Source organism: Arthrobacter sp. 10T413_2 (genome assembly GCF_056394205.1).
In genome coordinates this window covers 1-115,343 of record NZ_JBFTHK010000001.1, presented here as the reverse complement: position 1 = coordinate 115,343, position 115,343 = coordinate 1, and the positions used below count along the sequence as shown (strand labels likewise).

The window sequence follows — 115,343 nt, the reverse complement described above, 5'->3', positions numbered from 1 at the left end:
ACGCCGTCCTCAAAGTTGTCCCCGACGCCGTGATCGACGTTATCCCCGCGGGGGACGCTGGTGGGTCCGCTGCCGTCTGGGGCCGCAGGCGTCATGCCCCGGAAGCTTCGGCGGCTGCATAGTCTGTGGCGAGCCGGCGGGCTACGGCCATGGCAGCCTGCATGGTCGTGGCGTCCGAGGCCTTCCCGGAGCCGGAGGCGAGGCCTGCTGCATAGCCTGCGATGAACGTGGTTAGCGGCGCAGCCGGTCGCACGACCGAGTGGGCGGCTACGCCTGCCAAGGCAAGGACCTCGTTCACGTCAATTTCTACGCCTTCCAACTCCAAGGCCTGGAGCAGGGCACGGCACCAGTCTTGAAGCGTTTCATCCTGGCTTTTCACCGTTTGCCTMCATGGTCGAGTTCAACTGCGGAGTTCCGGCCCGGAACCCGGACCGGGGTCTGAAATCCTGCCGGATACCCCTAGTGCGGAAGCGTCATCCCAAGTGTCAACGTCATCCGTGGAACCGGGGGGGACGCGAACTTCCCGCACGTCCAGCCTAGCAAGAAGGGCGAAGACGGACGCGTTTTCCAGGCTGCCCGCACGCGCGGCGTCCGCGGCACTTCGTTGTAGCGCAGCTGTGCCATAAAGCCCAAGGAGCGGCTGCCTCCGACCGTCGGCCGACACGGCCATGACGCCGTCGCCCGTCTCCCCCGGCTGGTCAGCGGCTGGCGCAGCATCCCCTGCCCCTGCCAGGTTCTCGGTMACCGTTGCAGTCGCTGCCGCCGCCAGCATCTCCGCCAACGTCCCCGCCAGGGCACGGACCGCGATGGCCGACCGCGGCATGTCACAGGCCAGGACAAGGGTGAACGGCGCGGGAGCGCCGGCGTCRGGTCGGCCGGCGTGCTCGGCGGCCAGCGCGTTCAGTCCCGCGGCGATCGCGGCGGCCGGCCCCGCGAACGGCGGGTCTTCCCGGCAGTTCAGGGTCCCGGCGGGCAGATCCCCGGGGTCAGGACCGACGACGACGACGCGGCCGGCCCCGCCCGCGGCGCGCAGCGCCCGCTCAAGCAGGGTGGCGCCGTCGTACGTCAGCCGCGACTTGGGCACACCGCCMAGGCGGGCCGACCTTCCGMCGGCGAGAATGATGGCATCGAACTCCACCGGATCAGCCTAGCGCGGCGCGGGCTGCCCGGATGCTCAGGCACCACGGGCGGGGCCAGAGGCCGGGGTAAGGCAGCAGCCGGGGCAKCGGTTCAGGCGGTAGGTCAGGCTGCCGATTCGGGCAGCAGGAACGGATCCCACGCGGGGGTCGGCTTCTCGAGTTCCTTGATCTGCCAGATGGTGCCCTTCGGGGGACCCGGTACAAATCCGAGTTTCCAGCCCATCTCTGCCGGCGTGTGGTCGCCCTTGGCATTGTTGCAGCGCAGGCAGGCGGCCACGAGGTTCTCCCAAGAATCAGCGCGGCCCCGGGACTTGGGCTGGACGTGATCGATCGTGTGGGCTGCCTTGCCGCAGTACGCGCAGTGGTGGGCATCGCGGCGGAGCACGCCGCGGCGGCTGACCGCCGTCATCGTGTTGTACCGCGGTCGGATGTAGCGGTTCAGGAGGATCACGGACGGGCGGCCGAGAATGTCCTGCGGGCCGACAACGGGGTCGTCCCCTTCAGCCACCACGCTTGCCTTTCCGGTCAGGACAAGGACGAGCGCCCGGCGGAAGGTGATGACCGCCAGCGGTTCATATCCAGCATTCAGAACGAGAGTGCGCATCCGCATACCTCTTCACGGCCGCACCCGCCAGGGGCACAAGGGCCGGCTGCCCTGTGCATGGTCGGGCTATGGATCGACAAGACAAGAGTAAACACTCAACTGCCAGATCACCGAATGTTTTTTCGGCGGCGCGGTCTCCAGTGCGGAAAATTCATGCCCCGGTAACACGAAAGACCCCCGCCTCAAGAGGCGGGGGTCTTTGAAAGTGCGGGGGCTTGTGCCTAGCCGCCGACGCGGATGAAGACCGGGCCGGAACCGACGTTYACGCTGTAGAGAGCGGTGGTGCCGCCGTTCCAGCCGCCGTGGACTGCCATGCCGTTGCCGACGTAGACAGCGATGTGGGCCATGCCCACGCCACCGTTCTGGTAGTAGGCGAGGTCGCCCGGACGAGCTTCGGCGGCGCTCACGGTGCGGCCGAGGGACAGGTAACCTGCCGGCCAGCCGTGGTAGTGGATACCGGCCGCGGCCAGGGCGTTGGTGGCAAGGGCGGTGCAGTCCTGCGCCACGCCGAGCTGTGCGTAGGCAGCGGCAGCGATAGTTGCGCCGGCGCCGCTTCCGATTCCGGCAGGGGCCAGGGCAGCTGCGCCGCCGTTGACGCCGGCCTGGGCGCCGCCGGCCTGGGTGGCTGCGGTCTGGACCTGCACGACGGGCTTGGGAGCCTCGACGACGGGAGCCGGCGACGTGGTCACGGCGGGCTTCTCGTAGGAGATCGCAATGGTGGAAGCAGCCGAAATCGTGGCCGGAGCCGACGACTGGACTTCCAGGGCGGAAGCGGAGGTGGATTCGCGCTGAACATTGGTCTCAGCAGCGTTGGCTGCGATTCCGCTGGTCAGAACCAGACCGGAAGCTGCGGCGATGACCGCGGCCTGACGGCCCATGCCGCCGGCGTTGTCGCCGACTGCCTTGGCAATAACAGCCAGCGAGTTGGTCTTTGTGACCTCGGCGCGGTGCCGTGCAACGGTTGCACGAGTAGTCATTAAGTTCTCTCTTTCGTGATCCTTGGACCGCGCGTTTTTGGGCGCGGACTGAGGACGCTCCGGCATCTTGGGGGTACGCCGGATCGCCCCGAAATGGGTTACTTAGCGAAGGGTGTACTGCGAAGACGCGCCAAAAGCGGAAACTGCATGCTGTCCGGACTCGGTAGCGAATGAGCCAGCGGAACGTGATCCCATCCGGGCGCCGGCAAGGGCGGCACGTGATGTGGATGTGAGCGGGCTCAAAAKAGCCGCGCCAGTGCGCATACGCGCAGCATTGTGGCGTGAAGACACGAAAGTAGCCTCTCCCAATGCCTACGAGGTGAGCTGTCGGATTCGGATGGGAGTCACCCGGCCGCGCTGCTTCACTGGGAAGCGTTGCGACTTAACCCCTAGGCCTTCTTTCGAAGGCCAAAATTGGTTCCCCCGCCCCTGCCAGACGATGTAATGCGAACGGACCTTGAGCGGTGGCAGAGCTAGGCAATCCACTCAAGAGCGCCAACTTCGKAAAAGTTGGCGTGCTTCAAACCCTACAGGACTCCGGACCCAATGTCACATTCAGATCACGGCGTGTCACGGGAATTTGAGAGTTGTCCATCGTCTTTATTACAGCYAGCCGAGGKGGTCAACAACGTCGCCGTTGACCATCACTTCAAAGTGGAGGTGGCAGCCCGTGGAGGCGCCGGTGGTCCCGCTCAGCGCGACGACATCGCCGCGGGAGACCTTCTGGCCGACCTTCACCGAGGACGAGGACAGGTGGTTGTACGTGGTCTCCAGACCGTTGCCATGGTCAATGACCACACGGTTGCCGCCGCCGTAGGGGTGCCATCCGTTGAAGGTCACGGTGCCGCTGGCGGCGGCGTGGACCGGCGTGCCGCACTGGGCGGCGAAATCCTGGCCGCGGTGAAACTCCCCCGGACCGCCCGTGATGGGGCTGACGCGGTAGCCGAACGGCGATGCCGTGACCAGCTGGTCCAGCGGCGGACCCAGCGTGCCGGCTGAAGCCGCGCGGGTAATGCTGCCGACGGACTGGGCKCTCAGCAGCTGCTTGAGCTTCCCGTCCGGGTCGCCTTTGGTGGCGATGGCCGTCCGGCTGAAATCGAGCTTTGCGGCGGCGGCAGCCGTGACGTCCGGCTGCACTGCGGCCGAGACCGCGGATCCGTCGGTGTTCGAGGCCATGACGGGACTCGTGACGGGCACCGTCACCGTGAGGACCAGACCAGTGGCGGCCAGCGCGATTCCGGCCTTCTGCCCCACGCCGCTGGCGGCGGCAAAGTCCGTTACCTGACGGAACGGGCTGCGGCGGCCACGACGCTCGTCGCGGTGCGCGTCACGCGGACGTTCGGCCGTATGCGCGACGACGGGGCGCGGCTCCGGAGCGGGACCGGTCGCGCGGCGACGGCCCCTGGCGGTCTGGGTGGTCAAGAACGGTTCCTCTCTGAGAGCCTGCGAAGTTAGCTGTCGGATTCGGGTCAGAGAGATCAAAGACCCGGTCCGCCGTTGCAAGCACCCGGTCACCGAGGCGTCCTGTGGGGACCGTTCGATGGAAGCTGCTTGCCGCTGACGGACTTCACCCCAAGGCTGCCGAAGAAGCAGCCGATAGTGGTTCCCCCGCCCCTGCCAGGAGGTGGTTCTGCGACTGATCCGCTGGCAGGGTTCGGCTTCGGATCAGGTAACGCTTTGGTATCGGTACAGGGCACTAACTATAGGCGATTAAGCCCCTCGGTGATAAATCCGTGATMGCGTTTGTGCAGAACTCATGGGTCGTCCCATGACGGTGACGTTTTGGCTGGTCAGGCGACTGTTACAAAGACATGCGCGGCAACCTCTGGCGGCAGCTCCAAGGCGCCCTCGATATCCGGGACCCGGACCGAGATGTACTCCCCCACCCGCTCCAGCGAAACGAGCGCACCGGGGCGGATTCCGCCCTCGTCGAGCTGGGCCAGAAGCTCCGGTTCCACCTGGATGGGCTCGGCGAGCCGGTTGACCGTGATCCGCGACTCCGCACCGTAGCCGGCCATGGCCTCCAGCAGGTTCACGACGCCGTCCGCGTGGGCCCCCGAGGGCGCCCCGCCAAGTTCCGCGAGCCCCGGAATCGGGTTCCCGTAGGGCGAAACGGTCGGGTGGTCGAGCATCTCGAAGATCCTGCGCTCGACGCGCTCACTCATGACGTGCTCCCAGCGGCACGCTTCCTCGTGGACGTAGGCCCAATCGAGCCCGATCACGTCGGCGAGCAGGCGTTCGGCGAGGCGGTGCTTGCGCATGACGCCGACGGCGCGTTTCCGTCCGGTTTCGKTCAGTTCAAGGTGCCGGTCGCCGGAAACAATCACCAGGCCGTCACGCTCCATGCGGCCGATGGTCTGGGAAACAGTGGGGCCGGAGTGGCGGAGTCGTTCGGCGATGCGGGCGCGGAGGGCGACGATGTTTTCTTCTTCAAGTTCCAGAATGGTCCGGAGATACATCTCCGTGGTATCGATCAGATCCGTCATTCAGCTCAGCTCCTCGAGCGCAGTCCTTGCGTCATTCCCACCGTACCGCGTGCGGGCTGCGTGTAAGGATGCGCGCTGGCGAGATCCGCCGTACGTTCGCAGAACAGCCTAGCCTATTTTGAATTACTCCGGATAATTCTTGGTCCGGACTGCGGATGCTCCMCCGGCGTCCGCCGGCCGGCCCCTCGGGGCCTTCTCAATGACCGGACTATGACAGAGGCTTTTCCGTATCGCCGGGGGCCGTCAGGCAGAATAAAACAGGCAGAATGACAAGGGGTGTCCGTTGTAGCCGTCCCGGCCAGGCCACCTCCCAGCCACGCTACGAACCAGCCGAAAATTGGAGCCACTGTGAGCGACACCAGCATCACGATCCCCGCCAACMTCCTGCCCAAGGACGGACGGTTCGGCGCCGGCCCGTCCAAGGTCCGACCGGAACAGATGGAGGCCCTCGCCGCGGCGTCGGMAAAGCTGCTGGGGACCTCACACCGCCAGGCACCCGTGAAGAACCTCGTCGGTTCGGTCCGCAATGGCCTCAGCGAGTTCTTCCGCGCCCCCGAGGGCTACGAAGTGATTCTCGGCGTCGGCGGCTCCACCGCGTTCTGGGACATTGCCAGCTTTGGACTCGTCGAGACCAAGGCGCAGCACCTGTCGTTCGGTGAATTCGGCTCGAAGTTTGCTTCGGCTACCAACAAGGCGCCGTTCCTCTCCGAATCCTCCATCATCAAGGCCGAGCCCGGCACCCGCCCCACCGCCCAGGCCGAGGCCGGCGTCGACGTCTACGCGTGGCCGCAGAACGAGACGTCCACCGGCGTGGCCGCCCCCGTCCGGCGCGTGGCCGGCGCCGACGAAGGGTCGCTGGTGCTGGTGGACGCGACGTCGGCCGCAGGAGGACTGGATRTGGACGTGGCGGAGTCCGACGTCTACTACTTTGCGCCGCAGAAGAACTTCGCGTCCGACGGCGGCCTGTGGCTTGGCCTGTTCTCCCCGGCGGCGCTGGAGCGGGCGGCCCGCATCAAGGCCAGCAACCGCTGGATCCCCGACTTCCTGGACCTCCAGACCGCAATCGACAACTCCCGGCTGAACCAGACCTACAACACCCCCGCGCTGGCCACCCTGGTGACCCTGGATGCGCAGGTACAGTGGCTCAACGCCAACGGTGGCTTGGACTTCGCCTCCGCCCGGACCGCGGATTCCGCCGGCCGGATCTACCGCTGGGCCGAGGCGTCCGGCTACGCCACGCCGTTCGTGGCCAAGGCCGAAGACCGCTCCAACGTGATCGCCACGATCGACTTCGACGAATCGATCGACGCCGCGGCCATCGCCAAGGTGCTCCGCGCCAACGGCGTCGTCGACACCGAGCCGTACCGCAAGCTGGGCCGCAACCAGCTGCGCATCGCCACGTTCGTGGCGATCGAACCGGACGATGTCTCGGCGCTGCTTGAGTGCATCGACTTCGTCGTGGCAGCACTCAAGAAGTAGCCTCAGCGTCCGACGGCGTCGTCCCGGCCACGTGCCGGTGCGGCGCCGTCGTCGTTTCCGGGCATGCCCTCCGGCTGGGCGCCCGGGCCCGCGCCGGCTGCACCGGCCCCGGATCCGCCGGCGCGGCTTGCCACGCGGAAGTACCGCAGCCCGCGKGCCCGGCGGTTGAAGTGGAGCCGCAGCTGCTTCGCCCGGATGATCCACAGCAGCCCGATCAGGGCCGCGAGCAGGCCGGCAACGGCCGCGACGCCCATGGACCAGCGGKGGCCGGCGATGTTTGCCACCCAGCCGACGAACGGCGCCCCGATGGGCGTTCCGCCCATGAAGATCGCCATGTACAGGGCCATCACCCGGCCTCGCATCACCGGGTCCGTGGTGGTCTGGACGTACCCGTTGGCGCTCGTCATCATGGTGATCGCGAACAGCCCCACCGGCACGAGCGCGACGCCGTACCAGAAGTAGTTCGGAGCCAGGGCTGCGATGCCGGAGGTCACGCCGAACGCCCCGGCCGCCGCGAAGATCACCCGCAGGMGCGGTGTGCCTCGGCCGGCGGATAGCAGGGCCCCGGCGACGGAGCCTATCGCCATGATCGAATTCATGAGGCCGAAGGCGCCCGCGTCGAGGCCAAATTCGGTGCCCACCATGGCCGCGATGAACAGGGCGAAATTCAGCCCCAGGGTTCCCACGATGAAGATCGCCACGAGCACCACGACAAGGTCCGGACGGTATCTCACATAGCGCAGCCCCTCGCGGATCCTGCCTTTGCCGGCCGCTGCCCGCGGCAGCCGGCGCAGCGATGCCGCCGGGATTTTCGCCAGGCTCAGCAACAGGGCGGCGAACGTGAGGGTGTTGATGAGGAAGACCCAGCCCGGCCCGACGACGGCCGTGAGCACGCCGGCGACAGCGGKGCCGATCATCCGGGCGACKTTGAAGGAGGCGCTGTTGAGGGCCACGGCATTGGGAAGGTAGTCGTCCTGGACCAGTTCCKAGACGAAGGTCTGGCGGACGKGGGCATCCAGCGCGGAGACCACGCCAAGCAGCAGGGCKAAGGCGTAGACGTGCCAGAGCTGCGCCGCGCCCGTTATCACGAGGATGCCCAGCCCGGCGCTCAGCAGCGCCATCGCGGACTGGGTCAGGACCAGGAGCCGTTTACGGTTGAAGCGGTCCGCGACCAGTCCGGCCACGGGGGCCAGGAAAAGCTGCGGGCCCAGTTGCAGGGCCATCGTAATGCCCACCGCGCCGGCGTCGTGCGCCGTCAGGTGCGCGAACACCAGCCAGTCCTGGGCAGTGCGCTGCATCCAGGTACCGATGTTGGAGATGAGGGCGCCGACGAACCAGATCCGGTAGTTCAGGATGTGCAGGGATTTGAACGTGGACATCAGGCCCAGCCCTCGCTATGCACTCTCCCGGACGCTTCCAACCGCTAGTCGGCCTCGTCGGCGGAGCGTTCCCGAGCGTCCTCGGCGTCGTACTCGGCGGCGTCTTCTTCGTTGGCGCCCTGCTCGTCGTCGTCCTGTTCGCTGGCGGCCCGGGCATCGCCGTCGTGCTGGAGGTCGTCCTCGGCGTCGGGCCCCTGCGACGGCGCCTGGGCGCCGGGTGCCTCCTCGGTCTCGTMCGTCTGCGCGTCTTCGGGGCGGACCCGTTCAGCCCACGGGACCCAGGCCGGCGCCAGGACGGAGTCTTCCGAGGGCAGCAGGCCGAGCTCGTGGACAGTCACCACTTTGGACCGCGAGTTGCGGGTCAGCACGGCGTACCACTGCCAGCCCAGGTATCCGGKCAGCCTGGATTCAAACAGATGGGTCACCAGGCGGTCGCCTTCGCTGCGGGCACCGAGGTGCTCGCCGATCTGCTCCGCGGGGGCGATGCTTTCCACGGCGGTGCGGGCGACGTCGACGGCGGCGGCCAGGAAGGCGTCAGGCTTGCCGGTACGCCAGACGGGCACGCCGGCGMGAGGGCGGGACCCCTGCTTCGGGCCGGCTCCCTTGGATCCGGCCGGCACTTTGGATCYGGCATCCGGCGCCGGCAACTGATCAGGTTCCTGAGTCATCAAGAGCCTTATACGTCCAGCTCGTCGGCAACCTTACGCAGGGCGGCTGCAATCGCCTTGCCCTTGTTGCCTTCCGGGTACTTGCCCGCGGACAGCGTTCCGGACAGGTTGTCCAGMACGCTGACGAGGTCCTGGACCAGCGGGGCAAGGTCCTTGGCGCTGGGCCGCTTTGCTTTGGCGATGGACGGCGTCTTGTCCAGCACCCGMAGACCGAGGGCCTGGGCCCCCTTGCGACCGTCGGCTACCCCAAATTCAACGCGCGTTCCGGCCTTGAGGTCCGTGACGCCCTCGGGCAGCGCGGACTTGGGCAGGAAGACTTCCTGGCCGTCCTCGCCAGCGAGGAATCCGAAGCCTTTTTCCTTGTCATACCACTTGACCTTGCCGGTAGGCACGTAATCAACCTTCTTCGTTCTTTGGGGGACACGGCCGGCGGTCACCGCATCCGCATGGATACGCGGGTTMAGGGTATGACTGCCCGGACCGTGTTGGTCTGTATMTCCAAGGTTATCCTGCCTTGTTCACTTTAGCGGCGTGAGGCGCGGGCGATGCCGGACTGTTAGCGTTGCCCTCATGACACTGACGCGTTACCGGCGGCCCTTCATGATCCTTGCGGCCGCCATTGCCGTGCTGTCCCTCGTCGCCGTCGGCGCTGTCATGGCCCTGGCGTTCAACCATGTCGTGGCGCCCGTCTGGATTACCTCGGTGGCCCTCTACGGGCTCCCGGTGGCATTTATGCTCATGCTCGCCCTTGTTGTCGACGCGGCGGTCGCCCGGCGCCGCCCGCGCGGGCCCGGCGAAAGGTAACGTTGGATCGATGTCCCTTATCCGCGCGCTCAGCAAGGAACTTCAGGCACGAAGCGACGACTCGTTGCGGGCCCTGTTCTCCGCGCGGCCGGACCTGATCTCTCCCGGCGTCCCGGACTTCGCCGCTMTGGCCGCCCGCGCCAGCGGACGAGTCAGCGTGCAACGGGCACTGGAGCGGCTCAACCGTCCGCAGATGCAGGTGCTGGAAACCCTGCACCTGTGCACCAACGCCGATACCGGACACAGCGCATCGGCGGCAACGCTGAAGAAACTGATCAATGGCTCCTCCGTTGCCGCGATCGACCGCCTGCTCCATTCCCTGCAGGAACTGGCCCTCGTCCACCGCACCGATCCACCGCACGGCGCGACTCCCGCCGCTGCCAAGGCGCGGCACTACCTCCCTGTCGGCAGCCTCAAGGATGTGATCGGCATTTACCCTGCCGGGCTGGGACGCAGCTACACCGAGCTCGTGCGGCTCCAGCCGGCTTTTGCGCAGCGCGTGGTGCAACTGGTGGGGGAACTGCACCGTAGGGGGGCATCCATCTCCCCCGCCACGACGCCGATGGAAGCGGCCCTGGCGCTGCAGCACTGGACGGCAACACCGGAGTCAGTCCAGGACATCCTGGCCAGCKCGCCGGAGCGCACGTCCGCGCTTCTGGCCCGGTTCGGCAACTGGGCCATGGGCGCCGTTCCGCAGGCGCAACGCCGCGCCACAGTGCTCCACGAAAGTTCCGACGTCGGCCCGGTGGACTGGCTGCTGGCGCGGGGGCTGCTGGTGCCGCTGGACGCCGCGCACGTCGAGCTGCCGCACAGCGTMGGCGTGTCGCTGCGCGGCGGGTTTGTCATTGAGGACTTCTCCCTCGTGCCGCCCGTACCCCGGCTGGGCCTCACGAGCGCCGGGCTGCGCCGCAACGCCGCGCTGGGCGCCATCGCGGAGACGCTGCGGCTCGTGGGCGAAGTGCTGTACACCGTGCGTGAGCAGCCCCTGGCGACGCTGCGCAGCGGGGGCGTCGGGGTACGGGAGATKAAGCGGCTGGCGGATTCGCTGCGGATCGGCGTGCAGGAGGCCGGGGTGCTCGCGGAACTCTGCGGCATGGCAGGCCTGCTCCGGCTGGATGTCGACAGCTCCGCGTGGGTGCAGCCGCCGCAGCTGGAGTGGCTGGCGCTTCCCCGGCAGGAACAATGGCTGTGGCTGGTCAACGCCTGGCTGGCCAGCGAGCGCGCCCCCTCCCTCGTGGGCCAGCCCGTAAATACTGCTGCCCCGGGGCCGGCGGGCYACCGGGGCATGGCCKGGACCACTATCAACGCGCTCTCGGCCGAGGCACAGCGGCCCGACGCCCCGGTGGTCCGCAAACGGGTCCTGGAAATCCTCAACGAACTCACCCTGGAGGCCGCGGCCCCCGACGGGCAGGCGCCCGTCCTCGATGCCGGTGCCGTGCTGGAGCGGGCCGAATGGACCCAGCCCCGCATGGCCCGCCGGTTCAGCTCGCTGATCCGCGGCATCCTCATGGAGGCAGAGATGCTGGGCCTCATCGGTTCCGGCGCGCTCAGCCAGCTTGGCGCCGCCATCGCCGCCGAGCAGCCGGATGATGCCCTCGGAATCCTGGGCGAACACCTGCCGGCTGCCCTACAGCACATACTGCTGCAGGCGGACCTGACCGCGGTGGCCCCCGGCTATCTCGATCCCGAACTGAGCGACCGGCTCCTCACCATGGCAGCGGCCGAGGGGCAGGGACCGGCAACCATCTACCGGTTCTCCGTTGCTTCGGTCCGCCGGGCCCTCGACGCCGGCCAGGACGCCGCGGCCATCCTGGAGTTCCTGCGCCGGCATTCAGCCACGGCCATCCCCCAGCCCCTGCAGTACCTCATCGAGGACACCGCCGCCCGCCACTCCCGGCTGCGCGTCGGGGCTGCGGCGAGCTTCATCCAGAGCGAGGACGAGACGGCCCTGCTGGATCTGCTCAACGCCCCGGCCGCCRCCGGCCTCGGGCTCGTGCGGATCGCGCCCACCGTGGTCATCTCGCACGCCGCACCGCGGGATACCGCCCAGGTGCTCAAGGGCCTGGGCCTGTCCCCTGTGCTGGAGGACGCCTCGTCCGCCRTCGTCCGGCTGYGCCGCAGCACCCCGGTTTCMGGCGGCGGCCGGCCGGTCTACACGGCCCCGCGCACAGCCCCGCCGGAGGCGKACATCGACGCCCAACTGGCCGTGCTGCGTAGCGACGGAACCCGCTCCCCGGGCGCTGCCGGCGCTCATCCTCCGGCGGCTGCCCCCGGCAGCGAGGAGGCCACCCAGCTGGGGCTGGAAACCCTGCTGAAGGCGATCCGCCTCAAGCAGCGGGTGGTMATGAATGTTGTGGACGGCCTGGGGAATGCCAGCCGCGAGTGCGTTGTTCCGGTAGCAGTGAATGGCGGGCGTGTCCGGGTGTTCGATCCTGACAAGGAGACCGAGCGGGTCTTGTCCATTCACCGGATTATCGATGTAGAAGCCACAGAGGAATTGCTCCAGTGAATGACGGGCCCCTGATCGTCCAGAGTGACAAGACCATCCTGCTGGAGGTCGACCACGAACTCGCAACAGAGGCCCGGCACGCCATCGCGGCGTTCGCCGAGCTGGAACGGGCCCCGGAGCATGTGCACAGCTACCGGTTGACGCCGCTGGGGCTCTGGAATGCCCGGGCAGCAGGGCTGGACGCCGAAATGGTGCTGGACACCCTGCTCAAGTACTCCCGGTTCCCGGTGCCGCACTCCCTGCTGATCGACGTCGAGGAGACCATGTCCCGGTACGGCCGGCTCCGGCTGGAAAAGGACCCGCAGCACGGCCTGGTCATGCGCACGTCCGACTATCCGGTGCTCGAAGAGGTCAGCCGCGCCAAGAAGATCGCCCCGCTGCTCGGGCCGCGGATCKACGGTGAGACGGTGGTGGTGCATTCCTCCCAGCGCGGGCAGCTCAAGCAACTGCTGCTCAAGATCGGCTGGCCGGCCGAGGACCTGGCCGGCTACGTCGACGGCACACCGCACCCGATCATGCTCAACGAATCCGGCTGGAAGCTCCGCCCCTACCAGAGGCTGGCAACGGAGAACTTCTGGGCCGGCKGCAGCGGCGTCGTCGTGCTCCCCTGCGGCGCCGGCAAAACGCTGGTGGGTGCGGCCGCCATGGCCACCAGCTCCACCACCACCCTGATCCTGGTCACCAACACCGTCTCGGCACGGCAGTGGAAAGACGAGCTCCTCAAGCGCACGTCCCTGACTCAGGAGGAGATMGGTGAGTACTCGGGCTCCGTCAAGGAAGTCCGGCCGGTCACGATCGCCACCTACCAGGTCCTGACCACGAAGCGCGGCGGGCTGTACCCGCATCTGGAGCTCGTGGACGGCAACGACTGGGGACTGATCATCTACGACGAGGTCCACCTGCTGCCGGCGCCCATCTTCCGCATGACGGCGGACCTGCAGGCCCGGCGCCGGCTGGGACTCACCGCCACCTTGGTGCGGGAGGACGGCCGGGAGGGCGAGGTCTTCAGCCTCATCGGCCCGAAACGCTACGACGCGCCGTGGAAGGACATCGAGGCGCAGGGCTACATCGCGCCCGCGGACTGCGTCGAAGTCCGGATCGACCTGCCCCGCGACGAACGCGTGGCCTACGCCATGGCCGAGGACGCCGACAAGTACCGCCTGTGCGCGACCTCGGAGACAAAGACCCGCRTGGTGGAAGAACTCGTCGCCGAACACGCCGGCGAACAGCTGCTGGTGATCGGGCAGTACATCGACCAGCTCGACGAGATCGGCGAGCGCCTCAACGCGCCCGTGATCAAGGGCGACACCACGGTCAAGGAACGCCAGCGCCTCTTTGACGCGTTCCGCGCCGGCGAGGTGCAGACCCTGGTGGTGTCCAAGGTGGCCAACTTCTCCATCGACCTGCCCGAGGCCTCGGTGGCGATCCAGGTCTCGGGCTCTTTCGGCTCCCGCCAGGAAGAGGCCCAGCGCCTGGGCCGGCTGCTGCGGCCCAAGAAGGACGGCCGMGCCGCCCGGTTCTACTCGCTCGTGGCCCGGGACACCCTGGATCAGGACTTCGCCGCGAAACGGCAGCGCTTCCTGGCCGAACAGGGTTACGCCTACCGGATCATGGACGCCAACGACGTCGGGACCGCCGGTTGAGCCGGGGCGGCGGCGCGCTTGGTGCGGCCCCGGCAGTTCCCCGAGGGCCGGAACAGCCCATGCAACACCCATCTTTCATTCAGAAAACTCCCAGAGTCTGGGAGCATCATGGGAGCATKAAGAAGAACGGACCCGAAGCCAAGCTGCTCGTCGTCGATGATGAACCCAACATCCGCGAGCTGCTGTCAACGTCCCTGCGTTTTGCAGGTTTTGAAGTTGTCTCAGCCGGCAGCGGRCGCGAGGCACTGGCCGCCGCGGAGGAGCACGCCCCCGATCTGGCAGTCCTGGACGTCATGCTGCCGGACATGGACGGCTTCACCGTCACCCGGCGCCTGCGCGCCGCCGGTAAGCACTTCCCCGTCCTGTTCCTCACGGCCAAGGACGACACCGAAGACAAAGTCACCGGCCTGACTGTGGGCGGCGACGACTACGTCACCAAGCCGTTCAGCCTCGACGAGGTGGTGGCCCGCATCCGCGCCGTGCTCTGGCGCACGCAGCCCCAGGTCGACGACGACGCCGTGATCCGGGTCGATGACCTCCAGCTCGACGACGACGCCCACGAGGTCCGCCGCGGCGGGACCGTAATCGAACTGTCCCCCACCGAGTTCAAGCTCCTGCGCTACCTCATGCTCAACCCGAACCGGGTCCTGTCCAAGGCCCAGATCCTGGACCACGTCTGGGAGTACGACTTCAACGGCGATGCCTCCATCGTGGAGTCCTACATCTCCTACCTGCGCCGCAAAGTGGACATCGATCCCGAGGCCCCGGCACTGATCCAGACCAAGCGMGGCGTCGGCTACGTCCTGCGGACAGCGGAGAAGCGCTGACCTTGCTGTACCGYTGGAAGTCGGCGTCGCTGCGGTCGCAGCTCGTGGCCATCATGATGGCGCTCATGCTCGTGGCCCTTACGGCCACGGGTGCGGGCACGCTGACCCTGCTGCACAGCTTCCTGCAGGGCCAGGTGGATGACAAGCTCCGGGCCGCCGTCGATTCCGCGCGCCAGCAGCAGTCCTTCAGCCAGTTGCAGGAAACCAGCTMCACCGTTCCCACCGACTATTCGCTGATGCTCTTCAGCCCGGGCGCCCCGCCTTACACGTTTGGCGGCGACAAGGACTCCCACCCCGCCATCAAGACTTTCTCCACGGTCGAGGCCCGGGAACKCCAGCAGGTGCCCTTCCAGGTGCGCGGCACCGACGGCGGCAACTGGCGGGTCGTGGCGGTCAACGTGGTGGACAACAACCAGCGCAGCGCCGTCGTCGTGATCGGCCTGCCCCTGGACCCCGTCGATTCCGTGATGGAACACGCCGCCCTGGTGGTCGTGGGGGTGGGCCTGCTGACGCTGGTCCTGGCATTCTTCATTGCCACGTGGACCGTCTCGCGGTCGTTCCGCCCGCTGGCTCGGGTGGAGAAGACGGCCGCCGCCATCGCCGCCGGAGACTTGTCCCGGCGTGTGGAGGTTGAAAACCCGGGCACTGAGGTGGGCCGGCTCGGGAGTTCGCTCAATGCCATGCTCGCGCACATCGAAACAGCGTTCGCCGCCCGGATGGCATCCGAGGCCAAGATGCGGCGCTTCGCGGCCGACGCCTCGCACGAACTGCGCACCCCGCTGGTGACCATCCGGGGATTCTCCGAGCTCTACCGGCACGKCGCGCTGTCCACGCCGGAAGACGTGGCCACCGCGATGGGACGGATCGAGAGCGAAGCCAAGCGCATGGGGGCCATGGTCGAGGACCTTCTGCTGCTCGCGAGAATCGACGAACAGCGCCCGCTGCAGCAGAAACCGGCGGATCTGCTGCTCCTGGCCAACGATGCCGTGGTGGACACCCAAGCCAGCGACCGCAGCCGCACCATCACCCTCACCGGACTCKACGGAGCTGCCCCGGCTGCTGCCCCGGTCCTGGGCGATGAAGCCAAGCTGCGGCAGGTGGTGAGCAACCTGGTCGGCAATGCCCTGCGGTATACGCCGGAGGGCAGCCCCATCGAGATTGGCGTCGGGGTCCGGACCGCGCCGGACGGCGCACGGCACTCCGTAATCGAGGTCCGAGACCACGGACCGGGCGTCCCGGATGAGGAGGCGGCCCGGATCTTCGAGCGCTTCTACCGGGCGGATACGTCGCGGACCCGGGAAACCGGCGGCAGCGGACTCGGCCTGGCCATCGTGGCCGCCATCATCGGCGCGCATGCGGGGTCCGTGCGGGTCGAAAAGACCGACGGCGGCGGCGCCACGCTGGCGGTCAGCATCCCGTTCCTGGACGAGGACGCCACGGCATTGCCCGCGCCGGAGTTGTCCACATAGGAGCCGCCGGCGGTGTCCGCCCGGTGCGCTGCCTGCCTACGCTCGAGGTGTCCGGAAGATCCGGATGAGGCAGACAGTTCCCGCAAGCTTCTCCAGCAATAACTGTCCGGCAAAGGCCGTCCAGCAAGGCTGTCCAGAAAGAAGTCACGAAACGGCTGGCTCTTGGCCCTGGTCCGCAGGTTGCCGGGTCCCTGCTGCCTCCTTCGAACATTCGAGAGGGCATGGCCATGAGCATCATTTCCGTCGATACCGAACTCCTCCAGCTGAAATCCGCCAACGTGAAGGCCACTGTGGAGCGGATCAGCGCGGACGTCCACGCCATGAAACACGGGCTGGACGAACTCCAGGGCAGCTGGCGCGGCACCGCGGCGACGAACTTCCAGAACCTGGTCGCCGAGTGGGCGCTGACCCAAGGCAGGGTCGAAGCCTCCCTGGCGTCCATCAACCTTGCACTGAATTCGGCAGCCGCCACTTATGACCAGGCAGAGCTGGGGAACGTGCAGCGCTTCACCTGAGCCTCCGGGTCCTGGCCAGGCCTTCCCGGGGCGCGTCAGGCCTCGGGCGTGCCCTGGTGGAAGCGCAGCCGCCACTGTGCCCCGTCAAGGACCCACAGGGAGCTGCGCAGGGCTGATCCCTCGCGCGTGTGGCTGCGGTAAGTCAGGAGCACTGTCTTCTCTCCCAGCCGGTCCGCGCCCAGCAGCTCCAGTTCGGAGGGTCCGCCGGGGTTGTCCTCCAGGGCCATCATCATGGCGTCGCGGGTCCAGATGCGTCCGGAGCTGCCGATTTCGGTGAAGTCGGGGTGGAGCAGGACTGCTGTGCGGCCCAAGTCCGCCCGGGTTTCCGGTAGGAGCAGTTCCCGCTCGAGCGACTCGACCACTGCTTCGGGGCTGGTCTCCGCCACGGCTGTGGCCGGTTCTTCTTCGAGTTCGCTGAAGAGGTCCGGCTCTTCGAAGGCGCCTGGTGCGCCGAAGAGCTCCTGTTGGCCGGAGGGTGCCGTGGACTGGGTCGGCCGCATGGCCTGCTGCGGGGCCGCCACCTGTGACACCGGGGCCGCGGTTGCCCGCGCTGCCTGATGGGCCGCCTGCGGCGACGTGGAGCCCGCCGGGGCTGCCGGTGGCGCCCCCACTGCCGCTGTCCCGAATCCGGGACCCTGCCGGACGGCCACGCCTTGCTGGTACGCCGTGGCAGCTGCCCGGGCGCGGTCGTCTGCCGCTTCGTTGAGCTCGTGGCCTGCATGGCCCCGCACCCATTCGAAGGTGTACTTGCGTCCTACGAGGGCCTGGTCGATGTCCTTGAGGAGGTCGACGTTCAGCACCGGCTTGCCGTCCGCCTTGCGCCAGCCCTTGCGCTTCCAGCCGGGCATCCACTTGGTCACGGCGTTGATGACGTACTGGCTGTCGCAGAGAATGAGCAGGTCTTCGGCGGGCACATGAGCCGTGGCCCGGAACAGGTCCAGCACCGCCATCAACTCGCCCTGGTTGTTGGTGCCGTGGGGCCATCCGCCGGCACGCCAGCAGTCGTCATTCACGTACCAGGCCCAGCCGGCCGGGCCGGGATTTCCTAAGGCCGAACCGTCGGCCGCTGCTGTAATCGTCACTGATCTATCCTGCCAGACCCCGCCGACGTTCACCGACGCCCCCTCACATCCGGCACCAAACCACCGACCAATCCACCCAACGCTCCCTCACCGCCCGTTCTCAGCAGAGCAGCCGCGTGATCACCGTGCTACCTAAGGCAGCGTCCGCTGGATCAGTGCGTTTCGTGAGGGAGGGTGTCCGGGCGGGGATGTGCTTAACCGACGACGGCGGCCCCACCCGAAGGTGGGACCGCCRTCGTTKAACGATTAGTTCAGGTGRCTGGAAGCCGGGTGGTTAGAAACCGCCCATGCCGCCCATGCCGCCCATGTCGTCGCCGCCGCCCATAGCCGGGGAGTTCTTCTCCGGCTTGTCGGCCACAACGGCCTCGGTGGTGAGGAACAGACCGGCGATGGAAGCCGCGTTCTGCACGGCAGAGCGCGTTACCTTGACCGGGTCGTTGATGCCGGCGGCCAGCAGGTCGACGTACTCGCCCGTGGCTGCGTTGAGGCCGTGGCCTGCGGGCAGGCCGCGGACCTTGTCCACCACGACGCCGGGCTCAAGGCCGGCATTGAAGGCGATCTGCTTCAGCGGGGCGTCGATGGCAACGCGGACKATGTTCGCACCGGTTGCTTCGTCACCGGAGAGCTGCAGGTTCGCGAATGCCTTGGCACCGGCCTGKATCAGGGCAACGCCACCGCCGGCGACGATGCCCTCTTCAACAGCAGCCTTGGCGTTGCGGACAGCGTCCTCAATGCGGTGCTTGCGTTCCTTGAGCTCGACCTCGGTTGCGGCACCGGCCTTGATGACTGCAACGCCGCCGGCCAGCTTGGCCAGGCGCTCCTGCAGCTTCTCGCGGTCGTAGTCGGAATCCGAGTTCTCGATCTCGGCGCGGATCTGGGACACGCGGCCGGCGATCTGGTCGGCGTCGCCTGCACCCTCAACGATGGTGGTCTCGTCCTTGGTGACAACAACCTTGCGGGCCTTGCCGAGGAGTTCGAGTCCGGCGGTCTCAAGCTTGAGGCCGACTTCCTCGGAGATGACCTGGCCACCGGTGAGGATGGCGATGTCGGCCAKCTGCGCCTTGCGGCGGTCGCCGAAGCCCGGAGCCTTGACGGCAACGGACTTGAAGGTGCCGCGGATCTTGTTGACGATCAGGGTGGCCAGGGCCTCGCCCTCGATGTCTTCGGCAATKATCAGCAGCGGCTTGTTGGACTGCATGACCTTTTCGAGGACTGCAACGAGTTCCTTGACGTTGGAGATCTTGGAGTTGACGATCAGGATGTAGGGATCCTCAAGGACCGTTTCCTGGCGCTCGGCGTCGGTGACGAAGTAAGCGGAGATGTAGCCCTTGTCGAAGCGCATGCCTTCGGTGAGCTCCAGCTCGAGGCCGAACGTGTTCGACTCCTCGACCGTGATGACGCCTTCCTTGCCGACCTTGTCGAGGGCTTCGGCGATCAGGGCGCCGATCTCGTTGTCGCCAGCAGAGATGGACGCGGTGGCGGCGATCTCTTCCTTGGTCTCGATTTCCTTGGCGGAGGCCAGGAGCTCGCGGGTGACGGCTTCAACAGCCTTCTCGATGCCGCGCTTGAGGGACAGCGGGTCAGCGCCGGCCGCGACGTTGCGCAGGCCTTCCTTGACCAGGGCCTGAGCGAGCACGGTGGCCGTGGTAGTGCCGTCGCCAGCGACGTCATCCGTCTTCTTGGCAACTTCCTTGACCAGCTCGGCGCCGATCTTCTCGTAAGGATCGTCCAGCTCGATCTCCTTGGCGATGGAAACACCATCGTTGGTGATCGTGGGGGCGCCCCACTTCTTTTCGAGGACGACGTTGCGTCCCCGCGGGCCGAGGGTGACCTTGACGGCGTCGGCGAGGATGTTCAGGCCCCGCTCAAGACCGCGGCGTGCCTCTTCATCAAATGCAATGATCTTGGCCATAACGGCAGTAGTCCTTTCGGGACAGTCGTTAAGAATGAACCTTCGCTGCGGTGCCCGCGACGGACGATCCCAACCCGGCGGCCTCTGTATGCCGCTGGGTCCGGGATCTCACCCCAGCAAGGTGTTTCTTTAGCTCCTGGACCGGCCGCCTCACTTCGCGGCCGGGCGGACCGGGCGTCGTGTTAGCAGTCAGTGCGCTKGAGTGCTAACTCAATAATTAGCACTCCCCCGGGGAGAGTGCAAGCAGTGGCCTGCCCGAACCGCCCGCCACGCGGGCCCAATACGCTACGAGCGATCAGCCGCCGTTGCTGCTGGCGGTCTCCGTGCCGCTCATCTTGGCCATGTTGTCCTCGCCGTAGGTGTAGACCACGTAGTTCGCCTGAGTGATGTCCCCGTGTGAATCGAAGCTGATCCGTCCGGACTGGCCGTCGTAGTCCGGACGCTGGCCTGCCCGCAGCGCGTCTTCACAGTCCTTGTAGCTCGTGCACACCTTGCTGGCGGCCGGGCTGGCGGTCTGGCCGTCTGCTGCGGCGGCGCCGCCGGAGAAGGGGACGAGGGACGCCGCGATGGAGGTTCCGGCGTCGTCCTCTGCTGCGGCGGCAGCGACGGCGGCCAGGATGACGGCGTCGTACGTCTCGGCGGCGAACGTCATGTCCTTCAGCCCGGGATCTACCGCCACGAGGTCCGCCTGGAATGCCGCGGAGGGGAAGACACCGGGCAGGATCCCGCGTGCGCCGTCGAGGGCGCGTGCGCCCAGCCCGGAGCCGTACTGGTTCACTGCTCCGTCGCTGAGGACGAGTTTCTTCCCGGCAAGGCCGGMGTTGTTCAGTTCGGCGATGGCACCTTGGGCGCCATCGCGCGCGACCAGGACCACGGCGTCGGGATTCGCGGCTTTCGCGGCGGCAGCAGCTTGTTGCGCCTGGCCCGGTTTGAACTCCGCGTCCGCCACGGTGTCCATGCCGGACTGCTTGGCTGCACTGTCKACTGCGGCAGCTACGTCCTTGCCGTAGTCACCTTCCTCATGCAGGACCGCCAGGGTCTTGGCGCCGCCGTCTTTGGCCAGCTTGGCCAGGACGGACGCCTGGGCGACGTCGGCCGCCGCGGTGCGGAAGTAGTAGCCGCCGCTCTTGTAGTTGCTGAGCCCGCTGGCAGAGTTGGCCGGCGAAATGAGCGCTACCTTGGCGTTGGACAGCACGTCGATGGCGGCGGGGGCACGGCTGGAATCGGTGGGACCGATCACGACGTCGGCCTTGGCGGCCACGAGCGCTTTGGCCTGGGCGGCGGTGTCCGTGCTGATGGTTTCCGGCAGCAGCTCCACGGGTTTGCCTTTGTGGCCGCCGGCGGCATTGATGTCCTTGACGGCAAGCCGTGCGGCCGCAAGCTGGGGGGCGTTGAGGAAGTTCTGCCGCCCCGTGTTGTCCAGGATCAGGCCGATGCGCAGGGTACCGTCGCCGCTGGCGTCGGCGCTGGCCACGCGGGCGCTGCCCGCCGGCCCCAGGCAGCCTGTCAGTGCCAGGGCCGCTACCGTTGCCGCTGCCAGGGCGCGTCCCAACGGCAAAGTTCCTGTGCGGCGCCGGGCGGTGTTCCGCGGGGTGTCCGTGAGGGCGGGAAGTGCCACTAGGCGGGCCGAACGCTTTCAGCCTGCGGGCCCTTTTCGCCCTCGCCGATTTCCAGCTCCACCCGCTGCCCCTCATCCAGGGCGCGGTAGCCTTCCCCGATGATCGCGGACCAGTGCACGAAGACGTCGTTCTCGGACCCGTCGACAGTGATAAAGCCGTAGCCCTTTTCGGCGTTGAACCATTTGACGGTTCCCAGTGCCATGGTGTCCACACTTTCAGCTAGCTTGCGTGCGGCCCACGTCGATGTGCGCCGCGGACTGCGGAGAGAAATCCGCAGCCACTGTATCCACAGCGTCCCGCAGTAATGCCGGTGACGGGCAGACCCGCCGGTGAATAGTTATTGAGGCGTAACCGGAATGGGTTACTGGAAGCCGGGGCCGATCACCACGACGAGGGGCGTGTTGAACTCGGCGGACTCCACCAGGGTGTCGATGCCCAGGAGTGTTCCCAGAGCCTCGGCGTTGCCCTTCTGGTCCACGCCGCTGTAGAAAATCACCGACGCCTGCTGGGGAACSCCGGGCCAGTTGCCCGTCTKGCCCAGGACCCAGCCGGCGGAACTGACGGTGCCGCCGACCCTGCTGGCGAGGCCGGCGGTGGTKGTCCCGTTATAGATCGTCACCGGCTGCGTCTTGTCCACGCCGGCGGCGGTGTCCCCCGGTGTTGCGGAGGGCGATGCTTCCGGCGCCGTCGTGGCAGCTTCGGGGCTGGCCGGGGCCGTGCTGGTCGCCTCGGGACTGGGACTCGCCGGGCTCGTRGCAGACGGGCTGCTGCTGGCGGACGCGCTGCTGCCAGCAGAGACGGCAGATGCCTGACCCGCAGAAAAGCCGAGCTTGGGCAGGATCAGGAAGGCCACCAGACCGATGGCCAGCGCTACGCAGCCCGCCGCCAGGATGGGCACCAGGCTCCGGCGGCGCGATTCGGCGACGGTCCGGTGGACACCCTGCCGGGTAGAGGTCTCCGGGACCCGATCAAATTCATCCCGAGCGTATTTGGTCATGGCTAAACGACGTCCTTGCTGATTTCATACGGGGTGCCCGAGGCCGGAAGCGGGCGCAACAGGACCTGCGAATCCGGCTGCGCGTGGCGCTACTTTACGAATCTGTTCCCAGACGACGGGCAGTGCGGGCACGTTGGCGTGATGTACGTAGTCTACGCAATCTCTTGACCAGCATGGGATCGTGGGCCAGCGCCTCCTCGGTATCGATGAGGGCGTTGAGGATCTGGTAATAGTGCGTGGCGGAAAGGTCGAACAGCTCGCGGATGGCCTGTTCCTTGGCCCCGGCGTACTTCCACCACTGCCGCTCCAAGGCAAGCATCTGCTGGTCACGGGCACTMAGCGGCGATTCGTCCGCCACCGCGCACAGGCTGTCCCCGGCGTCGGAAATTCCGTCAAAATCCCCCGCGAGCACGTGCTCTTGCGCTGTTTCGGACACGACACACTCCCTTGGCTGGATCCGGTGAAAAGTCAGTCCCATGCTACGGCCGAACGACAGGGTTGTCATTTGGGCGCGGTCCACGAACGGGCGGCGCGGGCGGACGTGCGGGAGAATGGGACCTGTGTTTGATTCCGATGCCTTGTTCGAGCTGGAGCCCGCAGCCGCCGACAACCTCAGCTTTGCGGAGCTGGCACTCCAGCCGCTGAGCGAGCTGGTCGCCCCGGACTGGGCGGAGGCGCTGGCGCCGGTGGAGGCACAGCTGCGGGACGTCCTGGACTACCTCGCCAGCGACGCGGYGGCGGGGCATGAGGTGCTCCCGTCGCCGTCCAACCTCATGCGCGCTTTCCGGCAGCCGCTGGCCGGCGTCCGGGTCCTGATCGTGGGACAGGACCCCTACCCGACGCCGGGGCACGCCGTCGGGCTGTCCTTCGCCGTCGATGGTGGCACCCGGCCGGTCCCCCGCAGCCTCGCAAACATCTACAAGGAACTGGAGGCCGATCTCGGCTTCCCGCCCCGCGTCCACGGGGACCTTAGCCGCTGGGCGGAGCAGGGAGTGCTGCTGCTCAACCGGGTCCTCAGCGTGCGCGCCGGAGCGGCCGGTTCGCACCGGAACAAGGGCTGGGAAGCCGTCACGGCGGCGGCCATCCGGGCTGTCGCGCATCGCGTGTCCGCGGACGGCACGGGCACGGCTCCCCTCGTCGTGATCCTGTGGGGGAAGGATGCCGAGTCCGTCAGACCGCTGCTGGGGTCCGCCGCCGTGATCGCCAGCGCCCACCCCAGCCCGCTCTCGGCATCCCGGGGCTTCTTCGGTTCCAGGCCATTCAGCCGGACCAACACGCTGCTGCAGGAACAAGGCGACGGGACCGTCGACTGGGAACTGCCGCCGTTGCCGTAACAGGCCTCCCCGCCGGGGTTCCCGGCCGGGGTTCTTGGTTAGGCTTAGCTGCATGACCTCCGTCCCCGCCGCCACCACCGCCAACAAGAACTCGCGCCCCCAGACTGACCTGACTGTCCTGCGCCGGGAACAGCTCTCCCCGCACATGGTCCGGATCATCGCCGGCGGCCCTGGCTTCGCAGGGTATGCCAACAACGACTATGTGGACCGGTACGTCAAGATCGTGTTTCCGCAGCCGGGCATCGACTACCCGGAACCCCTGGACTTGTGGGCCATCCGGGAATCCATGCCGCGCAGCCAGTGGCCGTTCACCCGGACCTACACGGTCCGTTGGGTGGACGCGGCGGCCCGGGAACTCGCCATCGACTTTGTCATCCACGGCGACGAGGGCCTCGCCGGCCCTTGGGCGGCAGCGGCCAAACCCGGCGACCGCCTGACTTTCACGGGCCCGGGCGGCGGCTACAACCCGGACCCGACGGCGGACTGGCACCTCTTTGCCGGCGATGAATCGGCGCTCCCGGCCATCGGCGCCGCCGTAGAGTCCCTGCCCCAGGACGCCCGCGGCCTCGCCATCCTCKAGGTGGACAGCGACGCCGACATCCAGGCAATCGCGGCGCCTGCCGGCGTCGAACTGCGCTGGCTCCTGCGCCGCGGCGTCCCCGCCGGCGAGAGCGAACTGCTGGTCACGGCCGTGCGCGACGCCGAGTGGCCCGAGGGCCGAGTCCAGGTCTTTGCCCACGGCGAGCGGGGCTACATGAAGGGCCTGCGCAACGTTTTCTACGTGCAGCGCGGGCTGGAGCGGACCCAGGTTTCCCTCTCCGGCTACTGGGCGAAGGGCCGCGTGGAGGACGACTTCCAGGCGGAGAAGAAGCTGCCAATAGGCAAGGTCTAACGGCACAAGGTCCAAAGGCGCCGCTGGCCGGACGGCCTAGCGGCGGCGGGCCCGGCGCCGCTCGTTGCTGGCGAGGCTCCGCGTCAGGGGCCGTGCCAGGGTGTCACCKAGCACAATCCCCGCAGCGACGCCGAGCACGATCGCCCCGGCGTTGAGCATCCCCCCGGCGCCGATGAGAATCTCGGATTCCTCGATGGTCAATACATACATGGACCGGAATATGGTGAGTCCGGGAAGCAGGATCAGGGCCGCGGGGACGGCCACGACCAGCTGGGGAGCACCCATCCGGAGGGCYACCACCCGGGCCAGCAACCCGATCGCCACAGCCGCGAGGGCCGGCGYGAACCGGGACCCGATGCCCACGGCGTCGCCCCCGATCAGGACCAGATAGCCCACCACCCCCACGGCCGCCGTCGGCAGCAGCAGCTTCACGCTGGTCTGTTCCGTAATGCCGATCATCAGCACCGCAATGGCGATCAGGACGACGACGACCCACAAGTCATACCTGGGCGGGAATGTTTCCGTGACGTCGATCGGTTCCATGCCGGTCATGTCGCCCACGACGAAGGCGACGGCGATGCCGGCGACCAGCGCCCCGAAGGTCAGCATCGTGGAGAGGAACCGGCCCGCCGCCGTAACGGGGAAGCCGTTGATCGCATCCTGCACCGAGGATACGAGACGTCCYGTGGGCAGGAGCAGCAGGATGCCGCCGACCACCACGATCGCCGGGGCAATCTGTACCCCCACCGGGCTGCCGAAGCGCCACAACAGCAGGGCGATGATGGTCACCAGGAACGAACACGAGGCCGTTATGAAGAAGTCCGGAGTKCGCCAGCGGCCCAGCTGGCGGGCCAGCAGGCTCACGAACATGTTGGAGATGAACGCGACCATGGACGCGCCCAGCCCTCCGCCCAGGACGCCGACGAAGACGGCGGAGAACACGCCGAAAGCCACCGTGACCATCCACCGCGGGAACGGCTTGGCGCTGCGGGTGATGTCCTCGAGCCGGCGCACGGCTTCCTCACGGCCGACGCCGCCGGCCACGATGTCCGTCACGAGCTGGTGCACCTGCGAGAGGCCCGCGTAGTTGTTGGTCCAGGACCGCACGACGCGCAGCAAGGAGATGGGGGTCTGGTCCTTCGGGGCATAGTTGATGGCCACCGACTGGTTGGTGATGTCCACTTCGATGTTCTTCAACCCGAGCGCGGCGGTGATGGCAATGATGCTGGTCTCGACCTCGAGGGCGCCGGCCCCGTACCGGAACATGGATTCCGCCAGTTTGAGGGCGAAGTCGATGGTCTTGCGGGCCGAGGCGTCCACGCCGCCGACCTGGATCATGGGGTTGGCATAGGGGCTGCCGGCGAGCCGGTCCACGATGCTCAGCGGCGCCGTCGGCGGGTTTTCACCCTGGACCAGCCGGCGCAGCATCCGCTTGGCAGCGACGTTCTGACGCACCTGCATGGGCGACATCGGTTCGGTCCGGGGCAGGCCGTCCGTGGGCGGCCTGCGGCGGCCGTCGGGTACTTTGTTCATCCCGGCCTCCTCACTGTCCTTGACGGTTTTGCCGATGGCCTAGTAGAACTGCTGGCCCGTGCGCCGGGTGTAGAGCTGGCGTGCCACGCGCTCCCCCGCCGTCATCCAGGCCTTGTACTTCAACGGGCTCAGCACTTGGTCGTAGCAGCCGACGAAGTMGGTCACGGTCTTGCTGAAGCTCGTCTTGAAAAGGCCCAGCCCGTGGAACGGGTTCGACGTGTCCTTGAGCTTGTMGCTCGGAGGGGTGCCGCAGAAGTCGTACTCGGTGCAGCCAAGGTCCTTGAGCTGGTTGATGGCCGTCCACTGCACAAGGTGCGAGTCGCCGTACTGGCCCCGCTTCTGCAGCGAACCGCCGTCCTTGTACGTGCCCTTGCGGCCGTAGTTGATCACGAACGCGCCCACCGAGGGCACGCCGTTCTCGTACACGAAGAGCAGCCTGCCCTGGTCCCGCTTCAGGAAGTTGGTCCAGAACTGGCGGTAGTACTCATACTCGCGGACCCGGACCTGGGATTTGGCCTCCACCGTGGTGGTCATCAGGGCATACATGGCCCGGAAGTTCTCATCCGTGGGTTCGACGTTGTGGACCTCCACGCCCTCGCGGATGGCCCGGCGCACGGCATTGCGGCCGCGGGAGTGCAGGTTGCGCAGCAGCTGGTTTTCCTCCGGCGCAATGTCAAGAAGCGCCGTGGAGTCGTTCGGCTGCAGGTTGTGGGTCTTGACGAGTCCGGCGCCTTCGAGGACCCGGGCGGCGTCATCGGAGAGGATGATGTCCGGCTCGATTTTGATTGCGAAGACGCCCAGCCTGGCCCGCTTCACGAAGTCCGCGTTCGCGGCGGTGATCCCGGGGATGTCGTCGACAGAGGCCACGTCGGKACCCTTGATCAGATACCACAGCTTTCCGAGCAGCGGGAAGGACTTCTCTAGGACCAGGTTGTAGCTCGTATAGTCGGMCGTCTCGTACACCAGGTGCAGAGGTTTCCAGCCAAAGTGCTGCTTAACCTCGGCGAATGCTTCGGATTGCAGGAGATTGCCGCCGTTGGGGTTCGCGGTGACGTGGGCATCCCAGTTGGCAATCTCTTCGGCGGAGGCAAAGCGGGCGGTGAATTCACGCAAGGGTGCGGCATCCAATCATTGCGGTACGAGCGTCGGCGGCATGCGGACATGCAGCCCCAAGTCTATCGGTCCGGACCCTGCCGCCGGTCCGGACAAGACGGTTACGCTGGTCTCATGCAGGCTCAGCAACAACCGCTGGAAGGCCGTCCCGGGGCGCCCGGCGGACGCTCACGAGGCGCCGGAAGCGGCTCCCAGGTGATCGCACTGTTCGTGTTCCTCGGCGCGTCGGCGCTCGTTGCGGCCTTGGGCGGCCTGGCCACAGCCAACCACGTCAACGGCTGGTACGCCGCGGCGGACAAGGCGCCATGGTCCCCGCCCAACTGGGTCTYCGGCCCGGTCTGGACACTCCTGTACACTGCCATGGCCGTCGCGGCGTGGCTGGTCTGGCGCAAACACGCCKATGKGTCCAGGACGGCGCTCACCGCCTACGGGGTCCAGCTGGTGCTGAACCTGCTGTGGACCCCGGCCTTCTTTGCCCTGTACCCGGTCCTCGGGACGCCGGCGCTGTGGATCGCGTTCGGGATCATCGTGGCACTCGCCGTCGCGGTGGCCGTGACCGTGGTGCTCTTCGGGCCCATCAGCCGGACGGCAGGGCTGCTGATGCTGCCCTACCTGTCCTGGATCGTGTTCGCGTCCTCGCTGAATCTGTGGGCGGCCCTGCACAACTAGCGCCCGCCGCAATTGGCCCCGGCGGGCGCCGGCTAGMCCGCTAGCACTCCACGACGTTCACKGCGAGGYCGCCCATCGCGGTTTCCTTGTACTTGGAGCTCATGTCCTTGCCGGTCTCGCGCATGGTCACGATGACCTCGTCGAGGGAGACCCGGTGCGAGCCGTCGCCCCACAGGGCCATCTTGGCGGCGTTGATGGCCTTCGCCGCGGCGATCGCGTTGCGTTCGATGCAAGGGATCTGGACGAGGCCTCCGATCGGATCGCAGGTCAGGCCAAGGTTGTGCTCCATGGCGATTTCCGCGGCGTTCTCCACCTGCTGGGGCGTGCCGCCCATGACTTCGGCCAGGCCGGCGGCGGMCATCGACGACGCCGAGCCCACCTCGCCCTGACAGCCGACCTCCGCGCCGGAGATCGAGGCCTGTTCCTTGTACAGCACCCCGACGGCGGMCGCGGTCAGCAGGAACTTGACCACGACGTCGTCGCGGTCGGCCTGGGTTGCCTTGTCCATGCCGGGGGCGAAGTGCAGCGCGTAGTAAAGCACGGCCGGGATGATGCCCGCGGCGCCGTTGGTKGGGGCGGTGACCACACGGCCGCCCGAGGCGTTTTCCTCGTTCACGGCCAGCGCGATCAAGTTGACCCATTCCTGCCAGTACTTCGGGTCCCGGTCCTTGTCCTCCTTCATGAGGCGCTCGTGCCAGTCAGGGGCCCGACGCCGGACCTTGAGGCCGCCGGGCAGCAGCCCGACGCGCTTGAGGCTGACCTCGACGCAGCCTTCCATCACCGAGTAGATGTGCAGGAGCCCTTCGCGGATCTCCTCCTCGGTGCGTGAGGCGCGCTCATTGACGAACATGATCTCGCCGATCGAGAGGCCCTTGGACTGGCAGCGGCCCAGCAGTTCCGCTGCCGTCCGGAAMGGGAGGGGAAGTTCCTTCTTCGATTCGTCGAGTTCCTTCAGGGCCGCCTCCTCCTCGCCCTCGCGGACGATGAAGCCGCCGCCCACGGAGAAGAACGTGGCGCTGTGCAGGACCTCGCCGTCGGCGTCCGAGACGGTGAACGTCATCCCGTTGGTGTGCCGGGGCAGGATGGTGAGCGGCCGCAGGACCATGTCCTTCACGCCGTACGGCAGGGGAATAGCTCCGGCCAGTTGCAGGATGCCGGTCTCCGCGATCGTGGCGAGCCGGCCCTCCACTTCTTCGGGGAGGATCAGCTCGGGGTGGAAGCCCTCGAGCCCGAGCAGGATGGCGGTCATCGTGCCGTGGCCGTGGCCCGTGGCGGCAAGCGAGCCGTAGAGGTCAACGCGCAGCGACGCCACCTTGTCCAGGTCGCCGGAGGCCTTGAGTTCTTCGGCGAAGACGGCGGCGGCCCGCATGGGGCCCACGGTGTGCGAGCTGGATGGMCCTATTCCGATGGAAAAGAGGTCAAAGACTCCAACAGCCATTGTCGGTTCCTAACTAGGTCTTGCTGTGGCCCGGCAGAGGGTCTTGCCGGAAGGCGGCGCGGCCGCCGGTGGGCGGCAGTACCGCCGGATGCACGACGCCGGGCGGCGGCTTCTGGCCGCGGCCCGCCCGGCGTCGTGTCTACTTCAGTGATACGTCGCCTAGGCGAGGTTATCAACCGAGGGGTACAGCGGGTGGGCGGCGGCGAGGGCCTCCACCCGGGTACGCAGACCGGACAGGTCCGCGCCCGCGTCGGCGATCAGGGCCTCGGCGATGATGTCGGCGACCTCGGTGAAGKCCGCTTCGCCGAAGCCGCGGGTGGCCAGCGCMGGGGTGCCGATCCGCAGGCCGGAGGTGACCATCGGCGGACGCGGGTCGAACAGGACGGCGTTGCGGTTGACGGTGATGTCGATGGCCGCGAGGCGGTCCTCGGCTTCCTGCCCGTTGAGCTCGCAGTTGCGCAGGTCCACGAGGACCAGGTGCACATCGGTGCCGCCGGAGATCACGTTGATCCCCTTGGCGGTGACGTCCGGCTGGACCAGGCGGTCGGCGAGGATCCGTGCACCGGCCAGGACACGTTCCTGGCGTTCCTTGAACTCCGGGGACGCGGCGATCTTGAAAGCCACGGCCTTGCCGGCGATCACGTGCTCCAACGGCCCGCCCTGCTGGCCGGGGAACACCGCGGAGTTGATCTTCTTCGCGATGTCGGCGTCGTTGCTGAGGATGATGCCGCCGCGCGGACCGGCGAGGGTCTTGTGCGTGGTGGACGTCGTGACGTGGGCGTGCGGGACCGGGCTCGGGTGCAGCCCGGCCGCCACGAGGCCTGCGAAGTGGGCCATGTCCACCATGAGGTAGGCGCCCACGGAGTCGGCAATCCGGCGGAACTCGGCGAAGTCGAGCTGGCGGGCGTACGCGGACCAGCCGGCAACGATCAGCTGCGGCTTGTGCTCCTGGGCCAGGCGTTCGACCTCGGCCATGTCGATCCGGTGGTCATCCTCGCGGACCTGGTACGGGATGACGTTGTAGAGCCGGCCGGAGAAGTTGATCTTCATGCCGTGGGTCAGGTGCCCGCCGTGCGCCAGGTTCAGGCCCATGATGGTGTCGCCAGGACGGATCAGGGCGTGCATCACAGAGGCGTTGGCCTGGGCGCCGGAGTGCGGCTGGACGTTGGCGTACTCGGCGCCGAACAGGGCCTTGACCCGGTCGATCGCAAGCTGCTCGATCACGTCAACGTGCTCGCAGCCGCCGTAGTAGCGCTTGCCGGGGTAGCCCTCGGCGTACTTGTTGGTCAACACCGAGCCCTGCGCCTGCATGACGGCCCTGGCGGTGTGGTTCTCCGAGGCGATCATCTCCAGGCCCTCGCGCTGKCGAGTGAGCTCGTCGTCGATCTTCGCGGCGATCTCCGGGTCCAGGGCGGACAGGTCCGCGTCCAGGCTCGGCGAGACGACCTGCTCAAACGCCAGTGTCTCGGTGCCTGCGGCTGTGGCTGTGCCTGCGGCCGGGCTCACAGTTCGCCGCCGTTCTTGGAGGCGTACTCCTGGGCGGAGAGCAGCGGACCGTCCGAGTCGGCGGCCACCTTGAAGAGCCAGCCGGCACCGTACGGATCGCTGTTGATCAGCGCGGGGTCCTCGACGACGGCGGCGTTGATTTCGGTGACCTCGCCCGTGACGGGGGCGTACAGGTCCGAGACGGACTTGGTCGATTCGACCTCGCCGCAGGTCTCTCCGGCGGTMACCGCGGAGCCGACCTCGGGCAGGTCGACGTAGACGATGTCGCCGAGGGCGTCGGTGGCGACAGCGGAGATGCCGATGGACACGACATTCCCGGCCTCACGCGCAACCCATTCGTGCTCGTCGGAGTACTGCAGTTCAGGGGCAACTTTTGCCATGTGTTTTTCCTTTACGTTGTGAAAGTCGTGGGCTTGATCATTTGTTGCTGGGTTACGCGGCGGGACTCGCCATCCTCMGCGTGCTCGGTCGCGCAGGCGCCCGCTGAGCGGACGCGACTCTCCCTTAGACGCACGCTTCCGGATGCCGCGCCCCCGCCGCTAATATCCAGTTCAGTTCCCGGGGCCAACAGTTCCCCGGAAGAAACCGCGGCTTTTCGATATCTTCTGGAGCCGACCCTCGGTAGGCGGTTCAGCCCCCAGCACCTTGGCTTTCGAAGGCGCCCCCAATGACGCCTGGGACTGGAGGTGAGTTGACCTTGAGGGGCCGGCCTGGCCCCTTCGGGCCCGACATCCGGCAGCATGCGTCTAAGGGAGCGTCACGTCCGCCCAGCGGGCGTCTTCGCGACCGAGCATGCAGAGGATGTCGGACCCGAAGGGCTAACGCAACCATAGTCACGCAGCCCTCGGGACAGCTTCGGCTACTTTTGGCGCTTGTAGAACGGCAGTGCGACAACTTCGAAAGGCTCCGTCTTGCCGCGAAGATCGATGTCCAGGGCCGTGCCGGGTTCGGTGAACTCGACATCGACGTAGKCCATGGCAACCGGGTAGCCCAAAGTGGGTGAGGGCTGGCCGGAGGTGACCTCGCCGACCACGTTGCCGTCCTTGAGGACCGGGTAGTGGCCGCGGCCAGCCCGGCGTCCGAGGCCCTTGAGGCCGACGAGCTTGCGGCCCGTGGTGGAGCCGGCGCCGGCTTCCTTCTTGGCGGCCAGGGCCGCCTTGCCGATGAAGTCGCCTTCCTTGGACAGCGCGACGACGGGGCCCAGTCCCGCGGCGAAGGGGTCGCCTTCGAGCGATAGTTCGTTGCCGTAGAGCGGCATGCCGGCCTCGAGCCGGAGGGAGTCGCGGGAAGCGAGGCCGGCGGGGGTCAGCTCGCCGTCCTCGGCGATGGCGATGAGCGCCTGCCAGAGGGCGGCGGCGTCGTGGTTGTCCACGAAGATCTCGAAGCCGTCTTCACCGGTGTAGCCGGTGCGGGCCAGCAAGAGGTMMTGGCTGGCGCCGCCGACCATGAAGGGGACGTCGACGGCGGCGTAGTACTTCAGGCCGGTGACGAGCTCGTGCTGCGCGGCCGGGACCAGGCGGAGCAGGATGGCCTCCGCTTTGGGACCCTGCACGGCGATCAGCGAGGTTTCGGCGGAGGCGTCCTGGACGGTGACCTCAAATCCGCCTTCTTGGGCAGAACCAGCGCGCTCAGCCATGGCAGCTGCGACCACCTTGGCGTTGCCCGCGTTGGGGACGACGAGGAACTTCTGCTCGCCACGGCGGTAGGTGATGAGGTCGTCGATGATGCCGCCGTCCTCGTTGCAGATCAGCGAGTACTTGGCCTTGCCGATCGCCATGGCGGAGATCTTGCCGGCCAGGGCGTAGTCGAGGAAGGCTGCGGCGTCCGGGCCGGTGACCCAGACTTCGCCCATGTGGGAGAGGTCGAACAGGCCCGCGGAGTTGCGGACGGCGTGGTGCTCGGCGAGTTCGGAGCTGTACTTCAGGGGCATCTGCCAGCCGCCGAAGTCCGTGAAGGAGGCGCCGAGCTTCTTGTGCTCTTCGTACAGGGCCGTGTAATTCTCAGTCATCGTTGGCTGTCCTTAGTTGGCGGAGGCGGAGTCGTCGGAGTGGACTGCTGTGTCTTCTTCGAAGGATTCGAGGGGTGGGCAGGAGCAGATCAGGTGGCGGTCGCCCGCGGCGCCGTCGATCCGGCCGACCGGCGGGAAGTACTTGTCCTGCTTGAGCGTGTGGACCGGGAAGACGGCCTGCTCGCGCGGGTACTCGCGGGTCCAGTCGGTGCTGATCACGGCGGCGGCGGTGTGCGGMGCGTTGCGCAGCGGGCTGTGCTCCACGGTGAAGTCACCGTGGGCCACCTGGTCGATCTCGGCGCGGATGGCGACCATGGCCGTGATGAAACGGTCGATCTCGCCCAGGTCCTCGGATTCGGTGGGCTCCACCATCAAGGTGCCGGCCACCGGGAACGCCAGGGTGGGGGCGTGGAAGCCGTAGTCGATCAGGCGCTTGGCKACGTCCTCGGCGGTCACGCCGGTCTTGGCCGTGAGTTCGCGCAGGTCCAGGATGCACTCGTGGGCAACCAGGCCGCCTTCGCCGGTGTAGAGCACCGGGAAGGAGTCGTTGAGGCGGGCCGCGATGTAATTCGCCGCGAGCAGGGCCGACTTGGTGGCTTCGGTGAGGCCCTGGCCGCCCATAAGCTTCACATAGGCCCAGGAGATCGGCAGGACGCCGGCCGAGCCATAGCGGGAAGCGGAGATCGGGGTGCCGTCGGCGCCGTTGGCCGGGTCCGCAGCGTTGCCCGGCATGAAGGGTGCCAAGTGTGCCTTGGCCGCGACCGGGCCGACGCCGGGGCCGCCGCCGCCGTGCGGGATGCAGAAGGTCTTGTGCAGGTTCAGGTGCGAGACGTCGCCGCCGAACATGCCCGGCTGGGCCAGCCCGACGAGGGCGTTGAGGTTGGCGCCGTCGATGTAGACCTGGCCGCCGGCGGCGTGGATGGCGTCGCAGACCTCGCGGACGTCTGCGTCGTACACCCCGTGAGTGGAGGGGTAGGTGATCATGATGGCGGAGAGCGCGTCCTTGTGCAGCTCGATCTTGGCCTGCAGGTCGGCGTGGTCGATCGTGCCGTCGGAGGCGGTGGCGACGACGACGACCTTCATGCCGGCCAGGACGGCCGAGGCGGCGTTGGTGCCGTGCGCGGAGGCGGGGATGAGGCAGATGTTKCRCTGGGCGTCGCCTCGGGAGAGGTGGTAGCCGCGGATGGCCAGCAGGCCGGCGAGCTCGCCCTGGGATCCGGCGTTGGGCTGGATGGAGACCTGATCGTAGCCGGTGATCTCGGTCAGCTGGGCTTCAAGGTCCTCGATCAGTTCGCGCCAGCCGGCGGTCTGGGATTCCGGGGCGAAGGGGTGGATGGAGGCGAACTCCGGCCAGGAGATGGCTTCCATCTCGGCCGTGGCGTTCAGCTTCATGGTGCAGGAGCCCAGCGGGATCATGGTGCGGTCCAGCGCGAGGTCGCGGTCTGAGAGGCGGCGGATGTAGCGCAGGAGCTGGGTTTCGGAGCGGTGGGTGTTGAACACCGGGTGCTGGAGGTAGTCGGAGGTCCGCTCGACGGCGGCGTCCAGGACGAAGCCATCTACGGAATCCACCACGGTAGCCCCGAAGGCGGCGACGACGTCGGCGACGATGCCCGCCGTCGTGGCTTCATCGGCGGAGATGCCGACCGTGTCGGCGTCGATGGCGCGCAGGTTAATACCCTTGGCGTCGGCGGCCGCGATGAATTCCGCGGCCTTGCCGGGCACGGAGACGGTGACGGTGTCGAAGAAGGAGGTGTGCAGCACGTCCAGGCCTGCGGCCTTCAAGGAAGCAGCGATGGTCTTGGCGTGGCCGTGGACGGTCTGGGCGATGGCCTTCAGCCCGTCGGGGCCGTGGTAGACGGCGTAGAAGGAGGACACGATCGCCAGCAGCGCCTGGGCGGTGCAGATGTTGGAGGTGGCCTTCTCGCGGCGGATGTGCTGCTCGCGGGTCTGCAGGGCCAGACGATAGGCGGGAACGCCGGCGTTGTCCTTGGAGACACCCACGAGACGGCCGGGCATGGAGCGCTCGAGGCCCTTCTGGACGGCCATGTACGCGGCGTGCGGGCCGCCGAAGAACAGCGGCACGCCGAAGCGCTGGGCGGAGCCGACGGCGATATCCGCGCCCTGCTCACCCGGGGGMGTGATCAGGGTCAGAGACAGCAGGTCGGCGGCGACCGTGACGAGCGCGCCACGCTCCTTGGCCTCGGCGATMACGGCGCTATGGTCGAACACCCGGCCGGAGACGCCCGGCTGCTGCAGGACGACGCCGTTGATGACGCCCTCCGGCAKGCCCTTGGACAGATCKGCGACCTCGACCTCGAAGCCGAGGGCCTCGGCGCGGCCCTTGACGATCGCGATGGTCTGCGGGAGGCAGTCGGCGTCGAGGACGGTCTTGCCGTCGTGCGCCTCCTTGTTCTTATTGGCGCGGCGCATCATCAGCACGGCCTCGGCGACAGCCGTGGCTTCGTCCAGCAGCGAGGCGTTGGCGATGGGCAGGCCGACGAGGTCCTGGACCATGGTCTGGAAGTTCAGCAGCGCCTCGAGCCGGCCCTGGGAGATTTCCGGCTGGTAGGGCGTGTACGCGGTGTACCAGGYCGGGGCCTCGAGGATGTTGCGGCGGATCACGGCCGGGGTCACGGTGTCGTAATAGCCCTGCCCGATCATCTGCACGGCCGTCTTGTTCTTGCCGGCCAGCTTGCGCAGCTCGGCGAGGACTTCCACTTCGCTCAGGGCCGCGCCGAGAGCGAGGTCGGAGTCCTGGCGGATGTCTTTCGGAACGGCGGTGTCCACCAGGGCGTCGACGGTGTCGTAGCCGACAGCCTTCAGCATGGCGTCGACGTCGGACTGGCGACGGGCACCGATGTGCCGGTCGACGAAAGACGTGGAGGCTGGGGTAACAGTCACAAGGAACTCCATAACTCAGGCGGCKCTGGGTACGCCACATTGATTCGGGTTMCTCCCCGCTCTGTATTGGACCTGAGAGTTTCCGCGCAGCCGTGCACATAAGAGGGCTTCGCTTGCACCGTCGGTGAGCACAGCGTGTCGAGGACAGCCTGCCACTTTCCAGAGGTGCCTTGCCGCGGCGGTACGGGTGCCTGAGAGATTCCTGGGGAGGATTTGCTCCTACGGCGCCTGCTTGTACCTACTTGCAGGACTCTCCCGCCGCAGATCAAAGGCGTATTCAATTGGGTGTTCAATCGGGGGTGACAACAGTCACAACAATCATTGTCCTATGCCGGGCGCGAGTCCGCAAACTCCCGCCCGCCGCCGGCCCCACGTTACGAGGAGCGCCGGCACCGCGAATTCGCCGGAAACGTGCCGGGTCGCCGTAACGTTCGCGCGAACTCGCACACTTCCGGCGWCTTCGGCGGCCTCGAGCCTCAGCGGCGCAGCTTCTCGACGGCGGCCAGGAGTCCCTCGACGTCTGCCTCGATTTCAGCGGGCGGACCGGCGGGCCCCCGGCCGAGCATGGCGTTGAAGTACAGCCCGTCCCCCATATACAGGACAGCCTTCGCCATGGCCGGCCCGACGTCGGCCGCCAGCAGTTCCAGCCAGCTCGCCTGGCCGGCGGCGAAGCGGCGCAGGGTTTCTTCGTGCGCAACCTCGGCGAGCCGGGTGGCCGCCACGAAAACCCGGTCCATGGGCGTGTCCGCCCACACGGAGGACTTGATGAAGTACGCCGCCGCGCCTTCCGGAGCCGCGGCCATGGCGGCGACATCCGCAGCCAGATGCCGGTCCAGCCGTTCGAGCAGGACCGAGATCATCGCCTCCTTGGTCGGGAAGTGGTAGAGCAGGCCACCCTTGGAGACACCGGCCCGCCGCGCGACGGCGTCCAGCGTCGCGGCGCGTTCACCCACTTCGATGAGCAGGGATTCGAAGGCATCGAGCACGGCCTCGCGGGCCACGGGTTTCYTGGGMATGCTTCCCATCATGCCTGCCCGGCCCCGCATTTCTTAACTGTACCGTCCAGACGGTATAGTTATGACCTATGAGCACCACATCGATTACCACAGCGACCRGCATCCCGGCGGCCACCCGGCCCCAGGCACCCTGGCGTGACTGGGTGGCGTTGGCCCTGCTGATGTTCCCCGTCCTGCTCGTGGCCGTGGACAACACCGCCCTGACCTTTGCCCTGCCGGCCATTGCCCGCAGCCTGTCCGCCTCCGGAGTCCAGCTGCTCTGGATCATCGACGCCTACCCTCTGGTCCTGGCCGGGCTGCTCGTCGCGATGGGCAGCCTGGGCGACAGGATCGGCCGCCGCAGGCTGTTGTTCGTGGGCAGCGCGGGTTTTGCCGCGGTTTCGGCCGCGACGGCGTTCGCCCCGAGCGCCGAATGGCTGATCGCGGGCCGCGCCGGGCTAGGCCTCTTCGGCGCCATGCTCATGCCTTCCACGCTCTCCCTGATCCGCAATATCTTTCCCCAGCCCAACCGGCGCCGCCTGGCGGTAGCGATTTGGGCCGCGGGCTTCTCCGGCGGTGCCGCCCTCGGCCCGATTGCCGGCGGCTGGCTCGTGGAACACTTCTGGTGGGGTGCCGTCCTGCTGGTCGCGGTGCCGATCATCCTGCCGCTGCTGCTGCTCGGGCCGGCGTTGATACCGGAATCCCGCGATCCGAAGCCCGGCCGCGTCGACGTGCCCAGCATCATCTTGTCCCTGCTGGTCATGGTGCCCGTGGTCTATGGGATCAAGGCGCTCGCCACGCACGGGCCGGCGCCGGAGGCCTTCGCGAGCATCGGCGTCGGCCTGTTGATGGGCTATGTCTTTATCCGGCGCCAGCGCAACCTGGCCGGAGGCCACAGCACAGCCCGCGGGACCGGCGACAGTACTGCGCCGATGCTCGATGTCAGCCTCTTTGGCAACCCGATCTTCAGCACGGCCATCATCGCCAATGTCCTGGCCCTGTTCTCCTTCAACGGATTCATTCTCTTCCTGGCCCAGCACCTGCAACTGTTGGAGGGCCAGTCCCCCTCGGCCTCCGGCGTCGCCATGGTCYCGGCCCTCATCGCCACTGTCGTGGCCGGCCTGCTGGTGGTCCCGCTGGTGCGGAAGGTCCGGCCCGGTTTCGTCGTGGCCGGCGGCCTGCTGTTGAGCGCGGCGGGCTATTTCATGGTGGCGTTCGGGGACCACAGCCACGGGCCGTCACTGCTCCTGGCCGCCCTGATGGTCCTCTGCCTGGGAGTGGGTGCCGCGGAGACAATCTCCAACGACCTGATCCTGGGCGCCGCGCCGGCCGACAAGTCGGGGGCCGCCGCCGCGATCTCCGAGACCGGCTATGAAGTGGGGTCCCTGCTGGGCACCGCGATCCTCGGTTCCATCCTTACGGCCTCGTACCAGGGCAACCTCCGGCTCCCCGCGGGCGTGTCCGAGCTCGCGCCGGCCGGGGCGACGAGCCAGGCCGGCGAAACCCTCGCCGGCGCGGTGGAGCTCGCCGGGATGCTCCCCGCTCCCMTGGCGGAATCCGTGACGGCGGCCGCGCGTACTGCCTTCGACTCCGGCGTGCACATCACGGCCGCCATCGCGCTGGTCCTGATGTCCGGGGCCTGCGTCCTGGCCGCAATCGTGCTCCGGACGGTGCCGAAGGCCAAGTAGCAGGCTCAGTTGCCGTCGACGTACTTCTGCAGGGCGTCAAGGAGCCCGCCCGTGCCTTCCTTGCGCCCGGCGACCTGAGCCCCGTCACTTTCCGGGGACCCGGTGAAGAAGGCGCCCTGCTCGGTCAAGGTCAGCAGGGTGCCGTCGCCGTCGGGCTCAAGTTCGACCGTACTGAGCGAGACCGACATGCGTTCCCCGTTCAGCAGCATCTCGTAGCTGTAGATGATGCGTTCGTTCTCGACGATGTCGTGGTAGACCGCGTGCATGGTGGAGACGAAGCCTCCGGCGGGGCCGCCGACGTCGGTTTCGCGGCCGCCGACCCGGAAGTCCAGGCTGGATTCGCCCTGCTCCCATTCCGGCGGGCCGCCGAACCATTTCTTCTTGCTTTCGTAGTCGGCGAAGGCGTGAAATACGCGCGACGGCGAGGCGTTCAGCCGGCGTTCCAGGCTGAAGCTGGCATGGGTGACGGGGATGTTCATGGCGTACTCCTCTTCGAKGGCAACTGTTCTTCGCTGGTTTCTTCTTCGCTGGCGGGCGGACCGGAGGCCAGGAAGTCCTCGAGCCGGTCAAGGCGGCTCTCCCCCGGCGTCCGGCGCCGGCCCAGCCAGTCCTCTGCGCGCCGGACTGTGACAGGGTCGATGCTGCAACTGCGGACCCTGCCGATCTTTTGGCTGCGGATCAGGCCGCTGGCTTCCAGGACCTGCAGGTGCTGCACAACGGCGGGCAGGCTCATCCCGAACGGCGCGGCCAGCTGCGAKACCGAAGCCGGCCCGTCGCAGAGCCGGACCACGATCGCGCGGCGGGTGGAGTCGGCGAGCGCGTGAAAGACGCCGTCGAGCTCCCGTTCACTGAGCCGGTGGCCCGCTAAATTGTTAAGCACATCCTTAAGTATTCTCCGGTCCGGAGGGAAGTCAAGGGGCGCTTAAACACGACGTCCGACGCCGGGAGAACCCGGCGCCGGACACTGTGTTTTAGGGAAGGGCGGGCGGTGGGAGCCGACCCCTATTTGCTTTCAGGTGTCGTCACGCTGGCGGTGGCCTTCATGGTTTCCGCATTGACCATCCAGGCATACTGTTCAAACTTCGCAATGAACTCATGCAGGAGGTCGGCGGTGGTGGGGTCTTCCTCGTCCACTTCATCGTGCACCTTGCGCATTGTGCCGACGGCCGCTTCCAGGGCCGCGACAATCCGCTCGATGGCGTCCTTGGTGTTGATCAGGCCCGCGGGGAACTCCGCGAGTGCGGTGGACTTGGAAACCGTGGAGCTGCGGCCGTCCGGCAGGGCGTGGAGGGCGCGCATGCGCTCGGCGAGGTCGTCGGCGAATCCCCGGGCGGCGTCGATGATCTCATCAAGCTGAAGGTGGAGGTCCCGGAAGTTGGTTCCCACGATGTTCCAGTGCGCCTGCTTGCCCTGGACATGCAGTTCAATCAGGTCCACCAGAACCGCCTGCAGGTTGTTCGTCAGTGTGGGTGATGCTTTCATGCGTCCTCCTCGATAKAACCGGTGCAGTGAAGGCCTCATGCGCCATCTCGTGGCGCTCCGGCCGGTATCTCCGACGCTACCGCAGGGCATCGCCGCGTCGCGATGGTTCCGGGCGGAATTTCTCGGTCAGCTTACTAAGTAGGCTGACTAACCGTGAAGGGGCCGGCCTAGACAGCCTCGTTGAGGACCGGGCCCTGCGGAAAAATGGCCCGCGTGATGCCGCCGGAGGTGGCTTCGGAGAGCTGGCTGAGGTAGTCGTTGCGGCGTCGGGGGGTAATCCTGGACTGGGGTTCGAAGGCCTGTTCGGGGTCGTCGGCGTAGTGGGCCGTCAGTCCGTCGCGCATTAGCCGGATGGCCTCGGACCGCTGCTGGGATACTGCGGCGTGAGTGGATCCGAGTTCCGCGGCGAGGTCTTTGACCGTCCGGTCACGGAAGTAGATTTCCTCGACAACGTAGCGCATCCGTTCGGGCAGGGACTTCACGKCGGCCCGGAGGTACTGGAGTCGTTCGTCCGCCAGCACGGAGTGCTCGGGTGAGAGGGTTTCAGCGGCGAGGGTGTCCACAACGGCCTCGTCGAGGGGCGTCAGCGTGCGGGAGGCATAGGCCAGCGCTGCCTCCACCACGCTTTGCTGGACACCGAGTGCGGACGCGATTTCGTCCACCGTCGGAGTGCGGCCCAGGGCGGATGCCAGCGTTTCCTGCACGGACATGGTCTCTTTGATCCGCCGGCGGGCGGAGCGGGTGGCCCAGTCACTGGCCCGCATCTCGTCCGCGAAAGCGCCAAGGATGCGCCGGCGCGCAAACGCGCCGAAGGGCACACCGAGGTCCGGATCGAACGAATCGGCCGAGGTGATCAGGGCAATAGCGCCGGCTGAGGCCAAGTCATCGCGAGAAAGGTGTGACGCTTTTGAGCACAAATCTGAGACGAGATACCCCACCAGCGGAAGGTGCTGCGTGACCATCTCGTTGCGTTCCACGCGATTCACTACTGTGTCCCCCCATGAGACCGGATCCGAAGGGTCCTAGACCCTTAAAACGCCGAGAGMCGCACCCAAGAACGGACCGGTACTCCCCCCATAGGAGTCAGCGTTCGATAGTGGGGTGCAGCACCCATGGTGGAAACCTATCACCTGATCCGCAATCTGCGTGTACCCTCAGGAAAAAGCTTGGCCAAAAATGCGGTAACCGCGCGATCGCCTGATTCAGCGCTGATTCAGGCGGCGGCAAGGGAATGGGGCCCATGAGCGCAAGTGATCTCTCTGCAGCACTGTGGCAGGAGCRGCGGCAGCTGGAGCTGCTCTTGTTCAGGCTGGAAACGCAGCGGCTGCACGTCGATGCCGGGAATCTGGAGTGGCTGAACTTCATGGCGTCCGAGGTCGAAACCGTGCTGGACCGTCTGCGCTTCGAAGCCCTGGCCCGGAGCGTCGAATCTGCGGCCGTGGCGGCCGAATGGGGCCTGCCGGCACAGACAACGCTCGTGGAACTGATTTCGGCCGCACCCGCCGGGCCCTGGCCCGAGATCCTGCGGGAGCATCTGGACGCCTTGCGGGAACTCCTGGCCCGGCTCGGGGAGGCCGCCTGCGTGAACGAACAGGCGCTGCGGGCCCTCCCGCCGCCGGGACGTCCCGGCCCCCCGGGCACGGGCGGGCTTTTGGATCAGCTCACTACGGCGGGGAACCTGGAGCGATCCCTGGCCGTGGTGCGGCGCACGTCCCAGCCCCTCCTGGGGCAATACTTGGGCATGGACCGGGACTGATCCGGAGCCGGCTCAGTMCGCGGCGGGGGCGGCGGCTGGCGGCATGAGACCGCGCAGCGCGTCTTCAGTATCMGGTCCGGCTTCCGCCGCGGCGAGGTTTGCCGCCGCGATGGCCTCAATGACTTCCCTGCGCTGGATCGGCACGCCCCGGGGCGCCTCAATGCCTATGCGAACACCGTCACCGCGGCCTTCCAAAACCGTGATGACGATGCCGTCGCCGATCATGATCTGTTCGCCCGGCTTGCGTGTAAGTACCAGCATCCTCTCAATCTACCCTTCGCCGCGGGGAGCGCCGGACGATTCCCGCCGGTTCTGCCATGCCACACCAGGGCCGGCCGGGCGCGCGTCGATCCAGCCCACGGGCAGTCCCAGGGCGTTGACGCTTTCCGGGGTCCCGGTCTCCGAGGCGCCGACCACCGCCACGGCGGTCAKGTTGAGCTGGGCCGCGAGTACGCCGACCMAGCGCGCGGTGTCCTCATGTTTGCGTCCGGCGTCAACCACCACCCAGATCTGGTCGGCCGAGAGCGCGGCCACGGACTGCACCCGGGCCAGGGTGTTCCGTGCCCTGCCGATTCCGAACGCCACCAGGACGGTGCGCTCCGTAACCACAGCGTGCGCGCGGGCGGCCGTGGCGCCTTGGCGGCCGTCAACGTGCAGGTGGMCGTAGGCGGAGAGGTCGCCGGCGGTCCGCACATCGGCACCGCCGGCCGCCATGGACATCGCCAGGGCGGYATCCATGGCGTCGTCCCCCAGCCCGACCAGGGCTACGAGATCGCCGACGCCGCTMAGCGGGACCGGGACCGGGACCGCCGCCAGCGGCGTCTCGGGGCGCCCGGCGTCGCGGGCGGCAGCCACCTTAACGGCAGGGATCCCGGTGTCAGACGCCGGAACGGCAGGAGGGTGAACGATGGAACCGTGAACGGCGGGAGCTTGGGTTGCCGGAGCTCCGGGGGCGGAAAGCGGACCTGCCGGAGTTCCGGGGGCGGACAGCGGACCTGCGGGAGTTCCGGCGGCATGCCCMGCAGGACCGGCCACCGRTTCCGCCGGTGCGCGCAGTCCGGCGCCGAGCTGTTCCAGGAGCTCGGCGAAGTCCCGCGACTCGGTGGAAACCCCTGTAGCGGCGGGCCGGTGCAGGCTCAGTTCAGCAGCGTCTGCCTCTTCCAGCAGGGCGGCGATGGCGGATCCGTGAAGGTGATGGGCCGGTCCGACGGCGGGCCGGGCGTCTGCCGGCCCGTCCGTCTCCCCGGCGGGGGACGCGKACGGAGCCGCCGCGGCCTTGGCGCCGGCGGCAGCGCCGGCGTCGAACTTCCCGGCATCAGGAAGCTTCCCCGCGGAGGCCGTCGCGCGGGTCCCGCCGGCGGCGGGGTCTGCGGCGGGGTCTACGGCGGCCCCGGCGAGGATGTCGGCGTCGGGCACCACTTCGCCGGTGACGACCTCATGCCTGGGCAGGACCTCGACCATGGCCTCGTAGCGGTCTTGGGCGAAGAGCCCGGCGATTCCGGGACTACTGACCCGTTCGGCGGACACGATCCGGGCGGCCGGTCCGTACTGCTGCTCCGCCTTGCGGCGGATCTCCTCGAGCGAGGCTCCCTTAAGCCGATAGCGGTTCGGCATGGCGCACGACTCCTACAGTCTCGATCCGGACGTTGGCGGAGGTCACCTCGCGGTAGGACAGCACGGGCACCGACCCCGGCTGCGACCCCACGAGGCGGTGGATGGCCGGCCGGAGCGCCKGGGCGCACACGAGCACGGCCTGGCGGTTGGCGGCGGCCGCGGCGTCGACGGCGGAGCTCACGGACCGCAACACGGCGTCGAGCCTGTCCTGCCCCATGACGATCTGGCTGCCGCCTTCCGCGGGCCGCATGTCCTCGAGCATGTGCTGTTCCAGGACGGGGTCGATCATGATGACGTTGAGTACCGGGCCGTCCATGAACTTGGCCGTGAGGGCGGGACCGAGGGCCTKCCGGGCGGCTTCGASGAGCGATTCCGGGTCCGTGGAGATCTTGGCGCGCAGTGTGAGGGCCTCGTAGATCCGGGCGAGGTCGTTGATGGGCACCTGCTCGTCCAGGAGCCCTTGGAGGACGCGCTGAAGCTCGGCGAGGGAGAGCAGGGCGGGGGTCAGTTCGTCGACGGCGGAGGGGCTTTGCTTGCGCACGCCTTCGGTCAGGACGCGGACGTCCTCGCGGGACAGCAGCCGGGCCGCGTTCGCCGAGACGATCGAGGACAGGTGGGTGACCAGGACGGAGACCCTGTCGATCACGGTGGCACCGGTCATTTCGGCGTTGTGGCGCATCTCCCCCGGAATCCACTTCCCGGCGAGCCCGAATACGGGCTCGATCATCGCGGGCCCGGGGAGCGAGTCCAGGTTATCGCCCAGGGCGAGCATCTGGCCGCTGGGGGCCGTGCCGCGCCCGGCTTCCACGCCCGCGATCCGGATCGAATAGGTGGCCGGCGGCAGATCCACACTGTCCCGGGTGCGCACCGGCGGGATGACGAGGCCCAGTTCCATGGCGATCTTGTGTCGGAGGGAGCGGACCCTGGCCAGGAGGTCGTCGGAGGCGCCCGAGACCATGTCCACAAGGTCCGGAGCCAGCAGGATCTCCACGGGGTGGATGCGCATGTCCTCCAGAAGTTTCTCGTTGGGGTCCATCTCCGGGAAGTTCAGCGCGGTGGACTCGGCCTCCCGGGCCCTCTCCGCCAACTGCTGGCTGGCGGCGGTCCGGCGGGAGGCGAGGATCAGTGCGGCGCCGACCAGGATGAACGGGATGGGCGGCATGCCGGGGATCAGGGCCATGGCCATGGCGGCGACACCGGCGATCATGAGCGCGTTGGGTGACTGCAGCAGCTGGGTGGACGCGGTCCGGCCCATGTCCGACTCGGCGTTGGACCGGGTCACGATCATGCCGGTGGAGACGGCCATGAGCAGGGCCGGGATCTGGGTGACGAGCCCGTCTCCCATGGTCAGCAGGCCGTAGGTGTTCAGGGCGTCGCCGATGTCCAGGCCGCGCTGGATCATGCCGATGGCGATGCCGCCGACGAAGTTGATGATGATAATGATGATGCCCGCGATGGCATCGCCCTTGACGAACTTCGAGGCGCCGTCCATGGCGCCGTAGAAGTCTGCCTCGGCCGAGACCTCGGCCCGCCGTTCCCTGGCCTGGGTGTCGGTGAGGAGCCCGGCGTTGAGGTCGGCGTCGATCGCCATCTGCTTGCCAGGCATGGCATCCAGGGTGAAGCGCGCGCCCACCTCGGCCACGCGCTCGGCGCCTTTGGTGACCACGACGAACTGGATCACCACAAGGATCAGGAACACCACGGCGCCGATGATCATGGAGCCGCCGACCGTCACCTTGCCGAAGGCCTCAATGACCTGCCMGGCGTACCCGTTGCMAAGGACCAGCCGGGTGGAGGCGACGTTCAGGCCCAGCCTGAACAGCGTGGCCACCAGCAGCAGGGAGGGGAACACGGAGAAGTCCAGGGGCTTCTTGACGAACATGCTGGTCAGCAGCACCAGCAGTGCCAGCAGGATGTTGCAGACGATGAGGAAGTCGAGCAGGGGCGCKGGCACGGGAACCACCAGCAGCAGCACGATCCCCACGATGCCGATTGGCACCGCCAGCCGGTTCAGCCTGTTGTTCATGGTGCGGTCCTTTCACAGACGCTGATTCCCAAAGTTGTCCGGCGGCGCTTCATCTGCCGGCGCCTCATACGGTGCCTCATACAGCGCCTCCCACAATGGCGGCCGGGCGGCTCATACGGTGCATCCCGGCGGCGGCGCCCCGGGCCTTGAGCGCCATGACGAACGCGAGGACGCCGGCCACCGCCCGGTAAAAGTCCACCGGGATCTCATCGCCCAGCTCACAGGCTCCGTGTAGGGCCCTGGCCAGCGGGATGTCCTGGACCATGGGCACGTTCTTCTGCTCGGCTTCTGCCCTGATCCTGGCGGCCACGTGACCGGCGCCCTTGGCCACCACGCGGGGCGCGGACTTGCCGGGCTCGTATTTGAGGGCCACGGCCACGTGCGTGGGGTTGATTAGGACGACGTCGGCATCACCGATCGCGGCGATCATGCGGTTCCGGCTCATKGCCATCTGGCGCGCCCGGCGCTGGGACCGGATCAGCGGGTCGCCCTCGCTGTTCTTGTTCTCGTCCTGGACTTCCTTCTTGGACATCCGGGTCTTCTTGCGGTTGCGCCGCATGACGACGAAGAAGTCCGCCGCGGCCAGCACGATGCCGGCGGCCACAGCGAACTGGACCAGGGAAGCGATGCCGCCGGCCGCTGCCGCCGTAACACCGGCCACGGGGAGTCCTCCCGCGGTCAGCAGCACCKGGACGAGTCCCTGCACCACGATGTAGAGCACCAGTCCCACCACGCTTGCCTTCAGCAGCGCTTTGATGCCGCCCCACACCGCCTGGGCGCCGAAAAGCCGCTTGACCCCGCTKAGCAGGTTGAAGTGTTCGAATTCGAACCGGAATTTCTTCAGGTGGACGCCGCCCTGCAGGGCGGAGGCGGCGAGGACGGCCAGGAACACGACGACCAGCAGGGGCCCGACGATGCCGGCGATGGAGGCAAAGCCGTCCTCCAGCGCCTGGACGGCTTTGCCGGGGTCGGGTGCCGAGATGATGCCGCGGATGCTGAAGAGCTGGTCCGCGGCGGCGTTGGCGCCCCGTTCCACAGTGCTGGGCAGCATGAGGGCGGCGGCACCGACGCCCACCCAGGCGGTGAGGTCCTGCGAGCGGGAGAGCTGGYCCTTGGAGCGGACCTCCMTCATCCGTTTGTCGGTGGCTTGCTCGGTTTTCTCCTGTGAATCCGCCATCAGCCCACCCCCAGCACAGCTTTGGMCGCCTGTCCGGCGAGGCTGGAAACGATCCGCGGCAGGGCCAGGAACATGAAGCCGGCCAGCATGAGGGTGAGGAGGATCTTGAGCGGGAAGCCCAGCGAGAATGCGTTCAGCGCCGGTGCCACGCGGGTCAGCAGGCCGAGTCCGACGTCGGCGAGGAACAGGACCACCAGTAGGGGCCCGGCGATCTGCACGGCGGCAAGGAACATGCCGGATACTGCCGCGATGATGGCCTGGACGGGCTGGGTCAGGTCTATTCCCCCGGCCAGGGGCAGGGCCGCGAAGCTGCCGGTGAGGCCCGTGATGACMAGCTGGTAGCCGTCGGAGGCGAACAGCAGGGCCAGCGCCGCCATCTGCAGGAGGCGGGTGAACTGGGCGCCGTTGACCATCATTTGGGGGTCGAAGGCCTGGGCCATCTGGAAACCGCTGGCGAGGTCGATCAGGCTGCCGGCGGACTGGATGGCGGAGAAGATCAGCAGGACCAGGAATCCCAGGGCAAAGCCCGTGACGAGCTCCAGGACCACTCCGGTGAGGAACCCGGCGGTATCGCGGGGCGTGTAACCGCCCGCCAGTCGCTGGGTCACTGCCAGCCCCAGGCCCAGTCCCAGCATGGCCTTCACGCGCCCCGGAAACGCCTGGTGCGAGAACGGCGGTGCCACGATCAGGAAGGCGGTCATCCGGACCGTGGCCAGCAGGAGGACTTCCAGCCAGCTCGGGTCGATGGGGATGCCCACCTCACAGGCCTCCGAGCAGGGACGGAATCTTCGCGAAGAGGTCGTTCGTGAACGTAACCATCTCCGAAATCATCCAGTGTCCGCAGACGATCAGGGCCACGGCCACCGCGGCGGCCTTCGGCACGAAGGACAGGGTGGCTTCCTGCAGCTGTGTGATGGACTGCAGCAGCGAGATGGCCAGGCCCACCACCAGCGCCGTGACCAGCACGGGTGCGGCGAGCTTCGCGGCCACGATCATGGCCTGGAGGCAGATGTCCAGGACGGCGTTGGCGTTCATCCGCTGCCCGCATAGCTTTGCACGAGCGCGGTGATGATMAGGCCCCAGCCGTCCACGAGGACGAAGAGCAGGATCTTGAAGGGCAGCGAGATCATGACCGGCGGCAGCATCATCATGCCCATGGACATCAGGGCCGCGGACACCACGAGGTCGATCACGAGKAACGGGATGAAGATGACGAAGCCGATGATGAATGCGGCACGAAGCTCGGAGATCATGAACGCCGGAATGAGGGTCTGCAGCGKGACGGCCTCAGGGGATGCCGGGTTCTCGGCCCCGGCGGCGCGGGACATCAGGGCAATATCCTCTTCCCTCGTGTGGGCGAGCATGAAGTGCTGCAGCGGACCCGACGCGGCGCTGACCGCACCGTTGAAGTCCAGGGTGCCGTTGAGGTACGGCTGGATGCCTGCGGTGTTCATCTCGTTGATGACGGGCCACATCACAAAAATCGACAGGAACAGTGCCAGCCCCGCCAGCACCTGGTTGGGCGGGATGGACGGCAGGGAAAGCGCGTTGCGGGTCATCGCCAGGACCACGAAGATCTTGGTGAAAGACGTCATCATCAGCAGCAGCGAGGGCGCAACGGCCAGCAGCGTGATCMCGATCAGGGTCAGGACCGCGGTGGAGGGTTTGCCGTCCACCCCGTTGATCTGGATGTTGACGTTACCGGTTCCGGGAGTGGCCGGATCGGTCGGTGCCACCGGTGGGGCCGGGTCGATGGGTGCTGCGTGGCCGGTKGAGGCGTTCAGCCACAGCAGAAGGACCGCAAACAGCACGGCGGCGAGCCCCAGGGCCAGGAGGCGGAAGGGTCCAGTGCGGGCGGGACGCAGGCGGGTCGTGCCGGTGGTGAGGGGGCGGATAAATTGCGGCGTCCGCTCCTGAGAGCGGCGGCGGCCTGCTTCCACGTGGAGCCGGCAAGGATGGACCCGTGCAGGGGCGGATGGGCCGGGACGCCGGCGGCGCTGCCACGGCCGGCGGGGCCGCGGGCATGCGAGTTCCGGTGCAGGGAGCTGCGGCGCGACGGCGGCAGGTCCGGGCCGCMGTCGGCGTCGTCAACAGACGGGCTCTCAGCGACCGGGCCGTCAGTCAGAAGTCCGGCGGGGCCGTCCGCGGCCGGGCGCCCCGGCTGGCTGCTGAAGTGGTCGCCGGCGCGCKGCCGGGCGTCGGCGAGGATGCGGGCGAAATCCCCGAAGCCGCGGCTGATGCCTGGGACCGGGACGTCTTCGGGTTCGGGTTCGGGCGGGATGTCCCCTGTGTACAGGACGTTCACGGCATGTTCGGTGACGCCCAGCAGGAAGCGCTGCCCGGCGGCGTCGACCACCACCACGGAGGCTTTCTGTCCGAGGCTCTGCCGGCTGACGATGGTCAGGGCGCGGTMAGCCCGGCGCCGCCCGGGGCCCTTGCCCAACCGGCGCTGCAGGAACCACATGAGGCCAAGCACCGCGCCCAGGGCCACGACTACCCGCAGCCCGAGGATCAGTGCGTCCATTCAGCTGAGCCCCTCGGCGACGTCGAGGATGCGGGTGATCCGCACTGCGTAGTCCTGGTCCAGGACCACCACTTCGCCATGCGCGATCAGCCGGCCGTTGAGCAGGACGTCGGCCGGGGCTCCGGCGGAGCGGTCCAGTTCGATGATCTTGCCCGGTTCCAGGGAGAGCACGTCGCGGACGGACATCCGGGTACGGCCGATCTCCACGGTCAAGGCCATCTCGATGTTGTTGATGCGGCCCAGCCGGCCGGCCACCGTGTCCCCGCCGGCGAAGACGTCCCCGGTGCGGTCCTGGCTGTTGCCGTGTTCGCGGAGCCGGACAGCAAACCAGGCCGCGGCGTTGCTGCCGTCGGACAGTTCAAAGACGGCCGTGTCGGGGTCCGAKAGGAGTCCGGAGACATCGGATTCGCGCAGGTCGGACAGGACGCCGGCCCCGAAAACGGAGCTGGCGCTTTCCATGGCCGGGCGCAGCACATCGGTCACGGAGACGTGTCCCAGCTGGGTCCCAGCGCCGGCCGCCTCGTCAAGGAAGGTGCGGTCGCTGAGCATGAGCGCGAGGTCGGCGGTAACCGCACCGACGAAGGTCGCCGTGACCGCCTGGCGGGCGTACGCGGCCGCGGAGCGGGCCGGCACCAGGGCAACGACTTTCAGGGCCACCGGGCTCGGCAGTTCCTCGACGAGCCGCTCCGCCGACAATTCGTGCTTGGTCAGGGTGATGCTCATCGTTGGTTCTCCTCGATTGTGACAATGACTGCGGCCGCGCGGGAGCCGTTGCGGGCCGGGGCGGCGGTGGCCAGCCKGGTTCCGTCTAGGGTGAGGTCAAAGGGCCGGTTTTCCAGGTGGGGCAGGGTCAGGACGTCGCCCACGGCGAGGCCCAGGACCTGGCCGGGGGTGACGAACGACGTCGAAAGCCGCACCGACAGTTCCACCGGCACCTGTTCCAGCTGGGCGCTGATGCGTGCTGCGGCGTCGCCGCGGTTGTCGGTGGGGTTGACCTTCTTGAGCCGTCCCAGCAGGATGGCGGCCGGAACGGCCAGGGTGGCGGGGGCGTTGACGTCCCCGACACTCATGGTGAAGGAGGCGACGATCATCAGTTCGCTCGGCGCGGCCGCCTGGGCGAACTGGGAGTTGTACTGGATGGTGTCCACCCGGACGGTCTCGCTGAGCAGCGGGCCCAGCGAGTAGCCGAGGTCTTCGAGGGCCTCGTCCATGAGGCCCTTGATCAGGGCCTGCTCGATCTGGGTAAATTTCCGGTCCGGCATGGGCGAATCGTTCGAGGCGCCGAGCATGCGGTTGACCCAGCCAAGGGCGGCCGGGCCGGGGAACTGCACTACCAGCTTGGAGTCCTGGGCTTCCACGGTGCACAGCACCATGGCGGTGACGGCGGGCAGGGAGGCGGCGTATTCGTCGTAGCTGAGCATGCTCACGTCTTCGAGGCGCACCACCGACTTGACCCTGACCTTGGCAGTCAGCTGGGTTCCCCACTGGCGGGCGAAGGTTTCGAAGGCGAGTTCCAGCACACGGCTGTGTTCGCGCGCGAGCGTCGCGGGACGGCGGAAGTCATAGACGCTGACGGTCCGCTCCCGTGCCACTTCCCGCTCATCCAGAACACTCACGGTTGCCACTATCGGCAAGGGATCCGCCAGCGTAAGCAGTATGCCGCAGGCAATACGGTGCAATCCGCCGAGGGCAATGGACGGCCTATTTCTCGCTCAGCTTCAAGGCTTCCGGAATGAGGGCGCGGACGACGTCGGGCTTGTCCGAAATGACCACGATGTCCACCCGGCGGTTCCGCTCCATGAGCTCCGGGGTGGAATCGTCGTTGACCTGGCGGGCCGAGCCGAAGGCGACGGCGCCGATGGTTGCGGGGGCAATGCCGCCGTCGTCCACCATGTAACGCAGGACGTTGACGGCGCGTGCCGAGGACAGTTCCCAGGTGGACGGGTAGGCCGTAATGCCGTTCGCGGCATGGCCCTCGACCATGATTTCCATCCCGGCCGGTTTCAGCACCGGGGAGATGATCTGCAGCACCCGGGTGGCCCGGGACGTCAGTTCGGGCCGGTCGGGCTCGAAAAAGGCCTGTGAACCGACGAGCTTGACCGTCAGGCCGCGCTGGTCGATCTGGAACTCGACGTTCTCGCTCAGCCCGGCGGCTGCCAGGCCTGCCTGCATTTTCGCCTGCAGCGCCTTGAGCCGGTCCACTTCCTTGATCGCCTCGGCCATGTTCTCGGGCGACGCCGTTGCCGCGCCCTTCACGGCGGCGAACGCCTCAAGGTCCTTATCCACGAGTTCCGGCGGCACCACGGTGCCCGACGCCGTGTCCACCGTCTGCGATGCAACCGCGCCGAACCCAGTGGCCAGGGAGTTGCGGAGCTTCTCGAACTTGTTGGCATCGACGGTGGACATCGCGAAGAGGACGATGAACATGCACATCAGCACGGTGACCATGTCCATGTAGGACGCCATCCAGCGTTCGTCGACGTGGTGTTCTTCGGGCTTCTTGCGTCCGCGCCGCCTGGGGCTCACGCGGCCTGGTCCATCTTGCCGGGTTTGTCGCTGTCACTCTTTTTGCCGCCCCGAGCCGTGCTCTTGAGCTGGTGCTCCGGGACCATGGCACGGAGCCGTTCGGCGAGCAGCAGCGGCTGGGCGCCGGACTGGACCGACAGCATGCCTTCCATGAGCAGTGTCATGCGCTMGATGTCCAGTTCCGAGAGCCGGCTCATCCGGGCGCTGAAGGGAAGCCAGATGAAGTTGGCCGAGAGCAGGCCCCACAGGGTGGCGACGAAGGCTGCCGCGATCATCGGACCCAGATGGTCCGGGGTGGAGAGGTTTTCCAGGACGTGGGTCAAAGACACCACGGTGCCGATGATGCCMACGGTCGGGGCATAGCCGCCGAGGCTGGCGAAGAATTTGGCGTTGGCGTGGTCGCTGCGGGACTTCGAATCGATCTCGTCCTCCATCAGCATCCGGAGGTCCTCGGCGTCGGTGCCGTCGGCGATGTTCTGGAGTGCACGGGCCAGGAAGGGATCTTTGACGCTGGCCGCTTCTTCCTCCAGGGACAACAGGCCCTCGCTGCGGGCCTTTTCGGCGAAGCGGACCATCTGGTCGATGCTTTCCTGCGGCTTCGCCGTCTTGCCTTGGAACATTTTGGGCAGGGCCTTGAACGCCTGGACGACGTCTTTGAGGGTGTTGCCGGCGATCCCGACGGCGAGCGTGGCACCGAAGACCAGGATCATGGGGGCCGGGAGAAGCAKTGCCGACAGGCTGGCACCTTCAAGGGACACCATGGCGATAACTGAGCCAAAGGCGAGGAGCAGTCCGATGACTGTTGCGGGATCCATGGTTACTTTCTAGGTTTCACGGGCGCCGTGGTTCCGGCTCCGTCGGTGTCGTCTGTGTCGTCGGTATCGTCGTCCTGCTCAACAGTCCGGACCAGGCTCAGCGGATAACCGGTGATGGCCGGGAAGTCCCGGGCCTTACTCAGGATGTAAGCCCGGTAGTCGGCGATGAGTTCGACCACTTCCGCGAGGCTTTCCAGGACCACGTAGGCGGCGCCGTCGAGCGTCACCAAATGCGTATCCGGGCTCTMGTGGATGCGTTCGATGAGGTCCGGATTGACCGCGAAGCGCGTTCCGTTGAGGCGTGTGACGACGATCATGGGCCGATTCTGCTCTGTGAGGGGAAGGGTGTTCTCCTCCGTACTGTCGGCAACCCCTGCCCCTTCGTTAGGCGGCCGGACCAGGCGTCGGCGCTGACGCGTGGTCGAGGCGACAGGATCCACGGAAATTTTCCTGTGCGCCGCCTGCCGGCCGGTACTAGGGTGGGTCCTGACGGGGCCATGCGGCCCGCCCCGTTGGAGCCTGGGTCCGGTGCGGTTGATCCATCGCGTTCACAGCTCTTAGTTCTGCCCCACGACGCATCGGCCGTCCGCCTCATCAGGAAGGCCAGCCATGGTGCATTTTCCGGCTCTGGAGCCGTTGAACCCGTTTCCCCAGTACGAAGCCATGCGGCGCAGGGACCCCGTCTTCCAGGATGAGGAGACCGGCGTCTGGCACGTCTTCGGCTATGACGACGTGCAGCGCGTCCTGTCCGAGCACGCCTCGTTTTCTTCCCGGATGGGCGGGGACAATCCGACCGAGACTGGGCAACTGTTCGMGGCCAGCCTGATCAACACTGATCCGCCCAGGCACCGCCAGCTGCGTTCCCTCGTGACGCAGGCGTTCACGCCACGGTCGGTGGAAGCACTCGCCCCGCGCATCTTGGCGCTCACGCACGAGTTACTGGATCCGGTCGTTGCCACGGGCAGCACGGACCTGATCGATCAGCTGGCCTATCCACTCCCGGTGATCGTGATCGCGGAGCTCATGGGCATCCCGGCCGCTGACCGGGACCGGTTTAAGCAGTGGTCTGACATGATCGTGAGCCAAGCCCCGGGCGCCGACGAGTCCGGCCACCMCGATACCCACCGGGAAATGGCGGAGTATTTCATGGGCATGATCGAGGAGCGGCGCCKCCAGCCGGGCAGTGATTTGATCAGCGCGCTCCTCGCGGCCGAGATCGACGGGCAGAAACTCAGCGTCATCGAGCTGCTCGGATTCTGCGCCCTGTTGCTCGTCGCGGGCAACGAGACCACCACCAACCTGATCGGCAATGCCGTACTGTGCTTCGCCGAATCGCCGGGCACGGCGGAGCGTCTTGTCGCCGACCAGGCCCTGCTCCCGCAGGCGATCGAAGAGGTGCTGMGCTACCGCTCCCCCGTACAGTCCATGTACCGGATCTCGGCCGTGGACACCACGCTGCGCGACCGGTCGATTCCTGCGGGGTCGCCCCTCGTGGCCTGGATCGGCTCGGCGAACCGCGACGGGGAGCAGTTCCCGGATCCCGATGTGTTCGACGTCGCCCGTTCACCCAACCGTCACCTCGCCTTCGGGCAGGGCATCCACTTCTGCCTCGGGGCTCCCCTGGCCCGGCTCGAGGCCCGGATCGCGCTGCAAGCCGTGCTCTCGCGGTTGCCCGGGCTGGCGGTGGACCCCGGGGCGCAGCTGGAGCGGATGGAAAGCACGATCGTCTATGGGGTAAAGCATCTTCCCGTGTCCTGGCAGGCCGGCTGACCGMGAGCGCCGCGGCCACCCTTCCCCTCTGGTTGCTCTATCACTTATGGCGGCCATTTCGACGTTTTGGCAGCCATAAGTGATAGCGCAACGGGGGCTGTGGATAACGTCGGCAGCATCTCGCCTTTGCGGCAACAATGGTCCGCATGCGACCTGCCGCGCCATTGCCCTCCCATTTCTCGGATGCCCCGTTCACCGTGCATGAGGCGAGAGCTGCGAACCTGGGCCGGTCCCGGCTCCGTGCTTCCGACGTCGCCCCAGCCGGCCGGTTGATCTATCTCCCAGCCGGGTGGGACTTTGAGATCCGAAGCCTGGCTCGAGCGCTCTCGGCGGCGACGCCGGGCGGCTGGATCTCGCATTTGACCGCCGCGGTAATCCACGGACTGTGGCTTCCGGCGTGGTTGTGCGGAAGCCGGGAATTGCATCTCAGCAAGCCCAAAGCGTTGCCACCGGTCMGGCGGGAGGGAGTCGTGGGGCACACCGTCCTCGCCTTCCCGGAGGAGGTCACGGTGCTGGACGGTATCCGCATTTCGACCCCGGCCCGCACTTGGCTGGATCTTGCCCGCATCCTTCCGTTGGAAGACMTCGTGGCCATGGGCGATCAGCTCGTGCGTCAGCCGCGCCCGGGTCTGGAGATCCGCGCCGAACCATGGGCGACGCACGAGGAACTGCGGACAATGCTCAAGCATCATCCGAAGTTCCAGGGGATCGTGAAGGCCCGCCAGGCGGCCGAGCTGATCCGTGCCGGTGCCGACTCCGCACCGGAGACGTTCTTGCGGCTTGCGCTCACCGCGGCCGGACTCCCGGAACCGGAGTTGCAGCTGCGGATTGTCCCGGAGGACCCGTACTCACCCGCTGCGGACATGGGCTACCGCAAACAGCGCATAGCCATCCAGTACGACGGCGCCCACCACCGCACGCGCGAACAGCAAACCCGTGACTACCGCCGCGACGAAGTATTCAACGCCGCCGGATGGCGGTACTTCAAGTTGAACGCCGACGATCTGGCCAACGACTTTCGGGGCGCGGTGCGCAAKGTCCGGATCGCCCTTGGCACCGGTTCAGCCCGCTAAAACACCCGTTGCTCTATCACTTACGGCTGCCTCGCCGCTCGAATAGCAGCCATAAGTGATAGAGCAACGTCGGGGCTAGCGCTTCAGCTGCGTCAGTTCCTGCAGGACCTCATCCGAGGTGGTGATGATGCGGGCGTTGGCCTGGAAGCCGCGCTGCGCGACGATGAGGTTGGTGAATTCCTGGGACAGGTCCACGTTGGACATTTCCAGGGATCCGGCGGTCAGGGTGCCCATGCCGGGGTCACCCGCAGCACCCAGCTGCACGCCGCCGGAGTTGCCGGTGGCCACGTAGGAGGAGCCGCCGGCCTTCTCCAGGCCACCGGGGTTGGTGAACTTGGCGAGGGCGATCTTGGCCAGGACCTGCTTGATGCCGTTGCTGAACGACCCCACCAGGGAGCCGTCGTTGCCCAGCGTGTAGGACTCGAGCTTGCCGACGGCGGCGCCGTTCTGGCCGCTGACCGTCAGGGAGCTCATGGAGGCGTAGCCGGAGACCTTGGAGAGGTCCACCGTGATGCCGGATACGCTCAAGGCCCCGCTGGGGGTGAGCTGGCCGTTCGACTGCTGCGCGAGCTGAATGGTCGACGTCGTTGCCCCGTCTTTTGCGGTGACGTTCCAGCCGGTAGCGCTCTTGGCGAATGTCACTGTCACGCTGCGCTCGGCGCCGGCCGCGTCGTAGACATTGACCACGCGGTCCAGTGGAGCGTCGGTAACGAGKGCATCGCTGGGCAKGTTCCCGTCCATGGTCACCGTGTCTGTGGCTTTCGCAACCATGGTGTTGGGGTTCAGCGTGATGTCGCCGACGGGAGAACCGGCGTTGATCACGCCGTTGGTGGCGGTCCAGCCCTGGAGGATGCCGCCGTCGGGGCTCACCAGCTGGTTGGCCGCGTCGGGGCTGAACGAGCCGGCGCGGGTGAAGAGCTGCTGGCCGCCCTTGCTGGTCACGAAGAAACCGTCGCCGGAGATCATCATGTCCGTGGCGCGGCCGGTGCTCTRCGAAGAGCCCTGGCTGAAGTTGGTGGTGACGCCGGCCACCCGGACGCCGAGACCGATCTGGGCGGGGTTGCTGCCGCCGGTTCCGGCCTGCGGACCGGAGGCGCCCTGCTGCAGCTGGGACAGGGTGTCCTGGAACTGGGTGGAGGATGCCTTGAAGCCGGCGGTGTTGACGTTGGCGATGTTGTTGCCGGTGACGTCGAGCATGGTCTGGTGGGCGCGAAGGCCGGAGATTCCGGAGTACAGCGAGCGGAGCATGGGAACTGCCTTTCTACGGGTAAAGAACTGGTTAGGATGCGGCCGGAGCGGTAAGCCCGGTGATGGAGTCGAGGGGAACGGTGATGTCGCCGACCTTGACGGCCGGGACCGAGCCCGCATAACTGACGGAGCTGGCGATGCCGGTCCCGGTGGTGCCGTCCGCGAGGGTGTAGCCCACCGACTGGCCGATCAGCTGGGCTGCTGCCGTCCGCATCTGGAGGGAGAAACCCTCCTTGCTGTTGGTGGTCAGTTCAGTCATTTTTTCCATCGTGGAGAGCTGGAGGGTCTGGCTCATCATCTGGTTGGTGTCCATGGGCGCGCTCGGGTTCTGGTTCTTGAGCTGGGCCACGAGCAGGGTCATGAACACGTTGGCATCCATGGTCTGAGCKGGTGTCCGGACAGCAGACGCCGGGGCGGCTGCTCCCGCCGGCGTCACTGGCTGGGATGCGATCGGCTGAATCGTCATATGTCGCGTTCCTTCGTGTCAGACAAGAATGTCAAGGGTGGTCTGGGGGCCGTTCAAAATCCTGGCGGCGCGCACGGCTTGGCCATCAGCCAGCGCGTCCCAGCGGTGACCGGGGCGCTGCTCGGCCGGGTCGTTGCGGCCGCTGGGACCAGAGCCRTTTCCGCCGCCGCTGCCGCCGGACTCCCGTCCGGCGGCGTACTGGGTGCCCGCCCGGTCCTGGGCCGTGCCGTGCTGGCCTCCGTTCTGGCCCCCGTTCTGGCCAAGGCCCGTGGGCCCGCTGTGATCGGACAGGTCAAGGCTGGCCCCGAAGCCGGCGTCGGCGAGCTCCTTGCGGAGTTCGGGCAGGATTCCCCGGACCGCCTCACGTCCAGCCTCGCCCGGCGCGAAGACTTCAATCCGCACACCCGCGGCGTCGATCTGGGCCCGTACCGTCAGCGGACCGAGATCTTCCGGGCTGACCTTGAGCGTGATGATGTGCTCGCCGCGGGGTGCCCCCACCAGGGTGAAGAGCGGTTTGGCCAGCTGAGGCTGAAGGGGTGCCGCGGGGTGGGGTGCAGACGGCGACGGCGGCTGGGCAGCGGCCTGCGCAGCCGGCTGGGGCAGGGTTGTGCCGGCCGCCGGCGACTGGACGGGTMCTGCCACTGCCACAGCCGGACCTCCACTGACCTGATCGGTCGGCGGTTCCGCGGTGTTTGGTGCGTGTGCAGGGTCCGTTAGGGCTCCATGTGGCACCACGGCGGCTGCGGGAGCCACGCTGCGCAGGACATTGCTGGCTGCGGTTCCGCCGGCCGGGGTAATCGCTGTTTGTCCGGCCGCTGACGGAACGACGGCGGTGGCTCTGACGGTCGCTACGGCGGCGACCTCTCCCCTGCCGGAAAGCGGGGCTCCCGCCGTGGCAACAGGAGTGCTGGCCGCCKGGTTGACCGGTGTCGAACTGCCAAGCACCGCACTGCGTCCCGGCCCTGCCTGGGCCGATTCACCTGCGGGAGCCTTCGTTGGCGCCTTCGCTTGAGCCGTTGCCGCCGCGGCCTCGCGCGGCAACGTGGTTGCCTCGGCTGCGGCGGAAACCGCACCCACGGGCGAGCCAGTKAGCACCGAGGCGGGACCCGCTGCGGACGCGGCACCTGCCGCGCCGGTGGCAGGCGAGGCCGCTAGCGCAGCCACACCGCTCGCCGGTGCAGCAGCCAGGGCAGGAACCCGTTCAGACGCCGCACCGGCTGATCCGCCAGTGGCTGCAGTCGGCCCCGTGAACGGTACCGCGCCCGCGATCTGCGCGGCAGCAACGGCAGAGGAATCACCGGCCGAGACGGGACGAACGAGGATCGCGCCGGGCATCTGGAGCCGGGCGTCGGGCATCCCGGGGGCGGCTGTACCCTCTGCCGCGGCAGCCGGCACTCCGGCGGGACCCGCTGCCGCGGGGGTGGGGGCGGGGGCAGGTGCGTCTGTTGCCCCCAGGGCGGGGAAAGCCGGTGCCGCAGCGCGGGGATTACCGTGATCGTCCGACGTCGAGGCAACAGCCTGCGCTGCCTGTCCGGGTTGCGCTGGCGGTCCCACCGGGGCTGGCTGTCCGAGTTGCGCGAATGAGACAAACTGGCCGGAGGCCCACTGGGCGGAGGCATACTGCGCTGGCCCGGCAAAGCCGGCAACGGCGGGAGAAGCGGCGTCGGAGGGCGCGCAACCTGCATCACAGTGCGGGGAGTCGGCCGCGTCGTCGGCCGCCGTCGTCGGTTTCGCAGCGGCGCCTGCAGGTGAAGCACTGGTCGGGTCGCCGTCAGGCACGGGCACCTCTGGCGTCCACTCGCCGGCCGCCGTTGAGGCGGCCTCGGGGAAGCCGGCGTTGGCGGACACCGCGCCGGACGCACTTTCCGTGAGTCGGCCGGATGCTTGATTGGCCGGACGGCCGGCGCCCTGAACCACGGGCCGGCCGGGCGCGGGGTTGGGCTCGTTGTCGGTAGCGGGCTCGATGCTGGCGGCGGGCTCTGCAGCGGTGGCGGGGTCCGCGAGGTTTTCGTTGCCTGCTGGGCCGATCCCTGCCGAACCCTGGACGTCGGTGAGKACCGAGTCGAAGGACGCGGTGTCCGGGCTGCCGTTGCCCGGCCGAGGGTCCGCTCCCTGACGTGCTGCCCGGGCCGGCGCCGAGGCGGCCAGCGCGGTCGCGAGATCCCCCGATGCCGCGGCCTTCACGATGCCGTCCCGGCAGGAACGATGCGCCGGATGGAGGTCAGGTTGGACTGCTGCTCCCAGGCGTCGCGGATCTGGATGGTTTTGCCGGGTACGGGTGCGTCGATCGCCTTGCCGTTGCCCAGGTAGATGGAAACGTGGTTGCCGCCGAAGCTCACCAGCAGGTCGCCGGGTTTCGCTTCGGCGAGGGAAGCCACCGGGGTGCCTTGGCGCATCTGGTCGCTCACCACGCGGGGAATCTCCACGCCGAGGTCTTTGAACACCCGCTGTGTGAAGCCGGAGCAGTCCATGCCGGTGGCCGGATTGGTGCCTCCCCACACGTAGGGAACACCGATGTACTTCTTGGCCGCCGCCACCACGTCGTTGCMCGTCGCCGCCGCGCCCGTGTGCACTGTGCCCGTCGCCTGGGCGCCTGTGAGCCCGGCAATGCCGGTGAGCCCAGCCATGCCGGTCCCCGTCGTGCTGCCGAGCCCCAGCGAGCTGCCGAGTCCCAGGCTGCCCGTGAGGKAGGAGGCATCCGTGGCAGCGGTCCCGTCCATGGCCGCGGCGAGTGCCTGCGTGAAGGAAGCGGAGTCKCCGGTGCCTGTGGCGGTCGCGAGTGAGGTGGCCGCGGCGGCCTTGACCGCGGCCGCGTTGGTCTCCGCCGTGGCCGCGGGCCGGGTCAGTTCCGCGATCATCGCTTGGATGCCCTGCATCCGGCCGATTGCCTCTGTCATGCTCATGGCTTCACCTGCTGTTCGTCGCGGTGCCAGAGCGTCGAGGCGATCTCGTCGAGGGCGGACTGTTCGGCGCGCAGGTCCGCGGAATTGATCTCGGCGTCGTGGCGGGCTTGCAGTTTTTCCAGGCCCACGGAGCGCGTGCGGGCGGCGATGAACTCGGCGCGGGCGGCGGCTTCATCGGCTTCGGCCAGGTGCGTGAGGTTTTGCAGGTCCGCGAGCATGCTGTGGGAGGAGGACCGGGCGGCGGCCACGGCKCGCAGGGAGGCGGAGCTGGAGATGGGGTCGTCGGTGGCGGCCAGCTCGCGGCGGGCGGCGGCTTCGCGGACCCGGACGGAACTGGAGCGTGAGCGGGCKCGCGCMAGTCCGGTGGCTGCCTGGTCCTGCTGGAGCTGGCGGAGGCGCAGGAGCCCTGCCAGAGAGAATTCGCGGTTCATGCTGCTGCTCCCAGGATCGAAGTAAGGTAGCCRAGCCGCTGCCAGGACTCGGAGTGGGCCGTGGATTCGTCCATCGGCTGCCGGAGGAACGCGCTGACGTCGTGCTCGTGGTTCAGCGCGGCGTCCACCAGCGGGTTGGTCCCGGCCTGGTAGGCGCCGACGTCGATCAGGTCCTGTGCGCCCTTGCGGGCCGCGAGGACCCGGCGGAGTGTGGCGGCGGCGTCGAGGTTCGGCCTGGCATTGACCTTGCTGGCCACCCGGGACACCGATCCGAGCACGTCCACGGACGGGAAATGCCCCGTGACGGCCAGTTTGCGGTCCAGCACGACGTGACCGTCCAGGATGGACCGGGCCGCGTCGGCGATKGGCTCGTTGTGGTCATCGCCGTCCACCAGCACGGTATAGATGCCGGTTACGGAGCCGGTTTCGGCAGTGCCGGCGCGTTCCAGGAGACGGGCCAGGATGGAAAAGGTCGACGGCGGGTAGCCCCGGGTGGCCGGGGGCTCGCCGGCCGAGAGGCCGATCTCGCGCTGGGCCATGGCTACTCGGGTGAGKGAGTCCATCATCAGGACCACGTCCTGGCCCTGGTCGCGGAAGGACTCGGCGATCCGGGTGKCGGTGAAGGCTGCACGCATCCGCATGAGGGCGGGTTCGTCGGAGGTGGCGACCACCACCACGGAGCGCGCCAGGCCGGCGGCGCCGAGGTCATCCTCGAGGAACTCCCGCACTTCGCGGCCGCGTTCGCCGACGAGCGCAATCACCGAGACCTCGGCGTCGGTGCCGCGGGSGATCATCGAGAGCAGGGAGKATTTKCCGACGCCGGACCCGGCAAACAGGCCCATGCGCTGGCCCTTGCCGAGCGTCGTCATGGTGTCCAGGACGCGCACCCCGGTCTGCAGTGCCGTATCGATGCGGGCACGTTTCATGGCGTTCGGCGCCTCGTTATCGATCGGCACGCGCGGACCGCTGAGCAGCGGAMCCTTGCCGTCGATCGGACGTCMGAGCCCGTCAAGGACCCGGCCGAAGAGGCCCGGGCCGGTGGGGACCAGCACGGCGCCGCCCTTGGCACGAACGGGGTCTCCGGCGGCCACACCGGCGAGGCGGCCCAGTGGCATGCAGCGAACGGAGCCCTCCAGCGCGGCCACGACTTCGGCATCGAGGCCGGGGTTCTCCCCCACCGTGATGAGGTCTCCCAGCGCACAGTCGAGCCCGGAGACTTCAAGGCCCAGCCCAACGACGGAGGTAACGACGCCAACTCTCTGCGGGGCAGCCGCGGCCAGCGCGGCGGCGTAGTCGGCACCCTTCGGGCGCCACTCGGCGATCATGCCTTGCCCCGATAAGTGCCGGCGCCGGGAAGCCCGCCAGCAGGCAGGCCGCCGCCCATAACATCGGTGCCAAAGCCGGCGTCGGCCTGCCCGGACTCCCCAAGCAGGGCCGTGCGGGCCCGTTCCAGGGAGCTGCGCAGGCCGGCATCGAACCAGCCCTGCTGGTATTCGACCTTCGCGTCGCCCCGGCCCAGGGAGGGATCCGGGACGAGCGGCAGCCCGGCGGGCAGTTCCTGCCCTTCCCGGGTCAGGACGTCGATGTCTGCAGGGTGCAGCCGGATCGCCAGCACGGTGGCGGTGTCGTTCCCGGACAGGGCACGGGCCAGGGCGGCGCGTGCGGTCCGGGTGCCTTCGGCGAGTTCGTAGCCGAGGATGGCCTCGGCCAGTTCCAGTGCGGTGCGTGCCAGGATCTCTTCGGCGTCCTGCAGGGCCTGCACGTTGCGGTGCGCGAAGTCGTTCCGGGCGACGGCCAGGGCGCGCACGGCACGGTCCAGGTCCTGTTGCCCGGCGGCCAGGGAGGCGGCCTGTTCGGCGGCCATGCGGTCCCGCCAGCGGCGCTGTTCCTTCGCGGCGGCCCGCACGCCGGCGGCGTAGCCTGCGGCGTGACCCTCGGTGTAGCCGGCCTGTTCGGCGGCCGGCCCGTTCGCCCGCAGCGAGGGAAACACGACGCGCGCCGGGGCAGGGGCCGCGCCGCTGTCAGTAGACATAGTCTTCTTCGTCCCCGCGCTGGATGGTGACCTGGCCTTCGGCCTCAAGCTCGCGGATGGACCGGACGACGGCGGCGCGGGCCTCTTCGATCTGCGAGGCACGCAGCGGGCCAAKGGCAGCGATCTCGGATTCGAGGATTTCGAGGTTGCGCCCGGAGACGTTGGTGGTGATGGTTTCCAGGACCGCTTCGGAGGCGCCCTTCATGGCGATCGCCAGGACAGAGGMGTCGAGGCCGCGGAGMACCAGCTGCACGTCGCGGCGTTCCAGTTTCACGATGTCGTCGAACGTCACCATCTGGGCGCGGATCTCCACCGCGAGGTCGGGGTCGAGCAAGTCCAGGCCGTCCAGCACAGACCGTTCCGTGCCGGCGTCGGTCCGGTTGATGATCTCCAGCAGCGGCTGGATGCCGCCCACCACCTTTGAGGCCTGCTGGGATACGGCGGCGCCGCCGCGAAGCTTGAGGGTATCGGCCACGATGCCGATCGCCTCGGGCGCGCCGGATCCCATGGTGGCGATGCTGAGCGCGACGTCGGCGCGCAGCGAACCGGGCAGCCCGGACATGACGGCCGAGGCCTTGCGCGGGCTGAGGTGGGCCAGAACCAGGGCGATGGTCTGCGGCAGTTCGCCGTCGATCAGGGCCAGGATCTGCACGGGCTCGATGTCTTCGAGGAACTCGAAGGACTTGCCGGCCATGTTGACAGTGAGGCGGTTGATGAGTCCGGCGGCCTTTTCCGAGCCGAAGGACGCCTCGAGCAGGCCTTCGGCGAGTTCCCGGCCGCCCCGGGCCTGGCGGGAGTTGGTCTGCGCGGCCTGGTGGAAGTCCTTCATGATCTGTTCGGCGACGTCCGGGTCCACCTTGCGGAGCTTGACGATCTCGGCGGCAATCTCCTCCGCCTCCGTGTCAGTGAGCTGGGCCATGACCTTGGCGGCGTTCTCGGGGCTCATCTGCATCAGGACGACGGCGGCGCGCTGGGTGCCGGTCAGGACGGTATCGGCTGGTTTCATGCCGGCTGCCTGTCATCCATGAGGCTGCGCAGGTAGTCTGCGGCCCGCTCCGGGTTGGGGGGGACCATGTTGTCGATCTCCAGCCGGCGTTGCTCGGACTCCAACTGCTCGGTGGTCGGTCCCGGAAGCGGAGGCAGGGCGGTGATCGGGATCGCCGACGTCGCCGGGGCCGGCGGAAGGGCGGTGACGGGCGCGACCACCGGCATGATGTCCAGGTCCAGGCGTTCACCGAGGTCAACGGGCTCGCGTTTCTGGCGGCGCCGCAGGATGATCGTGACCACCAGGGCCAGGATCAGCAGGCCGAGCAGGATGCTGCCGGCCGTGACGAGGGTTCCGAAGAAAGCGGCCTGCCTTTCGGCTTCCGCGTTCGCCTGGGCCTCGGCAAGTGCTTTGGCGGCGTCATCGGCGGCCGCGGTGCTGAACGGCACCACCTCAACGGTGACGACGTCGCCGCGAGTGGCATCGACGCCGGCTGCGGAGGTGACGAGGTTCTTGAGCGACACGAGGTTCAGGCCGTTGGCGGCCGCCTGGCTGACCGCCACGGAAATGGTCTGGCGTTTGACGGCTCCCGCCGGGATGACCCGGTCCTCGGTGACCTTGTTGACGGCGTTGTTCTTGGTCTCGGTGGTGGAATCGAAGTTGCCGTTGCCACTGGTGCCGCCGGGAACGGCGATGTTGTCCGGGCCGAGGACGCCCGCGGCCCCTCCCCCGGTTCCCGTGTATGTCTCCGTCTTGGATGATTCGCTCAGCGGCAGGGCGCCGGCGGTGTTGGAGAACGTTTCGCTCGTCTGCTGCGCGGATTCCCCGGTGACGTCGGCGGCGACCGCTACCGTGGAATTCCCGGGGCCCACCACTCGGTCCAGGACTGCCTTCACGGCGTYGGACGTACGGTTCTGGTAGTCGCTGGCCTGCTTGGAGGTCGAGCCTGTGGCGCCCCCGCCGACAGTGGAGAGCACGTTGCCCTGGGAGTCGACCACCGACACGTTGTCCGGTTTGAGGTTCTCGATCGCGGCGGAGGTCAGGTGGACGATGGCCTGCACTTTGTCGCTGGAGAGTGTGGTCCCCGCGGCGGTTTCTACAAAGACCGAGGCCGTGGTGTCGGGGGTCTTGGACACAAAGACGGTCTTTTCCGGGATGGCGAGCCGGACGGCGGCGGTTTTCACACCGTCCATGGCTTCKATCGTGCTGGCGAGTTCCCMTTCGAGCGCCCGCTTGTAGGTGACGGACTGCTGGAATTCCGAGGACGTCACGCCCATCTTGTCCAGCAGGGAGTACCCGGTTGCTGCGGCGGTCGGCAGGCCGGCGGAGGCCGCCTTGAGCCGCTCGTCGTAGACCTTGTCCTGCGGGACCAGGATGGTGGCGCCGCCGTCGCTGAGTTCGTACTGAACGTTGTCCTTTTTGAGCTGATCCACGATTCCGCTGGCATCGGTGCTCTTCAGGCCGGAGAACAGCGGGGTCAGGGCCGGGCGGGTGAGCCAGGCGGACAGGGCCACGATGCCCACCACCAGCAGGGCAGCACCGATCACGGCGAGGGTGCGCTGGCCGGCGGTGAAGCTCTTCAGGCCCGTGCCGACACGCTGGAAGAACGCGGTTATCTGCGGAGGCATCAGGCCTGCATCCTCATGATCTCGTTGAACGCGTMAACGCCMTTGTTGCGCACCGTGGACATGAGTTCCAGCGTGACCTGGGCGCGGGTGGCGGCGAGCGTGGCGTTGTGGATGTCGTCCAGGTTGCCGGTGACGGCGGAGACAGCCAGCTGGTTCGACGTCGACTGCAGCTGCTGGAGGTTGTCCACCGCACCGGTGAGGGAGCTGGCGAAGGCGGAGCCGTCCGTGCCGGCGACAGGGCTGGCGCCGCCGACGTAATTGGTCGGCAGGACACCCTGGACGGKGGCGATGGGGGCAACAGTCATTAGGAGCGYCCAATCTCAAGGGCGGCCGTGTACGTTTCGCGGGCGCGGTCCACCACCTGCGCGTTGGCCTGGTAGCCGCGCTKGGCGATGATGAGCGCGCCCATTTGTTCGGCCATGTCGATGTCCGGGTACTTCACGTTGCCGTTGGCATCAGCCAACGGGTGGTCCGGCTGGTAAACGATCCGGCCCGCGGCGCTGCCGAGCTGGGTGCTCTTGACRTACACGCCGGAGCCGTCCGACCCTTCGGCGGCCTCGACGTACCGGGCCTGAAAAGCAGGGCCGCTGGTGGCGGAGGCGTTGTTCATGTTGGCGAGGTTGTCCGAGACAGCATCGAGCCACTTGCGGTGGACGGTGAGGGCGGAGMCGGCGATGCCGATCATGTCGAAGGTCATCAGCTGGTCCTCAGGGCGGAGCGTATGGCGGTGAATTCGTTATTGACGGCGCGGGCGGCGAACTGGAAGCGCAGCACGGTGTCGATGTTCGACAGGGTCTCGGTGTCCAGGTTGACGTTGTTGCCGTTCAGCTGGGTCGGTTCCAGGGATTCCGCCGTCGTTGCCTGCACGTGGCCGTCCCCGGACTGCACTGACGCCGCCAGGGCGTCCTCGAAGCTGACGCGCTTCGCGTGGTAATTCGGTGTGTTGACGTTAGCGATGTTGTTCGCGATAGTGCGCTGGCGCAATGCCAACCCGTCCATGGCGCTGGCCAGGGCGGCGGAAGTCACGGATTCGAGCACAGAGTCCTGCCTGGGAAAGGTGAGGGTGGCCAATCCGTGGCCGGTAAACGAGCGATCCGTGCTCTTACAGTGGTTATCGGCACTGGTCAGCGCCGCGTTAGGAGAAAAAGCGACTGTTATCCGAAAGATTCGGGCCGAGGAAACTTCAGCCGTTCACGTCGAGGTAGATCGCACCGGACGGGTCTCCGACGCCCGGCACTGAGGACACCGCCTGAAGCTGCCGGGCCATGTCCTGCCGGGCTTCCTCCAGCCTGAGGGCAACGCGTTCCTGGGCCGCGGMCAAGGCGACGGCGCGGCGACGTGCTGCGGCCGGCAGCGGCCCGGGCAACGACGGCGGGGACCAGCGTTTTTCCGCCCGGGGCTCCGCGACGGACCCTGCTGCTATGGCAAGCGGCCCCAGCGGATCCTTCAGGGTGCGCTCGGCAGCCTGGACCGCCATTTCAAGCACGTCCAAGACAGCCATCCAGGCGGCCAAGCCCGCGTCGACGGGCATGGCCTCCGCAGGAAAGGATGCGGCGTTGGTGGATCCCGCTTCCCCCAGGCCGGACTCCGTGTCGGTCTGGTTAGCCAAAACCGAGGCTCCCGCCACCTGTTCCCGGCTGGGCGTTCCAGGCCCCGGTGCCGGCAAAGGCGGGTGCAGCCGCTGCGGAGGGGACTGCCGGCGGCGCGGGAACGGACGCGGCGGCTTCATGCCAGGCCTGGCGCAGGGGTTCCAGGAGCTCAATCGCCTCCCGCGTGAGGGCCGGATCGCGCTGGAGGTTGGCATTAACCAGCGCGGTAAAGGCGTAGTTGTAAATGCCGAGGAGTCCGTCGGCAYCGTCCCAGGCATCGACCTTCAAAGACGAGGTCAATTCAGCAATGATGGCCTGTGCATGCAGGAGGTTTTCCGTGGCGACCGGCCAATTGGCGCCTTGTTGGGCCGTCTCGGCCCGGCCAAGATCCAGCAGAAGGCGGTCGTAGAGCATGGTCAGGAGGCGTGCGGGAGGAGCGGAGAGCACAGAATCCGCCAAATACTGGTTCCGTTGGGCTGCGCTTCCAAAGCTTGTGGTGGTCATGCTGGTGTGCTTCCTGTGGAGGGACCGAAGATCTGCGAGGAGAGCCAGGCAGACTGGGACTTAATTTCACTGAGTGACACTTCGAGTGCGGCCTGCGAACGCTGCAGAACGGACTTTCGGGCGACAAGCCCGCTGTCCCAGCCGGCAGGAAGGTCCGCCGAAGCACCGGCCTGCTCGCCGAATTTTACGTGGGCGCTCTTTCCGTTCACGTCGGGGACGAGCGTTGCAGCCGCACCGGATTTGGATGCCGCAAATTCCAGCCGGTACTGGCCGCCGCCGGCAGCCACCTTACTGGCCGTAACGCCGGCATTTGCGCCGTTGACCGCGGCGGCAACGTCGTCAATGGAACTGGTCGCCGGCGTGACCGTGACGACGTTGCTCTCGCTTTTGATGGTGATGGTGGTGAAAGGCCACACGAAAACCTTCTGCGAGGAGGACACATGGGACATAGCGGCCTGCCTTCCGGGTAGGAACAACACGGCCGATTCCGTGACCGTGCTTCGGGTAATCCCTGCTTACCATCTGCTCTCGGCATGCGAGGGGTCATGCGTTAGCAAAAAATGCCGGACTATCTCCTGCGGGTTCCCATGAGACGCGGTCACCTCGACACGGAAGGTCATGTCAGCCCCGGACGTCAATGAGCAGTGCGTGGCCTGCTCCGGTCGATGCCGGGACTAAGTTGAGAGCCTCCAGGTGCGCTGCGGCGACCTGTCTGGTCTTCGTGAGGATGGCAATGCTTTCCTCTTGAGCATTCAGGACCCGGCGCGCACGGTCTTCCAGCTCGGCCGGGATGGGGCCCGGTAAAGCGGGAGGTGCCCACGGTTCGGGTTCCACACCTGAAAAGGCCACCGCAATGTCAGCCTCGAGCCGGTCCAGGATCGCGGTCCAAACTGCCCTGGTATCGGCGATCCCCGGGGTGCCATCGAGCGGGCGGTCCKGGCCCCGGCGATGGACAGCGGTGCTGGACATTGGCTAGTTTCCGCTCGAGGACGACGTGGAGAGCCCGGCAAGCTGGCCCGTAAGCCAGGATGACTGCGCCTTCAGCCCACCCAGCAGAACTTCCATATTGGTGAACTGGGCCTGAAGGGTCGCCCGKCGGTTTGTCAGCCGCGTATCCCAGTTGGAGATCTGGTCGTTCAGGTCAGCGACCTCCGATTGTTGACCCTTGATGAGGGACGTCACGGAACCCTGGACCGGGTCTGTGGCGTTGCTCGTCGAGGTGGCAACGCGCGAGGCAATTGTCTGGAGCGCGGCACTGGTCCCGGCCGGGTCGCTCGCCATCGCCGCCGCCAGCTTGTCCTTATCGAAGGTGAAGTTCCCATCGCGGGTGATCACGATCCCGTACTCGGACGGGGACTTGCCGTTGACCGGGGCCACCATTGCCGTGAGCAGGGCATCGCCGACGGCGCGGACGCTGGAGTTGCCGGTAAAGATTCCGCCTTTGGCTGCCGAGGTTCCGTCCGCGGTTGTGGTGGTGGTGACGGAGCTGTTGTCGGAGATGAAGCCGAGTGCATCATTGACAGCTTTGACGAGATCCGATGCCTTCTGGGATATCGCCGCGGTGTCGCTGGCTACGGTCACGGTTACCGGTGCGGCGCTGACAGCCGTCGCAGTKACCGAAACGCCGGGGAGCAGGTTGGTGAAAGTGTTGGTTGCCGAGGTGATCTTCTGCTCGGCGGCGGTGCCTGCGTACAGGACGGCTTCGGCGTCCTGGGCGGTCCTCACGACGGCTGCGGCAGGATCAGACATCAGGTCCGTGGCGGTGCCGGCAGTGACGTCCGCTGCGCTGCCCTGGTAGATCTGAAACGCGCCGGCTGCGCCGGACGMGGCCGCGGTGAGCTGGAGGCGGTAAGTGCCATTGCCGGCCGGGACTTTCACCGCGGCGGCGCCTCCGGAAGCGGCGTTAATGGCGGTGACGACGTCGTCGAGCGACGTGGAGGCCGGGGCGATCTCGGTCTGTTTGCCTGTGCCATCGACGATTGTCAGCTTCGCGGGTGCTCCCCCGGCATCGACGGGCCACGAAGCCATCGCTGCGGTGACATCGACCTGGGTCTGGGCGAGCTTGGTGACCGTGACATCGAGGGACCCGGCCGCCGCAGAGGTGTTCKCGGTGGCGGCGAGGGACGGCGCCGAGGTGCTCGCGGTGAACAGGTTCAGCGCATTGACGGTGGCATCTCCGGAGGCGGTGCTGTTGAGGAGCGTCAGACGGGTGTTGAGGCCCTGCAGCGATGTGATCATCGACTGGTCGGAGGCCAGCTTCGTCTTCAGTTGCGTCTGCGGCAGTGCCTCKACGGCCATGAGGGAGTTGATCATGGACGTTGTGTCCAGGCCGCTGGACAGTCCGTCGATTGCTGTTCCCACAGGGGTTCCTTCCGGAAAGTTTGGGGCCGTGACCGGCGGCGTAGGTCAGACGCCAGTGGCGGTCAGGCGGGATGGGCCCGACCTAACCGCCACAGGCGACCATGGAATCCGTTGTTACGGTTCCGATATTGACTAGCGCAGGAGCGACAGAACGCCCTGGCCGGACTGGTTGGCCTGAGCCAGCATTGCCGTACCGGCCTGGGACATGATGTTGGCCTTGGTGAACTTGACCATTTCCTGAGCCATATCGGTGTCGGTGATGCGGGACGCAGCGGCCGACAGGTTCTCGCCGGAGACCTGGAGGGTCTTGGTGGCGTGTTCCAGGCGGTTCTGGGTTGCACCCAGGTCTGCGCGCTGAGCGGAGACAGCAGCGATGGCGGTGTCGATGGTGCCGATCGTGGTCTGGGCGTTCGCCGCGGTGTCGACCAGGAAGCCTGCAGAAGCGGCAGCGCCAGCCAGCGTGCCAACGGCGGTGGGAACGTCACCGAGGGTGATGTCGATCTTGTCGTTGGCGGTGCCGCCGGTGCCGACCTGGATGCTCAGGGTAGCGCCGCTGTTGCCAGCAGCACCCTGGAGCAGGTCGATGCCGTTGAAGTTCGTGGACTTGGTGAGGCGGTCCAGTTCCTTGCCCAGCGAGTCGCCTTCACCCTTGATGGCGTTGCGGGCAGCCACGTTGTTGGTGTCGTTAGCGCCCTGGACAGCGAGGTCACGCATGCGCTGCAGGATCGAGTGGACTTCGGTCAGGGCGCCTTCAGTGGTCTGGATGACGCTGATGMCGTCCTGGGCGTTGCGTGAAGCCTGCGCCGAACCGGTGACCTGGGACTTCAGGCCTTCAGAGATGGAGAGGCCGGCAGCATCATCAGCAGCACGGTTGATGCGCAGGCCGCTGGAAAGCTTCTCCATCGACTTCGACACAACGTCCTGGGTGTTGTTGAGGTTGCGGTAGGCGTTGTTCGCCATCGTGTTGGTGTTAATCATCATGCCCATGGTGTTTCCTCCGTGAGTGGGACTGTAAGCGACGGCCCATCCGTGGGCCTTCAGGAGTAGTTATCGCCCGGCGGATAAGTCAGGTAAGGGGAATCCGAAAAAAGTTTTCCCACTTCACGGGCTCCTGGCCGCGCTCTTATCCGTCTGCCACGAACGCCTCTCTTATCCGCCTCATTGCTGCTAACGCATCCCGCAGCCCTGCCGATAGTTTCTACGAACCCTGCTGGTGGCTGAATCGTCCGCACGATTAATCGGCCACCCCGGCACCACCGCACCTGTCGCCCGCTACATTCACACATGAGGGAGCCGTCCCGAACATGGCCATCCACGAACTTTCAGCCCTGCTGTGGCGGGAGCGTGAACTCCTGGACGTTCTCACTTTCAAGCTGGAGGAAGAGCAACTGCTCCTCACCTCAGGCAAATCCCGCTGGCTGGCTCACGGCACCAAAGAAGTCGAGCAGGTTCTCGAACACCTCTCCAAGGCGAGCCTGGCGCGCACCATCGAGGCCGCCGTCGTGGCCGAAACCTGGGGTTTACCGTCGGACGCGTCCCTCGGCGAGCTGGCTGCSGCGGCCCCGGAGGGTGCCTGGTCCGAAGTCCTGACCGCGCACCTGGCCGCACTGACCCGCCAGACGGCCCTCATCAAGGAACTGCGCGACTCCAACGAGCAGTACCTACGCACCGCAGTCCGCTCCACCCAGGAGTCCCTGGCCGATCTCCGGCCCGCCGMGGCCGCCGGCACCTACGACGCCCATGGCAAGACCGGGGAAACCGCCGGCTCCCGCCTCTTCGACAAGCAATTCTAAGGAAGCGACCATGAGCACCTTTGGCGCCCTGAATACCGCCTACCGAGGGCTGACCGCCGCCCAGCAGGGCCTGAACGTCGCCGGCCAGAACATCGCCAACGCGGCCACCGAGGGCTACACCCGGCAGCGCGTGCAGCAGTCCTCGATTGCTGCCCCGACCCCGGGTCTTTTCGGCTMAGGCCGCCCGGAGTCCGGCAACGGTGTTTCCGTGGACGGCATTGCCCGGCTCGGCAGCAGCTTCCTGGATGCCGGCGTCCGCTCGGCGGGAGCCCAGGCCGGCTTCGCCAGCGTCCGGTCCTCCGTGCTCCAGGGCATCGAGGGGATCCTGCAGGAACCAGGCGACAACGGGATCTCCGCATCCCTGCAGACGTTCTGGTCCGCCTGGCAGGGCGCGGCCAACCAGCCCGGGGAAACCGCTCCGGCGGGGCAGCTCCTGCAGGCCGGCAATGAGCTCACCGCAAAGATCTCGTCCGGTTACCAGTCGCTCACCGCGCAATGGAGCAGCGTTCGCGGGCAGGCCCAGGACAACGTCGACGCCGTCAACGCCGCGGCCGCTCAAGTGGCCGCTTACAACGCCACCATTCGTTCCACTACCGCAGCGGGCGGTTCGGCCAACGAGCTCATCGACGCGCGCGCCAAGCTCACCGAAACGATCTCCCGGCTGACCGGCGGGACCGTGCGCGAACAGGCAGACGGCACGGTGGACATCCATGTCGGCGGCAACGCCCTTGTCATGGGAACGTCCGTCAGGGCCCTGGCCCTCTCGGGCACCCAGTCCGGGGATTCGCTTGGGTCCTCGGTCCAGCTTGAATGGGCCGACCGGCCTGGCCAGGCTGTACCGGTCACCGACGGCGAAATCGCCGGCGCGCTGTCCGTCCTGGCGCCGGCAAGCAGCAACGGCACCGGCGGCGCGATCGCCGAGGCGGCGGCGTCGTACAACACGTTTGCCGGAAATTTGCGGGACGCCGTCAACGCACTTCACAACGGCGCCCAGACTTCCACCGGGGCCGTGGCCGGCGATTTCTTCAGCCCCGCCTCGGGCATGCCKGCGGCGTTAAGTCTCGCCGTGCTGCCCCAGGACGTCAGCGCTATTGGCATTGGCGCCGGCGCAGGGAAGCTGGACAACAGTGTGGCGGACAAAATCTCCCAGCTCGGCACGGGCCCCGGCTCCCCGGACAGCCTCTGGGCCGGCGTGGTGACGGGAATCGGCGTCCAGTCGCGGGGCGCCCAGCAGCATGAGTCGCTGACCACCGCTTCGGAGTCGTCCGCCCTCACCAACCGCGCGTCGTCCGCGTCCGTCAGCCTGGACGAGGAAAACTTCAGCCTGCTCACCAACCAGCACGCCTACCAGKCCGCCGCCCGGGTCATGACAGCCGTGGACGAAGCCCTGGATGTTTTGATCAACCACACCGGACTGGTAGGAAGGTAGCCATGCTGAACCGGGTAACAAACCTGACCATGACCTCTGCCGCCCAGCGCAACCTCCAGGCACAGCAGTCCAAGCTCGCCGAGCTGCAGGACAAGGCCGGCACGCTGAACAAGCTCTCCCGGCCCTCGGACGATCCCGCAGCCACGGCCCAGGCCCTCCAGACCCGCTCCCGGATCGCCGCCGCCGCCCAGTACGGCCGGAATATCGACGACGCTGACAGCTGGCTCACGGCAGCCGACTCAGCCCTGTCGCAGGCCACCAACGTGGTCCACAAAATGCAGGACCTCACCGTCCAGGCCGGCAACGGAACACTCAACCAGACGGGCAGGGACGCGATCGCCCTCGAGCTGGAAGGCCTGAACAAGGACCTGCTGTCGATCGCCAACAGCAAGCACCTGGGCCGMAACATCTTTGCCGGAAGCTCGGACGCCGCCAGCGCGTTCACTGCCGGCAACCCKCCCACCTTCAACGGCGTTGCCAACAGCTCCGTGKAACGCCGCATCAGTGATACCCAGACCGTCCGGGTGGATGCCGAYGGCGCGGCCATCTTCGGCGACGGCCCCTCCTCGATCTTCCAGACCGTCAGCGGGATCGTCGACGGACTGCGGAACAACACGGACGTGACCGCGCTGGCGGGCCAGCTCACGACCGGCGTCCAGAACATCGTCACCGGGCGCGCGGAGGTCGGAACACGCCAAGCCCAGCTGGACCGCGCCAGCAGCKTCAACACAGATTTGGAGGCCACCTTGGATGTACAGAAGACGGGCATTGAGAAGGCAGATCTTGGCAGCGTCATCATGGACCTGAAACTTYAGGAAACCAACTATCAGGTGGCCCTCGCCGCGACGGCCCGGGTCCTGCAGCCCACCCTGATGGACTTCCTGCGGTGAGCACCCCCGTCATGGACACCCCCGTCGCCAGCCTGCCCGTCACGTTCACCGCGCCCATGCCGGGCTTTGAGGATCTGCACGACTTCTCGCTTCGGAGCGTCCAGGGCGCGACTGGGCTGTTCGCGCTGGAGGCCGCTTCCACCCCGGTGCGGCTGTTCGTGGCCGATGCCGCTGTGTTCGCGCCGAGCTACGCTCCGCCGATCCCGGCAGCCTCCTTGGAGGCTCTCGGGCTCGACGAGCGGGAGGCACCCCAGGTGCTGATCGTGGTCAACCATGCCCCCGGTTCCACGACGGTCAACCTCATGGCTCCGATCATTCTCAACCGCGGCACGGGACGCTGCACGCAGCTCGTGCTGGACGGCCGGGACTACCCGCTCCGGGCMGAAATCGACTCTCTGCAATCAGCCGCTGGCGGGCCTGCCGCTCAAAGCGGCCCGACGCCGTCGGGCTTACCAGAAGTGCGCGACGTCCACCACGAGCCGTGAGCCGGAGCCCGGGCCGGGCAGGGTAAGGACCCGGAACGGCAGCCGCGCGCGGACCCCCAGCCCGAGGCTGCTGTAGCCCTCGAAGCTGCCCGCCCACGCCACCTGCCGGAACGTCTGATACCCGGATACGTTGGAGAGTTCATTCTTGTTCGCCGGGTTGTAGGTGGGGTTGCCGGCGTCGTCATAGGCCGGCGCGTTGACTGTGAGCTGAATGAAAGCCTGACCCCGCAGCGGAACCGGCAGCCCGGACCCGTCCTGCACCACCTGGGGAACGTAGCGCACTGTGTAGCCGGCCACGGGACCGTTGAGGTCAATGACCAGCCGGTCAAAACAGTAATGCTGTCCGGTCCGGACGTTGACCACCCCGGCCTGGCTCATGGCCGGATCCGTCTTGAGCAGTKAACCCCAGACCAGGCCGCAGTAGKGGTCCGCGGCGGCCGGGGACGGCGCCAGCACTCCGAGGCCCACAGCCATCAGCAGTGCCCCAAGCAACGCTTGGATCTTCTTCAACCGGGTCTTTTTCACCTGGGTCTTTTTCAAAGCCGCCACCCCCTGAAACTKGCTGAACAGCCAGCACGATCAGACCCTCTCAGCGTAGGCGGGCCCGAACCTGCGGGCGAGGCCCTCGACCGTTTCGGCGCCCAACTGTTAACGTGACGCGTTGCTGGTCACGGACTGATGTCACCAACGAAGGCCCAGGCCTCATCGCAGGCCGAGCGGCGGTCCACGCCGGGAACGGCGAAGCGCCGGCACCCTTGCGGGTCCGGCGCCTCAAGTGGCTTCACTGGGCCATCAGTCTTGGGCCATCAGCGTTGTGTCAGCCGCTGCGGGGAGCAGCCAGACTGCCAGCTGGTTTCTTAGCCTTCGCAGTCGCGGCAGTACTTCATGCCGTTCTTTTCGCGGGCCACTTGGGACCGGTGACGGACCAGGAAGCAGGAGGAGCACGTGAATTCATCGGACTGTTCGGGAACAACAATGACGGTCAGCTCTTCGCCGGACAGATCGGCACCCGGAAGATCGATGCCTTCCGCGGTGTCGTTCTCGTCGACGTCGATCACAGCGGTCTGGGCGCCACCACCGCGGGACGCCTGGAGGGCCTCCAGTGACTCAGCGGGAGACTCTTCTTCTGTCTTGCGTGGGGCGTCGTAATCGGTAGCCATATCGGGGTTCACTTTCGTTGCTGCGCAGCGCCATTTCAGGCACCTCAGTGAAGCAGTTTAGGACATTATGCATGGAGTTGAAGAATAGTGTGGCCAATCAGACACTATGAGTCATTCGCGGCACCGGAAGCCACGGGCGAAGCCCGTAAACAGTGTGCTAAACAGCGCCCTAAACAGCGCCCTGGACACGGCGCCGACAGCGCCGGCCGCTCTCTTCCAGACGCTGTTCCGTACGCCCTTCCGGGGGTTGTTCCGGCGGTTGTTCCGGCAGGCATTTCAGGCGACCGGCCAGACAACGAGGGTCTGCCATTTTGCCGGGTCCGGTTCAGCGCCCGGATCGCTAAGGTAGTACTCCCACATTGCCTCCCCCGGACTCACTCCGTCTTCCCGCATCCGCTCCATGATCGCCCCGTAGGTGTGCTGCAGCGATTCATAGGAGCCAATGTGCAGCGCCTCATATGCCTGGCCCGCGGGGAGAGTCCCGGCGATGACCGTCGTGGCCTCACCGCCGGCGTTCGTGAAGGGCGCGGCGAGTGGGAACCCCGCCTCGACGTCGACGACGTCGGTCGGCATCCCCCGGTAGAGCGCGAACGGGGGTCCGGCCAACTGGACATGCTGCGCCTGGACCGCGCCCGTGACGGCGCCGAAGGCACGGCCAAAAAAGTCACGGAGCGCGTTCATCGGGACGGTCTCGCGTACCACCGCCGTCGGCTGCTCCTTGAGTTGGGCCGTCTTGATGTCCGGAGCCGGCCCCGGGTTCGTTTCAGTCATACGCCCAGAGTCTGCTGTGTCCATTCCATGGTCTAGGGCCTTACGGCCCGCGCCCCGGGGAGGGGCCCTGCCCTGCCGCAGGCGCAGGCCAGCGCCGAATAAATAAATGAACTTTATTCATATTAGGTCTTGCCCCGCGCCGGGATCGCCCCAATACTAAATGAACACAGTTCATTTATGTGATGCCCGTCTCACTGGAGTAGCCATGATCKACATCTTCGACGCATGCCGCCTCTTCGCCCGCGGCGGTTGCATCCACGGCAGCACCCAACAGCAACCATCCGTTTCCCAGAAAACAGGTCACCAATGAGTCAAACTATCGGCCGCGAAGACGGCATCACCACCGCGCACGACGTCGTCGATCCGGCCGGTTCCAAGCACGGCATCACCGGCAAGGGACTCAAGGGCGGCCAGCTKGGCCTGCTCGCCGTCGTCGTCCTGGGCATTTCCTCCGTGGCACCGGCCTACAGCCTCACCAGTTCACTGGGTCCCGCCGTCGGCGCCGTCGGCCTGCAGCTGCCGGCGATCTTCATCGTCGCGTTCATCCCCATGATCCTGGTGGCGTTCGCCTACCGCGAGCTCAACGMCGATTCCCCGGACAGCGGCACCACCTTCACGTGGGCCACGAAGGCGTTCGGGCCGTTCGTCGGMTGGATGGGAGGCTGGGGGCTGCTGGCCGCCAACATCATCGTCCTGTCCAACCTCGCCGGCGTCGCGGTGGACTTCTTCTATCTCTTCCTGGCCCAGATGTTCAACAACCCCGACCTCGCGGACCTGACCTCCAACACGGCCGTGAACATCATTACGTGCCTCGTCTTTGTCGCACTCKCCGTCTGGGTCAGCTACCGCGGCCTGCACGCCACCAAGCTCGTGCAGTACACCATGGTCGGATTCCAGGTGCTGGTCCTGGGCATCTTCGTCGTCATGGCGCTCACTCACGCCGCGTCGGGTGATGCGGGCACCTCCATCGCCTTCAGCTGGGACTGGTTCAACCCGCTGAAGATCGGCAGCTTCGAGCAGTTCACCGCCGGCATGTCCCTGGCCGTCTTCGTCTACTGGGGCTGGGACGTCTGCCTCACCGTGAACGAGGAAACCAAGGGCGGCAAGGGCACCGCGGGCCGGGCAGGAACCACGACGGCGGTCGCCGTCCTGGCCCTCTACCTCGTCGCGATCGTGGCCACCATGATGGTGGCCGGCACCGGAACCGACGGCATTGGCCTCAACAACCCGGACAACCAGTCGAACATCTTTGCAGCACTGGCTTCCCCCGTCATGGGCCCGCTGGCCATCCTGATGTCCCTGGCCGTGCTCTCCGGCACCGCATCGTCCCTGCAGTCCACCATGGCCTCCCCCGCCCGCAGCCTGCTCGCGATGGGCCACTACGGCGCGCTCCCGCCGCGCTTCGCGACGGTCAGCAAGCGCTTCGGATCTCCCGGCTACGCCACGATCCTGGCCGGCGTGATCTCCGGCGGCTTCTACGCCGTCATGAAGGTGGTCAGCGAGAACGTGCTGAACGACACCATCATGGCCCTGGGCCTGATGATCTGCTTCTACTACGGCCTCACGGCATTCGCCTGCACGTGGTACTTCCGCCACAGCCTGTTCTCCAGCGTCCGCAACTTCTTTATGCGGCTCCTGTTCCCGGTGGTGGGCGGCCTGGTCCTCACTGTGGTCTTCTTCCAGACCGCGGTGGACAGCTGGTCGCCGGAATTCGGTAGCGGCTCGGAGGTCTTCGGCGTGGGCCTGGTGTTCATCCTGGGGATCGGCATCCTCGCCCTCGGCGTCGTGGTCATGCTCMTCGCCTCGAAAAAGCATCCGGGCTTCTTCCGCGGCGAAACCATMCGGAAGGACACCCCCGCCCTGGTCGTTCCGGAGTAACCTCCGGATCTCCAAACCCGTACGGCCCTGCTCCCCGGACTCCGGGAGCAGGGCCGTACGTTTTTGTGCTCGGAACTGCGCGGTGTCTCGCGAGCAGGCCTCAGGCGGGCTCGACCTCGAGCACAGGCAGCATGTTGAGGTTACTGGGTCATGGTGGTGATCTGCCGCTCGGGTTCCTCCTCCGCGGTCAGCCCGCGCACCCGCCGGCCACGGCCATACATCGCGGCATACGCCTCCTCGAGCCGGGGCATTCCGCGCCTCGCCACGCAGAATGCCCGCCGCCGACCAGAGTGATCCTGGTCGGCGACGGGCATTCTGCCGCGATGCGGATCAGACAGCGGAGTCCTGCACGACACCCCTCGCCGGGATTGGCTCGAGCTTGCCCATGAGCAAGACATAAGAGGCCAGGCCGCCGATCAGGGCAACGCCGCCGATGATGAAGGCGAAGGTGAAACTGCCGGTGAGGTCAACGACCAGCCCGGTCACGATCGGCGCGGCCACGCCGGCGAGCAGATTCACGCAGTTGACGATCGCGGCCAGCGACCCGGCACTGCCCTCCGGTGCAATCAGGGCCGGGAGCGAGTTGCTRGTGACATAGACCAGGGCGATGCCCGCACTGCCGGCAGCAATCCAGATGATGGCTGATGTCGGGGTGTCACTGAATGCGGCGCCCACCGTCAGCAGTGCGACGAGCATGCCGACGACGATGACTCCCTTGCGGACCTTGTCGGGGTTGGCGCCGCGGCCGATCACGCGGTCGACCCACCAGCCGCCGATGGCCAACTCCGAGACGAACATGGCCAAGGCGGGTACGGCCGCGTAGATTCCGCTTTGCAGGATGCTTTGATTCATGCTGGTTTGCATGTAGCCGGGCAGCCAGGTCAGCAGCATCCAGAGTACATATCCGGCACCGGCCAGGCCCAGCGAGAGACCCCAGACCTTACGTTGGCGCAGCAGGTATCCGACCGTGGCCAGGTCACTCTTGGGACGGACGGACTCGGATGATGCACCGCCGTCGACGATGTAGTTGTATTCTTCCTGGGTCATGCGGCCTTTGCGCAGCCGCGCCTGAGGTCCGCTGTATTTCCACACAAAGACGGCCAGGAAGACCAGTGACAACACGGCTTGTACCCAGAAGGCTTCGCGCCAGCCCCAGGTGGCCACTGTGAAGGCGATCAAGGGCAAGCCCAGAACGTTTGCCAGGCGGGTGCCGCTGTCGAAGATGGCGGTACACAGTCCGCGTTCGGTTCGAGGAAACCACAGTCCGGTGGCCTTCATGGCCCCGGGGAAGGCCGGAGCCTCGGCGACACCGAGCAGCACACGGGCCAAGATGATGATCCATGCGCCTGAGGCAATTGCAGTCAGTACCGATGCGATGAACCACAGTACTGCGCTGGCCCCCCAGATCTTCTTGACGCCGAAGCGGTCCAAAAGCATGCCGGAGGGAATCTGCATGAGCGCATATGACCACAGGAAGGCGGATGACAGCACGCCAAATTCGGTGGAAGTCAGGCCGAATTCATGGGAAAGCGGAGTCTGGGTGACCGATATGGACAGCCGGTCTATGTAGTTGATGAGAATGCCGAAGCCCATCAGCAGAGCTATGCTCCAGCGGGCCTTGCCGCGGGGCTTGGACACTGCGGTAGCGGTAGCTGCCGCTGTGATGGGCGTGTGTAGTGATTGCTTGGACATGGAAATGCTCCCGGATGGAATTAGGGGCCGGTCCGCAGCTCGGGCATCATTGCCGGGCACGTTGCGGCGCGGGAATCTGGATGGATTTCCACCCACCCGGCAACATCGAATGCTTGTGCGGATGGCGGGTGGAATTCTCCGATTAGGGGTGGGCGGTGCGGGGAATGCCCGTCCACGCAGGAGCAGTGACACCGAAAATCTGCCGCCAGTGGCMGATCGGTACCGCCGCCACTGGGGCGAACAKGAGCTGACACACGGAACGGCTGTAGCGCGGGTCCCGTGCCGCGTGCGTCGAACTCGCCTTCAACGCATCGTGCTCAGTGATTTTCATGGGAATGGACCATTCTGCKGATAGCAATTGGTGATGTGATCTACGCCATGTTGGCTGTCTAATCACTATAGATCCAATGTGATTTATTCCACAAGGGGAAAGTGTATTTCCATATAGCGGAATTAATAGGGCGTAATCTTGCCCGCTCGCCGGTCGGCCGCCCACAGGGGGCGGAGGACAACGGTCGTGCACTCGGACTCATCGGGGGCGCGGCATGTTCTGCAAGTTGATGCGCCGATTAGCGCTTGTGATCCGCATGGCCGGGTTTGTCGTGGATGCCCGATCCCAGCTCGGCGGCGGCGTCCCGGGCCGCCGCACCCGCTGCCAGCACCAGTGCTCGCTCGATCGCGCGGCCCGCGCTGGTGGAATTTGCCTTTCCACGCTGACCTTGGTGCCACGGGATTTCCCGGCCATAGCCCGTGCCTACACGCCGATCAGGCAGCGTCACCATCCAACGGTTTGGGATTCGAACAATGTCCGCAGGACCTGGCGCAAGGCCGCGGATGACATCCGCTACGGCTGGGTGACGTTGAAGACGTTCAGGAAGGACAACGCAAGCCGCATTGCCAGAATGCTTCTACATTCGTCAAGCCAGGTTCTGATATCAGCTCCTTGGAATCGGCGCCGCTACTTATTAAGTTCCTGGCGTTGTGCAAGGATGAGTCCATTGGCCTTTGGGGGGTGTCCGGTCATGATCACAGGCAAGTTCAAGTACACCGCAACTACCACAATGCTGGGGCTGATCTGCGTTCTAACAGCCTGTGGCATGGAGGCGCAGCAGTCCTCCAATACCCCGTCTTCGCCGTCCCCGCAGCATACGGAATTCGGTTCTGTCGAGGAAGCCCGCCGAGCCGTTGCCGATGTCATTGGCTGTGAGGCAGCGCCCCAGACGGACCCAATCATCAATCCGGAGCTAGCCGGTTACACAGCTGAATACGTCGTCTGTTCAAAGCGAGTCCAGGTCGAGTGGTTCAAGACCGAAGAGGCCCGAAATGCCGAGCAGCAGCTGTATGCGGACAGTACCCAGCCTTTAGCCATCGTGGAGGGTAAGAACTGGATGGTCGTGGACATGTCCGAGGCACTTCAGGAGTCTCCGAKCGGTAAGGACCTGAGGGGCCTGGCGCAAGAGMTCGGCGGCCAGTTCAAATCCTTGAATGGTGCCAAACAGTCCTAGAACGCTAGGGTGCTAAGGCCTCACCAGTGCGTGGGTGCAGGGGTGAGCGTGGTTGAGAGCCCGGTAAATCTGGCGAGTAATGTATCTCTTGGGGCTGCGAATGATTTCCTTCTMGGTTCGTCCTTGGCTTATTCGTTTGGCGACATAGTTTTTGGGGCGGCGGCGGGCAGCAGCACAGCCAGGGCCGCTGCTTTGCGACGGGGATTCATGCTGTTCTTTCCTGGCTGCGMGGCAGCCGGGACAGGCCGGCCAAAGCTCCCCGGGCCACGTCATGCCGCGCGGAAGCCGTGGGTTAGCTGGCGATGCGCGCCCCGCTGGTCCGGGAGACGGTCGTGTAACCGAACCGGGAGCCCGTGACGCGGACGGTGAGCTTGGTGCCCTTGTCGGCTGTCCGGACCTTGTAGGTGGATGCGTAAGCGTCAGAGATGACGACGCCGTTGCGCAGCCAGCGGTACGTGAAGGCAGTTCCCCAGGTCCAGGTGCCCCGTTTCACGGTCAGGACGGTCCCGGCCTTGACGGTGCCTTCAATCGTCGGGGTGGCCGACGTCAGGGGCAGCCCMGCAACCCTCGCCGAAGCGGTGAGCGTCTGGCCATTGCCGCCCGATGTAGTCGGGTTMACGTTGACCGAGAGCTTCGTGCCGGCGTCGGCCTTCGCCAGGATGTAGCTCCAGCCGTCGGCCCCGGCGATCTGAACGCCGTCGCGCAGCCAGTGGACGTCCGAGGTGATCCCCGACCGGTCATACCAGGGGTCGGGAGTCAAGGTCACCTTCGACCCGACGGTCAGGGTCCCGCTAATGGCCCGCGTCGACTCACGCGCAGTCACCGGCTTGGGTGCGTTGACTTGTACCCAGGCGGTGGTGTAACCCGGGGCGGACGCGGTCACGAGGGCGGTGAGGGTCTTGCCCACTTGGGGCTGGTCCGGGGTGAACGTCGGGCCGCTGGACACGCTCTCCCCGGCCGAGGAGAACCAGTTGTAGGTGAATGTCAGCTTGTCGGAGGGTACGGACCAGGTGCCGGCCGACACCTGCATCACAGAGCCGGTCACGGAGTCCCCGGTCACGGCCGGCTTGGTGACGTTCGTCAGCTGCTTCAGCTCCACCCCGGCGGCGACCGGCACGGCGACCGGATTGGAGTAGATGTGGGTGTCGTACCAAGTACCGGACTCAAGGACCAGGGTGTGGCCCTGGTCCTTGGCCGTGATCGTGTAGGTCAGCGCGGTGGCTCCGGGAATCGCGACGCCGTCGCGCAGCCACTGGTAGGTGATCTCGCCCCGCCAGGCCGTCCAGGGAACATCGTCTACGGCGGTGAGGACGTCCCCCAGGCCGGTGCCGCCGGTGACCACGGCGCCGGGGGCTGGATCGAAGTCAGAAACCTTTCGCTGTTTAGAGGTCGCGGTGGCCGGCTTGAACCCGGGCGCGTGACCCGTGACCCTGACGCTGAACAGCCCCGTTGAACGGCAGCCCCTCGGGTCGAACATTCCCGCGGTGGCACCCGGGATGGGCTTGCCGTCGCAGAACCACTGGTACTGGTAGTGGATGACCGGAGCGCCCTTAAAATTCGCCCCACCGGACACGAGGCGGCTGGGCCTATCCGGGTGGGTGTTAAATGAATAGATACCAACGTATCCCGCATACACGACAGACGGGACGGTGCCGCCGGCGCTCGTGACAGGGGCGGTTTTGGTGGACTGCAGGGCCGTCTTTGCATAGCTCGGCGCTGCCGCCGTGGTCTTGACCCGGATGCCCTTGCCGAGGTCCGCCGTGGTGAGCAGATAGGTGGGACCGGTGGCGCCCAGGACCGGCACGTCGTTGCGCAGCCACTGATGCGTGAGCTTCGCGTCGGMGGGATCCCAGTCACCGTCAACAACGGTCAGGGTGCTGCCGATCTGGAGGGCCCCGCTGATGCCGGGCCGCGGGCCGGCGACGGCACCGCCGTTGACCTGCACCGGGTACGGATGCCCGTCCGGCGCCGTGCAGAACCTGACTGAGTCGACCACCGGGCCGCAGGAGTCTGCGTTCGGAGTGGCCCACATTTCCTCATCGGCCTGCGCCGGAACGGCGAGGCCCGCAAGCGAGAGAGCGGCGAGTGCCCCGGCGATACCGAGACGGATGGTCTTGTTTTTCAATTGTTCCCCCAAGTCTTCGGGCCGGTCCCCCCGGGCCCATGATGATAGTAGCGCCCGGTACCGGTTTGCGACTACGTCGTTGCAGGTCAGGGAGGAGGATTGACGGCGTAACCTCTCCGGGTCACCAACGAGGGCAACGGTGTCTGGGGCGACGCCAGGGCCCATTGCCTCGCACCAGGCGATGACTGCAGTCAGCGGGCGAGGTACGGTCCGCTGGTCTGGGTGACAGTTGTGTAGCCGAGCCGGGAGCCCGTGACGCGGACGGTGAGCTTGGTGCCCTTGTCGGCGGTCCGGACCTTGTAGGTCGACTCCGTGGCGCCGGAGATCGGGACACCGTTGCGCAGCCAGCGGTATGTGAAGGCAGTGCCCCAGGTCCAGGCCCCCCGCTTCACGGTCAGGACGTTCCCGGCCTGTACGGTGCCGGCTATCGTCGGCGTGGCCGAGCTCAGGGCCGCGGCGGCCACCGTCGCCGTAGGCGAGCTCTTCTGGGCCTTCAGGATCCTGCCGTCCAGCGAGGGGGTGACTTTGATCGAGATCTTCTTGCCGAAGTCGCCGCCCACGAGGGTGTACTCCAAGCCGGTGGCCCCGGGGATCGGGACGTCGTCTCGCAGCCACTGGACTGCCCTTTTCACCTCCTGGTCACGATAGGACCAGGAGCCGGTCTCGGCGGTTAGCTTCACCTTCACAGTCGCCGTCCCGTAAACKGCCGGCAATCCGAGCAGGCTCGGKGAATTTCCGTAGATGGGCTTKGGCGCCGTGACCCGCACCCGGGCCGGGGCGTAGCCCGGAGCCGAGGCGGTCACGACGACCGTGGCGGTCTCACCGACGTGAGCCGCTGCGCGCGGGGTGAAGGTCCGGCYGCTGCCCCACACCCCGTCTTTGGCGCGGCGAGTGCCCCGGCGATGCCGAGACGGATGGCACGTGTTTTCAATTGTTCCCCCAAGTCTTCAGGCCGGTCCCCCGGGCCCATGATGATGGTAACGTTCGGGACCGGTTTGCGGCTACGTCGCTGCAGGTCAGGGTGCAGGATTGATGGGTGTGGCCTCTTCGGTTCGCCCGGCACCAGAAGGTCGGCAAGGCCAGCCGGGTCGGCACCCGCAATKAGGAACTGCGTGCCGTCCTCCGCCACGACTACAGCTGAGCCGCGTTTTCACAGGGGCCGGGCACCCCGGCAAAGGACCCGCCGTCACTGACGGGGTCCTCCTGCGTTGACGTCCGGGAAGGCCGCCAGTCAGCGAGCGAGGTACGGTCCGCTGGTCCGGGTGACGGTTGTATAGCCGAGCCGGGAGCCGGTGACGCGGACGGTGATTTTGTTATCCCTGTCGGCCGTGCGGACCTTGTAAGTCGACTCCGTGGCTCCGGAGATCGGGACGCCGTTGCGCAGCCAGCGGTACGTGAAGGCAGTGCGCCAGGTCCAGGTGCCGGGCTTCGCGGTCACCACTGTTCCGGCCTTGACGGTTCCGGCGATCGTCGGCGTGGCCGAGCTCAACGCCGCAGCAGCCACCTTCGCCGTAGCATCGGTCGTCTGGATCTTCAGGATCCTGCCACCCATCGTGGCGGTGACCTTGACGGAGATTTTCTTGCCGTAGTCGGCGCCCGCCAGGGTGTAGCTCAGGCCGGTCGCCGCAGCGATGGGGGCGCCGTCCCGCAGCCACTGGCGGGTCTCGGTCAGCCCCACGACATAGCCGGACCAGGTGCCTTCGGAGACAGTGAGCTTCTTCCTCACCTCCGCGGTTCCGCGGATGGAAGGGGCGGTGACCTGCGTCGGGTCGGGCGGCGGCGGGGCGGTCACGGGCTTGGGCGCGGTGGCTCGCACCCGGGTGGTGGCATAGCCGGGGGCGGAGACGGTCACGAGGGCGGTGACGGTCGCACCCACGGAGGCACTGCCGGGAGTGAAGAACAGGCCGCTGCCCGATACTTTGCCATCCGGTGACAGCCAGTTGTAACTGACAGTCAGGTTCTCGGCAGGTTCGGACCAGGTCCCGGCCGTCACGGTCATCGGGGTGCCTGTCACGGCGGTGCCGGTCAGGACCGGCAGGGTGACATTCACCAGCTGCTTCAGCTGTACGTCGGCAGCCGCCGGGATGCTGATCGCGTTGGAGAAGGACGAGAAGCGGTAGTAGGGAGCCTCGGTGTATTCGGGGAAGTGGGAGTTTAGGACCAGGGTGTGGCCCTGATCCTCGGCCGTGATCGTATAGCTCAGTTCGGTGGCACCGGGAATCGTGACGCCGTCGCGCAGCCACTGGAATAGGTGCTCAAACGGCCTGGTCTGTCGTCCGGTGGGGTCGTACCACTTAGAGTCAACACCGGTGAGGACATCCCCCAGCCCGGTACCGCCGGTGATAGAGGCCACTGGATACGGGGTCCAGGAGCGGTACGGTAGCGCTTCGGATGTAACGGTGGCCGGATCGTACCCGGGGGCGTAGCCGGTAATCCTGACGCTCAGCAGGGCCGTCGGACCCCAGCCTGTCGTGTCATACCAGGCGGCGGTGGCGCCCGGGATGGGCACCCCGTTCCGGAGCCACTGATAGTGGAACGCAAGGTGAGGGGTGCGAGACCAGATGCCGGTAAAGGCGTCCACGATGGGGTTGGTCTCATCCGTGTCCGTGTCGCGGTTTCCGAACCCGGCGGTGGCCGGCGCGATGATCGTCGGAACGGCCCCGCCCGTGTCCGTGACTGCCGCGGTCTTGGTGGACTGGACAGTGCCCGCCTGATACCCCGGKGCGCTTCCGGTGATTCTGACGCGGATGCCCTTGCCGAGGTCCGCCCGGGTCAGCCGATACGTGGCCTTCGTCGCACCAAGGATCGGCACGTCGTTGCGCAGCCACTGGTAGGTGAGCGTCGCGTCGACAGGGTCCCAGACGTTGTCGATGATACTCAGGGTGTTGCCKACCAGCAGTGCCCCGCMGATGATGGGCCGCTGCGCGGACGCGGCACTATTGGCCAGCACCAGGTAGGGCGCTCCGCTGGGATCCGTGCAGGTCTTGACCGAATCGACCAGCGGACCGCAGGGATCGAAAGTCCCCGCAGCATGCGCCGGAACGGCGAGGCCGGGCAGCAACAGGGCGGTAAGGGCCCCGGCGCCGCCGAAACGGATGGTCTTGTTTTTCAATTGTTCCCCCAGGGTCTTCGGGCCGGTCCCCCGGGCCCCTTGATGATAGTAACGCCATGACTGCTATGCGCGGCCATGTTGTTGCAGGTCAGGKACGGCAGGATTCATMACGCCMTCAAAAGCGGACGCCATCCAAGTCGCTAGGATCAGGCGCCGAAAACAAACGGCGTCCGAATCAGGATTGCCTTGGGACGCAGTGGGCKGCAGGGACACACGAGCCGTGTCGGTCGATGACCAACTTGGAGCGTCTTGGCCAGGTTTCTTGTGTCACGGTTGGAGGTCAACTGCGCCCGACGATTATCCAGTGATGCTCATGGTTTTCCCAGCCAGGCATCKGAGAATGAAGGTATGTATCTGGTCGAAACCGGCGCCTACGAACAGGCATCGTCGCACATCGCATTGGCATCTGGTTCCGGTTCCTGCTCGTTGTCGACCTTCGAGGGGMGCCCGCTGCTGAACCTGATAACTCGGGGTGCGCTACCGGGGCGACGTCAGCGGACGCGTCCTCAATAGCAGCCATACTTGACGCCGGTGATGGAGCGGCTTTTCTTCCGTGCGTTCCAGCCCTCCACTTTGAATAGGATGMACGCTCTCGACACCGGCCCTCGTGAACAGCGGTGAGCCGGTAGAACGTGCATCCGGCCGGCAGGTCCGGGGTCTCACCCTTGATGCCGGCCGCCCTGAAAGGAATCCTCGTGACCGTGCTGACGCCTGATCACGCAAGCGCGCCATTTTCCGTTGCCGGGCCCTTGAAAAAGCTACGCGCCGCTCCGGTGACGGTGGGCTTTGTCCTCGCGTTCTGGGCTGCGGGAGCGTTGTCCTCCTGTCTGATCTCTGGCCCGAGCCCGTCCCTGCGGACCCACTTGGCGGCGACAGCGCACTCCCTGCCGGGGAACTGGTGGGCTGTGCTGACGTGTGCGCTCTGGGCACAAAGCCTCGGCGGGTACCTGCTGGGCACGGCGTTGGTCCTCGCCGTCGGCATTCCGCTTGAACCTCGGATGGGAAGCCTGAAGTTCGCCGCCKCAGGTCTGGCTTCACACGTTCTGGGCATCGGCGCAGCCCTGGGCTTCCTGGCCGTGACACAGCAAACGCTGAGGAGCTTGACCCTGGAAATGAGCGGGCATCTGTTCCTGGGGCCCAGCGCACTGATCGTGGGAGCCCTGATGGCCGGGACCGCCATGATGCCAACCCTGTGGCGGCGCCGGGTCCGCCTGGTCKTCTTCGCGTTGCTGATACTCCTGGCCCTCTACAGCGGCGGATTCGCCMACCTTGTCAGGCTCGGCGCCGCGGCGACCGGAGCTMTTCTGGGCCCGATCCTGCTGGGCAGGCTTCCCACGTTCGGGCGCCCGGTGAGCTCCAGGCATGAAGGCCGGGTCTTGATCGCGCTCTTGCTGGCGGTTTCGGCCGTCGGCCCGGTCGTGGCTGGTCTTGTCCCGCATGCCGCCGGCCCCCTGGCGGTCCTGCGATTCCTGTTTACCAACATCCAACCGGTGGACCCGCAGAACCTCCAGAACCTGTGCTCCGACCCGGGCCAGGCCAAGGACTGTGCCGCCGCCCACCTGCAGCTGCGCGCCGGGGCCGGTGGCATCTTCATGGGAATCCTTCCATCGTTTCTGCTGTTGCTGCTTGCCGACGGCCTCAGCCGCGGCCGCCGCTTCGCTTGGACCGGCGCTGTACTGATCCAGCTCGCGCTCTCGCTGCTGGCCGGCATCACTATTGCCGGGGTTCTCCTGCGAGCAGCACCGGACACCTCGGCTGTGGAGGGGATCGGCGCCATCGCAGCATCGGGGTACGCACACCCGTTCAGCCTGATGGTGCCGTTGCTGTTGCCAATCGCGCTGAGCCTTCTGTTGCTGACAACGCGCAGGCTCTTCCTGGTGGCGGCTCCGGTTGGGACATACACCCGGCTCTTGTCACGGGTTCTTGCCCTGGGAGTGTCCCTTGGTGCGTTCTACCTGCTCGCGGGACTGGCTCTTGCCGGTGGCTTCGCACCCGTTCCCGGGCCGGCCGAACTGTTGGCGGATATTCCGGACAGATTCCTGCCGCTCGGATACATGGTGGACGTGTCACCGGCGTTTTTTCCCCAAAGCAGCGCAGCGGTCCTGCTGTACGAGGGCATCGGCGTCATCTTCTGGGCCGCGACCGCCGTTCTGGTGCTGAACACCTTCTTGCGTCCGGTCCCGATCCAGCACAACGCCGGCGCTGCGCGCGCCCGGGACATACTGAAAACGCGGGAAGGCAGCTCGTTGTCCTGGATGACGACCTGGCAGGGCAACAGTTACTGGTTCTCCGCCACGGGCGAGAGCTTCGTCGCCTACCGCGTCATCGGCGGGATCGCCCTCACCATGGGTGTGCCGGTCGGTCCCGGGCCGGACCGCGAGGACGCCTTCGCGGACTTCACCAGCTTCTGCACCAGGGAAGGGTGGACTCCGTGTTTCTACTCCGTCCCCCAGGACCTGCGGGACCATGCCGCGTCACGGGGCTGGCGGTCCGTTCAGGTGGCACAGGAGACGGTCCTGCCGCTGGACTCGATGTCCTTCAAGGGAAAGAAATTCCAGGACATCCGCACGGCCATGAACAACGCCGCGAAGGCCGGCATTCGCGCGGAGTGGATGACATACGCCACCGCACCGTTCCCGGTCCTTGCCCAGATCCAGGAGCTCTCCGAAGAATGGGTGGCGGACAGGAAAATGCCCGAAATGGGGTTTACCCTCGGCAGCMTGGACGAACTCAACGACCCTGATGTACGCCTGCTGCTTGCCATCGACGGGCATCACAGGGYCCACGCCGTCCTCTCCTGGCTGCCCGTCTACCGCAACGGGACCATCGAGGGCTGGACCCTGGATTACATGCGTCGACGCAGCACCGGGTTCCGTGCCGGCATCGAATTCCTCATCGCCTCCGCGGCACTCAGCTTCAAGGACGAAKGATGTGGCTTMATGAGCCTGTCCGGGGCGCCCCTGGCCCGGGCGAATGTGACGTGACCGGACCTGGCCGCCCCGTCGGATCCGCAGACAGTCGGCGGCCTGGACCGATTGCTGGACCGGCTGGGCGCAACGCTGGAACCCGTGTACGGGTTCAGGTCCCTGCTGGCCTTTAAGGCAAAATTCCAGCCCCGTTACGACCCCCTTTACATGCTCTATCCCGATGCGGCATCACTGCCCGCCATCGGAAACGCCGTCACCCGGGCCTATCTCCCCACCATCAATTTCGGCGAAAGCCTTGCACTGGCCCTGAGAATGGTTCACCGGCCCACCCGAGAGAGGTCCGCAGCACGCCGCCATCCGGCGCCGGTCCGCGCCGCCAACCACATCGACGAGCCCAAGGATGAACGGCCCGGTGCCGTCACCCCCGGGTAACGTCTCGCGGACCGCCGGGACGATGCCGGGGGCGATGCGACGCGCGGCGCGGCACCGCCGGCGAGTACGGTCCGGTGGGTGCCGGGTCTTGAACGCCGAGGTCTTCGGCGCGGTGGCTGCGAAGCGACTGTTCAGTTCAGGGCCGGACGAGGCCGAACCTTTGGTCCAGCAACGGGAGCCCGGATCTGAGGCCGAAGTTAACGGCGTCCCCGAGGTGACCGATCCCGTCGCCGACGAACCGGTTGGTAGTMATGCCGGCGGCCTTAGCGTCCGCCTCGGCCTTGGCGCCCTCCGGCCCGTACCTGGAGTCCAGGGCGCCGTTGGTGAAAATGGCGAGTTCGTCGTTGTATTTGTGTGCTTTGAGGATCGTGGCGGGTTTCTCCGCCGTGAATGCGGCCTTGTCGCCGCCGAAGATGGTCTTCACCGTGTTGTCGGCGTTGCGGTCAACGGGGTTCAGCTCTCCCGAGATGTCCAGCAGCGAGCCGAAAATCTCCGGCMGCTTGGCCGCGAATGAGAGCGCGCATTCCCCGCCGTTGGAGTACCCGGCCACGGCCCACTGGGTCCGGCCGGTGGCCACGTTGAGGTTCTTGCGGATGTAATTGACGACGTCGGTAGTGACGTAGGTGTAGACGTTGCCTTTGGCGGAATCAACGCAAACCGGATTTCGGTAAGGATTGCCCAACTGATCGATCGTGAGCACGATCGGCGCCAGCCCGTTGTTTTGCTGCGCCAGCGCGTCCAGCTGCTGCACGGCGGTTTTGCTCTGTTCGGGGCCGCCCGGCTGGCCCATCATCATGACGATGATCGGCAGGGMCGGCGGATTGTCCACCAGGGCCGCGGGCGGCAGATATAGGAAGGCGTCGCGGGCATGGAAACCGGACGCGTTCGCGGGTATCGTAACCGCGCCGCTCACTCCGGCTGACGGGATCCCCGCCGGGGGTTTCCAGCTCTGCCACAGCGGTGTCCCACTTTGTGCCTGCTGCACCGGGTTGAGTTTCGGCAAGACAAGATGGCTGGTATGGTCCACGCCCAGCATGGCCCCCAACGTCGGGTTCAGCCCGTAGCCGGCGTTGATCCCCAGCGCCGCCGTCACAACGAACACCAGGCTGGCGGCGATGGCGGCCACTTTGCGCCACCAGCGCGACCGCCACAGGTTCACGACGGCGAGACCGACCCCGGCGAACGCAACAATGACCMAGGTGCGGGTGCCGGCGTCCAGTGGCAGTCCGAAGACGTTCAGCACGACTTCGCAGACGAAGAGGGTAACGGCGCCTGACAGGGCGCCGCCGGCAACACCCGCGGTGGCGGTGATGATCCACGAACGGCGTCCTGGACCCGTGGTCCCGCGGCGCAGCTGCCGCGGCAACAGCACCGGGCGCACGAGCAGGTAGAGCGCTGCCAGAGCGGAAAGGGCATAGACGGCGTAGAGCAGTGACGTGTCGATGACATTGAGGTTGAAAAGCTGTTCCACCCCGCCTCCTCCTGTTTGGCATGGCCCGTGCTGGCAGTCCCGGTCTGGGCAGATCCACGGCGGGCCCCGGCAGCGGCGACCCCCGGAACGTTATAGCACGCCAGTCATCATGGACGCTGGGAATCCGTCCTCCCAGCCGGCATCAATCCTCAGCCGCTATGATCAGCGGCGTGACMGGACGGGCAGTCCGGGATGGGTTCAGGTGCCAAACGGCCCAGGCACGCCGGACGATGCCGTTCCGCGGGGACGGTGGCCGCAGAATATGGTCGACAGGGGACATGAAAAAATTCATTCTGGCTCTCAACATCGTTGACGGTCCCTTGATMGTCGCGGCATACGTGCTCAGCGCGGCCTTGTGCGCGGCCCTTCTGGTGCGACGCGGGCCTAAGCCGGTCGCCATGACGGCACTCTGGGGTGCTGCCGGCGCCGTGGTCGGGGCCGTCACGTTAGTGGTGGCGGAGAAGATCGTGCAGGCATTCGGCAGTCCCCTCGACTGGTCCGTTCGGATCTGGGTCATAGTGTTCTTCGCCGGCCTCGGCGTCTGCGGGGCGAACTTCCGGGGATCCGGCATCTGGCGGAAGGTGCTCGCATCCGTGGCGGCTCTCTGCTTTGCTGCCACGGCGACCTTGGGAATCAACGCCTACTACGGACTGAACGTGACGCTGGCCTCCTTCCTGGGGGTCTCCCTGGCCCCAAGGATTGACTTGGGACCGGTCCCGCCCCACGCCGCCGCACCCCAGAAGCCCCTGTGGGAAACGTGGAAGGCGCCGGCCGGGATGCCCTCCGAGGGTTCAACCGCCCAGGTAGTCATTCCGCCCCAAATATCCGGGTTTCCCTCACGCCCGGCGGGCCTGTACCTGCCCCCGGCGGCACGGGTCCCCAATCCACCGGCCCTGCCACTGGTKGTCCTGATGATGGGTCAACCCGGCGACCCGGACCCGCAGTACGCAGCCGCAGTCCTGGACGACTACGCAGCACACCACGACGGACTGGCACCGATCGTCATCGTCGCCGACCAACTCGGCGACCCCATGGTCGACAACCTGTGCCTCGACTCGCCCCTTCACGGACGCCCGGAAACCTTTATCAACCGCGACGTGGTCGACTGGRCACGAAGCCACCTKAATATCATTGACAACCCGAAATACTGGACCATCGCGGGCTATTCAAACGGTGGCCAGTGCGCCATTTCCTTCGCCGCCAAGTACCCCTCGATCTGGGGCAACGTCGTGGACATATCCGGGGAAGAATACCCGGGGGCCGAGGACCCCGAGGGCAACCTCCAGGACGTCTTCGGCGGCAACCAGGCAGCCTACGACGCCCAGAAACCGGTCAACATCATGAAACAACAGAAGTACCCCGATACCCACGCCATCTTCACGGCCTCAACCGACGACCCCGTCTACCTGGACGCGGCCCGTCACGTCTCGGCAGCGGCTGCGGCCGCGGGAATGACCGTCACCTACTACGAGGTGCCCAACGGGGGACACGTCATCGGGGCGCTGAACGGGGGCCTGAACAAGGGATTCGAAGTCCTCTACCCCCGGCTCGGCCTCTCCCGCCCCACCCCGTAGGAGCCTCCCGGCCGGCGCTTGAACGTCCTGGCGGGCATAAAGACGCACGAAACCATCGCGATGATCGGCGCCGGCAGAAGTCCGTCTGGTTAGTGGACCAGGCCGGAKACGAGGTTGATGACGGTGGCCAGGACGATGGCGCCAAGGACGTATGACAGCAGTGCATGGCGGAGGGCGGTGTACCTGATGGCGTCGGTCGTCAGGTCGGTGTCCGAGACCTGGAACGTCATCCCGATGGTGAAGGACAGGTAGGCGAAGTCCGCGTACTTCGGTGATTTCTTTTCGTTGAAGTCCACCCCGTCACTTTCCCGGTAGTAGACGGTGGCGTAGCGGAGCATGAAGAGTGTCTGCACCAGCAGCCACGAAAGCGTGACGCTGCCCAGKGCCACGGCGATGATGAGCGCCTTAAGGACGCCCTGAACGGAACCTGCTTCCAGAAGGATCAACGCGACACCGCCGAAGCTGCCCGCCGTGGCCGCTAGCACCAGCACGTCCGAGACGACGCGGCCCGGGTCCTCCCCGCGGGCACGGGCGTGGGCGGCAGTTCCCGCGGCGTCCAGGTGCCCGATGACGGACCACACCATGATCAGATAGGTCAGCGATGCGGCCGCCCACCCGAGGGCCGGTGCGTAGGCCCAGGACCCGTATTTCCCGACAGCCAGGCCGACGGCCAGGCCAGCAGCCGCCATGGCGGCCAACCGGACGGCCGTACGGTGAACAGGGGCCTCGAAGGAAGAAATATTCATTGMCCGATCATGGCATCCAAACCCGGCGCAGATCGCCCATGCGGCAAGCCGATCCGCTGCGCCGAAGCATTGAAGGAGTTTCCCTGGAACGACAGTCCGTACAGCGCACGCTTAGCAACGGCGGGTTGCCGTCATCGCGCCGGACAAAGCGCGTGCTTCGCAGTTAGGCTCTGCTGTGGGGGAACAATCATCTGCCCGGCGGACGCCGCCGGAGCCGTCCCCCGCGGCTCTTGAACAAGGTGGGGGACTTGAAGAACAGAACACGATCCGGCGTGACCGGACGGACCGGCCTCGGGATGCTCAGGTCCCTGGCGGCCGCAGCTGCCGTGCTGGCGGTCAGCGCCGGAATGCTGGCACCGGCCGCACCGGCCCTGGCTGTGGGGTGGCAGCCGATACCGCAGCTGCTCACCTATGCTCCCGCCGTGTACTCCTGGTCTCAGACCCCGGACATCTATCCGGGCAAGGTCTTCAACCTGTCCGGAAGCGGCTTTGCCGGTGCCACCATCTCCCTGCAGCGCCTCACCGGCGGTCTCTGGACAACCGTGAAAACCACGCCGGTGCTGACAACGGGCAGCGCCACGCTGACCTACACGTTCACGGCGGAAGGCACAGGTAAGTTTCGGGCCATCCTGAACAAGGCGGGCAAGCGGCTCGCCACCTCGGACCCCCAGCCGGTCACGTACGCCCGGCAGGACACCTACGTCCAGGCCGAGAACTCCTACACGAGCAGCCCTTTCTCAACCGCGGAGGGCCGTGTGGCGGCCGGGACGCAGTGGTCCACCACCTACGACCTGTACAACGCTCTCAGTAACCGCCGCGGGTCCCTGCAGGAATATCGGGACGGGCTCTGGCGGACCATTCAGAGCGTTGACTTCACCCAGGCCGCCGGCTGGARGGCCACGGTCAAGACCCCGCTGGTGAACGCCACGACCAGCAAACGCTACCGGTTCACCGTTGCCGCCACCGCGCAGGAAAAGGCCTGKACGTCCGGGTCCACCGTCATCGCCCACATGAACCCGGMAGACTACACCGGGTACAAGAAGGCCGCGTACAACTACATGAAGCCGTACTGCGACAAGCAGGTCATCACCCTCATCGGCGGCTACACCAGCTTCGCGTGGTGGCCGTCCTACCGGATCKAAATGGCCCAGACCTACGGGACCGGGAAGTCACTGCAGTACGTGGCCCTGCACGAATGCGCCCACATCGCCTCCTTCAAGCTCTACAACGACGACGCAAAATTAACCGCACGCATGAACACCATCTACGGCAGTTGGCCGGCGGGCAAGGAGCAGCTCGCCGACTGCATGGCGTACGCGATGGGGGCCGACAAGAACTACGGCGGCACCTACACCCGGGACTGCAGCGGCTACCGGGGCACCGCCGCCAGGAAGATCCTGGCCGGACAGAAGCCCTGACAGCGGGGCTGCTGCCCCTTCACCGGGACGGCGGCCGTTGGCAGCRGCCTCGTCCACCTGCAGACCACCGGTCCTCGCTTCCGTGCCCTGACCTGCGAAAACACTGCGCCCGATGCCATGGCCCGGGGGTGTTTCGCCGGTACGCTGGCAGCGCAGAGCCCGGTCGAAACCGGCGTCCGCTGATCTAGCCCTATCCACACCATTGAAGGAGCACGATGTCAGGTCTTCAACCTCCGCAGGGCCCCGGCCAGCAGTCGTGGCCGAGCGAGCAGCCGCGACACACCCGGGGCTGGGCGTCCAACCCGTACGCCGCGCCTGCCTACCAGGGTTCGGTATCCGGGCCGGTGCCGCTCTGGGCGCCGTTGTACGGTGCTTCCCTGCCGGAGGCCGTGGCGAGATTCTTCAAGAAGTACGCCACGTTCTCAGGCCGGGCCAGCCGGAGCGAATACTGGTGGGTGGCCCTGGTCTCCGGAATTCTCTCACTCATCCTGAACATCTTCACGCTTGTCGGCGGATCCGCCGGCGCGACCCTGCGACCGGACGGCACCACCGTCCCTGGCCCCGGATACATCATCGGACTCATCCTGTCCGTCATCATTTCCCTGGCCATCATCGTCCCGTCCCTGGCAGTGTCCGTCCGGCGACTCCACGATGCGAACATGAGCGGCTGGATGTACCTCCTGGTGCTGGTTCCTTTAGTCGGGCCCATCCTGATCCTCGTCTTCCTGGCGCAAGGGGCCAAGCCGGAGGGCCAGCGGTTCGACAGGCCGACCTGGTAGGCAGCTTGCTCCACGGTGAAGGCTTGCTGCGCTATCAKGCAGGAAGAAGTTCCCAGCCATCTTCTTCATGGGTGAGGCGCCGGACGATCCGGTAATCCCCGGAGGCCTTGAGCGCCGGTACGGCATCGAGGGCGGCCTGTGCCGCTTCGAGGCTGCCATGAGTGACGACGCCGTTGCGGCCGKGCAGAAACTTCACGCCTACTCGAAGTAGGTCTCTTCGAACTCGGTGAAGTCAGCCTCGAACTGCTCTTTCGTCAGCAACAGTCCAAGGCAGGACGCGGTGACGCCGTTCTCGACGCGTTACGCGACGGTGATGGCCTGCCGTGGCGGCCGGCCGGTAACGACCCGCTGGAACGACCGTGGTGCACCGTCTTTCATGTCCGGGCGTACAGCGACCTGCTCGCCGAACTGGACACGGCCGCCTGACCGGCGCGGCGCAGCGGCCCCGGGCACGAACCGCGGAGTAGAACAGACAGGGGGAGTTTCGGCTCCCCTTTCTGCTGTCCGACCGGGCACGCTCTTCCGACCCGCCGAACACATGAGGACCATCACCTTCTCCCGCCGCCGCCTAGCCCTGTTCGCCACTCTCCTCGTCGCCGCCCTGGTGGTCGTCGGCTACCTCTACACCAGTTCACGAAACTCCMACGCCGCAGCGCCGAAAGCATCAGCCTCCGCAGCCCCGTCAGCGTCCGCCGGTCCCGCGCCTGCAGTGAAGTCGGTGMATTCCMCCGACAAGGTCGCCGTGGACGAGACGCTMGCCGCCGGCCAGTGCAAGGCCCGCACCGTGGACGCCAACGCCGGACTCTACCTGCCCGATCCGGCCTGCACCCCCGGTGCGATTGATCCGGCCGTCACCCAGGACAACCTTGCCTCCACCATCTGCACGTCCGGCTACACGACCACGGTCCGGGCGGGCACGACCCAGGCCAAGAAGCTCAGCCTCCAGCAGTACGGCCAGACCGCGGCGCCCTCCACCGAATACGATCACCTGATCTCCCTCCAGCTTGGCGGCACCAACTCTGTCTCCAACCTCTGGCCGGAACCGAACCGTGCCGGTGCCCCGGGGACCACCAACCCCAAAGACGCGATCGAGACCCGGCTGAGCAAGGCCGTGTGCGCGCACAAAGTCACGCTCGCCGCGGCGCAGAAGGCGATCGCCGCCAACTGGGTCACCGCCGAGAAGGGCCTCGGCCTCTAAGCGCCAAAAGTCCAGAGAAGGGAGCCGGGGATTGGCTGAAAGTCGCAGCGGCACGGCGGCGGCAGGCAGGCTCCGTGGGGCAATGACCCGAGACGCAGATAATCGGCCACGGTCAGGCGTCCGGCCTGGCGCAGGCACGCTTCACTGGAAYAGCCCATGATGAMCATTTCGCGCCCTGTCGGGTAGGCGGCGTAAACGTTGAGGCGCATCCGCTCCTCTCCTTCGCAGTGCCATCATCATKGCGATCATTCGCGGCAGTMAGGCTAGCCGGACCAAGACGGCGAAGCCGACCGTCGCATCGCAKATCGAGGACTTGGCCCGGCTTAGAGACAAGGGCCTGTTGACGCCCGACGAGTTCGAGTTGACGCGGCAAGAACTGCTGCGCCGTCCGAGTCGCCGCTTTGCGGTCTATGAATGAAGCGTGCAGTGCCCCGTTTTCGCGCACAAAAAAACCCCTCCGTTCCGGGCAAAATCGCCGGAAAGGAGGGGTTCGTGGGGCCCCMTGTCGGATTCGAACCGACGACCCCCGCTTTACAAGAGCGGTGCTCTGGCCAACTGAGCTAAGGAGGCATTCCTGCGGCCTGGCCTACCCGCATCAGGTGCAAAATGGGGMAGATATCAGGACGCTAGACAAGGGTAGCCCACCGAAGCCCGGTKAGAAAAACGCGGAACGCCCCCGCCGCGAAGCGACGGCCAACGCGACGGGCAACAGGAAGGCCCGGCCCCGGAGAAAATCCGGGGCCGGGCCTTCGACTGCGGGCCCTTAATAGCTGCCCTCAACTACGGCCTTCAACTGCGGCCGCGTGATGTCCGGTTACTTCTTGGCGTCGACCGCGGCCTGGAGGTACTGGTCGAACGGGGTCTGGGCGCTGTCGCCGACGCCCCACTGCTTGCCCTCAACGAAGACGGTCGGGGTGCCGGTCACGCCGATCACCGCGGCCTCCTGGGTGGTGTGCTTAACCCACGGACRGAACGTCTTGTMATCCACGCACTGGTCGATGCTCTTGGCTCCGACGTCGGTGGCCATCTTCTTCAGCTCGGCATCGGAGAGCCCGGCGCTGCCTTCGGCCGGCTGCTTGGCGTACAGCTGGTCGAAGAAGTCCGAGTACTTCTCCGGGGACTCGTTCACCACGCAGGCTGCAGCGGCGGCCGCGCGAGAGGAGTAGTTGGTGGTGGACCGGCTGTCGAGGAAGCCGAGCGGGCGGTATTCCACCGTGATCTTGCCGTCATTGCGCAGCTTGGTGAGGGTCTCGCTGTACTGCGTCTCGAAGTTCTTGCAGACGGGGCAGATAAAGTCGACATAGAGGACCACCTTGACCGGCTTGCCGGCCTCAGCCTCGGCGCCCGGGGCCGTAACCGGCGACGGCGGCGTGGCCGGCGCGGCGGGGAGGTCGGACAGCTTGACCGTGGMGGGATCGGTCTTGGCAACCTGGTTGTTCGCCAGCAAGGTGACGCCACCGTGGATGTTGCCGTTGGCCGGGGTGGGCCCCTCGTCGGCGACCGGGGCGTTGTTCTTGATGTTGGACGTGACAACCAGCGCCACAATCACGATGATGGCGACGACGGCGGCAACAATGCCCCAGCCGATCAGCAGCTTGTTGCGCTTGTCCTTTTTCAGCTGCGCCTCGCGGATCTCACGGGCTTTCTCGCGCGCCGCGGCAGTGCGCTCTGCCTTAGACTGTCGGGGTTCGTTTGCGGGGCTCATTGGTTCCTCGGGTCGTTCGGCCAGGGGCGGTCCACTCAGTGGCAACTTCATCATTTTAGGGGAGAAACCCGAGAACTTGCGCTTTCAAGTTTCCCTTCCGCCTGCCCAACGGACGAATAGCCCGGAAGATTCCGTACAGCTAGGGTTGATAGACAGCCACGAGCGACCCCAGGGGGCACCAATGGAAGCAACGGACAGCGCCGATCACGGCGCACGAGACACCACTGAAGCGGCGAGGACAGCCACCGACGGGGCAGCAACCGCTGCCGGGGCGGGGGGCCAGTTCGACTTCATCGTAGTGTCCAACCGGCTACCCGTTGACCGCTRCTCTCCCGAGGACACGGGCTGCGAGGACGGCTGGCGCCGCTCCCCCGGCGGACTCGTGACGGCGCTGGCTCCCATGATGACCAAAACGGACGGCGCCTGGGTGGGCTGGCACGGCGCGCCCGATGAAACGGTCAAGCCCTTCAGCCACGGCGGCATCGACCTGGTCCCGGTCCATCTCAGCACGGCCGACATCGAACTTTTCTACGAGGGCTTCTCCAACGCCACCTTGTGGCCGCTGTACCACGACGTGATCGCCCCGCCGGAGTTCCACCGCACCTGGTGGGACTCCTACCGGAAGGTCAACCGGAGGTTCGCCGACGCCGTCGTTCACCACGCGGCCGAGGGGGCCACCGTGTGGGTGCAGGACTACCAGCTGCAGCTGGTCCCGAAGATGCTGCGGGAGGCCCGGCCGGACCTGAAGATCGGGTTCTTCAACCACATCCCGTTCCCGCCGCCGGAGATCTTCGCGCAGCTCCCGTGGCGCCGTGCAATCATCGACGGCCTGCTGGGCGCGGACCTCGTGGGCTTCCAGCGCAGCAGCGACGCCGGGAACTTCATGCGCTCCGCCCGCCGCTTCCTGGGCGCCAGCGTGAAGCAGCAGCAGGTCCACGTCAAKGGGAACGACGGCGACACCACCCACATCGCCCGTGCCCAGGCCTTCCCGATTTCCATCGACGTCAAGCASATCAGCGAACTGGCGCGCAAGCCGGAAGTCATTGAGCGCGCCCGCCAGATCCGCMGGGACCTCGGGAACCCGAAAACCATCTTGCTCGGCGTCGACCGTCTCGACTACACCAAGGGCATCCGCCACCGGCTCAAGGCATACGAGGAGTTKCTCGCCGACGGCAAAGTCACCGTGCAGGACGCAACCCTGATCCAGGTGGCCAGCCCCAGCCGGGAACGCGTGGAGCAGTACCGCCTGCTGCGCGAGGAAGTCGAAGGCACCGTCGGCCACATCAACGGCACCTACGACACCATGGAGAGCACGGCCGTCCGCTACCTCCACCACAGCTACCCCATCGAGGAGATGGTGGCGCTGTACCTCKCCGCGGACGTCATGCTGGTCACCGCGCTGCGCGACGGCATGAACCTCGTGGCCAAGGAATACGTCACCGCCCGGACAAACAACGACGGCGCCCTGGTGCTCAGTGAATTTGCCGGCGCCGCCGACCAGCTCAAACAGGCCCTGCTGATGAACCCGCACGACATCGACGGCCTCAAGGACACCATCATGAGGGCCGTCAACATGCAGCCGGCCGAGGCTTCCCGGCGCATGCGGGCCATGCGCAAGCAGATCCTGGACCATGACGTCGACCTCTGGTCCTCGGACTTCCTGGCCGCCCTGGCCGAAAAGGTGGTGCGCGATGACTCCTGATGCCACCGGCACCCACAATTCGGGAACCAACAATTCGGGCACCAACAAGCCAGACACCAACGAGCCAGACACGAATAGTTCAGACACGGCCCCGCTCTCCCTCTCCCCCGAACTACTCGAGGCGGTGAGCCGTATCGCCGGGACTGATCAGCTGCTCGTGGCGATGGACTTCGACGGCACCATGGCCCCCCTTGTGGACCATGCGGCCGACGCCCGCGCCCTCCCGCGTTCGGCCGCGGCCTTCGCCGCGCTCACCGGACTTMCGCGGACGACGACGGCGCTCATCTCCGGGCGCGCCCTGGACAGCCTGCGGGCCGTCGCATCCCCGCCGGAACACACCCTGCTGATTGGCAGCCACGGCGCCGAGGTCTGGATGGGCCCCGGCTCTTCGGAACTGATGCTCGACGACGCCCAACGGACACTCCTGGCCGAAGTCCGGAAGGAGCTTGAGGGAATCGTCGAACAGGCCCCCGGGACCCTGCTGGAAGACAAGCCGGCCGGCGTAGTCCTCCACACACGGCTGGCTGCCGACGATGTCGCCGAGGACGCCGTCGCCGCGGCGCGGGCCGTCCTGCAGGACCGCAGCGGCATCTTCCTCAAGACCGGCAACCGTGTTTTGGAGACCTCTGTGGTGCACGCCTCCAAGGGAGAGGGCATCGCCTTCCTGCGGCAGGCCACCGGAGCCACGGCGGTAGCCTTCGCCGGGGACGACACCACTGACGAGGACGCCCTGGCCAGCCTCATCCCGGGCGATCTCGGCGTGAAAGTCGGGCTTGATTTCACCCAGGCCGAGTTCCGGATCGAGTCGCCGGTGCACGTCTGCGAACTGCTCGAAGCYCTCCTCCGGGAGCGCAAACGCGCCCTTGGGGGCTGAACGTGAAACCGCGGGGCCCGCGAAACCCGGCCGCCAAACAGGCCCGGGTGGGCAGCATCACATGTGACATCCGTAACTTTTTGGCCCAATTGCCACAAATCTGACATACTCTGTTTGTGATGTGGCGCACAGCTACCGTGCGGCGTTACTGGATACTCCTCGGCTTCGGCCGAGGAGTATGCGCATGAAAAAACCCACAATTGAATTAACAACTGCATAAAAAGACCATTCACTACGGATCGTCCGGCACGTACCTGCCGGTGAAGGGATTGATAACTGTGGCTACAGTTACTTTTGATAACGCAACACGTCTGTACCCGGGCACCGATAAGCCCGCTGTTGACAAGCTCAACATTGACATCGCCGATGGCGAATTCCTGGTCCTCGTTGGACCCTCCGGCTGCGGAAAGTCGACCTCCCTGCGCATGCTCGCAGGTCTTGAGGACGTCAACTCCGGCCGCATCCTCATTGGCGATCGTGACGTCACTGACGTTCCGCCGAAGGACCGCGACATCGCCATGGTCTTCCAGAACTACGCCCTGTACCCGCACATGACTGTCGCGGACAACATGGGCTTCGCGCTGAAGATCGCCGGCGTCAGCAAGGAAGAGCGCGCCGAGCGCGTCCGTGAAGCCGCCAAGCTTCTGGACCTCGAGCCGTACCTGGACCGCAAGCCGAAGGCACTCTCCGGCGGCCAGCGCCAGCGTGTTGCCATGGGCCGCGCAATCGTGCGTAACCCGCAGGTCTTCCTCATGGACGAGCCGCTGTCCAACCTTGATGCCAAGTTGCGCGTGCAGACGCGCACCCAGATCGCATCCCTGACCCGCCGCCTGGGCGTCACCACGGTCTACGTGACCCACGACCAGGTCKAGGCCATGACCATGGGCGACCGCGTCGCCGTGCTGAAGGACGGCCTGCTGATGCAGGTCGACACCCCGCGCAACCTCTACGACAAGCCGAAGAACGTCTTCGTGGCCGGCTTCATCGGCTCCCCCGCCATGAACCTCCTCGAACTGCCGGTCGTCGACGGCGGCGTGCAGTTCGGCGGAACGGTCTACCCGGTTCCCCGCGACGTCCTCGAAGAGGCCCACGGCCAGACCGTGACCCTCGGCTCCCGCCCGGAAGACCTTGAGACGGTCGCCCAGGGTGAAGGCCTCCAGGTCGAGGTCGACGTCGTCGAAGAACTCGGCGCCGACGCCTACGTCTACGGCCACACCACGCTGGACGGCAAGAGCTACGACATCGTGGCCCGCGTCGATGGTCGCCGCCCCCCGATGAAGGGTGAGTCCATCTGGGTCCGCCCGCAGTCAGGCCACGTGCACCTGTTCGACACCAAGACCGGTCTGCGCCTCGGCGACTAGTCCCCACCGGTACCCTAACCTCGCTCGGCTCGGCCAGGGAACCCTGCCGGCGTGGGCCCAGCCAGGTTGCAACCGACGGCGGTCCTCCCCAGTGGAGGGCCGCCGTCGGGCTTTAACTGCTCCGCGTTAGGCGCGGCACCATAAACACGGAAGAATTGACGCATGACCGAGGAAAACCCCACATGACCGAGGAAAACAGTGCCCAGTGGCACGACGAGCCCACCGACTACGGTCAGATCGGGAAGCTGCCCCGGTTCGAGGCCGCCAGCGCCAATGATGACAAGGCCTCCATGGCGTCCAGTTCGCTGAGCATCACGGCCGCGGCCACCGAGCCCGAGCTCCTGGACCTGCCCTGGCACATCGCCCTCGAGGACTGGCCGGCAGAGTACCTGGCGGCGCTGCCCCGCGGTATCTCGCGGCACATCGTGCGCTTCGCCCATCTTGGCGGGTCGGTCATCGCCATCAAGGAGACCTCGGAGCACGTCGCCCGCCACGAGTACCACATGCTCCGCAAGCTCGCCCGGCTGGACGTGCCCTGCGTGGAGCCGGTGGCCGTCATCACCGGACGCACCACCCCCGAGGGCCGGCCGCTGAACCCCGTGCTGGTCACCCGGCACCTGAAGTTCTCGATGCCCTACCGCGCGCTCTTCTCCCAGATGCTGCGCAAGGACACCTTGACCCGGCTCATCGACGCCCAGGCCCTGCTCCTGGTCCGGCTGCACCTGATCGGCTTCTACTGGGGCGACGTCTCGCTCTCCAACACCTTGTTCCGCCGCGACGCCGGCGCCTTCGCCGCCTACCTTGTGGATGCCGAGACCGGCGAGCTGTACCCGGATCTCTCCACCGGGMAGCGCGAGTACGACCTCKAAATCGCCCGGGTCAACATCGCCGGGGAGCTCATGGACCTGCTCGACGGCGGCCTGATCGAGGAAAAGGTCGATCCCGTGGCCACCAGCGAGCTCATCATGGACAGCTACCGGCGGCTGTGGACCGAGCTAACGGCCAAGGAGTCCTTTGAGATTGGCGAACGCTGGCGGGTGGCCGCCCGTATCCGGCGGCTCAACGAGCTCGGCTTCGATGTCGAGGAGTACGCCATCAAGACCACGCAGAACGGCTCTACCATCCAGCTCCAGCCGAAGGTCGTCGACGCCGGGCACCACCAGCGGCGGCTGCTGCGCCTGACCGGCCTGGACGCCCAGGAGAACCAGGCCCGCCGGCTCCTGAATGACATGGACTCGTTCCGGGCCGACAACAACCCGGGCATGGACGAGGAATACAGCGCGCACCTGTGGGTCAGCCAGATCTTCGAGCCGATCGTGCGGGCCATCCCCCGCGACCTCTCCGGGAAGCTGGAGCCGGCCGAGGCGGTGCACGAGGTCCTGGAGCACCGCTGGTACATGTCCGAGGCGGAGAACCGGCACATCCCCCTGGCCGAGGCCGTGCAGTCCTACATTGACAACGAGCTCCGCCACCGCCGGGACGAGGMCGCGATCATGCTCAACCCGGACACCGGGCTGCTCAAGATCCTCGAGGTGGAAACCGAGGAATCACGCTACGGCGCMGACGAATCCATCGCCGAATACCCGGACTCCGACGACTAGGCTACGCGCCTAATCCCAGCGCCCGGCACGTTATGGCACGGGCGGGCTAAATCGCCTTGCCGGGGTTCAGGATCCCGGCCGGGTCGAACAGCTCCTTGATCCGGCGCTGCAGCTCACGCACCGGTTCCTTCTGCTCCAGGCCAAGCCAGCGCAGCTTGTACTGCCCGATCCCGTGTTCGCCCGTGATGGTGCCGCMCATGGCCAGGGCCACAGCAATGGACTTGTCCAGGGCCGCGCCGAGCCGGGCCATGGCATCGGCGTCCACGGCGTTGTCCACGCGGTCGATCCAGAAGGTGGGATGCAGGTTCCCGTCGCCGGCGTGTGCCACGACCTTGAGCTGGACCCGGTGCTCGGCCGCGATGGCCTCGAGCTCTGCGACGTAATCCACCAGCCGCGAGCGCGGCACAGCCACGTCCTCGCCCACCCGGTATTCGTCATCCACCTCGGTTCCGCGGCTGTTGMKGCGCAGTTCGACAAGCTGCTCTGCCTCGGCGTTGGCTTCCATGGTCACCACCGCTCCCCCGGCGGCKAGGACCGGACGGATGGCCGCGGCTTCGGCCGCCGCGCCGAAGCCGTCGGTCTGGATCAGCAGCAGGGACGCCCCGCGCGCCGCCAGATCCGAGCCGTGGATGTCATCGAGCTGGGCCAGCGATCCGCCGTCGAGCAGTTCCATGATGGCCGGCTGCACGCGGGCCTTGCCGACCGCCAGGACGCCGGCCGCGGCGCTGCGGAAGTCCGGGTAGAAGGCGGCGATGGTATGGACCTCGCGCGGCAGGTACTTCAGCMGCACGGTCACCCCKACCACGATCCCCAGTGTCCCCTCCGAGCCGACGAACAACCCCGTGAGGTCGTAGCCGGCGACGCCCTTGAACGTCTGGTGGCCGGTGTGGATCAGGGTGCCGTCCGCGAGCACGACGTCGAGAGCCAGGACCGAGTCCCGCGTTACCCCGTACTTCGCGCACCGCAGCCCGCCCGCGTTGGTGGCCACGTTGCCGCCGATGGTGGACATCTTGAAGCTCGCCGGATCCGGGGCGTACATKAGTCCGTGGTCGGCGGCGGCGGCGTTGAGGTCCGCGTTGATGACGCCGGGTTCGACGACGGCGGTCTCGTCATCCGGGTTGAGGTCCAGGATGCGGTTCATCCGCTCGAGGCTGAGCACCACGCAGCCCTCGCTCGCGTGGGCGCCGCCGGAGACGCCGGTGCCGGCCCCGCGGGCCACGAGCGCGACACCGCGGGCGGAGCAGGCACGCACGGTGGCCTGGACGTCGGCCACCGATTCGGCGCGTACCACGGCCTGCGGGAGCTGGTAGTCCAGGACGGGCGCCTGGTCCACAGCGTAGCCGGCCAGGGTGGCGGGGTCCACGGCAATTTTCGCCGGGCCCAGGGCAGAGGTCAGCTCGTCGATGATGCTGCGCATGCGGTCTCCAGTTCGGTCGAATCCGGCTCCCAGTCTAAGACTGCGGGGCCGGTACCCGGGTCCCCGGCAGCACCCACACCGCGGCCGCCGGGCCCAGAGTGCGGATCAGGGMACTTCCGCCAGCCCCGTCCCCACTGATCTGCGCGGTAGACGCTTCCAGTTCCGGCGCCTGCCCCGTGCCGGTCTCCATGTCCGCCTCCGGGTCCGGGTCCGTCTCCGCCTCCGTCGACATGTCCGGGCTCAGCGCCACGCTGACCTGGGCCATCGCGTACGCAGGCGGCCGGGTCAGAGCCGCGAGCTGGGTGTCCGAGAGCGCGCCGGGAGCCAGCCGAACCTCGGCACCGGCCCGGGCCACCACCACCAGCACGGCGCTCTGCGCGGTTTCGCGCACAAATGCCAGGACGTCCCCGTGGGCGTACAGCCAGCGCACGCCGCCGCCGGTGAGCGCGGGCTGTTCCCGGCGCAGCGCGGTGAGGGCCGCGTAGTCCGCCCGGAGGTCCGCGGGGATGCGGCCGGGGTCGTTCCACGGCATGGGCGTCCGGGAGAACTCCCCGTTGTCGCCTGTGAGMCCGAATTCATCCCCGGCGAACAGCACCGGAACCCCCGGGAGGGTGAACATCAGCAGCGCGCCGAGCCGTTGGCCGCCGTCGATCATCACGGTGGCCGCCCGCGCGGTGTCATGGCTGTTCAGGGCGTTCATGTTCTGCTGCCGCACGTCCCAGCTGAACGCGGAGGCGAGGTCCAGGTGTGTGGCCAGGAAGTCCTCGGCGCCGGTCCTGTTGGGCCCGGGCAGCGGGGTTCCGAAGAAGTTCACGTGCCCGGCGTCCCCGGCCAGCCAGGACCACAGCGGACGGGTGAAGTTGGAGTAGGTCATGGCGCCGTGCCAGTGCTCGCCGCTGAAATCGGGTGCGGCGTCGTTGGTGGCCTCGGCGAGCAGCGCCGCATCCGGGTTGATCGCGCGGACCCGGTCCGCGATCAGCCGGGCCACGTCCTGGTTGAGGTCCGTTCCGCCGAGCCTCCCGGTCATGTTGCCGACGTCGATGCGCCATCCGTCCAGGTTGAACGGCGGCCGCAGCCAGCGCGCCACCGGCGAATCGTCGTCCAGGACGAATTTCTCGCGCAGGCCTCGGGACGCCCAATTGAGTTTGGGCAGCGACGGGACGCCGTACCAGGCCTCGTACTCAGTGTGCTCGGCGTTGAAATAGTAATACCCGGCCTCCTCCGAGGCAGGGTCCGCCAGGGCGCGCCGGAACCATTCATGGGCGGCGCCGGAGTGGTTGGCCGTGAGGTCGCCCATGACCCGCAGGCCGCGGGCATGCGCGGCCTCGACCAGTTCCACGAGGGCCTCGTCCCCACCCAGCAGCGGATCCACGCAGCTGAAGGTGGCGGCGTCGTAGCGGTGGTTGGAGCGGGCCGGGAAGAACGGGGTCAGATAGATGACGTCGGCTCCGAGGGCCTGGATGTGGTCCAGCCGCTCGGTGATGCCCCGGAGGTCGCCGCCGTAGTACTGGTAGGGGGTCTGCGGGCCTGCGCCCTCCACGGGGGTGTCGTCCCAGCTGCACGGCACGGCCCAGTCGGGGACCTGGMGCGCCGGGGCGTGGGCGGACGCGGAGCAGGCGAAGCGGTCCGGGAAGATCTGGTACATCGTGCMCCGGCGCAGCCATTCGGGCGCGGGCCGGAATGTCGTGAGGCGGAAGTCGGCGTAGTCGGAGACGTCGCGGCTGAACAGTCCCTGCGCGTTCAGGCTCCAKTACCGCAGGCTGCCGCCGGCGTCTGCGCCGGTTCCGTCGCCGGCGGCACCCGCGGGGACTTCCACGAGGAAGCGGTAGCGGGCCACCGGGTTGGTCACCACCGTGGCGGMCTMCCACCAGATCCAGCCGTCGGCCCCGCCGAGGGCGCGGGCGGGATCGTAGCGGGGCTCGCCGTCGTGGATTGACCGGAGCCACACCTTGGAGGCCCGCCCCCAGAGGGCGGGCACGCGGAGCCGCAGCCGGATCTCCGCCCCCAGGTCCGCGCGCCCGGGCGCGTGGAGAACMGAGCCGTCGTGGTGCGGCAGGGGGCCCGTACCGCCCGGCAGCGTCATGCCCGGTCCGTGCATGCCTAGCCCTTCACCGAGCCCTGGGTGAGGCCGCTGACGATGTAGCGCTGCAGGTAKAGGAACAGAGCCATCACGGGGACGGCGGACAGCACGGCGCCGGCGGCAAAGACTCCCCAGTTCTCGGAGCGCTGCTGGGCCACGAAGGAGTAGAGCCCCACGGCGAGCGTCTGGCTGTCCGGGTCTGTGAGCACCACGCTGGCGATCACGAACTCGCCGGAGATGGCGATGAAGCTCAGCAGGCCCACCACGGCCAGGATGGGGGTGACGAGCCGCAGGATGATGCCGAAGAAGATCTGCGCGTGGCTGGCGCCGTCGATCTTCGCCGCTTCGTCGAGGGACTGCGGCACGGTGTTGAAGAAGCCGTACATGAGGTAGGTGTTCACGCCCAGGGCGCCGCCCAGGTACACCATGATCAGGCCCAGCTGGCTGCCCAGGCCGAGGGCGGGGATGACCTCGGAGATCCCGCTCAGGAGCAGGAAGATGGCGACGACGGCGAGAAGCTGCGGGAACATCTGCAGCAGCAGCAGGCTCAGCAGGCCGATCCGGCGGCCGGTGAAGCGCATGCGGGAGAATGCGTAGGCCGCCATGGCGCCCAGGAACACGGTGGCCGCCGACGTCACGCCGCCCACCACCATGGTGTTGACGAACCAATGGGCGAAGGGCCGCGAGGGATTGTTCATGAGCTCGGTGAAGTTGCCGAAATCGATCCGGCTGAAGAGCGCGTTGGATCCCACCAGGGTGCCGGTGGAGTTGAAGGCCGCGGAGAGCACATACAGCAGCGGGAAGATCGCAAAGATGGTGACCACGATCCCCACAGCGTGCCGCCAGCCCTTGTCCTTGAACCAGGCGCCGAAGGGCTTGCGGCGCCGGAGGGCTGCGAGCTCGCTGGCGGCCGCGGGTTMAGCGCCGATTTTCTCGCGTGAGCTGTCGCCTGCGGCGGAGGCCTGCGGCTGGTCCGTGATGGAGACGACGCGTTGTGCGGGCCCGTTCATGAGTTCACTTCCTCAAGTGCCTTGGTCTGTTTGAAGCTGATGGCCGAGACAGTGGCCACGATGATGAAGATGATGATCGCCAGGGCGCTGGCGAGGCCGTAGTCGCGCCCGGTGCCCTGCCCGAAGGCCACCTTGTAGACGAGCGTGATCAGGATGTCCGTAGCCCCGATGTCCCGGTCCGTGTCCGCGAACCGCGGACCGCCGCCGGTGAGCATGAAGATCACGTTGAAGTTGTTGAAGTTGAAGGCGAAGGAGGAGATCAGCAGCGGTGCGATCGAGACCAGCAGGAGCGGCAGCTTGATGGAGCGGAAGACCCGCCACGGGCTGGCGCCGTCCATCCGGGCCGCCTCGTCGAGTTCGGTGGGGAGGGACTGCAGGGCCCCGGTGCAGACGAGGAACATGTACGGGAATCCGAGCCAGAGGTTGACCACCAGCACGCTGATCTTGGCCAGGACCGGGTCCGTCAGCCAGCCGATCGTGGCCCCGCCCAGCAGGGTCTGGTTGAGCCAGCCGAACTGCGGGTTCAGGATGCCGGACCAGACCAGGCCGGAGAGGAACGCCGGAAACGCGTAGGGCAGGATCATGAGGATCCGGTAGATCTTCTTGCCGCGCAAGTCCTCGCGGTTGAAGGTGATCGCCAGGAACAGTCCTAGAGCGAAGGTCAGGGCCACGGACGMGACGGCGAACGTGAAGGTCCAGAGGATGACGCCGAGCAGCGGACCGCGGAGACTCGGATCGGTGAAGGCACGCGCGAAGTTTTCCATGCCGACGTCGATCTTCCAGCCGGTGCTCAGGGTTTCGCCGCTGTCCGTGGCGAACGCGCCCTTGCCGTTGTCCCGGTAGACGGCGCCGGTGTCCGTGTCCGTGAAGGTGCCGGCACCGGCGTCGTACTTCAAAGCCGGTTTGAACTGGTATGCGGAGCTACCGTCCGCGGTGCGCAGGKTGCCGTCAGYGGGGTTGGCCGAGACCGGAACGGTGATGTCCAGGATCCGCTGCTGGTTGGCGACGATCTCCTGGAAGTTCAGGGTCCTGTACCCGTCCAGGGCGTTGGCCTTCCCGGTGGAGTCCGTGCCGGCGCCGGAGACCTCCTCCAGCGGTTTGCCGGTGCTGCCCAGGGAGATCTTGCCATCCGGGTCCGTGAACAGCAGGTAGAAGGAGTCGCCCTTCGACAGCACGGCCGCCTTGTACGCCGGGGAGTCGGGGACGCGCTTCTGCGCCGTGAGCTGGATGGACGCGATCGCGTCGTCCTTGGTGCTGTTGTGCCCGTCGCCGTAGTTGGTGAAGGCGATATAGCCGCTGAAGAACACCACGAAGACCTGGAACACGAGCAGGAACAGCACGCCGGGGGCAAGATACTTCGCGGGCAGTCCGCCCTTGCGCAGGTAGATCCAGTTGATCACCAGCACGACGGCGGCGGCGACGGCCAGCACGCCCCAGGACTGGCTGAGGAACAGCATCATGAGCACGTAGACGGCGACGGCGTCCACGAGGCCCAGCAGCACGATCTTGGCGACCGTTCCTTTGGTGGTGTCGGGGCCGAGGGTTCGGCGGCGGGGCACTGCTTGTTTCCCGGCGGGTTTCCCGGCGGGACTGCCGGGTACTGCGGGGGCGGAATCGWCGGCCGGGCGGAGTTCGGTGTCTGTCATGGCTGTCTACGGTCCTCGGGAGAAAGCTGGGGGTGGTGCAGGAACGGGCCGGGCGGCATGGTGTGCCGCCCGGCCCGGTGCTGTGCGGTGTCCCGGATCCTGCTGGGGAGCCGGGGGAACCGCGCGGGGGCTGACTGTATTAGCCCGCGATCTTGGCCTTGATGCTGGCAGCCATCTTGGCCCAGTCAGCAGCGGGATCGCCCTGGCCCTTGATGAGGGCGAGCTCGGTGGCTCCCCAGTCCGCCCAGACGGCACTCATTTCCGGGATGGCCGGCATCGGAACGCCGGCGGCGCCGATCTTGCCGAAGGCTGCCACGACGGGGTCGCTGGCGGCCTTCTCGAAGGAGGCCTTCAGGGCCGGCGGACGGCCTCCGGCCTTGTACATCGAGTCCTGGGCTGCCTCGGTGGTGAGGTAGTTGGTGACGAACTCGTTGGTGGCGAGGGCGTTGGCGCTCTTGGAGCTGATGAAGAAGCCGTTGACGCCGATGAACGGCTGGGCGGGCTTGTCACCGGCGGTGGGCAGCTCGTCGACAGCGAACTTGATTCCCTTCTTCTGCACGTCCGGCACGTTCCACGGACCGGTCAGGTAGTACGGGGACTCGCCGGCCAGGAACTTCTCCTTGGCGATGTCACCGGTGATGTTGGAGTTGATGATCTTCTCACCGGCGTCGCCCCAGGCGGCCAGCTTCTTGGCGAACTCGACGCCGGCAGCGTCGCCGATCAGGAGCTGCTTGGGATCGTAGCCGMCGTCGGCAGACTTGCCGAAGACCTCGGAGCCCATGGAGGACTGCAACGGGTAGAGGTGGTACGGGTCGCCCTGCTTCGGGTCCATGCCGACGAGGAACGGGAACTTCGCCTTGCCRTCGGCCACGGCCTTCTTGCCGTTGGCGATGACTTCATCCAGGGTCTTGGCGCTCTGGGGCACGAGGTCCGTGTTGCGCAGCAGCGCGATGTTCTCGATCGCATATGGGACACCGTAGACGGACCCGTTGTAGGTCATCGCCTTGATGGAGGAGTCCTGGAACGCGGACTTCTTGTCGCCAAGTTCCACCGGCGCGATCACGCCGTTCTGGACGAACTTGCCTACCCAGTCGTGCGGGCCGACGATCAGGTCCGGGCCCTTGCCGGTGGGAACCTGGGTGATGAAGTCGTCGCGGACTGCGGCGAAGTCCTTGACGACGAGCTTGACCTCGATGCCGGTGTCGGCCTGGAACTTGGCCGTGATGTCCTTCAGCGCGGGTGAGCGCTCGGCGTCGACCCACATGGTGATCGTGCTGGCGCCGGAGGCCTTCAGGTCAGGCTTTGCCGTMGCGGTGGCGGGTGCGGTGGCTGCGGTGCCGCCGCATGCGCTGAGGGCCAGCGCGGCCACTGCGGAGATCGCGCCCGCGGTGAATACGCGGCGGGTCGTCCCGTTTGTGAGGGTGTTCTGCRCCTTCATTGGTGTCCCTTTCATAAAATCCTGCATCCACGCATAAGGCCMTGGAAGTCCATCCCAGAGCCCCGTGGCATCGTCGGTGATGTGGCTCACAGCTGCAAGCGCTTCCAAAGTACACGCTAAGTGCGGCTTTGAAAAGTCAGTCTACCGAGCAGTAGCGGGGCCGCCCGGTCCCGCCGCGTCACGAGGCGTCAGCGCTGGGGGGTTGCCGATTACCGCCCTTCCCTGCCTGGAAGCCGGACCTATGGCCGGGGATAGTCCAATCGCTTGCCGAAGATACTCGGCCGAATTTTACTGGAAGCGTTTTCAATTTCGGCGGCCGGGGCTTACGATTACCGCCATGTCCGTTGATACAGTTCTCTTCTCCCCCGCCGAGCTGGCCGGCACTMCGGCCAGCCCCCTGACGGGTCCGTTGACACCGGTGCACGCCGCAGACCAGCTCACCGGGTGGTGGCGATCCGCTGTCATCTACCAGGTATATCCGCGCTCGTTCCGGGATCTGGACGGCGACGGGATCGGGGACCTTGCCGGCATCACCGCCGAGCTGCCCCGTCTCGCCGAACTGGACATCGACGCCGTCTGGCTTTCGCCGTTCTACCGGTCTCCGCAGCGTGACGCCGGCTACGACGTCAGCGACTATTGCGACGTCGACCCATTGTTCGGCACCCTGGAAGATTTCGACGCCATGATGGCCGAGGCCACCCGGCTGGGGCTGCGGATGATCGTGGACCTCGTGCCCAACCACTGTTCGGACCAGCACCCGGCCTTCCAGGCAGCTCTGGCCGCTCCCGCCGGCAGCCCGGAGCGGGACATGTTCATCTTCCGGGACGGCCGCGGGACGTTTGGCGAAGAGCCGCCGAACAACTGGCAGTCCCACTTCGGCGGACCGGCCTGGACCCGGATTACCGAGCCGGACGGCGCGCCGGGCCAGTGGTACCTGCACCTCTTCGATTCCTCCCAGCCGGACTTCAACTGGGATAACCGCGCGGTCCACGATGAATTCGAGCGAGTCCTGCGCTTCTGGCTGGACCGCGGGGTTTCGGGGTTCCGGGTGGACGTGGCGCACGCCCTCGTCAAGGCCCCGGGCCTGCCCGAGTGGGGAGGCCGCGCCGACGGGAACAGCTGCKACGGCTTTCCCGGCCACGACGCTCCGATGTTCGGCCAGCCTGCCCTGCATGACATCTACCGCCAGTGGCGGCGGATTCTGGCAGAGTACGGCCCCGACCGGATCCTCTGCGCCGAGGCCAATGTGGACCCGCTCCCCCGCCTGGCCGACTGGGTCCGTCCGGACGAAATGCACCAGGCCTTCAACTTCCCCTACCTTCACGCGGGCCTCGACGTGCACCGCATGCGCCACGTCATCACCGAGTCCCTGACGGCGCTGGACGCCGTCGCGGCTCCCAGCACCTGGGTGCTCTCCAACCACGACGTCGTCCGCCATGCCACGCGCTTCGGATACAGTGGCCAGACGCCGCGTGACGGTGACGGAATCGGCACCTCGGACCCGCAGCCCGACGAGGAGCTGGGCCGGTCCCGAGCGGCCGCCGCGTCCATGTTCATGCTGGGGCTGCCCGGCGGGGCCTACCTCTACCAGGGTGAGGAGCTCGGCCTCCCGGACGGAATCGACATCCCGGACGCCCGGCGCCAAGACCCCACCTTCGCCCGCACCGGCGGCGCGCGGCTGGGCCGCGACGGTTGCCGTGTCCCGCTGCCCTGGCGGGGCGGGGAACTGCACGCAGGATTCGGCGACGGGCAGAATCCCTGGTTGCCGCAGCCGGAGAGCTTCGCGGGCCTGGCCCGCGATGTGCAGGCTGCTTCGCCGTCGTCGCACTTGAACCTGTACAAGCGCATGCTGGACATGCGCCGCGCATTGGACATGGGCCGCGGCTCCCTGTCCTGGTACGAGGACCTGTGCACGGACACGAGCCTGGCCTTCCTCAACGGGACCACGCTGGTGCTCCTGAACACGGGTTCCGAACCGCTGGATATGCCTGCCGGACGGGTTCTGCTACGCAGTTCAACGCCCCCGGGCGCAGGTTACGKAGCCGGGGACATGTCCGGTGCCGGGGATCAGTTAAGCTCAGGTGAAACTGTTTGGCTGGAAATCTACATCGAGGACACGGAGGGGTAGGAATGCCCGGCATCAAGGACGTCGCAGAACGGTCCGGCCTCTCCATCGCCACCGTTTCGCGCGCCTTGAGCGGCAAGGGCAACGTCTCCCCCCGCAGCCGGGAGCGTGCCCGGGCCGCCGCCGCCGAGCTCGGCTTCGTCCTCTCGTACCACGCTTCCAGCCTGGCCTCCSGGCGTAACCACAATGTCGGCGTCGTGGTGCCTTCGGTCCACCGGTGGTTCTTTTCCTCGGTGGTCGAAGGCGTCTCGGCGACCCTCCTTGACGCCGGCTACGATCTCACGCTGTACAACGTGAGCGAGGGGCAGGAGCGCCGGCACAGCGTGCTGAACGACTTCCTGCTGCGCAAACGCGTGGACGCCGTGATCGCGGTATCCCTGGAGCTCTCCGAGGCGGAGATTGACCAGCTGCTGGCCATCCACCGCCCGATCGTGGGGATCGGCGGCCCCCTTCCCGGAGCCTCGACGATCCGCATCAATGACTCCGGCATCGCGGAGGCCGCGGCGCGGCACCTGATCCAGCTCGGCCACAGCAGGATCGCGCACATGACCGGCGACGCCGCCTATGAGCAGGACTTCCGCCTGCCGGGGACCCGCCAGGCGGGGTTCAAGAAAGCAATGCGGGATGCGGGCCTGGCCGTCCGGCCGGAGTGGCAGGTCTCTGCGGATTTCACGATCCAAGGAGCCTATGCCAGCGCCCGGCAGTTGCTGGGCAGTTCGGCGGAGCGTCCCACGGCTGTCTTTGCCGCCTCCGATGAGATGGCGATCGGAACCATTCTCGCGGCCCGGGATTTCGGCCTGCGCGTGCCGCATGATCTCTCGGTCATCGGCATCGACGGCCATGAGCTGGGCGAAGTCTTCGGGCTGACCACGATCGATCAGGACGCGCGGGGCCAGGGCGCGCTGGCCGTGCGGCGCCTGCTGGCAGGGCTCGACGGCGGCGCGGACGCGGAGGCCGCAGACACCGAATACCCCACCCGCTTTGTGATCCGGTCCAGCACTGCTGTTCCTCCCGTTGACCGGGGGTCCTTGGGCAACTAGGCATCGGGCTGCGCGGCCCCCTCAGAGGCTGCCGTCGTCCAGCAGTGTGTCTAGGGCTCGCTCAGGCGTCCGGGCTGCCGGTGCCGGCGCCGCCCATKAACCGGACGAAGCGGTCCAGGACAGCGGGCCATCCGGCCGCATAGTCGGCCCGGGTTGCCGCGGGATCTTCGGCGCCTTCCCAGCCGCTGTGCACCAGGCGCAGCTCCGTCCCGTCACCGACCGCCTTGAACGCCACCCGGAGCTCAGTGGACCACATGGCCGTGGTTCCAGGGTGCCAGCTGGCATGGAAGGACAGCGGAGGCTGCCAGTCATCAATCGAGCCCCAGACAGCCGTCCGGCCATCATCCGAAGTCTCCAGGATCAGGCTCTCCTCGAACTCCACGTAAGAGCCGAGGCCATAGACGCTGTGGTCMTCCATCGGCCACCAGAGGTGCGTGTGTTCGGTGAAGCCCATGAACGCCCTGGCGACAGCGCCAGGGACCACAAGACTGACGACGACGGGATCAAGTTCGTCGGCCGGCTCAGGTTCCGGCGCGCTCGACGGAGCGTGGCTGAAGAGGTTATCCATGGGCAACCACTCTACCCGCGCGACGCTCCCGCACGTCTCGGGGGTGTGCCGGTGGTGCGGGAGCGGCCCACGAATCACTGCACGACGTGCGGGGGCCCCTCACGTCGTGCCGGTGCTGCGGGTGGGTTGGTGGCCCGTTAGTGGTGTTAAATGCGGGAGGACCCCCAACCTGGTGGTTGGGGGTCCTCGACCTGTAATGATGTTCCGGCGGTGACCTACTCTCCCACACCCTCCCGGGTGCAGTACCATCGGCGCTGTGGGTCTTAGCTTCCGGGTTCGGAATGGGACCGGGCGC

Annotated in this window: 107 protein-coding genes, 1 tRNA gene, 1 rRNA gene, 1 pseudogene and 4 riboswitches (1 of these 114 running past the window's edge); of the genes and pseudogenes, 32 read left to right on the top strand and 78 right to left on the bottom strand. The window is 67.0% G+C overall.

Annotated elements, in window-relative coordinates; genetic code table 11:
- From AC1DBQ_RS00550 to AC1DBQ_RS00520, 7 genes are all read right to left on the bottom strand, one after another.
- Positions 1-95, bottom strand: the start of a protein-coding gene (locus tag AC1DBQ_RS00550; RefSeq protein ID WP_476926625.1) for a molybdopterin molybdotransferase MoeA. It extends 1,543 nt beyond the left edge of the window; 95 of the gene's 1,638 nt are visible here — the first part of the coding sequence; the start codon lies at positions 93-95; its stop codon lies beyond the left edge, outside the window.
- Complete coding sequence (locus AC1DBQ_RS00545; protein WP_476926624.1) at positions 92-379, bottom strand: DUF6457 domain-containing protein; 288 nt, start codon at positions 377-379, stop codon at positions 92-94. The genes AC1DBQ_RS00550 and AC1DBQ_RS00545 overlap by 4 nt, the downstream gene beginning before the upstream one ends.
- Before the next feature lie 21 nt (positions 380-400).
- The gene (mobA, locus tag AC1DBQ_RS00540) at positions 401-1,138 is read right to left on the bottom strand and encodes a molybdenum cofactor guanylyltransferase (protein WP_476926623.1); all 738 of its coding nucleotides are present in this window, start codon (positions 1,136-1,138) and stop codon (positions 401-403) included.
- Between the two features lie 104 nt (positions 1,139-1,242).
- Positions 1,243-1,743 carry an HNH endonuclease gene (locus AC1DBQ_RS00535; protein ID WP_476926622.1) on the bottom strand — a complete coding sequence of 167 codons (501 nt, stop codon included), beginning with the start codon at positions 1,741-1,743 and terminating at the stop codon, positions 1,243-1,245.
- A gap of 221 nt (positions 1,744-1,964) precedes the next feature.
- Positions 1,965-2,720: an NlpC/P60 family protein gene (locus AC1DBQ_RS00530; RefSeq protein WP_476926621.1), complete on the bottom strand. Its 756-nt coding sequence runs from the start codon at positions 2,718-2,720 to the stop codon at positions 1,965-1,967.
- Positions 2,721-3,015: 295 nt separating this feature from the next.
- A riboswitch (cyclic di-AMP (ydaO/yuaA leader) is annotated at positions 3,016-3,186 on the bottom strand.
- A 137-nt stretch (positions 3,187-3,323) separates the two neighbouring features.
- Complete coding sequence (locus AC1DBQ_RS00525; RefSeq protein ID WP_476926620.1) at positions 3,324-4,142, bottom strand: M23 family metallopeptidase; 819 nt, start codon at positions 4,140-4,142, stop codon at positions 3,324-3,326.
- A gap of 4 nt (positions 4,143-4,146) precedes the next feature.
- Positions 4,147-4,360: riboswitch (cyclic di-AMP (ydaO/yuaA leader) on the bottom strand.
- Positions 4,361-4,510: 150 nt separating this feature from the next.
- On the bottom strand, positions 4,511-5,206 hold the full coding sequence (locus tag AC1DBQ_RS00520) for an iron-dependent transcriptional repressor DtxR (RefSeq protein ID WP_476926619.1): 696 nt from the start codon (positions 5,204-5,206) through the stop codon (positions 4,511-4,513).
- Positions 5,207-5,554: 348 nt separating this feature from the next.
- Here AC1DBQ_RS00520 and serC point away from each other — a divergent pair, with 348 nt between their 5' ends.
- A complete protein-coding gene (gene serC / locus AC1DBQ_RS00515) occupies positions 5,555-6,685 on the top strand; it encodes a phosphoserine transaminase (protein WP_476926618.1) in 1,131 nt (376 codons plus the stop codon).
- 2 nt (positions 6,686-6,687) lie between these two features.
- On the opposite strand, the gene AC1DBQ_RS00510 is transcribed toward serC, so the two are convergent.
- From AC1DBQ_RS00510 to AC1DBQ_RS00500, 3 genes are read right to left on the bottom strand one after another with little or no spacing between them, the layout of a single operon-like run.
- Positions 6,688-8,064 carry an MFS transporter gene (locus AC1DBQ_RS00510; RefSeq protein ID WP_476926617.1) on the bottom strand — a complete coding sequence of 459 codons (1,377 nt, stop codon included), beginning with the start codon at positions 8,062-8,064 and terminating at the stop codon, positions 6,688-6,690.
- A gap of 44 nt (positions 8,065-8,108) precedes the next feature.
- Positions 8,109-8,732, bottom strand: a complete 624-nt coding sequence (locus tag AC1DBQ_RS00505; protein WP_476926616.1) for a DUF3027 domain-containing protein — start codon at positions 8,730-8,732, stop codon at positions 8,109-8,111.
- Between the two features lie 8 nt (positions 8,733-8,740).
- Positions 8,741-9,124, bottom strand: coding sequence for a cold-shock protein (locus AC1DBQ_RS00500; protein WP_091251405.1), 384 nt, complete (start codon positions 9,122-9,124; stop codon positions 8,741-8,743).
- 178 nt (positions 9,125-9,302) lie between these two features.
- On the opposite strand from AC1DBQ_RS00500, the gene AC1DBQ_RS00495 reads away from it, so the two are divergent.
- The 6 genes from AC1DBQ_RS00495 to AC1DBQ_RS00470 all read left to right on the top strand — a co-directional run bounded on the left by AC1DBQ_RS00495 (position 9,303) and on the right by AC1DBQ_RS00470 (position 16,499).
- Positions 9,303-9,536, top strand: coding sequence for a hypothetical protein (locus AC1DBQ_RS00495; RefSeq protein ID WP_116766967.1), 234 nt, complete (start codon positions 9,303-9,305; stop codon positions 9,534-9,536).
- Positions 9,537-9,546: 10 nt separating this feature from the next.
- A complete protein-coding gene (locus AC1DBQ_RS00490; protein WP_476926615.1) occupies positions 9,547-12,045 on the top strand; it encodes a helicase-associated domain-containing protein in 2,499 nt (832 codons plus the stop codon).
- Positions 12,042-13,688 carry a DNA repair helicase XPB gene (locus AC1DBQ_RS00485; RefSeq protein WP_476926614.1) on the top strand — a complete coding sequence of 549 codons (1,647 nt, stop codon included), beginning with the start codon at positions 12,042-12,044 and terminating at the stop codon, positions 13,686-13,688. The genes AC1DBQ_RS00490 and AC1DBQ_RS00485 overlap by 4 nt, the downstream gene beginning before the upstream one ends.
- 116 nt (positions 13,689-13,804) lie before the next feature.
- Complete coding sequence (locus AC1DBQ_RS00480) at positions 13,805-14,515, top strand: response regulator transcription factor (RefSeq protein ID WP_476926648.1); 711 nt, start codon at positions 13,805-13,807, stop codon at positions 14,513-14,515.
- Between the two features lie 2 nt (positions 14,516-14,517).
- Complete coding sequence (locus AC1DBQ_RS00475) at positions 14,518-15,984, top strand: sensor histidine kinase (RefSeq protein WP_476926613.1); 1,467 nt, start codon at positions 14,518-14,520, stop codon at positions 15,982-15,984.
- A gap of 227 nt (positions 15,985-16,211) precedes the next feature.
- Entirely contained in the window at positions 16,212-16,499 is a 288-nt protein-coding gene (locus AC1DBQ_RS00470) for a WXG100 family type VII secretion target (RefSeq protein WP_476926612.1), read from the top strand.
- Positions 16,500-16,534: 35 nt separating this feature from the next.
- On the opposite strand, the gene AC1DBQ_RS00465 is transcribed toward AC1DBQ_RS00470, so the two are convergent.
- The 6 genes from AC1DBQ_RS00465 to AC1DBQ_RS00440 form a co-directional block, all read right to left on the bottom strand.
- Positions 16,535-17,581, bottom strand: a complete 1,047-nt coding sequence (locus AC1DBQ_RS00465; RefSeq protein WP_476926611.1) for an RNase H family protein — start codon at positions 17,579-17,581, stop codon at positions 16,535-16,537.
- Between the two features lie 274 nt (positions 17,582-17,855).
- Positions 17,856-19,493, bottom strand: coding sequence for a chaperonin GroEL (gene groL / locus AC1DBQ_RS00460; protein ID WP_476926610.1), 1,638 nt, complete (start codon positions 19,491-19,493; stop codon positions 17,856-17,858).
- Between the two features lie 295 nt (positions 19,494-19,788).
- Positions 19,789-21,051, bottom strand: coding sequence for an ABC transporter substrate-binding protein (locus AC1DBQ_RS00455; RefSeq protein WP_476926647.1), 1,263 nt, complete (start codon positions 21,049-21,051; stop codon positions 19,789-19,791).
- Positions 21,052-21,110: 59 nt separating this feature from the next.
- A complete protein-coding gene (locus tag AC1DBQ_RS00450) occupies positions 21,111-21,314 on the bottom strand; it encodes a cold-shock protein (RefSeq protein WP_139184482.1) in 204 nt (67 codons plus the stop codon).
- 159 nt (positions 21,315-21,473) lie between these two features.
- Positions 21,474-22,109 (bottom strand): LytR C-terminal domain-containing protein, encoded by a 636-nt coding sequence (locus tag AC1DBQ_RS00445; protein WP_476926609.1) that lies wholly within the window; start codon positions 22,107-22,109, stop codon positions 21,474-21,476.
- 94 nt (positions 22,110-22,203) lie between these two features.
- Positions 22,204-22,545 (bottom strand): DUF3263 domain-containing protein, encoded by a 342-nt coding sequence (locus AC1DBQ_RS00440; protein WP_476926608.1) that lies wholly within the window; start codon positions 22,543-22,545, stop codon positions 22,204-22,206.
- Between the two features lie 115 nt (positions 22,546-22,660).
- Here AC1DBQ_RS00440 and AC1DBQ_RS00435 point away from each other — a divergent pair, with 115 nt between their 5' ends.
- Positions 22,661-23,443: a uracil-DNA glycosylase gene (locus AC1DBQ_RS00435; RefSeq protein ID WP_476926607.1), complete on the top strand. Its 783-nt coding sequence runs from the start codon at positions 22,661-22,663 to the stop codon at positions 23,441-23,443.
- Positions 23,444-23,495: 52 nt separating this feature from the next.
- The gene (locus AC1DBQ_RS00430) at positions 23,496-24,335 is read left to right on the top strand and encodes a siderophore-interacting protein (protein ID WP_476926606.1); all 840 of its coding nucleotides are present in this window, start codon (positions 23,496-23,498) and stop codon (positions 24,333-24,335) included.
- A 36-nt stretch (positions 24,336-24,371) separates the two neighbouring features.
- Here the strand turns inward: AC1DBQ_RS00430 and AC1DBQ_RS00425 are convergent, their stop codons facing one another.
- The gene (locus tag AC1DBQ_RS00425; protein ID WP_476926605.1) at positions 24,372-25,868 is read right to left on the bottom strand and encodes a threonine/serine exporter family protein; all 1,497 of its coding nucleotides are present in this window, start codon (positions 25,866-25,868) and stop codon (positions 24,372-24,374) included.
- 39 nt (positions 25,869-25,907) lie between these two features.
- The gene (locus tag AC1DBQ_RS00420; protein ID WP_476926604.1) at positions 25,908-26,981 is read right to left on the bottom strand and encodes a lipid II:glycine glycyltransferase FemX; all 1,074 of its coding nucleotides are present in this window, start codon (positions 26,979-26,981) and stop codon (positions 25,908-25,910) included.
- 114 nt (positions 26,982-27,095) lie between these two features.
- On the opposite strand from AC1DBQ_RS00420, the gene AC1DBQ_RS00415 reads away from it, so the two are divergent.
- The gene (locus AC1DBQ_RS00415; RefSeq protein WP_476926603.1) at positions 27,096-27,650 is read left to right on the top strand and encodes a TspO/MBR family protein; all 555 of its coding nucleotides are present in this window, start codon (positions 27,096-27,098) and stop codon (positions 27,648-27,650) included.
- Positions 27,651-27,690: 40 nt separating this feature from the next.
- Here AC1DBQ_RS00415 and AC1DBQ_RS00410 read toward each other — a convergent pair whose 3' ends face one another.
- From AC1DBQ_RS00410 to AC1DBQ_RS00385, 6 genes are all read right to left on the bottom strand, one after another.
- Complete coding sequence (locus AC1DBQ_RS00410) at positions 27,691-29,088, bottom strand: L-serine ammonia-lyase (protein ID WP_476926602.1); 1,398 nt, start codon at positions 29,086-29,088, stop codon at positions 27,691-27,693.
- A 159-nt stretch (positions 29,089-29,247) separates the two neighbouring features.
- Positions 29,248-30,594, bottom strand: coding sequence for a serine hydroxymethyltransferase (gene glyA, locus AC1DBQ_RS00405; RefSeq protein ID WP_476926601.1), 1,347 nt, complete (start codon positions 30,592-30,594; stop codon positions 29,248-29,250).
- Positions 30,591-30,974 carry a glycine cleavage system protein GcvH gene (gene gcvH, locus AC1DBQ_RS00400; RefSeq protein ID WP_091251371.1) on the bottom strand — a complete coding sequence of 128 codons (384 nt, stop codon included), beginning with the start codon at positions 30,972-30,974 and terminating at the stop codon, positions 30,591-30,593. Before gcvH ends, glyA begins: the two co-directional genes overlap by 4 nt.
- A 479-nt stretch (positions 30,975-31,453) precedes the next feature.
- The gene (gene gcvT / locus AC1DBQ_RS00395; protein WP_476926600.1) at positions 31,454-32,602 is read right to left on the bottom strand and encodes a glycine cleavage system aminomethyltransferase GcvT; all 1,149 of its coding nucleotides are present in this window, start codon (positions 32,600-32,602) and stop codon (positions 31,454-31,456) included.
- A 12-nt stretch (positions 32,603-32,614) separates the two neighbouring features.
- Positions 32,615-35,515 (bottom strand): aminomethyl-transferring glycine dehydrogenase, encoded by a 2,901-nt coding sequence (gene gcvP, locus AC1DBQ_RS00390; RefSeq protein WP_476926599.1) that lies wholly within the window; start codon positions 35,513-35,515, stop codon positions 32,615-32,617.
- Positions 35,516-35,555: 40 nt separating this feature from the next.
- Positions 35,556-35,671: riboswitch (glycine riboswitch) on the bottom strand.
- A 1-nt stretch (position 35,672) separates the two neighbouring features.
- Positions 35,673-35,771: riboswitch (glycine riboswitch) on the bottom strand.
- A gap of 208 nt (positions 35,772-35,979) precedes the next feature.
- Entirely contained in the window at positions 35,980-36,531 is a 552-nt protein-coding gene (locus AC1DBQ_RS00385; protein WP_476926598.1) for a TetR/AcrR family transcriptional regulator, read from the bottom strand.
- A 56-nt stretch (positions 36,532-36,587) separates the two neighbouring features.
- Here AC1DBQ_RS00385 and AC1DBQ_RS00380 point away from each other — a divergent pair, with 56 nt between their 5' ends.
- Positions 36,588-38,186, top strand: coding sequence for an MFS transporter (locus AC1DBQ_RS00380; protein WP_476926597.1), 1,599 nt, complete (start codon positions 36,588-36,590; stop codon positions 38,184-38,186).
- Between the two features lie 5 nt (positions 38,187-38,191).
- Here AC1DBQ_RS00380 and AC1DBQ_RS00375 read toward each other — a convergent pair whose 3' ends face one another.
- From AC1DBQ_RS00375 to AC1DBQ_RS00360, 4 genes are all read right to left on the bottom strand, one after another.
- The gene (locus AC1DBQ_RS00375; protein WP_476926596.1) at positions 38,192-38,665 is read right to left on the bottom strand and encodes an SRPBCC family protein; all 474 of its coding nucleotides are present in this window, start codon (positions 38,663-38,665) and stop codon (positions 38,192-38,194) included.
- Positions 38,662-39,066, bottom strand: a complete 405-nt coding sequence (locus AC1DBQ_RS00370; protein ID WP_476926595.1) for an ArsR/SmtB family transcription factor — start codon at positions 39,064-39,066, stop codon at positions 38,662-38,664. The genes AC1DBQ_RS00375 and AC1DBQ_RS00370 overlap by 4 nt, the downstream gene beginning before the upstream one ends.
- A 122-nt stretch (positions 39,067-39,188) precedes the next feature.
- Positions 39,189-39,668 carry a Dps family protein gene (locus AC1DBQ_RS00365; RefSeq protein WP_091251364.1) on the bottom strand — a complete coding sequence of 160 codons (480 nt, stop codon included), beginning with the start codon at positions 39,666-39,668 and terminating at the stop codon, positions 39,189-39,191.
- Between the two features lie 167 nt (positions 39,669-39,835).
- On the bottom strand, positions 39,836-40,654 hold the full coding sequence (locus AC1DBQ_RS00360; protein WP_476926594.1) for a sigma-70 family RNA polymerase sigma factor: 819 nt from the start codon (positions 40,652-40,654) through the stop codon (positions 39,836-39,838).
- Positions 40,655-40,908: 254 nt separating this feature from the next.
- Between AC1DBQ_RS00360 and flgN the strand changes: the two genes are divergently transcribed.
- Positions 40,909-41,424: a flagellar export chaperone FlgN gene (gene flgN, locus AC1DBQ_RS00355; RefSeq protein ID WP_476926593.1), complete on the top strand. Its 516-nt coding sequence runs from the start codon at positions 40,909-40,911 to the stop codon at positions 41,422-41,424.
- Positions 41,425-41,436: 12 nt separating this feature from the next.
- Here flgN and AC1DBQ_RS00350 read toward each other — a convergent pair whose 3' ends face one another.
- The 13 genes from AC1DBQ_RS00350 to AC1DBQ_RS00290 all read right to left on the bottom strand — a co-directional run bounded on the left by AC1DBQ_RS00350 (position 41,437) and on the right by AC1DBQ_RS00290 (position 52,423).
- The gene (locus tag AC1DBQ_RS00350; protein WP_476926592.1) at positions 41,437-41,685 is read right to left on the bottom strand and encodes a carbon storage regulator; all 249 of its coding nucleotides are present in this window, start codon (positions 41,683-41,685) and stop codon (positions 41,437-41,439) included.
- 9 nt (positions 41,686-41,694) lie between these two features.
- Complete coding sequence (locus tag AC1DBQ_RS00345; RefSeq protein ID WP_476926591.1) at positions 41,695-43,038, bottom strand: hypothetical protein; 1,344 nt, start codon at positions 43,036-43,038, stop codon at positions 41,695-41,697.
- A complete protein-coding gene (locus tag AC1DBQ_RS00340; protein ID WP_476926590.1) occupies positions 43,016-45,064 on the bottom strand; it encodes a flagellar biosynthesis protein FlhA in 2,049 nt (682 codons plus the stop codon). Before AC1DBQ_RS00340 ends, AC1DBQ_RS00345 begins: the two co-directional genes overlap by 23 nt.
- A gap of 76 nt (positions 45,065-45,140) precedes the next feature.
- On the bottom strand, positions 45,141-46,241 hold the full coding sequence (locus AC1DBQ_RS00335) for an EscU/YscU/HrcU family type III secretion system export apparatus switch protein (protein WP_476926589.1): 1,101 nt from the start codon (positions 46,239-46,241) through the stop codon (positions 45,141-45,143).
- A complete protein-coding gene (locus AC1DBQ_RS00330; protein WP_476926588.1) occupies positions 46,241-46,999 on the bottom strand; it encodes a flagellar biosynthetic protein FliR in 759 nt (252 codons plus the stop codon). The genes AC1DBQ_RS00335 and AC1DBQ_RS00330 overlap by 1 nt, the downstream gene beginning before the upstream one ends.
- A 1-nt stretch (position 47,000) precedes the next feature.
- A complete protein-coding gene (fliQ, locus tag AC1DBQ_RS00325) occupies positions 47,001-47,276 on the bottom strand; it encodes a flagellar biosynthesis protein FliQ (RefSeq protein WP_090956900.1) in 276 nt (91 codons plus the stop codon).
- A complete protein-coding gene (gene fliP / locus AC1DBQ_RS00320; RefSeq protein ID WP_476926646.1) occupies positions 47,273-48,106 on the bottom strand; it encodes a flagellar type III secretion system pore protein FliP in 834 nt (277 codons plus the stop codon). Before fliP ends, fliQ begins: the two co-directional genes overlap by 4 nt.
- Positions 48,022-48,765: a flagellar biosynthetic protein FliO gene (gene fliO / locus AC1DBQ_RS00315; protein WP_476926587.1), complete on the bottom strand. Its 744-nt coding sequence runs from the start codon at positions 48,763-48,765 to the stop codon at positions 48,022-48,024. The genes fliP and fliO overlap by 85 nt, the downstream gene beginning before the upstream one ends.
- Positions 48,766-49,488: a flagellar motor switch protein FliN gene (fliN, locus tag AC1DBQ_RS00310; RefSeq protein ID WP_476926586.1), complete on the bottom strand. Its 723-nt coding sequence runs from the start codon at positions 49,486-49,488 to the stop codon at positions 48,766-48,768.
- Positions 49,485-50,381 carry a flagellar motor switch protein FliM gene (locus AC1DBQ_RS00305; protein WP_237563415.1) on the bottom strand — a complete coding sequence of 299 codons (897 nt, stop codon included), beginning with the start codon at positions 50,379-50,381 and terminating at the stop codon, positions 49,485-49,487. The genes fliN and AC1DBQ_RS00305 overlap by 4 nt, the downstream gene beginning before the upstream one ends.
- Before the next feature lie 85 nt (positions 50,382-50,466).
- Entirely contained in the window at positions 50,467-51,291 is an 825-nt protein-coding gene (locus AC1DBQ_RS00300; RefSeq protein ID WP_476926585.1) for an OmpA/MotB family protein, read from the bottom strand.
- Positions 51,288-52,106 carry a motility protein A gene (locus tag AC1DBQ_RS00295; protein WP_476926584.1) on the bottom strand — a complete coding sequence of 273 codons (819 nt, stop codon included), beginning with the start codon at positions 52,104-52,106 and terminating at the stop codon, positions 51,288-51,290. The genes AC1DBQ_RS00300 and AC1DBQ_RS00295 overlap by 4 nt, the downstream gene beginning before the upstream one ends.
- A 2-nt stretch (positions 52,107-52,108) precedes the next feature.
- On the bottom strand, positions 52,109-52,423 hold the full coding sequence (locus AC1DBQ_RS00290) for a flagellar FlbD family protein (RefSeq protein ID WP_476926583.1): 315 nt from the start codon (positions 52,421-52,423) through the stop codon (positions 52,109-52,111).
- A gap of 292 nt (positions 52,424-52,715) precedes the next feature.
- Here AC1DBQ_RS00290 and AC1DBQ_RS00285 point away from each other — a divergent pair, with 292 nt between their 5' ends.
- Entirely contained in the window at positions 52,716-53,876 is a 1,161-nt protein-coding gene (locus AC1DBQ_RS00285; protein ID WP_476926582.1) for a cytochrome P450, read from the top strand.
- A 470-nt stretch (positions 53,877-54,346) separates the two neighbouring features.
- A complete protein-coding gene (locus AC1DBQ_RS00280; RefSeq protein ID WP_476926581.1) occupies positions 54,347-54,949 on the top strand; it encodes an endonuclease domain-containing protein in 603 nt (200 codons plus the stop codon).
- A 75-nt stretch (positions 54,950-55,024) separates the two neighbouring features.
- On the opposite strand, the gene AC1DBQ_RS00275 is transcribed toward AC1DBQ_RS00280, so the two are convergent.
- The 18 genes from AC1DBQ_RS00275 to AC1DBQ_RS00190 all read right to left on the bottom strand — a co-directional run bounded on the left by AC1DBQ_RS00275 (position 55,025) and on the right by AC1DBQ_RS00190 (position 70,083).
- The gene (locus AC1DBQ_RS00275) at positions 55,025-56,197 is read right to left on the bottom strand and encodes a flagellar hook protein FlgE (protein ID WP_476926580.1); all 1,173 of its coding nucleotides are present in this window, start codon (positions 56,195-56,197) and stop codon (positions 55,025-55,027) included.
- A 31-nt stretch (positions 56,198-56,228) separates the two neighbouring features.
- Positions 56,229-56,663, bottom strand: coding sequence for a flagellar hook assembly protein FlgD (locus AC1DBQ_RS00270; RefSeq protein ID WP_476926579.1), 435 nt, complete (start codon positions 56,661-56,663; stop codon positions 56,229-56,231).
- Positions 56,664-56,681: 18 nt separating this feature from the next.
- A complete protein-coding gene (locus tag AC1DBQ_RS00265; RefSeq protein ID WP_476926578.1) occupies positions 56,682-58,847 on the bottom strand; it encodes a flagellar hook-length control protein FliK in 2,166 nt (721 codons plus the stop codon).
- Positions 58,844-59,566: a C40 family peptidase gene (locus AC1DBQ_RS00260; protein WP_476926577.1), complete on the bottom strand. Its 723-nt coding sequence runs from the start codon at positions 59,564-59,566 to the stop codon at positions 58,844-58,846. The genes AC1DBQ_RS00265 and AC1DBQ_RS00260 overlap by 4 nt, the downstream gene beginning before the upstream one ends.
- Positions 59,563-59,997, bottom strand: a complete 435-nt coding sequence (locus AC1DBQ_RS00255; RefSeq protein WP_476926576.1) for a flagellar FliJ family protein — start codon at positions 59,995-59,997, stop codon at positions 59,563-59,565. Before AC1DBQ_RS00255 ends, AC1DBQ_RS00260 begins: the two co-directional genes overlap by 4 nt.
- Positions 59,994-61,322, bottom strand: coding sequence for a FliI/YscN family ATPase (locus tag AC1DBQ_RS00250; RefSeq protein WP_476926575.1), 1,329 nt, complete (start codon positions 61,320-61,322; stop codon positions 59,994-59,996). The genes AC1DBQ_RS00255 and AC1DBQ_RS00250 overlap by 4 nt, the downstream gene beginning before the upstream one ends.
- Positions 61,319-62,029 carry a FliH/SctL family protein gene (locus AC1DBQ_RS00245; protein ID WP_476926574.1) on the bottom strand — a complete coding sequence of 237 codons (711 nt, stop codon included), beginning with the start codon at positions 62,027-62,029 and terminating at the stop codon, positions 61,319-61,321. The genes AC1DBQ_RS00250 and AC1DBQ_RS00245 overlap by 4 nt, the downstream gene beginning before the upstream one ends.
- Positions 62,019-63,035 (bottom strand): flagellar motor switch protein FliG, encoded by a 1,017-nt coding sequence (gene fliG / locus AC1DBQ_RS00240; protein ID WP_476926573.1) that lies wholly within the window; start codon positions 63,033-63,035, stop codon positions 62,019-62,021. The genes AC1DBQ_RS00245 and fliG overlap by 11 nt, the downstream gene beginning before the upstream one ends.
- Positions 63,032-64,642, bottom strand: coding sequence for a flagellar basal-body MS-ring/collar protein FliF (fliF, locus tag AC1DBQ_RS00235; protein ID WP_476926572.1), 1,611 nt, complete (start codon positions 64,640-64,642; stop codon positions 63,032-63,034). Before fliF ends, fliG begins: the two co-directional genes overlap by 4 nt.
- Positions 64,642-64,947, bottom strand: coding sequence for a flagellar hook-basal body complex protein FliE (gene fliE / locus AC1DBQ_RS00230; RefSeq protein WP_476926571.1), 306 nt, complete (start codon positions 64,945-64,947; stop codon positions 64,642-64,644). Before fliE ends, fliF begins: the two co-directional genes overlap by 1 nt.
- Positions 64,947-65,339, bottom strand: a complete 393-nt coding sequence (locus tag AC1DBQ_RS00225; RefSeq protein ID WP_476926570.1) for a flagellar basal body rod protein FlgC — start codon at positions 65,337-65,339, stop codon at positions 64,947-64,949. Before AC1DBQ_RS00225 ends, fliE begins: the two co-directional genes overlap by 1 nt.
- Entirely contained in the window at positions 65,339-65,680 is a 342-nt protein-coding gene (locus tag AC1DBQ_RS00220) for a flagellar basal body rod protein FlgB (RefSeq protein WP_116767042.1), read from the bottom strand. Before AC1DBQ_RS00220 ends, AC1DBQ_RS00225 begins: the two co-directional genes overlap by 1 nt.
- Positions 65,681-65,825: 145 nt before the next feature.
- Positions 65,826-66,251 (bottom strand): hypothetical protein, encoded by a 426-nt coding sequence (locus tag AC1DBQ_RS00215; protein ID WP_476926569.1) that lies wholly within the window; start codon positions 66,249-66,251, stop codon positions 65,826-65,828.
- Positions 66,244-66,735, bottom strand: coding sequence for a flagellar export chaperone FliS (gene fliS, locus AC1DBQ_RS00210; RefSeq protein ID WP_476926568.1), 492 nt, complete (start codon positions 66,733-66,735; stop codon positions 66,244-66,246). The genes AC1DBQ_RS00215 and fliS overlap by 8 nt, the downstream gene beginning before the upstream one ends.
- Positions 66,732-67,184: a flagellin hook IN motif-containing protein gene (locus tag AC1DBQ_RS00205; protein WP_476926567.1), complete on the bottom strand. Its 453-nt coding sequence runs from the start codon at positions 67,182-67,184 to the stop codon at positions 66,732-66,734. Before AC1DBQ_RS00205 ends, fliS begins: the two co-directional genes overlap by 4 nt.
- Positions 67,185-67,356: 172 nt before the next feature.
- Entirely contained in the window at positions 67,357-67,704 is a 348-nt protein-coding gene (locus AC1DBQ_RS00200) for a hypothetical protein (protein ID WP_476926566.1), read from the bottom strand.
- A gap of 3 nt (positions 67,705-67,707) precedes the next feature.
- Positions 67,708-69,096 (bottom strand): flagellar filament capping protein FliD, encoded by a 1,389-nt coding sequence (gene fliD / locus AC1DBQ_RS00195; RefSeq protein ID WP_476926565.1) that lies wholly within the window; start codon positions 69,094-69,096, stop codon positions 67,708-67,710.
- 132 nt (positions 69,097-69,228) lie between these two features.
- Positions 69,229-70,083 (bottom strand): flagellin N-terminal helical domain-containing protein, encoded by an 855-nt coding sequence (locus AC1DBQ_RS00190; protein WP_476926564.1) that lies wholly within the window; start codon positions 70,081-70,083, stop codon positions 69,229-69,231.
- Between the two features lie 317 nt (positions 70,084-70,400).
- Between AC1DBQ_RS00190 and AC1DBQ_RS00185 the strand changes: the two genes are divergently transcribed.
- The 4 genes from AC1DBQ_RS00185 to fliW are packed head-to-tail and all read left to right on the top strand — an operon-like array spanning position 70,401 to position 73,693.
- Positions 70,401-70,889, top strand: coding sequence for a flagellar protein FlgN (locus tag AC1DBQ_RS00185; protein ID WP_476926563.1), 489 nt, complete (start codon positions 70,401-70,403; stop codon positions 70,887-70,889).
- Positions 70,890-70,899: 10 nt separating this feature from the next.
- A complete protein-coding gene (gene flgK, locus AC1DBQ_RS00180) occupies positions 70,900-72,318 on the top strand; it encodes a flagellar hook-associated protein FlgK (protein WP_476926562.1) in 1,419 nt (472 codons plus the stop codon).
- Positions 72,319-72,320: 2 nt separating this feature from the next.
- The gene (gene flgL, locus AC1DBQ_RS00175) at positions 72,321-73,208 is read left to right on the top strand and encodes a flagellar hook-associated protein FlgL (RefSeq protein ID WP_476926561.1); all 888 of its coding nucleotides are present in this window, start codon (positions 72,321-72,323) and stop codon (positions 73,206-73,208) included.
- Entirely contained in the window at positions 73,205-73,693 is a 489-nt protein-coding gene (gene fliW, locus AC1DBQ_RS00170; RefSeq protein ID WP_476926560.1) for a flagellar assembly protein FliW, read from the top strand. The genes flgL and fliW overlap by 4 nt, the downstream gene beginning before the upstream one ends.
- Here fliW and AC1DBQ_RS00165 read toward each other — a convergent pair.
- The 3 genes from AC1DBQ_RS00165 to AC1DBQ_RS00155 form a co-directional block, all read right to left on the bottom strand.
- Positions 73,658-74,203 carry an AMIN-like domain-containing (lipo)protein gene (locus tag AC1DBQ_RS00165; protein ID WP_476926559.1) on the bottom strand — a complete coding sequence of 182 codons (546 nt, stop codon included), beginning with the start codon at positions 74,201-74,203 and terminating at the stop codon, positions 73,658-73,660. The two genes, fliW and AC1DBQ_RS00165, sit on opposite strands and share 36 nt — an antisense overlap.
- 347 nt (positions 74,204-74,550) lie before the next feature.
- Entirely contained in the window at positions 74,551-74,853 is a 303-nt protein-coding gene (locus AC1DBQ_RS00160) for a DUF4193 domain-containing protein (protein ID WP_090956868.1), read from the bottom strand.
- A gap of 276 nt (positions 74,854-75,129) precedes the next feature.
- Positions 75,130-75,624 (bottom strand): GyrI-like domain-containing protein, encoded by a 495-nt coding sequence (locus tag AC1DBQ_RS00155; RefSeq protein WP_476926558.1) that lies wholly within the window; start codon positions 75,622-75,624, stop codon positions 75,130-75,132.
- 306 nt (positions 75,625-75,930) lie between these two features.
- Here AC1DBQ_RS00155 and AC1DBQ_RS00150 point away from each other — a divergent pair, with 306 nt between their 5' ends.
- Entirely contained in the window at positions 75,931-77,502 is a 1,572-nt protein-coding gene (locus AC1DBQ_RS00150; RefSeq protein WP_476926557.1) for an APC family permease, read from the top strand.
- A gap of 330 nt (positions 77,503-77,832) precedes the next feature.
- Here AC1DBQ_RS00150 and AC1DBQ_RS00145 read toward each other — a convergent pair whose 3' ends face one another.
- Complete coding sequence (locus AC1DBQ_RS00145; RefSeq protein ID WP_476926556.1) at positions 77,833-79,194, bottom strand: MFS transporter; 1,362 nt, start codon at positions 79,192-79,194, stop codon at positions 77,833-77,835.
- Between the two features lie 545 nt (positions 79,195-79,739).
- Here AC1DBQ_RS00145 and AC1DBQ_RS00140 point away from each other — a divergent pair.
- Positions 79,740-80,699: a hypothetical protein gene (locus AC1DBQ_RS00140; RefSeq protein ID WP_476926555.1), complete on the top strand. Its 960-nt coding sequence runs from the start codon at positions 79,740-79,742 to the stop codon at positions 80,697-80,699.
- Positions 80,700-80,991: 292 nt separating this feature from the next.
- Here AC1DBQ_RS00140 and AC1DBQ_RS00135 read toward each other — a convergent pair whose 3' ends face one another.
- The 3 genes from AC1DBQ_RS00135 to AC1DBQ_RS00125 all read right to left on the bottom strand — a co-directional run bounded on the left by AC1DBQ_RS00135 (position 80,992) and on the right by AC1DBQ_RS00125 (position 85,936).
- Positions 80,992-82,824 carry a hypothetical protein gene (locus AC1DBQ_RS00135; RefSeq protein WP_476926554.1) on the bottom strand — a complete coding sequence of 611 codons (1,833 nt, stop codon included), beginning with the start codon at positions 82,822-82,824 and terminating at the stop codon, positions 80,992-80,994.
- A gap of 191 nt (positions 82,825-83,015) precedes the next feature.
- A complete protein-coding gene (locus AC1DBQ_RS00130) occupies positions 83,016-83,696 on the bottom strand; it encodes a hypothetical protein (RefSeq protein ID WP_476926553.1) in 681 nt (226 codons plus the stop codon).
- A gap of 359 nt (positions 83,697-84,055) precedes the next feature.
- Entirely contained in the window at positions 84,056-85,936 is a 1,881-nt protein-coding gene (locus AC1DBQ_RS00125; RefSeq protein ID WP_476926552.1) for a hypothetical protein, read from the bottom strand.
- 668 nt (positions 85,937-86,604) lie between these two features.
- Between AC1DBQ_RS00125 and AC1DBQ_RS00120 the strand changes: the two are divergent.
- Positions 86,605-89,295, top strand: a pseudogene (locus AC1DBQ_RS00120) (bifunctional lysylphosphatidylglycerol flippase/synthetase MprF).
- Between the two features lie 136 nt (positions 89,296-89,431).
- On the opposite strand, the gene AC1DBQ_RS00115 reads toward AC1DBQ_RS00120, so the two are convergent.
- Positions 89,432-90,766 (bottom strand): alpha/beta hydrolase, encoded by a 1,335-nt coding sequence (locus tag AC1DBQ_RS00115; protein ID WP_476926551.1) that lies wholly within the window; start codon positions 90,764-90,766, stop codon positions 89,432-89,434.
- A 278-nt stretch (positions 90,767-91,044) separates the two neighbouring features.
- Between AC1DBQ_RS00115 and AC1DBQ_RS00110 the strand changes: the two genes are divergently transcribed.
- Positions 91,045-92,340: an alpha/beta hydrolase gene (locus tag AC1DBQ_RS00110; RefSeq protein ID WP_476926550.1), complete on the top strand. Its 1,296-nt coding sequence runs from the start codon at positions 91,045-91,047 to the stop codon at positions 92,338-92,340.
- Positions 92,341-92,429: 89 nt separating this feature from the next.
- Here the strand turns inward: AC1DBQ_RS00110 and AC1DBQ_RS00105 are convergent, their stop codons facing one another.
- Positions 92,430-93,086, bottom strand: coding sequence for a DUF1345 domain-containing protein (locus AC1DBQ_RS00105; protein ID WP_476926549.1), 657 nt, complete (start codon positions 93,084-93,086; stop codon positions 92,430-92,432).
- Positions 93,087-93,334: 248 nt separating this feature from the next.
- On the opposite strand from AC1DBQ_RS00105, the gene AC1DBQ_RS00100 reads away from it, so the two are divergent.
- Both AC1DBQ_RS00100 and AC1DBQ_RS00095 read left to right on the top strand, forming a co-directional pair.
- Positions 93,335-94,504 (top strand): hypothetical protein, encoded by a 1,170-nt coding sequence (locus AC1DBQ_RS00100; RefSeq protein WP_476926548.1) that lies wholly within the window; start codon positions 93,335-93,337, stop codon positions 94,502-94,504.
- Positions 94,505-94,719: 215 nt separating this feature from the next.
- Complete coding sequence (locus AC1DBQ_RS00095; protein ID WP_476926547.1) at positions 94,720-95,283, top strand: DUF805 domain-containing protein; 564 nt, start codon at positions 94,720-94,722, stop codon at positions 95,281-95,283.
- 34 nt (positions 95,284-95,317) lie between these two features.
- On the opposite strand, the gene AC1DBQ_RS00090 is transcribed toward AC1DBQ_RS00095, so the two are convergent.
- A complete protein-coding gene (locus tag AC1DBQ_RS00090) occupies positions 95,318-95,479 on the bottom strand; it encodes a hypothetical protein (RefSeq protein WP_476926546.1) in 162 nt (53 codons plus the stop codon).
- A gap of 342 nt (positions 95,480-95,821) precedes the next feature.
- On the opposite strand from AC1DBQ_RS00090, the gene AC1DBQ_RS00085 reads away from it, so the two are divergent.
- Positions 95,822-96,481 (top strand): hypothetical protein, encoded by a 660-nt coding sequence (locus AC1DBQ_RS00085; RefSeq protein ID WP_476926545.1) that lies wholly within the window; start codon positions 95,822-95,824, stop codon positions 96,479-96,481.
- Positions 96,482-96,794: 313 nt separating this feature from the next.
- Positions 96,795-96,899 (top strand): hypothetical protein, encoded by a 105-nt coding sequence (locus AC1DBQ_RS00080; RefSeq protein ID WP_476926544.1) that lies wholly within the window; start codon positions 96,795-96,797, stop codon positions 96,897-96,899.
- Positions 96,900-96,974: 75 nt separating this feature from the next.
- Here the strand turns inward: AC1DBQ_RS00080 and AC1DBQ_RS00075 are convergent.
- A tRNA-Thr gene (locus AC1DBQ_RS00075) sits at positions 96,975-97,051 on the bottom strand.
- 244 nt (positions 97,052-97,295) lie between these two features.
- Entirely contained in the window at positions 97,296-98,186 is an 891-nt protein-coding gene (locus tag AC1DBQ_RS00070; protein WP_476926543.1) for a DsbA family protein, read from the bottom strand.
- A 181-nt stretch (positions 98,187-98,367) separates the two neighbouring features.
- Between AC1DBQ_RS00070 and AC1DBQ_RS00065 the strand changes: the two genes are divergently transcribed.
- The 4 genes from AC1DBQ_RS00065 (at position 98,368) to AC1DBQ_RS00050 (ending at position 103,724) form a co-directional block, all read left to right on the top strand.
- Complete coding sequence (locus AC1DBQ_RS00065; RefSeq protein WP_476926542.1) at positions 98,368-99,888, top strand: alpha,alpha-trehalose-phosphate synthase (UDP-forming); 1,521 nt, start codon at positions 98,368-98,370, stop codon at positions 99,886-99,888.
- Positions 99,878-100,762 carry a trehalose-phosphatase gene (gene otsB / locus AC1DBQ_RS00060; RefSeq protein WP_476926541.1) on the top strand — a complete coding sequence of 295 codons (885 nt, stop codon included), beginning with the start codon at positions 99,878-99,880 and terminating at the stop codon, positions 100,760-100,762. Before AC1DBQ_RS00065 ends, otsB begins: the two co-directional genes overlap by 11 nt.
- 278 nt (positions 100,763-101,040) lie before the next feature.
- A complete protein-coding gene (locus tag AC1DBQ_RS00055) occupies positions 101,041-102,123 on the top strand; it encodes an ABC transporter ATP-binding protein (protein WP_476926540.1) in 1,083 nt (360 codons plus the stop codon).
- Positions 102,124-102,305: 182 nt separating this feature from the next.
- Positions 102,306-103,724 carry a DUF4032 domain-containing protein gene (locus AC1DBQ_RS00050; protein WP_476926539.1) on the top strand — a complete coding sequence of 473 codons (1,419 nt, stop codon included), beginning with the start codon at positions 102,306-102,308 and terminating at the stop codon, positions 103,722-103,724.
- A gap of 46 nt (positions 103,725-103,770) precedes the next feature.
- Here the strand turns inward: AC1DBQ_RS00050 and AC1DBQ_RS00045 are convergent, their stop codons facing one another.
- The 5 genes from AC1DBQ_RS00045 to AC1DBQ_RS00025 all read right to left on the bottom strand — a co-directional run bounded on the left by AC1DBQ_RS00045 (position 103,771) and on the right by AC1DBQ_RS00025 (position 111,315).
- The gene (locus AC1DBQ_RS00045; RefSeq protein WP_476926538.1) at positions 103,771-105,141 is read right to left on the bottom strand and encodes an FAD-binding oxidoreductase; all 1,371 of its coding nucleotides are present in this window, start codon (positions 105,139-105,141) and stop codon (positions 103,771-103,773) included.
- A gap of 34 nt (positions 105,142-105,175) precedes the next feature.
- Positions 105,176-107,224, bottom strand: coding sequence for a glycoside hydrolase family 13 protein (locus AC1DBQ_RS00040; RefSeq protein ID WP_476926537.1), 2,049 nt, complete (start codon positions 107,222-107,224; stop codon positions 105,176-105,178).
- A gap of 17 nt (positions 107,225-107,241) precedes the next feature.
- Positions 107,242-108,231: a sugar ABC transporter permease gene (locus AC1DBQ_RS00035; RefSeq protein ID WP_476926536.1), complete on the bottom strand. Its 990-nt coding sequence runs from the start codon at positions 108,229-108,231 to the stop codon at positions 107,242-107,244.
- The gene (locus tag AC1DBQ_RS00030) at positions 108,228-109,877 is read right to left on the bottom strand and encodes an ABC transporter permease subunit (protein ID WP_476926535.1); all 1,650 of its coding nucleotides are present in this window, start codon (positions 109,875-109,877) and stop codon (positions 108,228-108,230) included. The genes AC1DBQ_RS00035 and AC1DBQ_RS00030 overlap by 4 nt, the downstream gene beginning before the upstream one ends.
- 139 nt (positions 109,878-110,016) lie before the next feature.
- The gene (locus tag AC1DBQ_RS00025) at positions 110,017-111,315 is read right to left on the bottom strand and encodes a sugar ABC transporter substrate-binding protein (RefSeq protein WP_476926534.1); all 1,299 of its coding nucleotides are present in this window, start codon (positions 111,313-111,315) and stop codon (positions 110,017-110,019) included.
- Between the two features lie 337 nt (positions 111,316-111,652).
- On the opposite strand from AC1DBQ_RS00025, the gene AC1DBQ_RS00020 reads away from it, so the two are divergent.
- Positions 111,653-113,443 (top strand): glycoside hydrolase family 13 protein, encoded by a 1,791-nt coding sequence (locus tag AC1DBQ_RS00020; protein WP_476926533.1) that lies wholly within the window; start codon positions 111,653-111,655, stop codon positions 113,441-113,443.
- 2 nt (positions 113,444-113,445) lie between these two features.
- Positions 113,446-114,480 carry a LacI family DNA-binding transcriptional regulator gene (locus AC1DBQ_RS00015; RefSeq protein WP_476926532.1) on the top strand — a complete coding sequence of 345 codons (1,035 nt, stop codon included), beginning with the start codon at positions 113,446-113,448 and terminating at the stop codon, positions 114,478-114,480.
- A gap of 61 nt (positions 114,481-114,541) precedes the next feature.
- On the opposite strand, the gene AC1DBQ_RS00010 is transcribed toward AC1DBQ_RS00015, so the two are convergent.
- Both AC1DBQ_RS00010 and rrf read right to left on the bottom strand, forming a co-directional pair.
- On the bottom strand, positions 114,542-115,048 hold the full coding sequence (locus AC1DBQ_RS00010) for an SRPBCC domain-containing protein (RefSeq protein ID WP_476926531.1): 507 nt from the start codon (positions 115,046-115,048) through the stop codon (positions 114,542-114,544).
- Positions 115,049-115,250: 202 nt separating this feature from the next.
- Positions 115,251-115,343, bottom strand: a 5S ribosomal RNA gene (gene rrf, locus AC1DBQ_RS00005); the annotation flags it as partial.

What these genes read in the sequence shown, in the direction of transcription:
- AC1DBQ_RS00535 (WP_476926622.1), bottom strand. Translation starts at nt 1,743, where the DNA reads ATGCGCACTCTCGTTCTGAATGCTGGATATGAACCGCTGGCGGTCATC.
- AC1DBQ_RS00495 (WP_116766967.1), top strand. Translation starts at nt 9,303, where the DNA reads ATGACACTGACGCGTTACCGGCGGCCCTTCATGATCCTTGCGGCCGCC.
- AC1DBQ_RS00470 (WP_476926612.1), top strand. Translation starts at nt 16,212, where the DNA reads ATGAGCATCATTTCCGTCGATACCGAACTCCTCCAGCTGAAATCCGCC.
- AC1DBQ_RS00450 (WP_139184482.1), bottom strand. Translation starts at nt 21,314, where the DNA reads ATGGCACTGGGAACCGTCAAATGGTTCAACGCCGAAAAGGGCTACGGC.
- AC1DBQ_RS00375 (WP_476926596.1), bottom strand. Translation starts at nt 38,665, where the DNA reads ATGAACATCCCCGTCACCCATGCCAGCTTCAGCCTGGAACGCCGGCTG.
- AC1DBQ_RS00365 (WP_091251364.1), bottom strand. Translation starts at nt 39,668, where the DNA reads ATGAAAGCATCACCCACACTGACGAACAACCTGCAGGCGGTTCTGGTG.
- fliQ (WP_090956900.1), bottom strand. Translation starts at nt 47,276, where the DNA reads ATGAACGCCAACGCCGTCCTGGACATCTGCCTCCAGGCCATGATCGTG.
- AC1DBQ_RS00245 (WP_476926574.1), bottom strand. Translation starts at nt 62,029, where the DNA reads ATGTCTACTGACAGCGGCGCGGCCCCTGCCCCGGCGCGCGTCGTGTTT.
- AC1DBQ_RS00205 (WP_476926567.1), bottom strand. Translation starts at nt 67,184, where the DNA reads ATGTCCCATGTGTCCTCCTCGCAGAAGGTTTTCGTGTGGCCTTTCACC.
- AC1DBQ_RS00160 (WP_090956868.1), bottom strand. Translation starts at nt 74,853, where the DNA reads ATGGCTACCGATTACGACGCCCCACGCAAGACAGAAGAAGAGTCTCCC.
- AC1DBQ_RS00155 (WP_476926558.1), bottom strand. Translation starts at nt 75,624, where the DNA reads ATGACTGAAACGAACCCGGGGCCGGCTCCGGACATCAAGACGGCCCAA.
- AC1DBQ_RS00095 (WP_476926547.1), top strand. Translation starts at nt 94,720, where the DNA reads ATGTCAGGTCTTCAACCTCCGCAGGGCCCCGGCCAGCAGTCGTGGCCG.